We start from the raw sequence: 88,131 nt of genomic DNA, 5'->3' as shown, positions 1-88,131 counted from the left end.
ACGTCCTCGGGCCACTGGTTGGCCTCGGCTAGCAGGACCGTGTCCGGGTAGTGCGCGTCGATCTCCTTGCGGACCCGCTTGAGGAGCTCGTGCGTGGGCGGCAGGTTCTCGCAGTTGGTCCCCTCCTCCGCGTAGAGGTAGGGCACCGCGTCGAGCCGGAAGCCGTCGATGCCGAGATCCAGCCAGAAGCGCAGGGCCGAGACGATCTCCTCCTGCACGCGCGGGTTCTCGTAGTTGAGATCCGGCTGGTGCGAGAAGAAGCGGTGCCAGTAGTACTGCTTGCGCACCGGGTCGAAGGTCCAGTTCGACGCCTCGGTGTCGACGAAGATGATCCGCGCGTCCTCGTACTGCTTGTCGTCGTCGGCCCAGACGTAGTAGTCGCCGTACGGCCCGTCGGGGTCCTTGCGGGACTCCTGGAACCACTCGTGCTGGTCGCTCGTGTGGTTCATGACGAAGTCGATGATCACGCGCATCCCGCGCTGGTGCGCGGCGTCGACGAACTCCACGAAGTCGGCCAGGTCACCGAACTCGGGCAGGACCGCCGTGTAGTCCGAGACGTCGTAACCGCCGTCCCTCAGTGGTGACTTGAAGAACGGTGGCAGCCACAGGCAGTCCACGCCGAGCCACTGGAGATAGTCCAGTTTCGCGGTGATGCCCTTGAGGTCGCCGACTCCGTCGCCGTTGCTGTCCTGGAAGGAGCGGACGAGGACCTCGTAGAAGACGGCACGTTTGAACCAGTCTGGATCCCGGTCCTTGGCGGGGGTGTCCTCGAAGGTGTCCGGGACGGGTTCATTGACGGTCATGGTGTGGGTGACCCTCCGATCAACGGTGAGGACGGTCGCAGGACGGTGAGGATGTGCGCGGGCGTACGGCCCGGCTCGAGGCGCACATAGTTGGCCCTGCCCCAGTGGTAGGTCTCACCGGTGAGCTCGTCGCGCATCGGTGCGGACTCGTGCCAGCCGAGTCCCAGTTGCGGCATGTCCAACGACACCGTCGCCTCCTGGGTGTGGTGAGGGTCGAGGTTGGCGACCACCAGAACCGTGTTCGAGCCGTGCGCGCCTGCGACCGACTTGGAGTACGCGATCACCGTGTCCTTGTCGGTGTGGTGGAAGTGCACGTCACGCAGCCGGCGCAGGGCGGGGCTGCGGCGCCGGATGTCGTTGAGCCGGGTGATGAGGGGCGCGATCGAACGCCCCTCGTGCTCGGCCGACTCCCAGTCGCGCGGCCGCAGTTCGTACTTCTCCGAATGCAGATACTCCTCGCTACCGGGGCGTAGCGGGGCGTTTTCACATAGTTCGTAGCCGCTGTAGACGCCCCACGTGGGGGAGAGCGTGGCGGCCAGGACCGCACGCACCTCGAAGGCGGGGCGCCCGCCGTTCTGGAGGTAGGCGTGCAGGATGTCCGGGGTGTTCACGAAGAAGTTGGGGCGCATGTACGCGGCCGTGTCCTTCGCCAACTCCGTGGCGTACTCGGTGAGTTCCTGCTTCGTGTTGCGCCAGGTGAAGTAGGTGTACGACTGCTGGAAGCCGGCCTGCGCGAGGGTGCGCATCATCGCGGGGCGCGTGAACGCCTCTGCCAGGAAGATCACGTCGGGGTCGGTGCGGTTGATCCCCTTGATGACCCGCTCCCAGAAGACGACGGGCTTGGTGTGCGGGTTGTCGACGCGGAAGATGCGCACGCCGTGGTCCATCCAGAAGCGCAGGACGCGGGTCGTCTCCGCGATCAGTCCCGGCATGTCCTTGTCGAAGGCGATCGGGTAGATGTCCTGGTACTTCTTCGGCGGGTTCTCGGCGTACGCGATCGTGCCGTCCGGCCGGTGGTGGAACCACTCGGGGTACTTGTCCACCCATGGGTGGTCGGGCGAGCACTGGAGCGCGAAGTCCAGCGCGATCTCCAGGCCCAGGTCCGCGGCCCGGCTCACGAACGCGTCGAAGTCGTCGAGCGTGCCGAGATCCGGGTGGATCGCGTCGTGACCGCCCTCCGGAGAGCCGATCGCCCAGGGGACACCCACGTCGTGCGGCCCCGGGGAGAGCGAGTTGTCGGGGCCCTTGCGGTACGTGGTGCCGATGGGGTGGATCGGTGGCAGATAGAGGACGTCGAAGCCCATCGCCGCGATGGCCGGAAGGCGCTTCGCGGCCGTGTGGAACGTGCCGGAGACCGGCGGTTCACCCTCGCGCACGATCGCGCCCTCCGAGCGCGGGAAGAACTCGTACCACGCCCCGTACAGCGCCCGCTCGCGCTCCACGCGGAGCGGCAGCGGGTCGGAGCTGGTCACCAGCTCGCGCAGCGGGTGGCGGGCCAGGACCTCGTCGACCTGCGGGGTGAGCGCGGCGGCCAGGCGGGCCGCGGCGGGGAGTTCGGTGTCGCGCAGCGCGGCGGCGGCGCGCAGCACCGTCTCGCGCTGCCCCTTGCGCTGCGGCACGCCCTCGGCGGCACGCTCGTACAGCAACGCCCCTTCCTCCAGGACGAGTTCGGTGTCGATGCCCGCCGGGACCTTGATCTGCGCGTGGCGGCGCCAGGTGGTGACCGGGTCGCCCCACGCCTCGACGAAGTAGGTCCAGCGGCCCTCCGACGTGGGCGTGACCTGCGCGCCCCAGCGGTCGGTGCCGGGGGCCAGCTCGCGCATCGGGGTCCACGGGCCCGTGCGGCCGCGCGGCGAGCGCAGCACCACGTTCGCGGCGACCGCGTCGTGGCCCTCGCGGAAGACCGTCGCGCTGACCTGGAAGGACTCACCCGCCACCGCCTTGGCGGGCCTGCGGCCGTGGTCCACGAGGGGCTGGACGTCCAGGACGGGGATCCGTCCGAGCGTGGTGGCGGAGGCGGCCGGTGGGCGCCGCCGGCCCGGTGGTTTCTGCGATTTCGCGCTTCTGGCCGACTGCTTCGCCGGGTCCGTGTGCGGCTTCGGCGAGGGACTCTGTGCGGGCATGACCGCTCCTGACCGCGGGGGTTCGGCTTGCGGAAACGGGGGTGATGAAGAGGGTCGCGCAGTGTGTACCGGGGGAGCCTTCCACGGTCGCAGGGCGGGCAATCCGGCGCTTTGTTAACTACTCGCGCGTAAGCACACAGACAAGTCCGGTCCCGCCGCGAACGACGGGACCGGACCATGAACTCACCTTTCGTCTACGGGAGCTTGACCTGGAGCAGCTTGTTCGGCGAGCCGGGCAGCGGGTCCGTGATCCGGCCCGTCGCCGCGCGCCCCGTCAGCGCCCGGCTCACCTCGGCCGGGGTGGCCGAGGCGTGGTCGGCCAGGTACAGCGCGGCGGCGCCCGCCACGTGCGGCGACGCCATCGACGTACCGGAGAAGGTCGCCTTCCCCTTGTCGCTCGCGTACCCCGCAGCGGTGATGTCGACGCCGGGGGCGAACAGGTCGAGCCGGGTGCCCCAGTTCGAGAAGCCGGCGCGCCGGTCCGTGCGGTCGGTCGCGCCGACCGTGATGGCCTCCTTCACGCGGGCCGGCGAGTACAGGCTCGCCGGGAGGCCGTCGTTGCCGGCCGCGACCGTGTACGTGACACCGGAGGCGATGGAGCCCCGCACCGCCGCGTCCAGCTGGGCGTTGGCGGAGCCGCCGAGGCTCAGATTGGCGACGGCCGGTTTGCGCGCGTTCTTCGTCACCCAGTCGATGCCCGCGATGACCTGGGCGGTCGTCCCGGAGCCCGCGTCGTCGAGCACACGGACCGCGACCACGTCGGCCTTCTTCGCGACGCCGTAGCCCGTGCCGGCGACGGTTGCGGCCACATGCGTGCCGTGGCCGTTGCCGTCCTGGGCGGTGGCGTCGCCGTCGACGAAGTCCCAGCCGTAGTGCGCCCGGCCGCCGAAGTCCCGGTGCGAGATCCGGATGCCGGTGTCGATGACGTACGCCGTCACGCCCGAGCCCGCCGACTCGGGCCATGTGTAGGACTTGTCGAGCGGCAGATCGCCCTGGTCGATGCGGTCCAGCCCCCAGGACGGCGGGTTCTTCCGGGTGTGGTCGAGCGAGACCCGTGAGTCCTGGACCACCGCGGCGACCGACGGATCGGCCGCGAGCCTTCTGGCCTGCGTCTCGCCCGCGCGCACCGCGTACCCGTTCAGCGCCGTGCTGTAGGTGTGGCGTATTTTCACCCCGTACTTCTCGGCGAGGCCCTTGCCCGAGTCGGACGGTGCCTTCGTTCCCCCCTTGAGCGTCACGATGTAGCTGCCCGTGACGGAGCCGGGCTCACCGGCGCCGAGTACGCGCCCCAGCCGGGGCGCGGCATGCGCGGGCAGCGTGACGGCCGAGAGCACCGCCGCCGTGGTCACGGCCGTGAGCGCGCCCGCCCGGCGCAGACGCCTTCTGCGCGTCAGTGTCATGTCGTGAGTTCCCCTCCCTCGACTCGGCGCGCGAGGACCGGAGTTGCACGGCCGCCGGTCCTGACGGCCGGGATCCGCGCACACCGCTTGGCAGCCTCTCGTGCGCTGTCAGGCCCTACAAGACCGCATGAGGGGGCGGAATCGGCCATATCGCCCGTGGGGGACCGGCGGCGGATACGGCGAAGGTTGCGGCGAAGACCGGACTTCCTCCGGCCGGTACGTGGGCGGCGGCGCAGCGCGGCCCGAAGCGGCGCGACGTACCGCGTCATCCTCATGGCGTACGACCGGCGCACCGGCCGGTTCCTCGGCAAGGACCCCCGCGATGCGGCGAGATGCCCGTCAAACAGGTGCCGACGCGACCCCGTGCGCCGTGGTAGCCGGAGCCCGGTGGCCGTACCGTCGGAGGTGACAGCCGGGGGCCGCGCGACGGAGCGCGTCCTCCTCGCACGTGTGCGCGTATGCCCGCCGCGTCCCCCTACAGAGGTGAGAACGTGAAGGCCATCCGTCGATTCACCGTCCGTCCCGTCCTGCCCGAGCCCCTCGCCCCCCTCCACGAGCTGGCCCGCAACCTGCGCTGGTCCTGGCACACCGGGACGCGCGACCTCTTCCAGGCCGTGGACCCCGGGCGCTGGGTCGCGTCCGACGGGGACCCGGTGAGACTGCTCGGCGCCGTGCCGCACGCGCGGCTCGCCGAACTCGCGGCCGACGAGGGATTCCTGCGCCTGCTCGGCGAGGCCGCAGACGACCTCAGGTCCTATGTGGAGGGCGACCGCTGGTACCAGACGCAGATGCGGAGCGGCGGTCTGCCCGCCGCCATCGGATACTTCTCGCCCGAGTTCGGCATCACCGCCGCCCTGCCCCAGTACTCGGGCGGCCTCGGCATCCTCGCCGGCGACCACCTCAAGGCGGCCAGCGACCTCGGGGTGCCGCTGATCGGCGTAGGACTCCTCTACCGGCACGGCTACTTCCGGCAGTCCCTGTCCAGGGACGGCTGGCAGCAGGAGCACTATCCCGTCCTCGACCCGCACGAACTGCCGCTGACCCCGCTCCGCGAACCCGACGGCACCGACTGCCGTGTCGCGCTCGCCCTGCCCGGCGGCGGCCGGCTGCTCGCCCGTGTCTGGCAGGCGCAGGTCGGCCGCGTGCCGCTCCTGTTGCTCGACTCGGACGTCGAGGAGAACGGCCCCGGCGAACGCAACGTCACCGACCGGCTCTACGGCGGCGGCAGCGAGCACCGGCTCCTCCAGGAGATGCTGCTCGGCATCGGCGGGGTGCGGGCCGTGCGCGCTTACTGCCGCCTCACCGGCCATCCCGAGCCCGAGGTGTTCCACACGAACGAGGGGCACGCCGGCTTCCTCGGGGTCGAGCGGATCCACGAGCTCGCCGGACTCGGGGTGGACTTCGACGCCGCCATCGAAGCCGTACGCGCCGGGACCGTCTTCACCACGCACACCCCCGTCCCCGCGGGCATCGACCGCTTCGACCGGGAACTCGTCGCCCGCCACTTCGGCCCCGGCGCCGAACTCCCCGGCATCGACGCCGCACGCATCCTCGGCCTCGGCATGGAGACGTACGCGGGAGGCAACCCGAACGTCTTCAACATGGCCGTGATGGGCCTGCGCCTCGCCCAGCGCGCCAACGGCGTCTCCACCCTGCACGGCAGGGTCAGCCGCGAGATGTTCTCGGGCCTGTGGCCGGGCTTCGACCCGGAGGAGGTCCCCATCACCTCCGTCACGAACGGCGTGCACGCCCCGACCTGGGTGGCTCCCGAGGTCCTGCGGCTCGGCGCCCGCCACATCGGCGAACAGCGCACCCTGGACGCGCTCGCTGCCGGAGGATCCGACCGCTGGGACGCCGTCGCCGACATCGCCGACCGGGACATCTGGGAGCTGCGCCGCGAGCTGCGCGGCCGCCTGGTGGACGAGGTCCGTGAACGCCTCGCCGCGTCCTGGCGGCAGCGCGGCGCGGGCGCGGCGGAGCTGGGCTGGATCGACGGGGTGCTCGACCCCGACATCCTCACCATCGGCTTCGCCCGCCGCGTCCCCTCCTACAAGCGGCTCACCCTGATGCTGCGCGACCCGGACCGCCTGATGCGCCTCCTCCTCGACCCGGACCGGCCCGTCCAGATCGTCGTGGCGGGCAAGGCACACCCGGCGGACGACGGCGGCAAGCGCCTCGTGCAGGAGCTGGTGCGCTTCACCGACGACCCGCGCGTGCGCCATCGCATCGTGTTCCTGCCGGACTACGGCATGGCCATGGCGCAGAAGCTCTACCCGGGCTGCGACATCTGGCTCAACAACCCGCTGCGCCCCCTGGAGGCCTGCGGGACGTCCGGTATGAAGGCCGCCCTGAACGGCTGTCTCAACCTCTCCGTCCTTGACGGCTGGTGGGACGAGTGGTTCTCGCCCGACTTCGGCTGGGCGATCCCCACCGCGGACGGCACGGCGACCGACGAGCAGCGGCGCGACGACCTGGAGGCCGCGGCCCTCTACGACCTCGTCGAGCGCAGGGTCGCCCCCCGCTTCTACGAGCGCGGACCCGAAGGGCTGCCCGACCGCTGGATCGAGATGGTCCGCCGCACGCTCACCCACCTGGGCCCGAAGGTCCTCGCCGGGCGCATGGTCCGCGAGTACGTCGAGAAGCTGTACGCCCCCGCGGCCCGCTCGGGCCGTGCCCTCACCCCCGACGCGGCGCGCGAGCTCGCCCGGTGGAAGTCCCGGGTCCGCGCGTCCTGGCCCCGGGTTGCCGTCGACCATGTGGAGGCGTCCACGGCCACGGCCGAGCTCGGCGCGACGCTGGTGCTGCGCGTGCGGGTGGCGCTCGACGAACTCGGCCCCGAGGACGTCGAGGTTCAGGCGGTGGCCGGCCGCGTCGGCTCCGACGACCGCATCACCGACGCGACGACGGTGGCCCTCAAGCCGGCCGGCGGCCCCGACCTGGACGGCCGCTGGGCGTACGAGGGCCCGCTGTCCCTCGACCGTACGGGCCCCTACGGCTACACGGTCCGCATCCTGCCCGCCCACCGGCTGCTCGCCTCGCCGGCGGAGACGGGACTGGTGACCGTCCCCTCGGAGACGGCCGGGGAGGCGGCGGGGGTGCTCTTGCGCTGAGTGCGCTGAGTGCGCTGAGTGCGCTGAGGGCGCTGAGTGTGCCGAGGACGGCCGGATGGTCGGCGGCGTCGCGGGTCTCGGCGAAGATGGACCCATGACCGAGATCCAGACGCCCCGCCTCCTGCTCCGCCGCTGGTCCGACGACGACCTCGTGCCCCTCTCCGAGATCCAGGCGGACCCGGACGTCATGCGCCGGGTCGGTGACGGCGGCCCGCGCGACCTGGAGCGGACGGCCGAGGACATCGAGCGCTGGGAGGAGGAGTGGGACGAGGAGGGCTTCGGCCCGTTCGCCGTCGAGCTCCTCGCTTCCGGCGAGCTGGCCGGTGTCGTCGGCCTCTCGGTGTCCGAGCTCCAGCCCGGCATCGAGATCAACTGGTGGCTCGGCCACCAGTTCTGGGGCCAGGGCTACGCCTCCGAGGCCGCCCAGGCCACCCTGGAGTTCGCCCTCCAGGACCGCGGCGTCGACCGGGTCGTCGCCCTGATCCGCCCCGGCGACACGGGCTCGGAGAACGTCGCCCGCAAGCTGGGCATGACGGAGGGACGCGAGTTCGCGCACCCGAAGCACGGCTTCGCGCTCCAGGTGCACGAAATCGACCTCACGGAGTACGAGGCCTGACACGCGAAGGGGCGGCACCCCGCAGTGCCGCCCCCCGACTCGCCCGCGTCTTACGTCACTTGACGTTGACCGCGGCCCACGCCCGGTCGACCGCCTTGTACTCCGCCGAGTCGGCGCCGTACAGGTCGGACGCCGCGCTCAGCGTGCCCTTGCGCGCGTTGGCGTAGTCCGTGTTCGTCGTGAAGTACGACGTCAGGGCCTTGAACCAGATCTTCTCGGCCTTGTCGCGGCCGATGCCCGCGGCCGGCTGGCCGTCCGCGGTCGGGGAGTCGTACGAGACCCCGTTGATCTCCTTCTTCCCGCTGCCCTCCGACAGCAGGTAGAAGAAGTGGTTGGCGATGCCCGACGAGTAGTGGACGTCGACGTTGCCCGCGCCGGCCTTCCAGTTGTCGAGGGACGCGCCGTCCTTGCTCGGCTTGTCCATGTAGCGCAGCGGGGAGCCGTCGCCGTTGATGTCGATCTTCTCGCCGATGAGGTAGTCGCCGACGTCCTTGGGGTTGTTCGCGTGGAACTCGACCGCGGTGCCGAAGATGTCGGAGGTGGCCTCGTTCAGGCCGCCGGACTCACCGCTGTAGATGAGGCCCGCGGTCGCCGCCGTGACGCCGTGCGACATCTCGTGGCCCGCCACGTCGATCGACGTCAGGGGCTTCTTGTTGCCCTCGCCGTCGCCGTACGTCATGCAGAAGCAGCTGTCGTCCCAGAACGCGTTGACGTACGCGTTGCCGTAGTGGACCCGCGAGTACGCGCCCTTGCCGTCGCCGTTGATGCCGCTGCGGCCCTGGACGTCCTTGTAGTAGTCCCACGTCACCTGGGCGCCGTAGGCGGCGTCGACCGCGGCCGTGGCCGCGTCGTTGGTGGTGCCGTCGCCCCACTTGTCGTCCGCGTCGGTGAACAGCGTGCCCTTGCCGGACGACCCGTGCTTGAGGTCGTACGTGCTGTGGCCGCCGCGCTCCGCGTCCGTGAGGGCGTACGAGGAGCCTGACTTGGTGGAGCCGACCGTCACGCCGCCGCTGTACTGGCTCTCGCCGGCGCCGGTGTGGATCGCGTCCCACTCGAAGATCTTCTTGCCGGTCGCGGCGTCCGTGACGACGTGCAGCTTGCGCGGCGTGCCGTCCTTCTGCGTGCCGGTGACGACCTTCTCGTAGGCGAGGCGCGGGGTGCCCGACGCCGCCCAGACCACCTTGCGGGCGCCCTCGGGGGCGGCCTTGAGGGAGGCGGAGGCCGTCGACACGGCGATTCTCTTCGAGGTCGCGCGGGTGACGCCCTCGGACCTGCCGGCCTTGGACTCGTGGACGACCAGGTCGCCGCCGAGGACCGGGAGTCCGTCGTAGGTGCGCTCGTAGCGGGTGTGCGTCGCGCCGTCGCGGTCCTTGACCACGTCGCGGACGACGAGCTTCTCCTTGGAGTCGAGGTTCAACTCCGCGGCCGTCTCGGCCTTCTTCGCGTTGGCGTCCTGGAGGAGGCCGGCGCGGGCGGCGCCCGAGAGCTTCATCGGCGCGGCGCCCGGCGTCGCGTCGGCCACGGGCTGCGCGGACGCGCCGGTGGTCATACCGGCGGTCAGCAGGGCTCCGGCGGCGACGGCGGTGGCTATGGCCAGAGTCGAACGCTTCTTGGTGAAGCGCGATATGTGGGGGGTCACGCAAGCTCCTTGTGTGTGGGGTAAGAGAGCTGTGTGGTGCTGAACTGGGTGGTGCTTAGCTGTGTGTTGCGTGTGGTGCGTGGGGGAAGCGTGCCAGTTGAGGCTTGTACATGTCAGGAGGTGATCGCAGGTTGGCCGGAAATCGTCCGTTGAGCGATGTCTCTTGTACGTATTGCGAACGGAACATGAACGGGCGCGCCGTCCCGGGGAGTTCACTCACCCGGGGCGACGCGCCCAGACCGTGCGGGCCGAACAGCTCTCGGTCGGCCTTGGGTTACCTCTGCGTGCGGTTTACGGGAAGGTGAGCTTCCAGCTGTTGATGTAGCCGGTGTCCTGCGCGGCCACGTCCTGGACCTTCAGCTTCCAGGTGCCGTTGGCCACCTCGGAGGACGCGTTGACCGTGTAGGTCGCGTTGACGTTGTCCGCCGAGTCGCTGCCGCTGGAGTTCTTCAGGCGGTACGTGGACCCGTCCGGGGCCACCAGGTCGACGACCAGGTCACCGCGCCAGGTGTGCACGATGTCCACGGCGACCGAGAGGTTGCTCGGCGCGTTGCCCGTACGGCCGGTCACAGCGATCGACGAGGTGACCGCGGCGCCGGCGTCCGGTATCGCGACGTCGGCCGTGTTCTCGAACGACGTACCACCGCCGCCGCCACCGGAGCGCGAGCCGACGGCTATGCCGGCCCAGGCGTCCTGCACGGCCTTGTACTCGGTGCTCGTGGTGCCGTAGAGCTCACCGGCGACCGCGAGCGTGCCGGTGCGCGCGGCCGCGTAGTTCGTGGTCGAGGTGAACTTCGTGGTGAGCGCCTTGAACCAGATCAGCTCGGCCTTGGCGCGGCCTATGCCGGTGACCGGAAGACCGTCCGCCGTCGGCGAGTTGTAGCTGACGCCGTTGATGACCTTGGCGCCGCTGCCCTCGCTGAGCAGGTAGAAGAAGTGGTTGGCGGGACCCGACGAGTAGTGCACGTCGAGGTTGCCGAGCCCGGAGTACCAGTTGTCCGGGGACGTGCCGTCCCTGCTGGGCTTGTCCTGGTAGCGCAGCGGGGTGCCGTCGCCGTTGATGTCGATCTTCTCGCCGATGAGGTAGTCACCGACGTCCTTGGTGTTGTTGGCGTAGAACTCGACCGCGGTGCCGAAGATGTCGGACGTGGCCTCGTTCAGACCGCCGGACTCACCGCTGTAGTTGAGACCGGCCGTCGCGGCGGTGACGCCGTGGGTCATCTCGTGGCCCGCCACGTCGATCGCGGTGAGGGGCTTGAGGTTGCCCGCGCCGTCGCCGTACGTCATGCAGAAGCAGCTGTCGTCCCAGAACGCGTTGACGTACGCGTTGCCGTAGTGCACCCGCGAGTACGCGGCGACGCCGTCGCCGTTGATGCCGGTGCGGCCCTGCACGTTCTTGTAGTAGTCCCAGGTCTCCGCCGCGCCGTAGTGCGCGTCCGCGGCCGCGGTCTCGGTGTTCGAGGCGCTGCCGTTGCCCCACACGTCGTCCGCGCCCGAGTAGAGCGTCCCGGTCCCGGACGAGCCGTGGTTCAGGTTGTACGTCTTGTGCCCGCCGCGCCCGGTGTCGTTGAGCGTGTACGTCGATCCGGACTGGGCCGTGCCGAGCGTCACGGTGCCGCTGTACTGCGTGTTGCCCGTGCCGTTCTCGATGCCCTGCCACTCGTACAGCTTCTTGCCGGTCGCCGCGTCCGTGACGACGTGCAGCTGGTTCGGGGTGCCGTCGTCCTGGAGACCGCCGACCACGGTCTCGTACGCGAGGGTCGGCTTGCCCTGCGCCATCCACACGACCTTGCGGGGCGCGCGGTCCGCCTCGGTCTTCTTCGATCCGTCGGCCGCCGCGGCCTTGACCGCCTGCCGCTCCGCCGTGGCCGGCTTGACCGCCGCGGTGGTGGCCACGCCCTTGAGGGCCGACTTCGCGGCGCGCGTCACGCCCTCGGTCTTCCCCGACTTGGCCGCGTCGACGACCAGGTCACCGCCGAGGACGGGCAGCCCGTCGTAGGTGCGCTCGTAGCGGGTGTGCGTCGTGCCGTCACGGTCCTGGAGGACGTCGCGGACGACGAGCTTCTCCTTGGCGCCGAGGCCGAGGTCCTTGGCGGTGTCCGCCTTGGTGGAGTTGGCTTCGCGCAGCAGCTCCGCGCGCTTGGCGGGGGAGAGCTTCACGGGGAGGGCGCCGGGGTCGGCGCCCTTCGCGACGGCCTTTGCGGCCGCCGCGGCCGGCTGGACGTCCGCCGAGGCCGCGGCGCCCGCCTGGACGGCGCCGGCGAGCAGGGCGGTGGCTGCCGCGAGCGCGCCGTAGGCGGTCGCTCGCTTGCGGGAGGCGGATCTGTGGGAGGTGTCGGACGTTCTCAAGGCTGACTCCTTCTGCGGGCCGCGGATCGCACGGCCGGGGAAGACCGGACGGCGAATGACCGTCCGGGCAGAACAAGGCAGAACAAGGCAGAACAGGGCGAAACTCAGCACAACTGGGCACATCTGGGCACAACAGGTCGTGCTGCAGTTCACGAACGGGCCGCGCCAGTTCGGCTGTGGGACAGCTGTGCGAGGCCGAGGGAAGAGTGGCAGCAGAGAGCGTTGTCTGTCAGGAGCGCGTCATTAGGTTGGCCGGAAATGGTTCGTTGCCCGGATGTTCACGTTCGATATACGGAGCTGTTGCCCGGGCGCGGAGGGGTCGCGTCCGGTCCGCGGTTCAGCCGACCACGCTCTCCCGCCAGGCACGATGCAGATCCGCGAACGCTCCTGTACCGCAGATCAGTTGGTCCGGTGTGCCGTCCTCGGCGATCCGCCCGTGTTCCATGACCAGAACGCGGTCGGCGATCTCCACCGTCGACAGCCGGTGCGCGATGACGACCGCGGTACGGCCGCGCAGCACCGTGTGCATCGCGCGCTGCACCGCCCGCTCGCCGGGGATGTCAAGGGAGCTCGTCGCCTCGTCGAGGATCAGGACCGCCGGGTCGGCGAGCAGCGCGCGTGCGAATGCCACCAACTGCCGCTGCCCGGCCGAAATTCGACCCCCGCGTTTGCGCACATCCGTGTCGTAGCCGTCCGGGAGCGCCGTGATGAAGTCGTGCGCGCCGATCGCCTTCGCCGCGCGCTCGATCTCCTCGCGGCCGGCCTCGGGCCGTCCGATCGCGATGTTCTCGGCGACCGTGCCGGAGAACAGGAACGCCTCCTGGGTCACCATCACGACGCCCCGCCGCAGTTCGGCCGTGCCGAGGTCGCGCAGGTCGACGCCGTCGAGCAGGACCCGGCCCGCCGAGGGGTCGTAGAAGCGGGCCAGGAGCTTGGCGAGTGTCGACTTCCCGGCGCCCGTCGAGCCGACGACCGCGACCGTCTGTCCCGCGGGCAGCGTGAGATCGAAGCGGGGGAGCACCTCGCCGCCGGTGCGGTAGCCGAACGAGACCTGGTCGAAGACGACCTCGCGGCCCGGGCGGCCGCCGGCGAGCTCGGGCAGCCCGCGCGGCGACGTCGGCTCCGGCACGGTCGGCGTCTGGTGCAGCAGACCGGCGATCTTGCGGAGTGAAGCGGCCGCGGACTCATAGGAGTTGAGGAACATCGCGAGCCGGTCGATGGGGTCGTACAGACGGCGGATGAACAGCACGGCGGCCGCCAGGACACCCAGTTCGAGCGTGCCGTCGGCGACGCGGTAGGCGCCCCACAGGACCATTCCGGCCACCGCGGTGTTCGCGAGGAGGCGGGAGCCGATGACGTAGCGCGCCATTTCGAGCAGCGCGTCACCGTTGACCCGCTCGTGGCGGTGGTTCAGCCCGGCGAAGTCCGCGTCGTTGGCGCGCTCGCGGCGGAAGGCGCGCACCGGCCTGATTCCGTTCATCGTCTCGGCGAACTTCACGATGACGCGCGCGATCGCGGAGGACCGCTCCGCGTACACCCGGGCCGCGCGCCGCCGGTACTGCTGGATCAGTACGGCGAGCGGCAGGAACGACAGGGCGGCCACGGCGCCGATGCCGACGTCGAGCCAGAGCAGCATGGCCGTGATGTACACGGACGCCAGGATGATGTTGATGAGTTCCTGGAGCCCCTCGGCGAGCAGCTCGCGCAGGGACTCGACGTCCGTCGTCGCCCGGGAGATGAGCCGCCCGGACGTGTAGCGGTCGTGGAAGTCGACGCTGAGGGCCTGCGCGTGCCGGAAGATGCGGCCGCGCAGGTCGAGCAGCACGTTCTGGTTCACCCGCGCCGACACCTGCACGAACGCGAACTGGAAGAGGCTGGAGCAGCACGCCGCCAGGAGATAGCCGGCCGCCACCGCGATCAGCGGGCCGTGGTCGCTCGCGCGGAAGGCGGGCACCGCGCTGTCGATGGCGTACGCGACGAGGAGCGGCCCCGCCTGCACGGCGGCCTGCTGGACCAGCAGACACAGCACGGCCAGCCACACCGTGCGCCGGCTCGGCGCGAGCAGGGAGCGCAGGAGCGCGCCGGTCGCGCCCTTGGGGGTGGGCAGGTCGTCCTGGTCGAACGGGTCCCCGGGGGAGGGGAGCCGCAGTTCCTCGCCGTCCTCGGCGGCCGGATCCTGCGGCGTACGGTCCGGCTTGGTCGTCGTGGTCATCGCGTGCCCTTCCCCTCTGGCCCGTCCTCGTCGCTCTCCGGGTCGTCGTCGATATCCCGGTCCTCTTCGGTCTCCAGGTCCGCTCCCGACATGAGATGCCGGTACTCGGCGTTCGCGCGCAGCAGCTCCTGGTGCGTGCCCACGGCGGTGATCCGGCCGTCCGACAGGAGCGCGACGCGGTCGGCGAGCAGCACCGTCGACGGCCGGTGCGCGACGACTAGCGCCGTGCTCGCGGCGAGCACCTCCCGCAGGGCCGCCTCCACCAGCGCCTCCGTGTGCACGTCGAGCGCGGACAGCGGGTCGTCGAGCACGAGGAAGCGCGGGCTCCCCACGACCGCGCGGGCGAGCGCGAGCCGCTGCCGCTGCCCGCCGGAGAGGCTGAGCCCCTGCTCGCCGACCTGCGTACCGGCGCCGTCCGGCAGCGACTTCACGAATCCGGCCTGCGCGACGCCGAGCGCCCGGTCGAGCTTCGAGACGTCCGCTTCGCCCGCGCCCATCAGCACGTTCTCCGCGACGGACGCCGAGAACAGGGTGGGTTCCTCGAAGGCCACCGAGACGAGGGTGCGCAGCTCCTCGCGCCCCATCGACGCGATGTCCCGCCCGTCGAGCGTGATCCGCCCGCCGGTGAGCTCGTGCAGGCGGGGCACCAGCGCGGTGAGGGTCGTCTTGCCGCTGCCGGTCGCCCCGACGAGCGCCATGGTCTCCCCGGACCGCACCTGCAGATCGATGCGCTCCAGGACGGGCTCGGACCCCTCTGGGGCGTCCGGATAGCGGAAACGGACCCCCTCGAACCGCAGCCCGCCCGCACCGCCCGCCCCCTCCTCGACGGGGCCGCCCGCAGCCGGCACGTCTTCGCTCTCCTCCGGCTCGTCCATCACCTCGAAGAACCGCCGGGTCGCCGTCGCCGCCTCCTGGCTCATGGCGAGCAGGAACCCGATCGAGTCGATCGGCCAGCGCAGGGCGAGCGCCGTCGACAGGAAGGCAACGAGCGTCCCCGCGGACAGCTTCCCGTCCGCGACCTGCACGGAGCCGAGCACCAGTGCCGCCCCGAGCGCCACCTCCGGCAGCAGCGTGATCACCCCGAGGATCCCCGCGAGCAGCCGCGCCTTGGCCAGCTCGGTCCCGCGCAGCGTGCGCGACAGATCACGGAAGGCCCGCGCCTGGCTGCGATGCCGGCCGAACCCCTTGATGATCCGGATCCCGAGCACGGACTCCTCGACCACGGTGGTCAGATCCCCGACCTGGTCCTGGGCGCGGCGCGCGGCCGACGCGTACTTCGACTCGAAGCGGTAGCAGAGCACCATCAGCGGCAGCGCGGGCGCGAGCAGGACGAGTCCGAGCCCCCAGTCCTGAGCGACGAGCAGCACGAACCCGGCGGCGATCGTCACGCCGTTGACGATCAGGAACGTCAGCGGAAAGGCCAGGAACATCCGTACGACCATGAGGTCGGTCGTCCCTCGGGACAGCAGCTGCCCCGAGGCCCACCGGTCGTGGAACGCGACGGGCAACCGCTGCAGATGCCGGTACAGATCCGCCCGCATGGCCGCCTCGACGCTCGCCAGCGGCCGCGCCACCAGCCACCGTCTCAGCCCGAAGAGCAGCGCCTCCGCGACCCCGAGCGCCAGCAGCATGCCCGCGCCCAGCCACACCCCGCCCGGGTCGTGGTCCGTGACCGGCCCGTCCACGATCCACTTCAGGACGATGGGGAAGACGAGTGACAGACAGGAGGCGACCACGGCGACCACCGCGGCCCCGCCCCAGCGCGCCCGCACCGGTCGTACGTACGGCCACAGGCGCAGCAGCGTGCGCACAGCGGACTGCTCCGCCGCCGGGGCGAGTTGGTCGGGGTCCGTGGCCGGTGCATGTGTAGTGGGCATCAGAAGTGAGGCTACGGATCGGCACTGACAACGCCCACCGGGTTTCCGGCGATCCCGCCCTCGCGCCACGGCTCGCCCGGCAGAGGTCGTAGCGCCGTATCAACCGATCGGCTGATGCCCTTTCGAGCGCGATGGGCGATGCCCGCGAGCGCCCCGCTCCGGGATTCTCGGAGCATGACGACGACACACAGCGCAGCACGGGGCGACAGGCCCCTGATCGAGGTCGCCGGGCTCCGCAAGGTCTATGACGGGCGGGCCGTCGTCGACGACCTCTCGTTCACCGTCGGAGAGGGCGAGATCTTCGGCATCCTCGGCCCGAACGGCGCCGGCAAGACGACCGCGGTCGAGTGCATCGAGGGGCTGCGCGTCCCCGACGCCGGGCGCGTCCGCGTCGCGGGCCTCGACCCCGTCGCCGACCACGACCGCGTCACCGAAATCCTGGGCGCCCAGCTCCAGGAGAGCGAACTCCAGGCGAAGCTCACCGTCCGCGAGGCGCTCGAACTGTACGCGGCGTTCTACCCGAACCCGGCCGACTGGCGGCCCCTGGCCGAGCGCCTGCGCCTCACGGACAAGCTCGGCACCCGGTTCGCGAAGCTCAGCGGCGGCCAGAAACAGCGCCTGTTCATCGCGCTCGCGCTGATCGGGAACCCCCGGGTCGTCGTCCTCGACGAGCTGACCACCGGCCTCGACCCGCGCGCCCGCCGCGACACCTGGCAGCTCATCGAGGACGTCCGCGACAGCGGCGTCACCGTCCTGCTCGTCACGCACTTCATGGAGGAGGCACAGCGCCTCTGCGACCGGATCGCCGTGATCGACAAGGGCCGGATCGCCGCGCTCGACACCCCGGCGGGCCTCATCAGCCGGGCCGCGGCGTCCACCGTCATGTCGTTCACCCCGTCCGCGCCCCTCGACGAAGAGGCGCTGCGGGGCCTGCCCGCGCTTGTGTCCGTGGAGCACCGGGACGGCCGCGTCACCCTGAACGGCACCGACGAGACGGTCAACGCCGTCATCACGCTGCTCGCCCGCCACCACATCACGGCCCACCAACTCCGCGTGTCCGACGCCACGTTGGACGACGCGTTCCTGGATCTGACGGGAGCCACCCAGTCATGAGCACCGCGACCCTGACCCGTACGTCGCCCAACCGCGCCGTCCTGCGGACCGAGGCCCGGCTCTTCCGGCGCGAGCCCGCCGGCCTCTTCTGGATCGTCGTCTTCCCGTCGGTCCTGCTCGTCATCCTCGGCTCCATCCCCTCCTTCCGCGAGGCCGACAAGTCCCTCGGCGGCATCCGTCTCGTCGACGCGTACGTCCCCGTGACCGTGCTGCTCTCCATGATCATGTCGGGCCTGCAGTCCATGCCGCCCGTCATCACCGGCTACCGCGAGCGCGGCATCCTGCGCCGCATGTCGACGACGCCGGTCCGCCCCGCGGCGCTGCTCGGAGCCCAGATGGGCATTCACGGCATCGCCGCACTCTGCTCGGCGGTCCTCTCCCTCGCCGTGGGCCGGATCGCCTACGACGTACCGCTGCCGAAGCAGGCCGCCGGCTATCTGCTGGCCCTCGTGCTCGCGGTGCTCGTCGCGCTGGCGCTCGGCGCTCTCGTGTCGGCCCTGTCGCGCACGACGAAGATCTCCAACGCGATCGGCTCGGTCGTCTTCTTCCCGATGATGTTCTGCGCGGGTGTGTGGCTGCCCGTCCAGGCGATGCCCGACGCCCTCGCGCACATCGTCGAGTACACGCCGTTCGGCGCCGCCGCCCAGGCCCTCGGCCAGGCCGCTTCGGGCGACTGGCCGGCCTGGTCCCACCTGGGCGTCCTCGCCGCGTGGACCGTGCTCCTGTCGGCCGGCGCCTCGCGCTGGTTCCGCTGGGAGTGACGTGATGAGCGTGGCCGCAGCCGTGCAGACTGGGTGCATGACGACGGAGACGGACCGGAGCAGCGTCGCCGCGCAGGCGGCCCTGACGGTCGAGGAGCGCTGGGCGAACTTCCACCGCTACGGCCCCTTCGGCCTGCTCGCCATCGGCCTCGTGATGTCCGTCGCCACGTCCGACGTCGTCGGCATGGACCGGACCGACTGGTACGTGGTCGGGTCGCTGTCCTTCGCCGCGTTCCTCCTCCAGCTGTGGTGGGTCCGGGCGATGCGCACCCGGCCGGGCCCCTCCGGCGCCGGCATCCTCAACTACTGGGTCCGCTGGGCGATCAGCTTCGTCGTCGCCTGGATCAACCCGTTCTTCGCGTTCTACGGTGCCTGCGGCTACTTCGACGTGGAGCGGCTGCTCCCGCGCCGCATGGTCAGGCCGGGACTGATCGCGGCGGTCGTCGTCGTGGCGGGTTCGCAGTCCGGTGGCCTGCCACCGAAGGGCTCGCTCGGCTGGGTCGTCTTCGGCGGGCTCGTGGCCGTCAACGTGGGTCTGGCCGGGGTCATGGGCCACCTGAACGCCAAGGAGAGCGAGCGGGCCCGCGTCCAGGTCGAGACCATCGCCGAACTGGAGCGCACGAACAAGGCCCTCCAGGACGCCATGGGCGAGAACGCCGCCCTGCACACCCAACTCCTCGTCCAGGCGAGGGAAGCGGGCGTCGCCGACGAGCGCCGCCGGCTCGCCGCCGAGATCCACGACACCATCGCGCAGGGCCTGACCGGGATCATCGCCCAGCTCCAGGTCGTCGCGGGCACCGCCGACCCGGAACAGGCCCGCCAGCACCTCGACCGCGCCGCCGACCTCGCCCGGCACAGCCTCGGCGAGGCCCGCCGCTCCGTGCACAACCTCTCCCCGGCGGCCCTGGAGAACGCCTCCCTGTCCGAGGCGCTGAAGAAGACCGTCACCGAGTGGTCCCGGCGCACCGGCGTACGCGCCGAGTTCACCGTCACCGGCACCACGGAGCAGCTGCACGACGAGATCGAGGCGACCCTCCTGCGCATCGCCGAGGAGGCCCTGTCGAACGCGGCCCGGCACGCCCACGCCGGACGGCTCGGCGTCACGCTCTCCTACATGGCGGGCGAGGTCACCCTCGACGTACGCGACGACGGCCGCGGCTTCGACCCCTTGGAGCTGCCCGCCCGCACCGGCACCGGCGGCTTCGGCCTCGACGGGATGCGGGCCCGCGCCGAACGCATCGCGGGCGCACTGACGGTGGAGTCCGAGCCGGGCGGCGGCACGGCCGTCTCGGCTCGCGTACCGTTGGTGCGCCATGACCAGTGACTGCGTCATCTCTCTGCTGATCGTCGACGACCACCCCGTCGTACGGGACGGCCTGCGCGGCATGTTCGAGTCGGCCGACGACTTCACGGTCCTCGGCGAGGCGTCGAACGGCGTCGAGGCCGTGGAACTCGCCGCCCGCCTCGACCCGGACGTCGTCCTCATGGACCTGCGCATGCCCGGCGGGAACGGGGTGGACGCCATCAAGGAACTCACCCGCCGGGGCGCCCGCTCCCGCGTCCTCGTCCTCACCACGTACGACACGGACTCGGACACGCTGCCCGCGATCGAGGCGGGCGCGACCGGCTACCTGCTCAAGGACGCCCCGCGCGAGGAGCTGTTCACGGCGGTGCGCGCCGCCGCCGACGGCCGCACCGTGCTGTCCCCGGCGGTCGCCTCCCGCCTGGTCACCGCGGTGCGCACCCCGGCCGCCCCGGCCGACGAACCCCTCTCGGCCCGCGAGCGCGAGGTCCTCGCCCTGGTCGCCAAGGGGACGTCGAACAAGGAGATCGCCCGCGTCCTGTTCATCAGCGAGGCGACCGTGAAGACCCACCTCACCCACGTCTACGGCAAGTTGGGCGTGAAGGACCGCGCGGCGGCGGTCGCCGTGGCGTACGACCGGAAGATCCTCGGCTAGGGGGTCCGGCGGATCGTGACCTGTCCGACCCTGACCCGCCGGACACCCCCTGGCGGCTCTACACCTCCCCGTTGTCCCAGGGGCGCACCCGCAGCAGCAGCACCGTCCGCCCCGGCACGGTGATCACCGCCCCCGCCGGGTGCGTCACCGCCGGCGCCTCCTCCTGCCCCTCCAGCGACGTGTCCACCACGACCTCGTACGTACGTGCCCACGGCTCGCCGGGCAGGACATAGCTCTCCGGGCCGTCCCCGGCGTGCAGGACCGCGAGGAAACTGTCGTCCGTCACTGGGGCGCCCAGCGCGTCGCGGCCCGGGATGTCGCGCCCGGAGAGGTACATCCCGAGCGTCGCCGCCGGCGCGTACCAGTCCCGCTCCGTCATCTCCGTGCCGCGGGCCGTGAACCACGCGAGGTCCCGCAGCCCGTCCGCCGAGTGCGCGCGCCCGGAGAAGAACGCGCGCCGCCGCAGCACCGGATGCGCGTGCCGCAGCGCGATGAGCCGTGAGGTGAGGTCGAACAGGGACCGCCAGCCCGGCTCTTCGAGGAGCGACCAGTCCACCCAGCTGATCTCGTTGTCCTGGCAGTACGCGTTGTTGTTGCCGCGCTGCGTGCGCCCCAGCTCGTCACCGGCGACGAGCATCGGCACCCCGGTGGACAGCAGCAGCGTCGTCAGCAGATTCCTCAACTGCCGTCTGCGCAGGGCGAGTACGTCCTCGTCCGATGTCTCACCCTCCGCGCCGCAGTTCCAGGCACGGTTGTCATCGGTGCCGTCGCGATTGCCCTCGCCGTTGGCCTCGTTGTGCTTGCGGCCGTACGACACCAGGTCGCGCAGGGTGAACCCGTCGTGGGCGGTGACGAAGTTGACCGACGCGTACGGGCGCCGCCCGCCCCACGCGTACAGGTCGCTCGACCCGGACAGCCGGTAGCCCAGGTCACGCACATCGGGCAGGGCGCCGCGCCAGAAGTCCCGTACGGCATTGCGGTAGCGGTCGTTCCACTCCGTCCACAGGGGCGGGAAGGCGCCGACCTGGTAGCCGCCCGAGCCCACGTCCCACGGCTCCGCGATCAGCTTCACCCGCCGCAGGACCGGGTCCTGCGCGATCACCGCGAGGAACGGCGACAGCATGTCCACGTCGTGCATCGAGCGGGCGAGCGCCGCCGCCAGGTCGAAGCGGAAGCCGTCCACACCCATCTCCGTCACCCAGTAGCGCAGGGAGTCGGTGAGCAGGCGCAGCACGTGCGGCTGCACGACGTGCAGGGTGTTGCCGCAGCCCGTGTAGTCCGCGTACCGGCGCGCGTCGTCCTGGAGGCGGTAGTAGCCGCGGTTGTCGATGCCCTTCAGAGACAGCGTCGGGCCGAGCTCGCCGGCCTCCGCCGTGTGGTTGTAGACCACGTCGAGGATGACCTCGATACCGGCCTCGTGCAGCGCCCGCACCATCCGCCTGAACTCGCCGACCTGCTGCCCGCCCGTCCCGGACGCCGCGTACGCCGCGTGCGGGGCGAAGTAGCCGATCGAGTTGTAGCCCCAGTAGTTGCGCAGCCCCCGTCGCAGCAGGTGGTCCTCGTGGGCGAACTGGTGCACGGGAAGCAGCTCGACCGCCGTCACCCCCAGCTTCACCAGGTGCTCCACCGCCGCGGGATGCGCCAGCCCCGCGTACGTCCCCCGAAGCTCTTCCGGGATCCCCGGATGCAGCTCGGTGAACCCCTTCACATGCAGCTCGTAGATCACCGAGTCCGCCCACGGCGTCTTCGGACGGCGGTCGTCCGCCCACTCGTCGTCGGGCGCGTCGTCGTGGACGACCACCCCCTTGGGGACGTACGGCGCCGAGTCCCGGTCGTCGCGCACGGTGTCGGCCACATGCTGCTCGGGCCAGTCGCGCACATGTCCGTAGACCTCCGGCGGCAGCCCGAAGTCGCCGTCCACGGCGCGCGCATACGGGTCGAGGAGCAGCTTCGCCGGGTTCCAGCGGGCGCCGGTCCACGGGTCCCAGCGGCCGTGCACCCGGAATCCGTACCGCTGTCCCGGCAGCACGTCCGGTACGAAGCCGTGCCAGATCTCGTGCGTCAGCTCGGTCAGCGGGGCGCGCCGCTCGCGGCCCGCCTCGTCGAAGAGACAGAGGTCGACCGACTCCGCACCGCCCGCCCAGAGCGCGAAGTTGGTGCCCGCCGTGCCGTCGGGCCCGACCCGGAAGCGCGCGCCAAGCGGGGTCGGGGCGCCCGGCCGGACCGGTTCGACGGGCGGCGGCCGCTCTCTCGTGCGGCGGCCCTTCCTTCCGGGTGCGGAGCGCGCCTGCGGAAGCCCCGCGGGCCGTTCCACCAGGGCATCCTGTGGTGCCTCCTGCTCGGGTGCGCTCGCCACCTGTCATGCCTCCCGCGGCTCGGTCGGGCCGGCGCCACCGGCAGGGGAAGGGCGTGCGGCGTCCCGGCCGCGGCTCCCCGTCGCGTCGTCCTCCCCAGTGTTCTGCCCAGAGCTTGGGTCGCACTCACGTTTCCCCGGCGGGGTGACGGTCGTTGATCGGGTGTGAGAACAACTGTGAGAAACGCAGGGGCCACGCTGGCCGCCGTACTGACCTGGGCGGTGGTGCTGACCGGAGTCACCGGATGCACCGCCGCGGAAGATCTGCTCGGCAAGTCGCGCTCCCCCGAAGATGCGATCGAGGTCGTCCCGGCCAACGGGACCAAGAACGTACCGGCCGACCGGACGATCGAGGTGAAGGTGCCGGACGGGCGCCTGCAATCGGTCAAGGTCGTGAAGCTCCAGGACGGAGAGGAGGTCCCGGTCCAGGGCCGGATCGACGAACACGGCGCGCGATGGCGGCCGACCGGCGAACGGCGGCTCTCCCTCGCCGCCAAGTACACCGTGGACGTGGTCGCGCGCGACGAGGACGGTCACCGCACCGCCCGCCACACCACCTTCACGACGTCCGTCCCCGCCAAGCGGTTCGTCGGCTACGTCACGCCGGAGGACCGGTCCACCGTCGGCACCGGCATGATCGTTTCGCTCGTGTTCAACAGGGACATCCAGAACCGGGCCGCCGTCGAACGCGCCATCCACATCACGACGAAGCCCGCCGTGGAGGTCGCCCCGCACTGGTTCGGCAAGTCCCGCCTCGACTTCCGGCCGCGCGACTACTGGAAGCCGGGCACGGAGGTCACCGTCGACCTGGGGCTGCGCGACGTGCAGTCGGCCCCCGGTGTGTACGGCGTGCAGCACAAGAAGATGGCCTTCACCATCGGTCGCAGCCAGGTCAGCCTGGTGGACGCGGACGAGGACACCATGGAGGTGCGCCGCGAAGGCGAACCCGCCGAGACCATCCCCATCACCGCCGGGGCGGCCAAGACTCCCACGTACAACGGGAAGATGGTCATCAGCGAGATGTTCGAGATGACCCGGATGGACAGCCGCACCGTCGGGTTCGGCGGCGAGTACAACGTCCCCGACGTGCCGCACGCCATCCGGCTCACGTCATCCGGAACGTTCCTGCACGGCAACTACTGGACGTCGGACGCCTTCGGTAACCGCAACATCAGCCACGGCTGCATCGGGCTGGCCGATGAGAGGGGCGGCAGCTCGGATTCGCCCGCGGGGTGGTTCTTCGACCACAGCCTCGTCGGCGACGTCATCGAGGTGGTCAACAGCAAGGACAAGGTGGTCGCTCCCGACAACGGCCTCAGTGGCTGGAACATGACCTGGAAGAACTGGACGGCGGGCACGGCCGCACACTGAGCCCCGCGCGCGGCCGGCCGGCCAGGCCCTTGCCCCGCCCCACGCCCTGCCCCACGCCTCACCCCACGCCCCGTCTCACGCTCCGTCAGAGCCGGACCAGTTGGGACTGAACGGTGACATAGCTGGGGATCCATAACTGCAGGTCGTGTGGTTATCTGTCGCAGTGCGCGCTAGGACGCGCTGGGGTGGGGGCCTGACCGGCCTTGCGCGAGGGGAGACAAGATCGTGAACGGGCGACGACCGATATCGGGGGCTCTGCTGGGGGCCGCTCTGCTGCTGGCCACGGCTTGCGGCGGAGGGGGCGGCGGCTCCGGTTCGGGGAGTGACGGCAAGGGCGGCGACTCGGGCGAGGCGGACACCAACAAGCCGTCCCAGGCCGTCGTCGCCATTGCCCCGAAGGACGGCGCGGACGGCGTGGCCACCAGCGGAGACCTCCGGATCACCGCCGACAAGGGCAAGCTGACCGAGGTGAAGGTCGCCGACACCAAGGGCAACCCGGTCGAGGGCAAGATGGTGGACGGCGGCGCCAGTTGGACGCCCGCACATCACCTGGCCGCCTCCACCAAGTACAAGGTCCACGCGGTCGCCAAGGACTCCGAGGGCCGCGCGTCCGCGAAGGACGTGGCGTTCACGACGCTGGTCCCGAAGAACACGTTCGTCGGCCAGTTCACGCCGGAGGACGGTTCGAAGGTCGGCGTCGGCATGCCGTTCTCGGTCCACTTCACGCGGGGCATCACGCACCCGGAGGACGTGGAGAAGGCCATCGAGATCAAGACGGAGCCGTCCGTGCCCGTCGAGGGTCACTGGTTCGGCAACGACCGCCTCGACTTCCGCCCCGAGAAGTACTGGGCCGCGGGCACCGAAGTGACCGTCAAGCTCAACCTCGACGGCGTCGAGGGCCGGCCGGGCGTCTACGGCAAGCAGGCCAAGACCGTGAAGTTCACGGTCGGCCGCAGTCAGGTCTCCACGGTCGACGCCAAGACGCACATGATGACCGTGAAGCGTGACGGCAAGACCATCAAGAAGGTCCCGGTCACCACGGGCAAGCCGGGCTACTCCACGTGGAACGGCCAGATGGTCATCAGCGAGAAGCTCACGGTGACCCGTATGAACGGCGAAACGGTGGGCTACGGCGGCGAGTACGACATCAAGGACGTGCCGCACGCCATGCGACTGACGACGTCCGGGACGTTCATCCACGGCAACTACTGGGGCGGCGGCGCCTTCGGCAACTACAACGCCAGCCACGGCTGTGTGGGCCTGCGCGACGTGCGCGGCGGCTACGACAGCAAGGTGCCGGCGGCCTGGTTCTTCAACAGCTCGATGATCGGTGACGTCGTCGAGGTGAAGAACTCGCAGGACCGGACGGTGGCCCCGGACAACGGCTTCAACGGCTGGAACATGTCCTGGGACAAGTGGAAGGCCTGACGTCCTTCCGTCCCTGACTGCTTTTGTCTCTACGCGAAGAGGCCCGGCGCACTGTGACCAAGTGCACCGGGCCTCTCCCGTTAACGCGCACTAACCTGCTGTCCATGACTGCCTACCTCGAAGTCGCCGAAGGCGTCGGCACGATCCGGCTCGACCGGCCGCCGATGAACGCTCTGGACATCGCCACCCAGGACCGCATCAAGGAGCTCGCCGAGGAGGCCTCGCGCCGCGACGACGTACGCGCCGTGGTCGTCCGTGGCAGCGACAAGGCGTTCGCCGCCGGTGCGGACATCAAAGAGATGCAGGCCATGGACCACGCGGCCATGATCGTGCGCTCCCGCGCCCTGCAGGACTCGTTCACTGCCGTCGCGCGCATCCCCAAGCCGGTCGTCGCAGCGGTCACCGGCTACGCGCTCGGCGGCGGCTGCGAACTCGCGCTGTGCGCCGACTTCCGCATCGCCGCGGACAACGCGAAGCTCGGCCAGCCCGAGATCCTGCTCGGTCTGATCCCCGGCGCGGGCGGCACGCAGCGCCTCGCGCGCCTGGTCGGCCCCTCCAAGGCGAAGGACCTCATCTTCACCGGCCGCCAGGTGAAGGCCGAAGAGGCCCTCGCCATCGGCCTGGTGGACCGCGTCGTGCCCGCCGCCGAGGTCTACGAGCAGGCGCACGCCTGGGCCGCGAAGCTGGCGCAGGGGCCGGCGCTCGCGCTGCGCGCCGCGAAGGAGTCCATCGACGTGGGCCTGGAGACGGACATCGACACCGGTCTCGCGGTCGAGCGGAACTGGTTCGCGGGCCTGTTCGCCACCGAGGACCGCGAACGCGGGATGCGGAGCTTCGTCGAAGAGGGCCCGGGCAAGGCCAAGTTCCTCTAGGCGGTCCGGTTCGCCGGTTCGCCGGCACGAGGACCCTGCACAGACGCCCGTGTCAACTTCCCCTGATCCACTTGTAGTTGACGGGACGTCTCACCGCTGTCCCTCGTTGGAGCGGTTTATCGCAGCCTTAAGAGAACCTTAAGGACGTTCGGGCCGCCGAGGCCGTCGATCGGGCCGAATCGCGCGATCGCCGCAGCTCAGCAGGTATGCGACAAGGGTCTATCTGCCAGCGTCATATGCCAAACCAGCCCCCCGGAATGGAAGGTTCCGGGGGGCTTATTCGGCAGGAACGGCCCCGGAACCCGTTCTGGGCAGCCATGATGGGGGCATGGCGGGGCTGGAGGGTATCGAACAGCCGCGGAGGCACGGGAGTGCGACCGCGGCGCGCTGGTCGCCTGCGGTCGAGGACGAACGGGCTCTGAAAGCACTGGAGTTGTTCGGGAATCCGGCCGAGGCGGAGGTGCCGCTGCCGTCGCGGCCCGAGTCGGCGGCGACCGCGCGCAGGCTCGCCCAGGTGGTCGTCCTGAGGCACTGGGGACTCTCCCCGAAGATGACCGAGGACGTCGTGCTGCTCGTCTCCGAGCTCGTCGGCAACGCGGTGCGGCACACGGGGGCCAGGATCTTCGGGTTACGGATGGTCCGCAGGCGTGGCTGGATCAGGGTCGAGGTGCGTGATCCCTCGCGCGGGCTCCCCTGTCTGATGCCCGTCCACGAGCTCGACATCACCGGGCGCGGACTCTGTCTGGTCGACAAGCTCTCCGACCGCTGGGGCGTGGATCTGCTGCCGCGCGGCAAGACCACCTGGTTCGAGATGCGGGTCGCCGACCGCTGAGCGCCGGTGCCGGGACGGCGGGGATGTCGGGGGCGCCGGGGGTACACGAAAGCCCCCGTTTTCGCCTTGTGGGGCGCCGCGGGGGCTTTCGTGGAGCGCCGTGGATGGTTGGGGTGTGATCCACGGCCGCTGTCGACGACCGAGCCCGGGTCAATGGGGGTCGTGTTCCCGACTATGGCAGAGCCCGGCCCGTGAGGCCAAATGAATCCTCGGTGACCTGGGCCACGAGCCTGGTAAATGAAGATTTATTTACGACGCTATCCAGTATTCATTAAGACCCTCGGGTCGATAAGTCTCGCTTGTCACTTATTGACCTTAAATGGGGCGGTGACCTCGACCGACCGCCGCGCAGCCCTCCGCTTCGGCGCCGGACTCACCGCCGCCGCCCTCACCACCGGCTGCTCCACCACCGCCCGCGACCCGGTGGCCGCCGGGCACTCCGCGAGCCCGTCCCACCCCGCCCGCGCCGCCCCGCCGGCCCCGGCCCCCCGCCGCTTCCCCGGGCAGCCCGCCCAGATCGACCACGGCCCCCGCGACCGCCCCCGCGTCGCCCTCACCTTCCACGGCCAGGGCGACCCGGCCATCGCGTACGCGCTCCTCAAGGAGGCCGAGCGGGGCCACGCCAAGGTGACCGTCCTGGCCGTCGGCACCTGGCTCGACGAGCACCCCGCAGTGGCCCGGCGCATCCTCGACGGCGGCCACGACCTGGGCAACCACACGCTGAACCACCGCGACATCAACACGATGTCCGAGGCCGAGGCGCGCGCGGAGATCACCGGCTGCGCCGACCGCATCCGCCGCCTCACCGGCTCCATCGGCACCTGGTTCCGGCCCTCGCGCACCCAGCGGGCGACCCCGCTCGTCGAGAGCCTGGCCCGCACGGCCGGTTACCCGCACGTCCTGTCGTACGACGTCGACTCCCTCGACTACACCTCGCCGGGCGCCGCCGAGGTGACCCGGAAGGTCACCTCGGAGATCCGCGAAGGCTCGGTCGTGAGCCTGCACTTCGGTTACAAGGACACGGTCGTTGCGCTCCCCGCCCTCCTGGAAGACCTCGACCGCCGCGGCCTGGCCGCGGTGACCACCACGGAGCTGCTGACATGACACCCCGCCGCACCCGCACCGCCGCCGTACTGATCGCCGCCGTCACGGTCCTCGCGGCCCTCGCGGGCTGCGGCACCGACGCCAAGGAGCACCGAGCCACCGAGGCGCTCGGCACGCACGGCGCCAAGGCCGTCAAGCCGAAGCCGAAGCCGGTCGCGCAAGGCCTGCCCGGCATGCCGCCCGTCCTCGACCCCAAGGACATCTACGCCGCCGACCGCCCCGGCAAGCTGTCGCCGGTCGTCAAGGACTTCCCGTCCCGGATCTACGTGCCCAACACCGAGTCCGACACCGTCTCTGTCATCGACCCCAGGACGTACAAGGTCATCGAGACGATCAACGTCGGCAGCCAGCCGCAGCACGTCGTGCCGTCCTGGGACATGAAGACTCTCTGGGTCAACAACGACAAGGGCAACACGCTCACGCCCATCGACCCGAAGACCGGCAGGGTCGGCAAGACGGTGGACGTGCACGACCCGTACAACCTCTACTTCACGCCCGACGGCAAGTACTCCATCGTGATGGCCTCGCTCGACCGGGAGCTGGTCTTCCGTGACGCGCACACCATGAAGCCGTTCAAGACCGTCCCCGTCAGCTGCTACGGCGTCAACCACGCCGACTTCTCGGCCGACGGCCGGTACTTCATCGTCTCCTGCGAGTTCAGCGGCGAAATCCTCAAGGTCGACACCGCGAAGATGAAGGTCGTCGGCCAGGAGCGGCTGCCGTTCGAGGGCGCGATGCCGCAGGACGTCAAGCTCTCCCCGGACGGCAAGACGTTCTACATCGCCGACATGAAGGCCAACGGCATGTGGGTCCTGGACGGCAAGAAGTTCACCACCCCCAAGCTCCTGCCCACCGGCAAGGGCGCCCACGGCCTCTACGTCAGCCGCGACTCCCGCGAGATGTACATCTCCAACCGCGGCGAGGGCACCATCTCCATCTTCGACTTCGCGAAGAACGAGCTGACGAAGAAGTGGACGCTGCCCGACGGCGGCAGCCCCGACATGGGCGGCGTCTCCTCCGACGGCAAGATCCTGTGGCTTTCCGGCCGTTACGACTCCGAGGTGTACGCCATCGACACGCGTACGGGGAAGCAGATCGCCCGCATCCCCGTCGGTGACGGCCCGCACGGCCTGGCCGTGTACCCGCAGCCCGGCCGGTACTCCCTCGGCCACACCGGCATCTTCCGCTAGCGCCGGCAGGGCGCGATGAACAGCGCCTCCGCGCCGACGGGACGGTAGCCGGCCGCCTGGAACGCCCGCACACTGCGGGCGTTCCCGGGTGACTGCTGGGACCACAGCGGCCCGCCGTCCGGGACCAGATGCCGGGCGGCCACCGCGAGGAGCCGGCCGAGGCCCCGGTGGCGCGCCTCCTCGTCGACCTCGATCGCCGTCTCCCAGCGGCCCGCGACGCCGCGCCCCAGGACGAGCACCCCGCCGTCCGCCGCCCACATCCGCACGTCGTCGCGGCGCAGCCGCGCCCGCACCACCCGCGGATGGTCCGGGTCCGCGATCTCCTTCAGGGCCACCGGCGGCTCGCCCGGCAGTGCCGGGGCCACGGTGAGCAGGTCCGTCGTGTCATGACGGCGCCCCGTCCGCTCCATGAGCGCGCCGAGGAACCGCGGATTCATCGTCGCCGCCAGCGGATCGCAGTCCAGGCCGCGCAGCGTCTCGTGCACCCACTGCGGGTCCTCGTCCGTGAACACCACCGAGTGGGCGGTGAAGGACAGCACCCCCGCGTCCCGGTGATCCGCCTGCGGCACCACTGTCGTGCCCCCGTCCGGCGGGGGGAAGACCCCTCGCGCCGCGGCATCCAGAATGTCCCGCACAGTGCCCGGCATGACGTTCCCCCTCGGCTCTCTTGAGTCTCCACCCACTGGAAGGCCCAGACTTCTCAACATGATCGACGACGGCCCGCGGCTGCTCACCATCGGGCAGCTGTCCCGGCGCACCGGCCTGTCGGTGCGCACCATCCGCTACTGGTCCGACGTGGGCGCCCTGCCGCCCGTAGGACGCAGCCAGGGCGGCTACCGCCTGTACGACGCGCAGTCCCTCGCCCGGCTCGAACTCATTCGCACTCTAAGGGAGTTGGGCCTCGGCCTGGACGACGTGCGACGGGTGGTGGACGGGGAGACGGACATCGCGTCCGTGGCCGCCGCGCACGTGGCGGCGCTGGACGCGCAGATCCGCTCGCTGCGGCTGAACCGGGCCGTCCTGTCGACCGTCGCGAAAAGGAACTCGAGCGCAGAGGAGATGGCCCTGATGAACAAGCTGGCACGGCTGAGCGCCGCCGAGCGCAAGCACATCATCGACGACTTCATGGAGCAGACCTTCGGCGGCCTGGACGCCGCCGACCCGGACATCCGCACCCGGATGCGGGTCATGGTCCCCGAGCTGCCGGACGACCCGACGACCGAGCAGGTCGACGCGTGGGTCGAGCTGGCCGAGCTGATGCAGGACCCGGACTTCCGGGCGCACATGCGCCGCATGATCGAGTTCAACGCCGCCGACCGCGGGCCCGATGTGCCGCCCGGCAGCTCGCTGTGGTTCATGAGCCGCCTGGTGCAGCTCGCCGGGGAGGCGCGCGAGCGCGGCGTCGCTCCCGAGTCGCCCGAGGCGGAGGAGGTGCTGCGGGGGCTGCTCGGGAACGCCGACCCGGCCGCCGTACTGGAGCGCATGGAGGCCGCGGCCAACAACGACGTGGCACGGTTCCGTGACCTGGTGTCCCTGGTGCGGGGCCTGGAGACGCTGCCCCGGCACAACGAGGAGTTCGCGTGGGTGGTCGCCGCACTGCGCGCTCGTACAGCCGGTTAATCTGACCCCCGTCAGTGTTACAGCAAGAAGGGGTGGACCCGGTGGCGGACATCGAGGAAGCACGCAAGGCGTTCCAGCGGTTCGACGCGGACGGCGACGGCTTCATCACGGCGGTCGAGTACAAGAGCGCGATGGCTCAGATGGGCGACTTCAACGTCACCGAGTCGGTCGCCGAGGCGCTCATCGCCCGGCAGGACGCCAACGGGGACAAGGTCCTCTCGTTCGACGAGTTCTGGGCGAACCTGAACAAGGCCTGAGCGCTGAGACCCCAGTCACGTCCGCGAGTCCCGGTGCCCGAGGTGCCGGGACTCGCGGACGCTTCGCTGCTCACGCTCCTCGGGCTCGGCCCCGAGGAGGACGCCGTCTACCGGCTTCTGGTGGACCGGCCGGACAGCGACCCGGCCGCCCTGGCAGGTCCGGGGGCCGTGCCGGACGACATCGTCCGCGCCCTCGGCCTCCTCGTGGAACGCGGCCTCGCCAGCGCCGAACACCGCGACGGCACCGTCCGCTACCGCGCCGCCCCACCCGTCCTCGCGCTCGGACCACTCCTCGAATCCCGCCGTGCCGCGCTGCACCGGGTCGAGTCGCTCGTCGGCGACCTGGCGGAGCGGCACCGCTCCGCCCAGTCGTACGTGCCGGTGGAGGTGCTCTCCGGTACGGTCGCGATCCGGCGCAGGCTCCTCGCCATGCAGCGCCAGGCGCGCCACGAGGTGTGCTCCTTCGTGCCGGCGATGCCGGTACCCCAGGTGCTCACCTTCCAGGACAACCTCGAAGAGGCCGAGCGGGAGGCGATGGACCGCGGCGTCACCCTGCGCGCCGTCGTGGAGCGGGGCTGCCTCGAACAGCCGGACACCGCGCGCACCCTGGCCGACGTCGTCGCACACGGCCAGCAGATCTCCGTCGTGGAGGACCTGCCGATCAAGATGGTCCTCGTGGATCGCAGGGCCGCCCTGTTGCCGCTCGACCCCGAGCGCGACGAGGTCGAACCGGTCGCCCTCGTCGTGCACCGCAGCGGCCTGCTCACCGGCCTGCAGTCGCTCTTCGAGCAGCACTTCGCCAAGGGCAGGCGGCTGGGCGCGCACGGCGCCGAGGGGCCGGGCGACGGCGGCGGACGTGAACTCGACGCCATCGACCGGCAGATCGTCGGGCTGCTGCACACCGGCCTCACCGACGCGGCCATCGCCCGTCAGCTCGGCATGGGCCACCGCACCGTGCAGCGGCGGCTGCACGCCCTCATGGACGAGGTCGGCGCCGTGACCCGCTTCCAGCTCGGCTGGCACGCGGCCCGCGCGGGCTGGCTGGACGAGGAGAACGCCAACTCCGTTCCACCACAAGCCTCCTGAGGCGTATTTGCGCCACGGCACGTTCACGCCAGCACCATCCCCTGTTCGTGGCACCCGCCGTACCGAAGCATCGACCCCGTCAACCGTGCGGAGCGCACGCGCCCCGCATGCAGGTGTGTGATGGGGAGGGCTCTGTGAGACGAACGAGAATCCGGCGGATGCTGGCGACCGGTGTGGTCGTCGCCGCCACGGGATCGGCGCTGCTGGCCGCGCCGGCGTGGGCGGACGACGACACCACCGCGCCCCCGGCCACCACGGCGGCGGACCCGGTGCCGGTCGCCCCCGCGATGACGCAGGGCCTGGACGGCGAGGTGCGCGGGGGCACGCCCGCCGAGGCCGCCCGCGCCCATCTGAAGGCCCACAAGGGCACGTACAAGATTCCGGTCTCCGACCTGAAGACGCTCGGGACCACCACGTCCGGCAAGCAGTCCTCCGTCCGCTTCCGCCAGCAGCACGACGGCGTACCGGTGTTCGGCGCCGAGTACGCGGTGCAGACCGAGGCGGCCGACGGCGGCCGGCGCGTCAGCTCCGCGACCGGCACCCTCTACACCCACCTCACGGTCTCCACCACGCCGACGGTGTCGCAGGCGGCCGCCGAGCGGCGGATGTTCACGCTCGACCGTGACCTGTCGCGCGTCGAGGGCGCGAAGACCGCCCAGCACGGCCTGACGGTCCTGCCCGACGCCGCCGGCGGCAAGCTGGCCTGGCACTTCACCGTCACGGGTGCCCGGTCCGACGGCAGCCCCGTGCGCCAGGAGGTGTACGTCGACGCGCGCGTGGGCGGCATCGCGCTCTCGTACAACAACATCGACGCCGCCGACGCGTCGCCCGCGGAGGGGACGGGCGTACGCGTCGACGGCAGCGAGGCGAAGCTGAACACCAACAAGGAGGCCGACGGCTCGTACACGCTGGTCGACTCGACGCGTGCCATGTACGCGCGGACCGGCGGGCAGATCCGCACCTATGACGCGCAGCGCAAGAGCTACACGGACGTCGCGGGTGGCCCCGTCACCGACGACGTGCCGCTGGTGAAGTCCGGCAGCGACCGCTTCGACGGTGCCAACACGTCGTCGGGCGCGGTCGACGCCCACCTCAACGCCGCCAAGGTCTACGAGTTCTACAAGGACGAGATCGGGCGCGACGGCATCGACGGCAAGGGCGGCAGCGTCTACTCCGTCGTCAACGTCGCCAGCAACGGAAGGGACTACGCCAACGCGTTCTGGGACGGCGACAAGATGGTCTACGGCCACATGAACGGCGTGCCGCTGTCCGTGGGCCTCGACGTCGTCGGCCACGAGATGACGCACGGCGTCACCGAACACTCCGCGGGGCTCGTCTACCTCAACCAGTCGGGCGCCCTCAACGAGGCGATATCCGACTACTTCGGCAACGCCATGGAGACCGCCGACAAGGGCATCGCGATGAGCGACCCGACGTCCGGTCTCATCGGCGAGTACCTCTGCAACGGCAGCAAGCCGCTCGAGGAGTGCGCGCTCCGCGATCTGAACGACGGCCGCAGCGCCCAGAAGGACTTCGAGCCGATCCCGCTCGACATCGACAACGGGGGAGTGCACTACAACTCCACCATCGTCGGCGGCGCCCTGTGGGACATCCGCAAGAACCTCGACCCGAAACTCGCGGACCGCATCGTCTACCGCTCCGCGCAGAACTACCTCACGCCGCTGTCCGGCTTCACCGACATGCGCAACGCGGTCACCCTCGCCGCCAAGTCCCTGAAGGTCTCCAAGGCCGACCTCGCCACCATCGCCAAGGCCTTCGACGCCCACGGCATCGAGCGGGGCTGGGAGCAGAAGGGCGGCACCCACGACGCCACCACGATCGCCGGCAACGTGCTGCCCGCGTACGAGGTCTACGGCGGCATCGACGAGCAGGCCGCGCAGATCAGCGGCGACACCTACGCCATCGGGCACGGCGACGCCATCGCCTGGGACCGGGGCAGCGCCGCGTTCGGCATCACGGTCGGCCGCTTCGGCAAGCACGCGAAGCATGAACTTGCCCAGAAGGACGCCTACTTGCTCGACCCGTCGCTCGACGAGCACCGGATCGTCTTCACCCGGATCACCGCCGATGGCATCGGCATCTACCAGGCGGGCGACAAGGGCCAGGGCGCCGTCAGGAAGGTCGTCGACACCCCGGACGCCGACGAGACCGAGCCGGTCACCGAGAAGGGCGCCCTCGCCTACGTCTCCACCACCGCCGACGGCGAGCAGGACGTCATGCTGCGCAAGGCCGACGGCACCACCGTGAACGTGACGCCCGAGGCCGGCACCAAGGCCTCCCGTCTCGCCATGAAGAACGGCACGATCGCCTGGGTCGGCGGCGACGGCACGTACTTGTACGTGTACGACATCGCCACCGGCAAGACCCAGAACCGGCGGATGTCCGGCTGGCTGTTCGGCGCCGTCACCGACGTCCAGCTGACCTCGGACCGCGTCTTCTACCGCACCACGACGTCGTTCCTGGTCACGACCAACGCCGTCGAGGCCGCCCCGGTCTCCGACCTGGCACAGTCGAAGCGGCTGAAGGCGCCGTCTCAGCTGTACTTCGGCCAGTTCTCGGTCACCGACGACTACTTCGTCTACTCCTCGTCGGACGCCTGGGCCGGCCTCGGCGGCTGGACGGGCCCCTGGAAGGCGCAGGTGGCGCCGACCGCGGACGTGCTGGCCGGCACCGCCGCGTACGGCCGGATCTCCTGCTCCTCCGGTACACAGCTGGCCCCGTCCCTCGGTGACGGCCAGCGGATCGCGTGGCTGGACACGAGCGCCGCGGCGACCGACGTCGTGACCAGGAAGACGTTCGCGGGTACCTGCGAGTAGCCCGGCCCGACCGTCCTCGAGGGGCGCCCACCGGAAGTCCCGGTGGGCGCCTCCTCCTTTCCTACCGGACCGCCACCGCCCGGTTCACCGCCGCCAGGACCGCCTGGACCGACGCCACCAGCGGCGAGGGGTCACGGCCCGCGCCCCACGCCGTCACGCCGTCGACCCGGCACTGCGCGTACGCCGTCGCCTCCGCGCCGTGAGCGTCCTCGGTGAAGTCGACGATGTCGACGCCGACCCCGGCCGCGGCGAGCGCGTCCACGAACGCGGACAGGGTCCCGCCGCCCCGCCCCTCGAAGTCGCCCGTGCGGTCGCCCACTTGGAGGGTGCACACGAACCGGTGCGCCTGCCCGTCGCCGTCCGTGGACCATGCCGTCAGGGACAGGTGCCCGGCGCCGCGCCCCGGCTCCAGGTACGTCGAGCGGAACAGCTCGTACAGGTCCTTCGGGGTCGCCTCGTGCCCGCTGTCGTCGGTGGCCTCCTGGACCACACGCGCGTACTCGGGCCGCATGCGCGCCGGCAGGTCGACGCCGTGGTGCGTGGCGAGCAGATACGCCATCCCGCCCTTGCCCGACTGCGAGTTGACGCGGATCACGGCCTCGTAGCTGCGGCCCACGTCCGCCGGGTCGATCGGCAGGTACGGCACGTCCCAGCGGGCCTCCTGAGCCGGGACCCCGGCCGCGGCGGCCGACGCCGCGTGATGCGCGAGGCCCTTGCTGATCGCGTCCTGGTGCGTCCCGGAGAACGCCGTGTAGACGAGGTCGCCGCCGTAGGGGTGGCGGGGGTGCACGGGCAGCCGGTTGCAGTGCTCGACCACCTCCCGTACGGCGTCGATGTCGGAGAAGTCGACCATCGGGTCGACGCCCTGTGCGTACAGGTTCATGGCCAGGGTGACCAGGTCGACGTTGCCCGTGCGCTCGCCGTTGCCGAAGAGGCAGCCCTCGACGCGCTGGGCGCCCGCGAGGACCGCGAGCTCCGCGCAGGCGACGCCCGTGCCGCGGTCGTTGTGCGGATGCACGGACAGGATCACCGAGTCCCGGCGGGACAGGTTCTTGTGCGTGTACTCGATCTGGTCGGCGTACACGTTCGGTGTCGCGATCTCGACCGTCGCCGGGAGATTGTGCGTGACCGGCCGGTCGGGGCTCGCGTCCCACAGCTCGGTCAGGCCGTCGCAGATCTCCAGGACGAAGTCCGGCTCGGTGACGTTGAAGGTCTCCGGTGCGAACTGGAAGCGGATGTGCGCGCCGGGCCGGGCGTCCGCGAGGCGCGCCATGTGCGCCGCGGCGTCCCGCACGGTCTCCCACACCTGCGGGCGGTCGCGGCCGAGCACGACGTCGCGCCAGACGCGGGAGGTCGGGATGTACAGATGGACGACCGCGCGCGGCAGGCCCTCGATCGACGCGAAGGTGCGCTCGATCAGATCGCGCCGCGCGGGCGTGAAGACGACGGGCGTGACGTCGTCAGGGACGGCCCCCGACGTCACCAGGTGGCGTACGAAGTCGAAGTCGGTGCGGCTCGCCGAGGGGTAGCCGACCTCGATCTCCTTGAACCCGGTGCGCACGAGCAGGTCGAAGAAGCGGCGCTTGCGGCCGGTGTCCATCGGTTCGGCGAGCGCCTGGTTGCCGTCGCGCAGGTCGACGGGGACCCACAGGGGCGCCCGCTCGATCCGGGCGCCCGGCCAGCTCCGCTCCCGCACGGGGACGTCGACGCGGTCGTGGTGGGGGCGGTAGCGGTGGTACGGCATGGGGCCCGGCTGCTGCGGGTTCCAGTCGTAGGCGGTGGTCATGGGTGACGTGTCCTTCGGCTCGGTCGGACGACGACCGGCAGCACGGCATCCCGCGGCGGGGTGCCGGTCGCGTCAGGCCCCGCCGCGGCAGCCGAGGAGAAGGAGACCGCGGAAGATCACGAGCAGTAGGCTAGTCACAGCTCAGGTCCTCAGACAAGTGGATTGCGGAAAGGGGAGGTCGCGTCGGCCGGGGGATAAAGTCTCCGCGTTCACGCGCTGGTCAGGACGACAAGACGAGCAGCCGTGTTCAACAGAGGTGTTCGACAGCGGTGTTCAACAGCCGTGTTCGACAGCGGTGTTCAAGAAGAGAAGGTGATTCCCGTGGCGCTCGGCGCGCTCCGTCCCAGCCCTCTGGTCGAACAGGCCGCCGAGCGGCTTCGAGAGCAGATCGCGTCGGGGCACTGGCCGGTCGGCACCAAGCTGCCCGGCGAGACGACCCTCGCCAAGGAACTCGGCGTCGGCCGCTCCACCGTCCGCGAGGCCCTGCGCGCCCTCGCCGGCGCCGGACTCGTCCGGGCCCGGCAGGGAGCCGGTGTCTTCGTCACCGCCGACCGGCCCGTCGACGACTGGCCCGCGCGGCTGCGCGCAGCGGCCGTCGCCGACGTCTACGAGGTCCGCGTCCTGATGGAGGTCCAGGCCGCACGCCTCGCCGCACGCCGCCGCACCCCCGAGGACGTCACGACGATGCGCGCCGCCCTCGACGCGCGCAGAGCGACGGCGGAGGAGGGCGGCGCCGCGTTCGTGGACGCCGACATCGCGCTCCACGCGGCGGTCGTGGCCGCCGCCCACAACCCCGTACTCACCGACCTCTTCGCCGAGTTCGCGCCCGCCCTGCGCCAGGGCCTCATCGACCTGCTCGACCTCGTCGACGTCCGCGCCGCCGAGGCCGGCCACGGCGACGCGGCGCACACCGCGCTCGTGGACGCCGTCGCGTCGGGCGACGAGGACGCCGCGGAACGCGAGGCGCGGGAGGAACTGGCCGTGATGCGGGGGAAGCTGGCGCGCACGGACTAGGGGGTGTGCGCGCAGGGCGTGTGCGAACCCGTTCGTAGGGCACTCGCGCATAGCCTGGCAGCCGACCAGGAGGTACGTGACCACGCGCGTACCGCACGCTCCTCCGGAAGGGCTCGACATGAAGATCGGCATCATCGGCGCCGGCAACATCGGTGGCAATCTCACCCGCCGATTCACCGCGGCCGGCCACGACGTGTCCGTGGCCAACTCGCGCGGCCCCGAGACCCTGCGCGACCTCGCCGAGGAGACCGGTGCCACGCCGGTGACCGTCGCAGAGGCCGCTCGCGGCGCCGACGTCGTCGTGGTGACCGTCCCCATGAAGGCCGTCCCCGGCCTGCCCGACGACCTCCTCGACGACGCGCCGGAAGGCGTCACCGTCATCGACACCGGCAACTACTACCCGCAGCAGCGCGACGGCCGTATCGCCGCCATCGAGGAGGGCATGCCCGAGAGCCGCTGGACCGAGCTCCAGATCGGCCACCCCGTCGTCAAGGTCTTCAACGGCACCTACGCCCATGAACTCCTCGACAAGCCGCGCCCCAAGGGCGACCCCGAGCGCATCGCCCTGCCCGTCGCCGGCGACGACGAGGCGGCCAAGACGGTCGTACGCGGCCTGCTCGACGGGATCGGCTTCGACTCCGTGGACACGGGCAGCCTCGACGAGTCCTGGCGCCAGCAGCCCGGCACCCCCGTCTACGGCCTCGCGGCGGACACGGACACGGTCCGCAAGGCCCTGGCCGAGGCGTCCCCGGAACGCACGGCGGAGTGGCGCGCCTGAGTCACCGGGTGCGGGGGCGCGTCACGGGGTGGCCCAGTCCCGCAGCGCGCTCTTGCTGGTGAAATTCGCGACGTCCTTGTCGAGCGGCCGGTCCGTGTACTGATGAAACTTCCAGGCCGCCTTGATGCGCGGCTTGCCGGCCGTCGTGTAGTCGGCGATCCAGAGCCCGTCACCGGCGTAGGACGTCGTATCCACATTCAGCCAGAAATCGCGGTTCGTGTAGAGCACCACCCGGTGATGGGGGCGCAGGCGCTTCACCTCGCGGATGAAGCGGTCCTTCTCCGAGTTGCTCGCGCGGGTGCCGTCCCCGGTCGTCTCCCAGTCCACGGCCAGCACGTCGCCCGCCTTCTCGGGGGCCTTGCTGACGAAGTACTCGGCCTGCGCCGTGAGGTTGCCCGGCCACAGGAAGTGGTAGAAGCCGACGACGCAGCCGCCGTCACGGGCCAGCTTCGTCTGGGCGGTGAGCCGTGGATTCACGTACGAGCGCCCCTCCGTGGCTTTGATGAAGACGAACGACAGGCCTTCCGTGTCGAACGTGGACTGGTACGAGCTGACGTCGATGCCACGCAGCATGCTGGCCTCCTGGTCGGTGGGGCGACGAGGTCGAGAATCCATCGTCCCCGATCCGATCCCGTGGGGGTACCTCTTTCCGCACGTTGATCCGCCTGTGCAGGTGGCGCTGCCAGGACGTTTCGGTGGCCGCAGTCTTGGAACACGCTTTACATGGGTCCCTGCAACTGCCGGAGCTCTGTCACTGTCTGACAGTGAGTTGGGCCCGTTGGGGGGCATGGGGTGAATCGGAGAGTGGAGCAGGTCGTGGGACGGCGCAAGGACGGAATAAGGATCGCGCTCGTGACGGTCGCGGTGCTGGTGGGCGCGAGCGCCTGCGGCGGCGGCAGTGACGACAAGGCATCGGGCGGGAACGACGGGAAGGCGGCGAGGAAGCCGAGCGCGAGCGCCAAGCCCTCACCGGCGAAGCCCAAGGGTCCGCCGATGCTCCTGGAGACGATCACTCCGCTGAGCGACGCCAAGGTCGGTGTGGCGATGCCGATTTCGGTGGTCTTCACCAACCCCGTGGCCGCCAAGGCGCGCGCCTCCGTCGAGAAGCACATGAAGGTCAGCACGTCGCAGCCGGTGGCCGGCGCCTGGCACTGGTTCGGAGACAAGCGCGCCGACTGGCGCCCCAAGACGTACTGGCCCTCCGGTACGAAGGTGAAGGTCGACGCCGACATGAAGGGCGTCAGCAACGGCAACGGCCGCTACGGGGTGCACGGTTACACGCACTCCTTCACGGTCGGCGACGACGTCCGGGCCGACGTCTCCGTCACCGGTCACACCATGAAGGTCACCAAGAACGGCCAGGCCGTGCGGACGCTGTCGATCAACGCGGGCAGCGCCGAGTACCCCACCTGGAACGGCACGATGGCCGTCATCGACAAGCAGGAGAAGGTCCACATGACCTCCTGCAGCGTCGGCATCAGCTGCGACAAGGGCAGCGCCAACTACTACGACCTGACGCTGCCCTGGGACGTCCACCTCACCCAGTCCGGCACGTACGTCCACTACTCGACCGGTGACCCGAACCCGGGCAGCGGCTCGGCCCGTGGCTCGCACGGCTGCGTCCATCTGTCGCTGTCCGACGCCAAGTGGTTCTACGGCCAGGTCAAGCAGGGCGACCCGGTCACGATCACTGGCTCGCCGCGCGCCAAGGCTCCGGCCGACAACGGCTACGCGGCGTTCAACCTGAGCTGGGACCAGTGGCTCGCGGGAAGCGGGGCGGGGGAGGGCACGACGGCGACCCTGTGAGTGCCGCCGCCCTCAGCCCCTGCTGATCGTCAGCACTCGATGATGTTGACGGCGAGGCCGCCCCGCGCCGTCTCCTTGTACTTGACGGACATGTCGGCGCCGGTCTCCTTCATGGTCTTGATGACCTTGTCGAGGGAGACCTTGTGGCTGCCGTCGCCGCGCATGGCCATGCGGGCCGCGGTGACGGCCTTCACGGCGGCCATGCCGTTGCGCTCGATGCAGGGGATCTGGACGAGGCCGCCGACGGGGTCGCAGGTCAGGCCGAGGTTGTGCTCCATGCCGATCTCGGCGGCGTTCTCGACCTGCTCGGGGGTGCCGCCGAGGACCTCGGCGAGGGCGCCCGCGGCCATGGAGCAGGCGGAGCCGACCTCGCCCTGGCAGCCGACCTCGGCGCCGGAGATGGAGGCGTTCTCCTTGAAGAGCATGCCGATGGCGCCCGCGGAGAGCATGAAGCGGACGACGCCCTCCTCGTCCGCGCCGGGCACGAAGTTGATGTAGTAGTGCAGGACCGCGGGGATGATGCCCGCGGCGCCGTTGGTGGGCGCGGTGACGACGCGGCCGCCCGCGGCGTTCTCCTCGTTGACGGCCATCGCGTAGAGGGTGATCCACTCCATGGCGCGGGCCATCGGGTCGCCCTCGGCGCGCAGCTGGCGGGCCGAGTTCGCGGCGCGGCGGCGGACCTTGAGGCCGCCGGGCAGGATGCCCTCGCGGGACATGCCGCGCGAGACGCAGGCCTGCATGACGCGCCAGATGTCGAGGAGCCCGGAGCGGATCTCGTCCTCGGTGCGCCAGGCCTTCTCGTTCTCCAGCATCAGCGCGGAGATGGACAGGCCGGTCTCCTCGGCGAGGCGGAGCAGCTCGTCGCCGGTGCGGAAGGGGTACTTGAGGACCGTGTCGTCGGGCACGATCGGGTTCTCGCCGGCCACGGCATCTTCGTCGACGACGAAGCCGCCGCCCACCGAGTAGTACGTCTTCTCCAGGAGGAGGGCGCCCTCGTGGTCGTAGGCGAAGATCGTCATGCCGTTGGCGTGGTACGGCAGTGCCTTGCGGCGGTGCAGGACCAGGTCGTCGTCGAAGCTGAACGGGATCTCGTGGACGCCGAGCAGGCTGAGCTTCCCGGAAGCCTTGATCGCCTCGACACGGTCGTCGGCCTTCTCCACGTCGACGGTGCGGGGGGAGTCGCCCTCCAGGCCGAGCAGGACCGCCTTGGGGGTGCCGTGGCCGTGTCCGGTGGCGCCGAGGGAGCCGTAGAGCTCGGCGCGTATCGCGGCGGTGTGGGCGAGCAGACCCTCGTTCTTCAGGCGGCGCGCGAACATGCGGGCCGCCCGCATCGGGCCGACCGTGTGGGAGCTGGACGGGCCGATGCCGATCGAGAACAGGTCGAAGACCGAGATGGCCACGGGGGAACTCCTAGGTGGGTTTCGGCGGACGCCGTTGTCCGCCGGGGTGGTGCGCAAGGCGATACGGAGGGCGGTGCACGGTTCGGGGCACCGCTCTCACTGTCCAGTGTGCGCGGTGCCCCGAACTTTCAGACGTACAAATGCGTACGAAACTACTTCAGGCCGGGGTACAGGGGGAACTTGTCGGCGAGAGCGGTGACGCGGGCCTTGAGGGAAACCGCGTCGTACTCCGGCTTGAGGGCCTCGGCGATGATGTCGGCGACCTCGGTGAAGTCCTCGGCCTGGAAGCCACGGGTGGCCAGGGCCGGGGTGCCGATCCGCAGGCCCGAGGTGACCATCGGGGGACGCGGGTCGTTCGGGACGGCGTTGCGGTTGACCGTGATGCCGACCTCGTGGAGCCGGTCCTCGGCCTGCTGGCCGTCCAGCTCGGACTCGCGCAGGTCGACCAGGACCAGGTGCACGTCGGTGCCGCCGGACAGCACGTTCACGCCGGTGGCGCGGGCGTCGTCCGAGGTCAGACGGGCGGCAAGGATCTGGGCGCCCTCGATGGTGCGCTGCTGGCGCTCCTTGAAGTCCTCGCTCGCGGCGACCTTGAAGGAGACGGCCTTGGCGGCGATCACGTGCTCCAGGGGGCCGCCCTGGAAGCCGGGGAAGACGGACGAGTTCAGCTTCTTCGCGAAGTCCTTCTTCGCGAGGATGATCCCGCCGCGCGGCCCGCCGAGCGTCTTGTGCGTGGTGGAGGTGACCACGTCCGCGTACTCGACCGGGTTGGGGTGCAGCCCGGCCGCGACGAGTCCGGCGAAGTGGGCCATGTCGACCCACAGGTAGGCGCCGGTCTCGTCCGCGATGCGGCGGAACGCGGCGAAGTCGAGCTGGCGCGGGTAGGCGGACCAGCCCGCGATGATCACCTTGGGGCGGTGCTCCTTGGCGAGGCGCTCGACCTCGGCCATGTCCACGAGACCGGCCTCGTCGACGTGGTAGGCGACCACGTCGAACTGCTTGCCGGAGAAGTTCAGGCGCATGCCGTGGGTGAGGTGGCCGCCGTGGGCGAGGTCCAGGCCGAGGATCGTGTCGCCGGGCTTGGCGAGCGCGAAGAGGGCGGCCTGGTTGGCGGAGGCGCCGGAGTGGGGCTGGACGTTGGCGTACTCGGCACCGAAGAGGTCCTTGACCCGGTCGATGGCGATCTGCTCGGTGACGTCGACGTGCTCGCAGCCGCCGTAGTAGCGCCGGCCGGGGTAGCCCTCGGCGTACTTGTTGGTCAGGACCGAGCCCTGTGCCTCCATGACGGCGACCGGAGCGAAGTTCTCCGACGCGATCATCTCGAGGGTGGACTGCTGGCGGAGCAGCTCGGCGTCGACCGCGGCGGCGACGTCCGGGTCGAGCTCGTGCAGCGAGGTGTTCATGAGCGACATGGTCGTGGTGTCCCTAGTTGCCGGAGCCGGAGAACGCGTCGTACTCGTCCGCGGAGAGCAGGTCCTTCGGCTCTTCCGAGGTGCGGACCTTGAACAGCCAGCCGCCCTCGAACGGGGCGGAGTTCACCAGCGACGGGTCGTCTACGACGTCCTGGTTCGCCTCGACGACCTCGCCGGTGACCGGGGAGTACAGGTCGCTGACGGACTTGGTCGACTCGAGCTCGCCGCAGGTCTCGCCCGCGGTCACCGTGTCACCGACCTCGGGGAGCTGGGCGTAGACGACATCGCCGAGCGCGTTGGCCGCGAACTCGGTGATGCCGACCGTCGAGACGCCGTCCTCGGCGCCCGACAGCCACTCGTGCTCCTTGCTGTAGCGCAGCTGCTGGGGGTTGCTCATGATCTGAATTCTCCTGTACGCGGGTGGGTGCTGCGGAACGAGAGGGGTGTGCGCTGGGTTACTTCCGGCGGCCCCCGTGAGGACTGGTCGGGCTACTTCTGGCGCTTGTAGAACGGCAGCGCCACGACCTCGTACGGCTCGTGGGCGCCGCGGATGTCCACGCCCACGCCCTCGGTGCCGGGGGCGGCGTGCGCCGCGTCCACGTAGGCGATGGCGATCGGCCTGCCGAGCGTGGGGGAGGGGGCGCCGGAGGTGACCTCGCCGATCACCTGGCCGTCGGCGACCACGGACATCCCGGCGCGCGGCACCCGGCGGCCCTCGGCGATCAGGCCGACGAGCCTGCGCGGCGGCGCGGTCTCGGCGCGCTCGGCGGCGGCCTCGAGCGCCTCGCGGCCCACGAAGCGGCCCTCGTTGCCCGTCTTCTCGAACTTCACGACGCGGCCGAGACCGGCGTCGAAGGGGGTCAGCGCCGTCGTCAGCTCGTGCCCGTACAGCGGCATGCCGGCCTCCAGGCGCAGCGTGTCGCGGCAGGAGAGGCCGGCGGGGACGAGCCCGACCGGCGCGCCCGCGTCGGTCAGCGCCTGCCACAGCTTCTCGGCGTGCTCCGGGGCGACGAACAGCTCGAAGCCGTCCTCGCCGGTGTAGCCGGTGCGGGCGATGAGGGCCGGCACACCGGCGACGGTGCCGGGCAGGCCCGCGTAGTACTTGAGGCCGTCCAGGTCGGCGTCCGTGAGGGACTTCAGGATGCCGGGGGACTCGGGGCCCTGGACGGCGATCAGCGCGTAGGCGTCGCGGTCGTCGCGGACCTCGGCGTCGAAGCCGGCGGCGCGCTCGGTGATCGCGTCGAGGACGATCTGCGCGTTGCCGGCGTTGGCGACGACCATGTAGTGAGGAAGACCGGCCTCCTGCTCGCCCAGGCGGTAGACGATCAGGTCGTCGACGATCCCGCCGTCCTCCTGGCAGATCATGGTGTAGCGGGCGCGGCCTGGGCCGATCGTGGACATGTTGCCGACGAGGGCGTAGTCGAGGAGATCGACGGCCTGCGGCCCGGTGACGGTGATCTCGCCCATGTGCGAGAGGTCGAAGAGGCCCGCCTTGGTACGGACCGCGATGTGCTCGTCGCGCTCGCTGCCGTACCGCAGCGGCATGTCCCAGCCCGCGAAGTCGGTCATCGTCGCGCCCAGCGAGCGGTGCAGGGCGTCGAGGGCGGTCTTACGGGGGACGTTGTTCATGAGTGGTGCTCCAGGATCCCAGGCATGACAGACGAGGGCGATGGTCTTCCTCCCCATCTGTCATCGGAACCTGAGAGGTTCGCCGGCGCCACACGTACAGGTGGTCGCGGCTTGCACCTTGGGTGGAGCGGCCGAGGGCCGCCCGCTTTTCAGATATGCCTCGCCCGCGCGGTACGGGGCCTGAGAGATTCAAGGGAGGAACTTGCTCCTTCGGCGCCCCCGGGGACGCGTAGGCGTCCGGGGAGCTCTCCCGCGCGGATTCAAGCGGCCGGTATGCAGTTGGTCGTGCTCTTGGCGCGCACATCATTGCATGCCGACCGTACGGGGAAACCACTTGTAGGGCATTACCGTCTCTTTACACTTGGCGGGCAAGGGTGGCGTGACCGGAACGGGGAGGACGATCACGGTGCACAAGGCAGCGGCGGGTGCGTACGCGGCGGCAGGGGTCGGGCAGCGCGCTGTGCCCCGCCCCGGGTCGGTGACAGGGCGCGGTCCGGTCGTCAGGGATCTGCGCGGCAGAGGCGGCCGCACACCGAGGCGCCTCGGCTTCGCGCGGGGTGACCTGATCGTGGTCTCGGGGCTCCCGGGCAGTGGCAAGTCCACGCTGATGCGCCGCGTGGTCGGTGCCGGGGGAGCCGTGCGCATCGACTCGCAGGACACGCGTGACCGCTGGGCGGCCCGGCTGCCGCGGCTGCTCCCGTACGCCGTGTACCGCCCGCTCGTGCGGCTCGCGCACTTCGCCGGGCTGCGGCGCGCCCTGCGCTCGGGGGGCAGCGTCGTCCTGCACGACTGCGGTACGCAACGCTGGGTGCGGCGCTGGCTGGCCAAGGAGGCCGGGCGGCGCGGCGCGGACCTGCATCTGATGCTGCTCGACGTCGACGCGGACACGGCGCTCGCGGGCCAGCGGGACCGCGGCCGCGGGGTCTCGCACTACGCGTTCGCCCGGCACCGCCGCGCGGTCGCGGGTCTGGTGGAGTCCGCCGAGCGCGGTGACCTGCCGTGGGGCTGCGCGTCCGCGGTGCTGCTCGACCGGGACGCGACGGATGTGCTGAACGGGATCGGGTTCGAGGGGAGTTGACCGACCGCGACCCTCTGTGCGCATGTGGACGCGGAGGGTGTTCTGTCGCCCGCACGCGCTAGGGTTCGGCCGCAGACAGAGCGGTTCCAGAGCGGGTGGTAGGCACATGGACATTCCGGCGCAGGCTCACGCACATCCGTACGGCGGGTGGCCGGCCAACGAGCTTGAGGAGGTGCTCGCCGCCTCCCTCGGGGTCGACTCGGCGGGCGGCCGGATCGTCGAGGTCCTCGGGCGCAGCCAGGTGTGGATACCGCTGCCCCAGGGCGGCGGACCCGGCAGCCCGAACCTCGACCTGCCGACGCTGGAGATCGAGGGCCAGGCCTATGTGCCCGTCTTCAGCTCCGAGGAGCAGTTCCTCGCGGTCGTCGGCGACCGGATGGGCTGCACGGTCGCGCCGGCCGTCGAGTTCGCGCGCGGGCTGCCGCCGCAGGTCGGCATCGCGGTGAATCCGGACGGCGCCGTCGGTGTCCCGCTGCCCCCGCCCGCCGTCGCCGAACTGTGCAAGTCCGGCCGTACGCCGCTGGACGGGCCCGCCACGGGCGGCCGGGTCAGCCTCTACGAGCCCGACTGGCAGGACGACCCGGTCGACTTCCTGGCCGCCGTGCGCGAGGAGTTCGAGGCGTCCGGCGTCGTCACGACCGCCCGCCGCTGCCTCGCCAGCGTCGAGGGCGGCGACCCCCTCCTCTTCGTCGGCGTCGAGCTGTCGCAGTGGGAGGGCCCCGCGCGCAACCTGCCCATGGACGCCCTGGGCCGCGCCCTCGGCCGGGCTCCCGCGCCCTGGCCGGTGAACCTCGTCCTGCTCGACATCACCCAGGACCCGGTCGGTGACTGGATGCGCGCCACGCTGCGGCCGTTCTACACGCAGGGTCACTGAAAGCCCGGCGCCGGTCCCCGTTCGGGAAACACGGGAAACTGGTCGACCGCGCGTACGTCAAGTCGGTGCCAGGATCGCCGCTTAAGCTGGTTTCATGACCTGTCTGGGCGGTCCCGCCGCGGGGAGCGGGTCGAAATCGTCGGGTACGTCACGAAGGGGCGGTTACGGGTGAGTGCGTCGGGCACGGCCGCGGCCGGTCAGGTCGAGCACATGCTGCGCCAGGTGACGCCGGGGCGTTACGACGCCTACGAGGCGCTGCTCAACGCGCTCGCGGACCCGGGCGGCGGTCAGGTGTGGATGCTGCTCTGGCACGGCCAGGCCGGTTCCCCCGACGCGCAGTACGGGAACATGGAGGTCGACGGCTTCTCGTACGCCCCCTGTGTCACCTCCGCCCAGGAGTTGTCCGCCTCCGGCTGGAGCCGCGCGTACGAGGTCGTCGGCGGGGTCGACGCGGCCCGCACGCTCTACCCCGACCACTACGGCCTCTGGCTCAACCCGCACGCGCCCGGCGGCGGTGTCGGCATCCCGTGGCTCGACCTGCGCCGCATCGCGGGCGGCCTCGACCGCCAGCCTGCCGGGCCGCTGCGCCTGAGCGACCCCGCCATCGAGATCCCGCAGTTCTACGCCCTGCTCACGCAGAACGCGCACCGCACCACCGCGATCCGCTCGCTGCGCCGCGCCTGGGTGCAGCCGACGCTCGGCGCGCCCTATCTGGCGATCGGCCTCGATGTGTACGACACGTCGCCGGTGTCCGTGGACGCGGTGCGCGCGATGATGCAGCAGTCGGTCGTCGCCGTGCCCGACGGACTGCCTGTCTCCACGGTCGCGATGTCCGACGAACACGACCCCGTCGCCATGTGGCTGCGCGCCAGCGCCCGTCCGTTCTACGACCGCGAGGCACACGCGGCCCCGGCCGCCCCCGCTCCCGTCGCGGGGTACGGGTACCCGCCGCCGCACGGGGCGTACTGAACCGTTCCAACTGGCGCCGTATGCCGCCGGTTTCACCCGGCCCCGTACCGGCACTTGCGGGACAAAGGCCCATTCCGACCTGTTTGGCGGGGAGTTGGCGCACCACTCGGGGCATTCCCGCCACATCGGTCACGGTGTCGCATTCCGGACCCTGTGGGGCCCTGCTGGGCGGGAGTGAATTGTCCGCTCAGGTGACTTCGACGTCCGCATACTGCACCAGTTCCGCCTCATCACGGTTGCGCAACCTTTCTCGGTGAGGGCTGGCGGCTGATCACAGGCGCATTGAAGACTCCCTGCAGACACGGGGTTTCGACTCTGTGTACGAGCTGAACGGTCAACTACGGGGCCATGTCCCCGGACTGTCCAGCCTGTGAAACAGGATCAAGCCGCTACAGCGGCGGGCGTGGGCCGGCCACAGTCGGCCGAGAGGGGTCAACCACACCGTGACCGCACCGATCGAGACCACTGGGGCCCAGGCCGAGGTGCAGCCCGAGGCTGTGCTCGCCGGCACCAAGGGGCAGCAGATCGAGGGGCGTTCCCTCGGGCGTATCGCCTGGAACCGCTTCAAGAGGGACAGGGTCGCCGTCGCCGGCGGCGTCATCGTCATCCTGCTCATCCTCATCGCCGCCTGCGCGCGCCCCCTGCAGCACCTCTTCGGCCTCGACCCGAACACGTTCCACCAGGACCTCATCGACCCCACCACCTCGCTCCCCAAGGGCGGTATGGGCGGTATGGGCGGTGACCATCCCCTGGGTGTGGAACCGAAGTTCGGCCGCGACATCCTCGCGCGCATCCTCGAAGGCTCGTGGGTCTCGCTCGTCGTCGCCTTCGGCGCGACCGTCCTGTCGAACGTGATCGGGGCGGTCCTCGGTGTCGTCGCCGGGTACTACGGCGGCCGGGTCGACTCGATCATCAGCCGCATGATGGACACCTTCCTGGCGTTCCCGCTGCTCCTGTTCGCGATCTCGATCTCCGCGACCCTGCAGGGCGGCGCGTTCGGCCTGAACGGGCTTCCGCTGCACATCTGCGTGCTGATCTTCGTGATCGGATTCTTCAACTGGCCGTATCTGGGCCGGATCGTGCGCGGCCAGACGCTGGCGCTGCGCGAGCGGGAATTCGTGGACGCGTCCCGCGGGATGGGGGCACGCGGCCCGTACATCCTGTTCCGGGAACTGATGCCCAACCTGGTCGGCCCGATCATCGTCTACTCGACGCTGCTGATCCCGACGAACATCATCTTCGAGGCGTCGCTCAGCTTCCTGGGCGTGGGCATCCAGCCGCCGCAGGCCTCCTGGGGCGGCATGCTCAACCAGGCCGTCGACTACTTCCAGGTCGATCCGCAGTACATGATCGTTCCGGGTCTCGCCATCTTCGTCACCGTGCTCGCGTTCAACCTGCTCGGTGACGGTCTCCGCGACGCCCTCGACCCGCGCAGCCGCTGACTCAAGGCCGCACCGAGAGCTCCACAAGTTTCCGACAATGGAGGGGATTCCGACCATCATGCGAAGGTCATCTATCGCCGCGGTCGCGGCCATCGGCAGCGTGAGCCTGCTGCTCGCCGGCTGCAGCAAGGCCGACGACGGCTCGGGCGACAACAACAAGTCGGCCGGTGCGAACGCCGCCACGAAGGATTTCGTCAACGCCTCGACGACGAAGGGCGGCACGGTCACCTACGCGATGTCGGACGTCCCCGACTCGTTCGACCCGGGCAACACGTACTACGCCTACATGTACAACTTCAGCCGGCTGTACGCCCGCCCGCTGATGACGTTCAAGCCCGACGCGGGAGAGAAGGGCAACACGCTCGTCCCCGACCTCGCCTCGGCGCCCGGCAAGCAGTCGGACGGCGGCAAGACCTGGACGTACACGATCCGCAAGGGTCTGAAGTACCAGGACGGCTCGCCGATCACGTCGAAGGACGTCAAGTACGCCGTCGAGCGCTCGAACTTCGCGCGTGACGTGCTCTCCCTCGGCCCGAACTACTTCCAGCAGTTCCTCGCGGGCGGTGACAAGTACAAGGGCCCCTACAAGGACAAGAGCGACAAGGGCCTGAAGTCCATCGAGACGCCGGACGACACCACGATCGTCTTCCATCTCAACCAGGCCTTCCAGGAGTTCGACTACCTGGTCGCCACCCCGCAGACCGCGCCGGTGCCGAAGGCCAAGGACGACGGCATCGACTACGTCAAGCACATCGTGTCCTCGGGCTCGTACCAGTTCCAGAGCTACCAGGAGGGCAAGCAGGCCGTCCTGGTCCGCAACAAGAACTTCGACCCGAAGTCCGACCCGCTGCGCAAGCAGTACCCGGACAAGATCGTCGTCAACCTGAAGGTCAACCAGCAGACGATCGACAAGGACCTGCAGTCCGGCGACACCCTGATCGACCTGCAGGGCAAGGGTGTCGACACCCAGACGCAGGCGCAGCTGGTCAACGACAAGTCGAAGATGGCGAACACGGACAACGCCTTCGGCGGCCGTCTCGTCTACGCGGCGATCAACACCAAGCTGAAGCCGTTCACGAACGTCGAGTGCCGCAAGGCCGTCGAGTACGCCATCGACAAGGTCTCGGTGCAGACCGCACAGGGCGGTCCCATCCGCGGTGACGTCGCCACGACGGTGCTGCCCCCGGACATCACGGGCTACGCCAAGGAAGACGTCTACGCCACCAGCGGCAACAAGGGCGACGTGGCCAAGGCCAAGGACGCGCTGAAGGCCTGCGGCGAGAAGAAGATCAACACCACGATCACCGCGCGCAGCGACCGTGACGAAGAGGTCTCCGGCGCCCAGGCGCTGATCGAGTCGCTGAAGAAGGTCGGCATCAACGCCAGCCTGAAGCAGTACCCGTCGGGCAAGTACTTCACCGACTACGCGGGCGTCCCGAAGTTCAACCAGAAGAACAACGTCGGCATCATGATGATGCAGTGGGGTGCCGACTGGCCTTCCGGCTACGGCTTCCTGCAGCAGATCCTGAACAGCAAGGCGGTCGGTGCCTCCGGCAACACCGCCCTGTCGGAGCTCGACGACAAGAAGGTCGACTCGATGCTCGCCGAGGCCATCGGGGCACCCGACGAGGCCACGCGCAACAAGCTGTACGCGCAGATCGACAAGCAGGCCATGGAGGACGCGGCGCTCGTCCCGCTGACCTACTTCAAGGTCCTGCTGTACCGCTCCCCGTACGCCACCAACCTGGTGTCCACGGCCGCCTTCAGCGGGCAGTACGACTACCTCAACATCGGCACCACGAAGAAGTAGCAGCCCCGGAAGGCAGGTGAAGGCATTGGTGCCCGCGGGCCGCACGGTCCGCGGGCACCAGCGCCGGTCCCCGTGATCTCGTACATCATCCGCCGGCTGATCGCGGCAGTGATCCTGTTGCTGGTCGTCACCGCGGTCACGTTTGGCATCTTTTTCCTGCTGCCGAGAATGGCCGGCCAGACCGCCGACCAGCTCGCGCAGCAGTACATCGGCAAGAGTCCCTCGGCCGCGGACATCGCGGCGGTCAAGCACAACCTCGGCCTGGACGAGCCCGTTTACCTCCAGTACTGGCACTTCATCAAGGGGATCTTCGCGGGGTCCACCTATGACCTCGGCCCCACCACGGTGCACTGCAACGCGCCGTGCTTCGGCTACTCCTTCAAGAACCACGTCGCGGTGTGGCCCGAGCTGACCGACCGGCTGCCCATCACCTTGTCCCTGGCCGCCGGTGCCGCGGTCATCTGGCTGCTGTCCGGTGTCACGGTGGGTGTGATCTCGGCGCTCAAGCCCGGATCGTTCTTCGACCGCGCGTTCATGGGTGTCGCCCTCGCCGGTGTCTCGCTGCCGATCTTCTTCACGGGCCAGCTGGCGCTCCTGGTCTTCACCTACCAGATCCCGATCTTCGGGCGTACCTACGTACCGCTCACGGAGAACCCGGCACAGTGGGCCAACACCCTCTTCCCTGCCTGGTGTTCACTCGCTCTGCTGTACTCCGCGATCTACGCCCGGCTGACCCGCTCGGGCATGCTGGAGACGATGAACGAGGACTACATCCGCACCGCGCGTGCCAAGGGTCTGCGCGAGCGCACCGTGGTGGGCCGGCACGGCCTGCGTGCCGCACTGACCCCGATCATCACCGTGTTCGGTATGGACGTCGGTCTGCTGCTCGGCGGCGCCGTGATCACCGAGAACGTGTTCTCCTTGCACGGCATCGGTGAGTACGCCGTCCAGGGCATCACCGACAACGACCTGCCCAAGGTCCTCGGCGTGACGCTGCTCGCCGCGTTCTTCGTCGTGTTCTGCAATCTCCTGGTGGACCTTCTCTACGCCGCCGCCGACCCGCGGGTGAGGCTCTCGTGACCGAACTGTCCAAAACCGGTGCCGCCGTGGGCGAGCCGGTGGCCGCGGGCCCGGCCAAGCCCCCGACCGCCTTCCTCGAAGTGCGCGACCTCAAGGTGCACTTCCCGACCGACGACGGCCTGGTCAAGTCCGTCGACGGGCTCAGCTTCAAGCTGGAGAAGGGCCAGACCCTGTCCATCGTGGGCGAGTCCGGGTCCGGCAAGTCCGTGACCTCGCTGGCGATCATGGGCCTGCACCGGCTCGGCGCGCGCGGCAAGAACGTGAAGATGTCCGGCGAGATCTGGCTCGACGGCAAGGAGCTGATCGAGGCCGCACCGGACGACGTCCGACGGCTCCGCGGCCGCGAGATGGCGATGATCTTCCAGGATCCGCTGTCCGCGATGCACCCGTACTACACGGTCGGCAACCAGATCGTGGAGGCGTACCGCGTCCACAACGACGTGAACAAGAAGACCGCCCGCAAGCGGGCCGTCGAACTGCTCGACCGCGTGGGCATCCCCGAGCCGGCCAAGCGCGTCGACAGCTACCCGCACGAGTTCTCCGGCGGTATGCGCCAGCGCGCGATGATCGCGATGTCGCTGGCGAACAACCCGCAGCTGCTCATCGCGGACGAGCCGACCACCGCCCTCGACGTCACCGTCCAGGCGCAGATCCTCGACCTGATCAGGGATCTGCAGAAGGAGTTCGAGTCCGCGGTCGTCCTCATCACCCACGACCTGGGTGTCGTCGCCGAGATCGCCGACCAGGTCCTGGTCATGTACGGCGGTCGCTGCGTCGAGCGCGGTCCCGTCGACAAGATCTTCGCCGAGCCGCAGCACCCGTACACCTGGGGCCTGCTCGGATCGATGCCGCGCATCGACCGTGAGCAGACCGAGCGGCTCATCCCCGTCAAGGGCCAGCCGCCGTCCCTCATCAACGTCCCCTCGGGCTGCGCCTTCCACCCGCGCTGCCCGTACGCGGACCTGCCCAAGGGCGGCATCACCCGCACCCAGCGGCCCGAGCTGCACGAGGTCGGCAGCGACCACTTCTCCGCCTGCCACCTCAGCCCGGAGGACCGTACGCGGATCTGGACCGAAGAGATTGCGCCGAAGCTGTGAGTGAGCCCGTGAGCGAGACGAAGAAGGAAGACGCAGGGGACGCAGCGGCGGCCACCAAGGCGGCCACGGTTCCCGCGCAGGCGGCGTCCCCCGAGGACCGCGAGGTGCTGCTCAAGGTCGAGAGCCTGGTCAAGCACTTCCCGATCAAGAAGGGGCTCCTCCAGCGGCAGGTCGCCGCGGTGAAGGCCGTCGACGGGATCGGCTTCGAGGTCCGCAAGGGCGAGACGCTGGGCGTCGTCGGCGAGTCCGGCTGCGGCAAGTCGACCATGGGCCGGGTCATCACGAAGCTGATCGAACCCACCGGCGGCAAGATCGAGTTCGAGGGCCAGGACATCACGCGCCTCGGCGCGCGGGGCATGCGCCCGCTGCGCCGGGACATCCAGATGATCTTCCAGGACCCGTACGGCTCCCTGAACCCCCGGCACACCATCGGCTCGATCGTCTCGGCGCCGTTCCGGCTCCAGGGCGTGGAGCCCGAGGGCGGGGTGAAGAAGGAGGTCCAGCGCCTCCTGGAGCTGGTGGGCCTCAGCCCGGAGCACTTCAACCGCTACCCGCACGAGTTCTCCGGCGGACAGCGCCAGCGCATCGGCATCGCCCGCGCGCTCGCGCTCAAGCCGAAGCTGGTCGTGGCGGACGAGCCGGTCTCCGCGCTCGACGTGTCGATCCAGGCGCAGGTCGTCAACCTCATGGACGACCTGCAGTCCGAGCTGGGCCTGACGTACGTGATCATCGCGCACGACCTCTCCGTCGTCCGCCATGTCTCGGACCGCATCGCGGTGATGTACCTCGGCAAGATCGTCGAACTCGCCGACCGCACCTCGCTGTACGAGGCGCCGATGCACCCGTACACCAAGGCCCTGATGTCGGCGGTGCCCGTCCCGGACCCCAAGCGCCGGGGCGCCAAGAGCGAGCGGATCCTGCTCAAGGGCGACGTGCCCTCGCCGATCTCGCCGCCGAGCGGCTGCCGCTTCCACACGCGGTGCTGGAAGGCGACGGAGATCTGCAAGACGGCCGAACCGCCGCTGATCCAGCTCGCCCCCGGGCGCCAAGTGGCCTGCCACCACCCGGAGAACGCCGAGGACCAGGCCCCGGACGACACCAAGCTGCTCGCGGTCGCCAGGGAGGCGATCGAGGTGGTGACGCTGGCGCGGACCGAGGCGGATGACGCCGACGACGTGTCCGAGGTGTCGGCCGAGGCGGCGGCTGCGGAGCCGGCCGAGAAGTCGGCCGCGGATTCGGTTGAGGAGCCGGCCGAGGAGTCTGCCGATGCTCCCGAGGCGGGTTCCGACGCCGGTGACGACAGTGACGTCCAGCCGTCGGACGACGCGGGTGACGCGGGTGACGCGGGTGACGCGGACGGGACGGATGGAGTCCAGGAGTCGTCCGGCAGTTAGCGGGGATTTGACCGAGCAGGTCATGTACACGCCCTGACGGGAGAGTGCAGAGTCTGCGTGTCCGTTACATCGGAACACGCGCGAAGGGACGACTCATGGCACTCTCCCGTTCGGCACGTCTGGCGGCAGTCGCGACAGCGGCCGCCTCGTTCTGTCTGATCGCCGCGGCCCCGGCCCCCACCCCCGGCTCGGACGGCATAGGCGACCCGTACTTCCCGCAGCTCGGCAACGGCGGCTTCGACGCCACCCACTACGACCTGAACGTGGCCTACGACCCCGCGACCGACCGCCTCGACGGCGTCACCACCGTCACCGCGCGCGCCACCCAGAACCTCTCCTCCTTCGACCTGGACCTCCAGAAGCTGACCGTCACCTCGGTCGAAGTGAACGGCAGACGCGCCCACTTCACGCGCTCCGGCGACGAGATCCGCGTCACCCCGCGCGACGCGATCCGCGACCACCGCACCTTCTCCGTCACGGTCACCTACGGCGGCGTCCCGGAGGCGCTCAACGGCCCCATCGTCTTCGGCTCCGACTACGGCTGGATGAAGACCGACGACGGCGTCTTCGTCGCCTGCGAACCCAACGCCGCCTCCACCTGGTTCCCCTCCAGCGACCACCCCTCCGACAAGGCGACGTACGACATCCGCATCAAGGCGCCCAAGGGCCTGACGGGTGTCTCCAACGGCCGGCTCGTCGACACGTACGACGTCCGGGGCGGGCAGACCGTGCACCACTGGCGCGAGTCACGGCCGATGGCGACCTACCTCGCGACCGCCTCCATAGGGAAGTTCGACGTCAAGACCGGCAGGACCCCTTCGGGCATTCCGATCTACGTAGCCATCGACCCGGTCCTGAAGAACAGCAACAACGTCGATGTGTACGGCGTCACGGCCGAGGTCACCGACTACTGGTCGCAGGTGTTCGGCCCCTACCCGTTCGAGGAGACCGGCGCCGTCGTCGACGACATGCCGGAGGCGGGCTTCTCACTGGAGACCCAGTCCAAGCCGAGCTACTCCGCAGTCCGCTCCGAGGGCACGATCGTGCACGAGCTGGCCCACCAGTGGTTCGGCGACTCCGTCTCGGTGCGCCAGTGGAAGGACATCTGGCTCAACGAGGGCTTCGCGAGCTACGGGCCCTGGCTGTGGAACGAGCACAAGGGGCGTACCACCGCCCACGACTCCTTCCTCGCCGCCTACAACTCCGTCCCCGCCACCTCGTCCTTCTGGCAGAGCGTCATCGCCGACCCGCAGCGCGACACCATGTTCAACAGCGCCGTCTACAACCGCGGCGCGATGACACTCCAGGTCCTTCGCGAGCGCATCGGCGACAGGGACTTCTTCAAGCTCCTTCGCACCTGGACCTCCACACACCGCTACGGCAACGCGCAGACCGCCGACTTCATCCGCCTCGCCGAGAAGGTCTCCGGGCAGGACCTCGACGGGCTCTTCCAGACGTGGCTCTACACGAAGGGCAAGCCCGCGCTGTAGGCCACGCGTCACACCTGGCTCGGGGGGCACCCGGCAGTGCGTAACAATGTCGGGTGCTTCTGGAACTCTTCACCCCCTCCGTCCAGCATTGGCTGGACCTCATCGGGATCTTCGTCTTCGCGATCTCCGGCGCTCTCCTCGCGGTCCGCAAGAACTTCGATGTCTTCGGCATCGCCGTTCTCGCCGAGGTCACCGCGCTGGGCGGGGGGCTGTTCCGCGACGTGATCATCGGCGCCGTCCCGCCGGCCGCGTTCACCGACCTCGGTTACTTCCTGACCCCGCTGGTCGCCGCCGGCCTCGTGTTCTTCCTGCACCCCGAGGTGGAGCGCACCCAGGTCGCGGTGAACATCTTCGACGCGGCCGGCCTCGGCCTGTTCTGCGTCACCGGCACGGTCAAGGCGTACGACTACGGGCTCGGGCTCACGGCCTCCGCGGCGCTCGGCCTCACGACCGCCGTGGGCGGCGGTGTGCTGCGCGACATCATCGCCAACGAGGTCCCGTCCCTGGTCCGCTGGGACCGCGACCTGTACGCGGTGCCGGCGATCGTCGGGTCGACGATCATCGTCCTGTGCATCCGCTTCGACGTGCTGTCCGCGTTCAGCAGCGGCGCCGCGGTCATCACGGCGTTCGTGCTGCGGCTGCTCGCGATGCGCTACCACTGGCGGGCGCCGCGGGCCTGGCACCGCAGGTCGTCGGCGACGGAGGTGCCGGAGGAGACGCCCTGACCTGGGCTGTTATGTGCTTCGAAGCAAAAGCTACCGCTTAGTAGTTTCCTGTTGTACCGTACCTGCATGGCACAGGTATCGTCCGCCGCGCAGGCGGTCATCGGCGACAGCGAGTTCGACCGCGACACCGCGGTCACCCGGCGCGAGCCCGGTGTGTACGACATCGACCTCTCGGCCGGCTGGACGATCATCAGCGCCGTCAACGGCGGCTACCTGCTCGCCGTGCTCGGCCGCGCCCTCGGCGACGCGCTGCCGCACAGTGACCCGTTCACCATCTCCGCGCACTACCTGACCGCGTCCCATCCCGGCCCCGCCGTGATCAGGACCGACGTCGTACGCACCGGCCGCACCCTCTCCACCGGCCAGGCCTCCCTCTTCCAGTACGACGACGAGGGCGCCGAGGTCGAGCGGATCCGCGTTCTCGCCTCCTACGGTGACCTCGACGCGCTCCCGGACGACGTCCGTACCACCGCGAAGCCCCCGCACTTCCCGCCGGTCGAGCAGTGCTTCGGCGCGCAGGACGGCCCCACGCCGATCAAGGGCAGCTCCGCCATCACCGAGCGGCTCGCCCTCAAGCTCGACCCGGCCACGCTGGGCTGGGCGATCGGTTCGCCCTCCGGCAAGGGCGAGATGCGGGCCTGGTTCGGCCTCGCGGACGGGCGTGACGCGGACCCGCTCTCCCTGCTCCTCGCGGTGGACGCGCTGCCGCCGACCGCGTTCGAGATGGGCCTGACCGGCTGGGTCCCGACGGTCGAACTGACCGTCCACGTCCGCTGCCGCCCCGCCCCCGGCCCTCTGCGCGTCTCCATCACCACCCGCAATCTCGCGGGCGGTTTCCTGGAGGAGGACGCCGAGGTCTGGGACAGCGAGGACCGCCTGGTGGCCCAGTCCCGGCAGCTCGCGCGCGCGAAGCTGAGCTGAACGGGGCGGCGGGTCCGGGTGGGCCGAGCCCGGAGCCGTAGCGGCGTGCGTCGGGTCGAGATGAGCCCGTTGCCGTAGCGAGGCCGGCGTCCGGTCGAGGTCGGGCCCGGCGCCGTCGAGGCCACCGCGCGTGTGCGGCGCACCCACCCCGACCTGTTCCTGCGGCTGTGCGGCAACGCGCTGACCGCGCCGCCCGACGACGGCGGCCGCGGCGAGTGGATCACCGTGCACCTCGGCTACGGGGAGGTGCACGAGGCCCGCTCGCTCCTCTCCTTCGCCGTCCACGTGCAGGTCGTCGAGCCGCCCGAGATCCGTGCGGAACTCGGCCGCTGCGGCGCCACGATCACCGCCGTGTACGGTCCGCCCACAGGAACTCCGTGACAGCGCCGGTCAGTTCGGCCGGCGCGTCTTCCTGTACGAGATGACCCGCGCCCTCGATCAGCCGCAGTTCGGCGCCGGGGATCAGCTTCGCCAGCTCGTGCCCGCGCGCGACCGGGATCCAGGTGTCCTCCGTGCCCCAGCAGATCAGCACAGGCAGGTCCAACTCCCCGTACCGGCTCTGGATCTCGTCGGTGAAGCGCCGGTCGTTCTGCTCGATCTGACGGTAGAACGCGGGCTGTCCCTCCGGCGTGCACCAGGGGGCTGCCAGCCGGTCGAGAGTGGCCGGGGGCAGGCCCTGGTGGCTCGCCGACCTGATGTACTCGCGCACGAGCGCCTCGTGCAGGGCCGGCGGGAGCTGGGCGAACACGTCGGCGTGCGCGCCGAGATGGCGGTACGTGGGGGAGCCCCATGGAGCGAGCGCCACCGGGTCGACCAGCGCGAGCCGCTCGTAGCGCGCGCCGTGCAGCAGCCGGGCGCGCAGGGCGACACAGCCGCCGAAGTCATGGGCGACGACGGCGGGTTCGGCGCCGGGCCGGTCCAGGCCCCAGTGCCCGAGCAGTTCGGTCAGGACGCGGGCGTGGGCGGCGAGGGTGACGTCCTGCCCGTCGTGCTTCGCCGAGGCGCCGTACCCGGGCAGATCCCATACGTAGACGCGATGCCGGGAGGCGAGCGCGCGGGCCGGGCCGCGCCAGACGTACGAGGAGAAGGGCGTGCCGTGGACGAGGACGACCGGCGGCGCGTCCGCCGGGCCGAGCGCGGCCCAGGCGACGTCGCCGGACGAACTGGCGCAGGAGCGGTCGAGATTCCAGTCGGCGGTCATGCTCTTCAGGCTAGGGCGTGTCCCGGCCGGGGCGCGGGGACTCGGGCGCCGGCGGGTGGTGGCCTGTGGCCGGCGGCGTTCAGTCCAGCCAGTGCGCCCTGCCGAGGTTGACGAGGCGCAACTGCCGTGTGGCGACGTCGATCGCCGCGTCCATGCGCTCCGGCGGGGTCTCCAGGAAGACGGACGCGGTCATCACCATGTGCTCGACGTAGTGCCACGCCAGCATCCGCAGGTCGTCCTGGCTCCAGCCGGCGGACACCGGGTCCGCGGCGAGGCCCTCGGCCACCTCCTCGGCGAACCGCGTGAGCTGCCCGCCGATGGCGTCCCGCACGCGCTGGACGCCGCCGTGCCGCTCACGCGCGATGAAGCGCACGTGGGAGGGGTGCGTGCGGACCAGACGGGCGATCAACTCAACTGTCCGACCCAGACGTTCCTCGTTGCTGCCCGTCGTGGTCAGCATCGTGGTGATCGTCTCGTGCAGGCTGCCGAGCGCCTCCTCGACGAGCGCGACGCCGAGCTCGGCCGTCGAGTCGAAGTGCCGGTAGAACGCGGTCGGCGCGACCCCGACGGCCCGGGTGACCTCGCGCAGCCCCAGGCTCGACAGGCTCTGGTCCTCGAGCAGCTCCAACGCCGCGTCGAGCAGCGCCTGTCGGGTCTTCTGCTTCTGGGCCTGCCGGATGCCGAGGGTGTGACTCATGCCATGCAGTTAACACTTGTTCTCTGTAATTCGGAAGCCGTGTGCGCGCTAGACTCAGGAGTCAGTGAACGGTTGTAATCCCAACCGTCACCGACCCGACCATGAGAGGCACTCATGCTGTTCCTCGTAGCCGCCCTGCTTCTGCTGGGCGTCGCGCTGGGCTCCGTGGCCCACGCGCCTCTTCCCGTCACCCTCGTCGCCGCCGCCGTCATCGGCATCTGGCTGGTTGTCTTCGCCGTGCGCGAGCGGACCGCCCGACGACGCCACCAGCACTGATCCATCAGCCTGATCACGCTTGATCACGCTTGATCACGCTTGATCACGCCTGAACCAAGAGGGGGTACCACCATGAACATCACCGCTGACACCACTACCGGCACCAGCACCCACACCGACGCCGTGGCCGGGACGGCCCCTGCGGAGCAGCCCCGCACCGGTGCGCGCGACGCCGACGGAATGGCCGTCGCCTCGTTCGTCCTCGGGCTGCTCGGACTGCTCGTCCTCAACCTCTTCCTCGGCCCGATCGCCATCGTGCTCGCCGGCCTCGCCCTCATGCGCGGCACCGCCCGCCGTGGCCGTGCGCTGCTCGGACTCGGGCTCGGAATCGCCGACCTGGCGGTCCTCGCGGCGTTCGTCGCGACCGACCACACGCTGTCCTGGAGCCTCACGGGCTGACCCCTTTGACGCTCTGCGTGGGACGGGACCCCACGCGGCGCGGAGCACCGGGACAGGGGCTCGTAGAATCGAGCCCACCATGGCTTACCTCGACCACGCCGCGACCACTCCGATGCTCCCGGAGGCCGTCGAGGTGATGACCGCCCAGCTCGCCCTCACCGGCAACGCGTCCTCGCTGCACGCAGCAGGCCGGCGCGCCCGACGCACCGTCGAGGAGTCCCGCGAGACCCTCGCCGAATCCCTCGGCGCCCGCCCCAGTGAGGTCGTCTTCACCTCGGGCGGCACCGAGGCCGACAACCTCGCGGTGAAGGGCCTGTACTGGTCCCGCCGCGACGCGGACCCCGCCCGCACCCGCGTCCTCGCCAGCCCCGTCGAACACCACGCCGTCCTCGACGCCGTGCACTGGCTCGGCGAACACGAGGGCGCCACCGTCGAATACCTGCCCGTCGACGCGTACGGGCGCGTGCACCCGGACGCCCTGCGCGAGGCGATCGCCCGCAACCCCGACGACGTGGCGCTCGCCACCGTCATGTGGGCGAACAACGAGATCGGCACGATCCAGCCCGTACGTGAACTCGCCGACGTGGCCGCCGAGTTCGGTGTCCCGCTGCACGCCGACGCCGTCCAGGCCTTCGGTCAGATCCCCGTCGACTTCGCCGCGTCCGGCCTCGCCGCGATGACCGTCTCCGGCCACAAGATCGGCGGCCCGTACGGTATCGGGGCGCTCCTCCTGGGCCGCGAGTACACCCCCGTACCCGTGCTCCACGGCGGCGGCCAGGAGCGGCATGTGCGCTCCGGGACGCTCGACGTGCCGGCCGTCGCCGCCTTCGCCGTCGCCGGACGGCTCGCCGCCGAACAGCGTGAGTGGTTCGCCCGCGAGATCGGCGGACTGCGCGACGGCCTGGTCGACGCCGTGCGCGCGGCCGTCCCCGAGGCGATCCTCGGCGGCGACCCGGCCCCCGGCGGCCGGCTGCCCGCCAACGCCCACTTCACCTTCCCCGGGTGCGAGGGCGACTCCCTGCTGCTGCTCCTGGACGCGCAGGGCATCGAGTGCTCCACCGGCTCCGCGTGCACGGCCGGTGTGGCGCAGCCCAGCCACGTACTGCTGGCCACCGGCACGGACCCGGACCTGGCCCGCGGCACCCTGCGCTTCTCCCTCGGCCACACGTCGACCGAGGCGGACGTGGCAGCTGTGGCGGACGCGATCGGACCGGCGGTGGAGCGGGCCAGGACGGCCGGGCTGAGCTGACGGCCCGGCTGAGCCAGGACGCCTTACGCCTTGGCCGTGCGCCCCTCTTCATGGGCGCGCTTCACCAGGCCCATGTACCGGTCCCAGTCCCAGTGCGGGCCCGGATCGGTGTGGTCCGTGCCCGGCACCTCGACGTGCCCGATGATGTGCTGCCGGTCGACGGGTATCCCGTAGCGCCTGCATATCCCGGCGGTGAGCCGCGCGGAGGACGCGTACATGGCGTCCGTGAAGTCGGCCGGGCGGTCCACGAACCCCTCGTGCTCGATCCCCACACTGCGCTCGTTGAATTCCTTGTTCCCCGCGTGGAACGCCACGTCCAGCTCGCGGATCATCTGCGCTATGTGGCCGTCCTTGCGCACCACGTAGTGCGCGGCCGCCCCGTGCCACGGGTCCTTGAAGACCTTCAGCGTCCCCTGGTAGCTGCCCTGTGTGACATGGATGATCACGCGGTCGATCGTGTAGTCGGCGGGGCGGTCCGCCCGCCGCCAGTTCGCCGCCGCCGCGGCCACCCACTCCGCGCCCCTGAAGTCGACCTCGCCGGCCTTGCGCGGCTTGTCGATGCCGGGCATCTGCCACCACATGTGCGCCAGGTCGCTGCGGGCGAGCAGGCCCACACCGACGGCTGTCGCCGCGCCTCCGATCAGCAGCGTCCGCCGGCTGACCCCCCGGTCACCGTCGCACTTCGCGCCGCCCCCGGACTTCTGCCGCGACTTCCCCTGTGCTCCCACGACCCGCCCCCGTTCACGTCGTACGAGATCCACAACGGATACTCGCGGGATTCGGTTCCCGCGGCCCCGTACCCTGTGAGAGCTATGACTTCGCAGACCCCGCAGAGCACCCGCCCCCTTCGCGTCCTCGCCGCCATGTCGGGCGGCGTGGACTCCGCCGTCGCCGCCGCCCGCGCGGCGGAAGCGGGCCACGACGTGACGGGCGTCCACCTCGCCCTCTCCGCGAACCCGCAGTCGTTCCGCACCGGAGCCCGCGGCTGTTGCACCGTGGAGGACTCCCGTGACGCCCGCAGGGCCGCCGACGTCATCGGCATCCCCTTCTACGTCTGGGACCTCGCCGAGCGCTTCCGCGAGGACGTCGTCGACGACTTCGTCGCCGAGTACGAGGCCGGGCGCACCCCGAACCCGTGCCTGCGCTGCAACGAGAAGATCAAGTTCGCCGCGCTCCTCGACAAGGCGCTCGCCCTGGGCTTCGACGCGGTCGCCACGGGCCACTACGCGAAGGTGGTCGAGCACGCGGACGGCACCCGCGAGCTGCACCGCGCCTCCGACATGGCCAAGGACCAGTCGTACGTCCTCGGAGTGCTCGACGACCGCCAGCTCGCGCACGCCCTGTTCCCCCTCGGCGACACGGTCACGACGAAGGACGAGATCCGCGCGGAGGCCGAGCGGCGCGGCCTCGCGGTCGCCAAGAAGCCCGACTCGCACGACATCTGTTTCATCGCGGACGGCGACACCCAGGGCTTCCTCGCGTCGCGCCTGGGCAAGGCCGAGGGCGACATCGTCGACGAGGCGGGCAGCAAGGTCGGCACGCACGAGGGCGCGTACGGCTTCACGATCGGCCAGCGCAAGGGCCTGCGCATCGGCACCCCGGCCCCCGACGGCAAGCCGCGCTACGTCCTGGACATCTCGCCGGTGAACAACACGGTGACGGTCGGCCCCGTCGGCTCCCTCGATGTCACCGCCCTCACGGCCATCAAGCCCCGCTGGTGCGGCACGGCTCCCTCGGGACCGGGCACGTACACCGCGCAGCTGCGCGCCCACGGCGACGAGACGCCGGTGACGGCGGAGCTGGTGGACGGCACCCTGACCGTCACCTTCGACGAGCCCGTGCGCGGCGTCGCCCCCGGCCAGGCCATCGTGCTCTACGACGGCACGCGCGTGGTCGGCTCGGCGACGATCGCGACGACCACGCGCGCGAAGACGGCTGCCTAGCCGCTTACGGGCGCGCGGGGCTACGCCGAGAAGAAGTCGGTGAGCAGCGGACCGAGCGCGTCCGGATCCACGGCGTGGGTCTGGCCGTCGAGCGTGCGGTACGTCCCGTCGGGCACCGCCCCTGCTACCGTCCGCGCCGCCTCTCGCATCCACGAGGGGCTAGCGCCGCCCGCGACGGCGAGCACCGGCACGGTGATCGAGGCCAGCCGCTCCCGCGGCACCAGACCGTCACCCATCGCGGCATTGTCATAGGCCAGGGTCGGCGCGACCGCCTCCATGTCCGGCCACCAGGGAGAGCGCCGGGCGCCCGCGACCATCTCGGCTGGCGCGCCGGCGAGCGACATGAACAGCTCCACCGCGTCCCCGTTGCGGCCCTCGGCGAGGAGCTCGGACAGCTGCTGCGTGTACTCCGCGCGCTCCTTGCCGCCCCCTTCGTCGACCGCGAACGGGGGTTCGTACACGGCGACTCGGGTCACCGGCAGCCCACTCGCCGCCGCCTCCAGGGCCAGCGCCGCGCCCGACGACATGCCGTAGAGCGCCGCGCTGCCGCCCACCGCGTCGATGAGCGCGGCGATGTCCTCCACCTCGCGGGCGACGGCGTAGGGGGCCGTGTCACCGCTCGCGCCGCGCCCCCTGCGGTCGTACGGGACGGCGCCGAGTCCGCCGCTCAGCCGGGCCGCCAGCGGCTCCATCGACGAGCCCGCCGACAGGGCGCCGCTCACCAGGATGACCGCCGGGCCCGTGCCGGTGCGGTCGTACGCGATGGCCGTGCCGTCGGGAGAGTTCGTCTTCTTGTCCATGTCTGTGAGGACTCCCTCGCCCGGCGGAACTCATCACGCGGTCAGACGGTTTCCACCTCGTAGAAGCACAGGTGGTCCTTGATCTCGGCCACGTCCGGCTTCGGGTCGGGGTATGCCCACACCAGGTCGGGGGCGTCCGGCAGGGACCAGTAGGACGCCGTTCCCTTGAAGGGGCAGTACGTCTGTGTGTCGGACGGGGTCAGCAGGTCCGTGCGGACGTCCGCCGGCGGGATGTAGTAACGCACGGGACAGCCCGTCTCGCGCAGCAGCAGTGGGCGGGCGCTCTGTGCGAGCACCACCCCGCCGTGGACTACGCGTACGGAACCGGTGCCCTGCTCGATCGTGATCGTGTGTCCATCAGCCATACCTGGGACAGCACCGGCGAGGCCGCCGTTCTTCCCCCGTACGGTAGGAGACATGAACATCTGCGTCTTCCTCTCCGCCGCCGACCTCGCCGACCGCTACACCCGACCCGCCCGTGAGTTCGCCGAACTGCTCGGCAAGGGCGGTCACACGCTCGTGTGGGGTGGTTCGGAGAGCGGTCTCATGAAGGTCGTCGCGGACGGTGTGCAGGAGGCCGGAGGGCGCCTCGTGGGCGTCTCCGTGGACTTCCTCGCCGACCTGGCGCGGGCGAACGCCGACGAGATGGTCATCGCCCGCGACCTCGCCGAACGCAAGGCGCTGCTCCTGGAGAAGGCCGACGCCGTCGTGATCATGGTGGGCGGCGCGGGCACGCTCGACGAGGCCACCGAGATCCTGGAGCTGAAGAAGCACGGCAAGCACAACAAGCCGGTCGTCCTGCTGAACTCGGCGGGCTTCTACGACGGCCTCAAGCAGCAGTTCCGCCGCATGGACGACGAGGGGTTCCTGCCGTTGCCGCTCACCGAACTCGTCTTCTTCGCCGAGGAGCCGGTCGGCGCGCTGGCCTACCTGGAGGAATCACTCGGCACGCTCTAATGCGAGCATGGCCCGTATGGCAACACATGTGATCACCGGGGCCGGATCAGGTATCGGCGCGGCCGTGGCGCGCCGTCTGCACGCACGCGGGGACCAACTCGTCCTCCACGCGCGCGACGCGGCCCGCGCGAAGGAACTCGCGGCCCAGTTCCCCGGCGCGGCCACCCTCGTCGGCGACCTCGCCGACCCGGACAAGCTCTCCTGGGCGTTCTCGCACCAGTCGCTGCCGGACCGGGTGGAGTCGCTGCTGCACATCGCGGGCGTCGTCGACCTCGGCCCGGTCGGCGAGCTCACCCCCAAGTCGTGGCGCCACCAGCTGAACGTGAACCTGGTCGCCCCCGCCGAACTGACCCGCCATTTCCTGCCCCAGCTCCGCGTCGCCCACGGCCACGTGATCTTCGTCAACTCGGGTGCGGGCCTCAGTGCGCACGCCGACTGGTCCGCGTACGCCGCCTCCAAGCACGGCCTGAAGGCGCTCGCCGACTCCCTGCGCCAGGAGGAGCACGGCAACGGAGTGCGGGTCACGTCGGTCTACCCGGGCCGCACGGCCAGCGCGATGCAGGTCAAGGTGCACCAGCAGGAGGGCAAGCCGTACGACGCCGCCCGCTGGATCGACCCCGAGTCGGTCGCCACGACGATCGTCATGGCGCTCGACCTGCCGCGCGACGCCGAGGTCAACGACCTCACGGTGCGCCCGGGCCGCTAGCGCCTTCCGGGCCTCGGCCCACCTGCGCCTGAGCCGGCCCCGGCCCTGTTACGTACGCTTCGCGGGTGAGCGAAAACAGCAAGTTCAGGCCGGGGCCGGCCACCGGTGTCGGATCGATGCCCGGTGGCGACGCGCGCGAGGCGGCCAAGACGGTCACCGGCAGTGTCGAGGAGTTCCCGTATCTGGCGGAACTGCCCGCACGCGGACCCGGCGCCGACATGATCGGCCGGACCGCCGGACTGCTCGTCGAGCTGTACGCGCGCGTGGAGCCCAGCGGCTGGCGGCTCGGGGACCGGCCGGGCCGCGACACCCGGCGCGCCCGGTCCTGGATGGGTGAGGACCTGGACGCCCTCGAGGAGTTCACGCAGGGCTACCAGGGGCCGTTGAAGGTGCAGGCGGTCGGCCCCTGGACGCTCGCCGCCGCCCTGGAACTGCGTAACGGCGAGGTCGCCCTGTCCGACGAGGGCGCCTGCCGGGACCTCGCCGGCTCGCTCGCCGAGGGCCTGCGCCTCCACCTCGACGACATGCGCCGCCGCGTCCCCGGGGCGGAGATCGTCCTCCAGCTCGACGAGCCGTCCCTCATCGCCGTACTGCGCGGCCAGGTCAGGAGCGCCAGCGGATACCGCACCCACCGCGCCGTCGACCGCCAGCTCGTGGAGAGCACGCTCCGCGAGGTCGTCTCGGTCCACGACGGACCCGTCGTCGTGCACTCCTGCGCCCCCGACGTCCCGTTCGCCCTGCTGCGACGTGCGGGCGCCGACGCGATCTCCTTCGACTTCTCGCTGCTCACCGAACGTGACGACGACGCGATCGGTGAGGCCGTCGAGGCCGGTACGCGGCTCTTCGCCGGTGTCGTGCCGGGCACGGACAGCCCATTGTCAGACCCTGCCGGTAGCGTCATGGGAGTCAGGACGCTGTGGCGCAGGCTGGGGCTGAATCCCGGCTCCCTCGCGGAGTCGGTCACGGTCACACCGTCGTGCGGTCTCGCGGGGGCCTCTCCCGCGTACGCGCGTGCCGCGCTCGCCCACTGCGTCCGGGCGGCGAGATCACTTGCGGACAACCCAGAGTGACGGCTCGGGATCCGCACAGGAACAAACGGGAGGACGAGACGGTGGCCGGCGAACAGCAGCACGCACAGCCCGCAGAGGTGCCCACGACGGCACGGGAGCAGCACGCGCAGCTCGCCGAGCAGATCGAGGAGCACCGCTTCAGGTACTACGTGAAGGACCAGCCGGTCGTCAGCGACGGCGAGTTCGACAAACTGCTGCGCTCCCTGGAGGCGCTGGAGGAGCAGTACCCCGAGCTGCGCACCCCCGACTCGCCGACCCAGAAGGTCGCGGGCTCGTACGCGCCGGTGTCCACGTCGTTCACGGCCGTCGAGCACCGCGAACGCATGCTCTCCCTCGACAACGCCTTCGACGACGCCGAGTTGGCCGCCTGGGCGGACCGCATCGCCCGGGACGTCGGCACGTCCGACTACCACTTCCTGTGCGAACTCAAGATCGACGGCCTCGCGGTCAACCTCACGTACGAGGACGGCAAGCTCACCCGAGCCGCCACCCGCGGCGACGGCCGCACCGGCGAGGACATCACGCCCAACGTGCGCACGATCGCCGAGATCCCCCACCGCCTCAAGGGCGACCGCGTCCCGGCGCTCGTGGAGATCCGCGGCGAAGTCTTCTTCCCCATGGAGGGGTTCGAGGAGCTCAACGCGCGCCTGGTCGAGGCCGGGGACAAGCCCTTCGCCAACCCGCGCAACGCGGCGGCGGGTTCGCTCCGCCAGAAGGACCCCCGCGTCACCGCGACGCGCCCGCTCCACATGGTCGTGCACGGCATCGGCGCCCGCGAGGGCTTCGACATCGACCGCCTCTCCCAGGCCTACGAGCTGTTGCACGAATGGGGCCTGCCCACCGCCCGGCACAACAGGGTGGTCGACAGCATCGAGGACGTACGGGAGTTCATCGCCCACTACGGGGAGAACCGCCACTCCATCGTCGAGCACGAGATCGACGGCGCCGTCGTCAAGCTCGACGAGATCCCCCTCCAGGGCCGCCTCGGCTCCACCTCGCGCGCGCCGCGCTGGGCCATCGCCTGGAAGTACCCGCCGGAGGAGGTCAACACCAAGCTGGTCAACATCCGCGTGGGTGTGGGCCGCACCGGCCGCGTCACGCCGTACGCGCAGGTCGAACCGGTCACCGTGGCCGGCTCGGAGGTCGAGTTCGCGACCCTGCACAACCAGGACGTCGTCAAGAAGAAGGGCGTCCTCATCGGCGACACCGTCGTCCTGCGGAAGGCGGGCGACGTCATCCCCGAGATCCTCGGCCCGGTCGCCGACCTGCGCGACGGCAGCGAGCGGGAGTTCGTGATGCCCGCCGAATGCCCCGAGTGCGGCACGCCTCTGCGGGCCATGAAGGAGGGCGACATCGACCTCCGCTGCCCGAACGCCCGTTCCTGCCCGGCCCAGTTGCGCGAGCGCCTCTTCTACCTCGCGGGCCGCAAGTCCCTCGACATCGAGAACTTCGGTTACGTGGCGGCCGCCGCCCTCACCAAGCCCCTGGAGCCGTCCGAGCCGGCGCTCTCCGACGAGGGCGACCTGTTCGACCTCACCATCGAGCAGCTGCTGCCGATCAGGGCGTACGTCCTCGACCAGGACAGCGGACTGCCGAAGCGGGACCCGAAGACCGGCGAGGAGAAGATCGCCACGGTCTTCGCCAACCAGCAGGGCGAGCCCCGCAAGAACGCCCTGTCCATGCTGGAGAACATCGCGGCGGCCAAGGAGCGGCCCCTCGCCCGCATCATCACCGGCCTGTCGGTGCGCCATGTGGGCCCCGTCGCCGCCGAGGCGCTGGCCCGCGAGTTCCGCTCCATCGACCGCATCGAGCAGGCCACCGAGGAGGAGCTCGCCGCCACCGACGGCGTCGGGCCGATCATCGCCGCCTCGCTCAAGCAGTGGTTCGCGGAGGACTGGCACCGCGAGATCCTGCGCAAGTGGCGGGCCGCCGGGGTCCGGATGGAGGAGGAGGGCGCCGGCGAGGACCAGGGCCCGCGCCCGCTCGAAGGCCTCACGGTCGTCGTCACCGGCACACTCGAGCACCACACCCGAGATGGCGCGAAAGAGGCCCTGCAGAGTAGAGGGGCCAAGGTGACGGGCTCCGTTTCCAAGAAGACCTCCTTCGTCGTAGTGGGGGACAACCCGGGCTCCAAGTACGACAAGGCGATGCAGCTGAAGGTTCCGGTTCTGAACGAGGACGGGTTCGCCGTCCTGCTCGAACAGGGGCCGGAGGCGGCGGCGGACGCCGCGCTTCCGACCGAGGAGTAGCGGTTGAAGGCCACCCGTTCAGCGCATACCAGATGCATACGGGTGGCTGGGGCGCATTCGGGCAACCGTGGTCGACCGCTGCCCCTGGAAGCCTTCTGCGGCCTACTGTTGAGGGGTGCGCCTGCCGTGCCCGGCTGCGGATGGGGCATCCCGTGCCCACGACGGGCACGGGGCAGAGAACGAGGACGCGGTACCGCTGACGGAAGTCGTCGGCATCGGATCGCGTGGCGTGGGCACCGCCGGCTGTGAGAGGGACGGGAATGGAACCGACCGAGAGCGCCGCTCCGGACTCACGGCTGCGCACGCGCTGGCGCGTGTGGCGAGGCACCGCGAGCCCGGCGCCGGCCGCGCGCAGCGTGCCGCGACCGGACGAGACGGACCAGTCCGGTGAGACGGACAACGACATCGGCGAGACGGATCAGGGCGACGGGCGCCCCAGGCGTGGTGGGTGGCGCGCGGCCCTCGGGGACCGCGGCGCGGGGCGTACGCGCCGTCGCGCGGGCTCCGGTGCCCGGGGCGAGAGCGGACGAAGTGGCTCCGCCGGCGCATCGGCCGGATCCGGGGCGCCCTCACCCGGCTGGCCCGCGTCCGGTTCGAACGGCGGAGCCGGGATCGGCGCCTACGGCGTCCCGGGATCCGGTGCAGCGGTGTCCGGTTGGCCCGTCCCGGGTTCGAACGGCGGGGCGGGCATCGGTGCCATCGGCGGGACCCGCTCCGGAGCGGCGGTGAACGGCGGGACCGGCTGGACCGGGGCCGCCGCTGACGGTGGTTCCGGGTGGACCGGCGCCGACGCGGGAGTCGCGGGCGGCTGGCCGAACCGCGGGTACGGGACCTTCGGCGGAGCCTTCGGTGAGGAAGGGGACGGCCGGGAGCGATCCTGGCTCGGCGCGCTGCCCATGCTGCCCCTCGCGATCGTCGCCCTCGCCGCCGCCGTGCTCGGCACCGGCTTCTACCGCGCTTTCACCGGCAGCCACGCCCTCTTTCCGTCCGGCGCCGCCGGCTGGTCCCTCGCCGTGCTGACCGGCATCATCGTCGGCCACCTCGTCGCGCTCGGCCGCGACCGCTGGTGGGGCGGCACCGGCTCGGGCGCGGCCTTAACGCTCGCGGTCCTGCTGCTCTACGGCTGGGTGCCCGCCGGCATGGTCAGCCTCACCGTCGTCGTCCTCGTCGGCATCGCCCGCCGGCACCGCTGGCGCCAGGGCATCCTGCACGGCGCGGTCGACATCATCGGCATCGGCGCGGGCGCCCTCGTCCTCGCCGTGTTCGGTCAGGTCCCGTCTGTGGAGTCCCCCTGGAAGCCGGAGACCTGGACGGTTCTCAACGCCCCCGAGGTGGCGCTCGTCGCGGTCGCCTACCTCGCGGTCACCCGCAGCCTGCTCTGGTACGTCCACGCGCCGAGTGCCTCCGGGCTGCCCACCGTCGCCCGCACCGCCCTTCTCCGGCAGGGCCTCGTCGGCGTCGCGCTGCTCGGCATCGCCCCGCTGATCTGCGTGGTCGCTATCGCGCTGCCCGTGCTGCTGCCGCTGTTCGCCGTCCCGCTCATCGCGCTCGACTCGACGCTGTGGATCGCCCGGGCCCGCGCCGAGGAGCAGCTGCGCGACCCGCTCACCGGGCTGCCCAACCGGCAGTGGCTACTGGAGCGGACGTGGACCGCGCTCGACGACGCCGAGCGGATCGGCGCGCGCAGCGCCCTCCTGCTCATCGACCTGGACCGCTTCCGGTCGGTCAACGACACCCTCGGCCACCTCGCGGGGGACCGGCTCCTGCTCCAGATAGCCGACCGGCTCCGGATGGCCCTGCCCCGAGGGGCGGAGGCCGCACGCCTCGGCGGCGACGAGTTCGCCGTGCTCCTGCCCGTGGCCGACTCCACGACATCCGCCACCCGAGTGGCGCGCACCCTGGTCGCCGCCCTCGGCTCCCCGCTCGACCTGGACGGGCTCACGCTGGTCCTGGAGGCCAGCGCCGGACTCGCCGTCTTCCCCGACCACGCACTCGACGCCGAAGGGCTGCTGCGCCGCGCGGACGTCGCCATGTACCAGGCGAAGCGCGACCGTACGGGCGTCGAGGTCTACGAGTCGAAGCGGGATTCCAACACCCCCGACCGCCTCGGCCTGCTCGGCGATCTGCGCCGCGCGCTCGACGCCGGCGACGTGGAGGTGCACTACCAGCCGAAGGTCCGCTTCGACGGACAGGTCGCCGGCCTCGAGGCGCTGGTGCGCTGGGTGCACCCCGAGCGGGGCAAGGTCCCGCCGGACGAGTTCATCGCCATCGCCGAGTCGTCCGGACTCATGCCTCATCTGACCGAGTACGTCCTGGAGACGGCGCTCGCGCAGGTCGCCCGGTGGCGGGCGCAGGGCCTGCGCGTGCCGGTCGCGGTGAACGTGTCGCCGAGGGACGTGCACACGCCGGGATTCGCCGGCGCGGTCGCCGCGCGGCTCGCCCGGCACGGCGTCCCCCCGGGCGCCCTGCAGCTGGAGATAACCGAGCACGTGTTGCTGGAGGACCCCCAGCGCGCCGCCGACACCCTCGCCGGGCTCACCGGGCACGGCGTGAAGATGTCCCTCGACGACTTCGGCACCGGCTACTCCTCCCTCGTCCACCTGCGTCGCCTCCCGGTCAGCGAGCTGAAGATCGACCGCTCGTTCGTGGCCCGCCTCGCCGTGGACAACGAGGACGCGGAGATCGTCCGCTGCACCGTCGACCTGGCGCACTCGCTGGGACTCCTCGTCGTCGCCGAGGGCGTCGAGGACGACGAGACCTGGGAGCGCCTGCGCGACCTCGGGTGCGACGCCGTCCAGGGCTGGCTCGTCGCCGCCGCGATGCCGCCGGACGAGACGACGGCGTGGCTGCGGGCGCGCGGCTCCCGCGGATGGCAGCGGCCCTCCGTCCTCGCCGCCGAGGCCGAGGACCAGTCATCGGGACAGACGGTCAACTGAGCCGTACAGGGGTGACCGGGGCCGCCGCGGACCTCCGAACGGGAAACCGTTTAACAGGCACAGCGCCGCGCCCCATAGGATTGGGGCCAGTCGTCCCATTCCCGTCTGTCGTGCGACGCCCGGCACGCACGCTCGCCGCGTTGCCGAATCGTCCACGTGGCTCCGCCACGAGGACGCTCCGGCGCCTTGCGATCGCACGCACCAGACGACGCACGACCCGCCCTCCGGGCGGACGACGGGAATGGGACGACTGGCCCCGGCCCAAACCACACTCACTCACCCCAGAGGATCGCTGCATGCCTGGCATCACGCGCGAGGAGGTCGCACACCTCGCACGGCTGGCGCGTCTGGAGCTGAAGGACGAAGAGCTCGACCACTTCGCCGGACAGCTCGACGACATCATCGGCGCGGTCGCCCGCGTCTCGGAGGTCGCCGACCAAGACGTACCGCCGACCTCCCACCCGCTCCCGCTGACGAACGTCATGCGGGCGGACGAGGTTCGTCCGTCGCTCACCCCCGAGCAGGCGCTCTCCGGCGCCCCGGCCCAGGAGCAGCAGCGTTTCAAGGTGCCGCAGATCCTGGGGGAGGACTAATCACCATGACGGACAGCAACATCATCAAGCTCACCGCCGCCGAGATCGCCTCGAAGATCGCCGCCGGCGAGCTCACGGCCGTCGAGGTCACCGAGGCCCACCTGGCCCGGATCGAGGCCGTCGACGAGAAGGTGCACGCGTTCCTGCACGTCGACCGTGAGGGCGCGCTCGCGCAGGCACGCGCCGTCGACGCCAAGCGCGCCGCGGGCGAGAAGCTCGGCCCGCTGGCCGGCGTACCGCTCGCGCTGAAGGACATCTTCACCACCGAGGGCATCCCGACCACGGTCGGTTCGAAGATCCTCGAAGGCTGGATCCCGCCGTACGACGCCACCCTGACGCGCAAGCTCAAGGAGGCCGACGTCGTCATCCTCGGCAAGACCAACATGGACGAGTTCGCCATGGGGTCCTCCACCGAGAACAGCGCGTACGGCCCGACCGGCAACCCTTGGGACCTCACCCGCATCCCCGGCGGCTCCGGCGGCGGCTCCTCCGCGGCCCTCGCCGCGTACGAGGCCCCGCTCGCCATCGGCACGGACACCGGCGGTTCGATCCGCCAGCCCGCGGCCGTCACCGGCACCGTCGGCGTCAAGCCGACCTACGGCGGCGTCTCGCGCTACGGCATGGTGGCGTTCTCCAGCTCCCTCGACCAGGGCGGCCCCTGCGCCCGTACGGTCCTGGACGCGGCGCTCCTGCACGAGGTCATCGCCGGCCACGACCCGCTCGACTCGACGTCCATCGACGCGCCGGTCCCGCCGGTCGTCGAGGCCGCTCGCAACGGCTCGGTCCGGGGCATGCGCGTCGGCGTCGTCAAGCAGTTCTCCGGCGAGGGCTACCAGGCCGGCGTCGTCCAGCGCTTCAACGAGTCGGTCGAGCTGCTCACGTCGCTCGGCGCCGAGATCGTCGAGCTGGACTGCCCGACCTTCGACCTGGCCCTGTCGGCGTACTACCTGATCGCGCCGTCCGAGTGCTCGTCCAACCTGGCCCGCTTCGACGCCATGCGCTACGGCCTGCGGGTCGGCGACGACGGCACGAAGTCGGCCGAGGACGTCACCGCCCTCACCCGTGAGGCCGGCTTCGGCGACGAGGTCAAGCGCCGCGTCATCCTCGGCACGTACGCACTCAGCTCCGGCTACTACGACGCGTACTACGGCAGCGCCCAGAAGGTCCGCACCCTGATCACCCAGGAGTTCGAGCGGGCCTTCGAGCAGGTCGACGTGATCGTCTCGCCGACGACGCCGACCACCGCCTTCCCGATCGGCGAGCGCGCCGACGACCCGATGGCGATGTACCTGGCCGACGTGTGCACGATCCCGACCAACATGGCGGGCAACGCCGCCATGTCCCTGCCGTGCGGCCTCGCGCCGGAGGACGGCCTTCCGGTCGGGCTGCAGATCATCGCCCCCGCCATGAAGGACGACCGCCTGTACAAGGTCGGCGCTGCCGTCGAGGCCGCCTTCGTGGAAAAGTGGGGGCACCCGCTGCTCGAGGAGGCTCCGTCGCTGTGAGTGCCATGGCAAAGAAGGCCAAGAACTTCAAGAAGTCCAAGACCGGCGCATACGTGTCGATTGCGACCACTGCATTCGGCGCGATCAGTGTCGCGAAGCAGGCGAAGCTGGCCCGCAACGATCACGACACCCTGCGGCTCATCGACGCCGCGGTGTCCGCCGCCGCCATCGTTACCGGCCTGGCGATCCTCTACCGGGAGCTGAAGCGCCTGGGCGACGACGACGTCCTGCTGGGCTGAGAGGGAAAGTCTCACCGTGACCGTCACTGAACTGCTGTCGTACGACGCGGCACTCGCGACGTACGACCCCGTCATGGGCCTCGAGGTCCATGTCGAGCTGGGTACGAAGACGAAGATGTTCTGCGGGTGCTCCACCGAGCTGGGCGCCGAGCCGAACTCGCAGACGTGCCCGACCTGTCTCGGCCTGCCCGGCGCCCTGCCGGTGGTCAACGAGATCGGCATCGAGTCGGCCATCAAGATCGGCCTCGCGCTCAACTGCGAGATCGCCGACTGGTGCCGCTTCGCCCGGAAGAACTACTTCTATCCGGACATGCCGAAGAACTTCCAGACCTCCCAGTACGACGAGCCCATCGCCTTCAACGGCTACCTCGACGTACAGCTGGAGGACGGCGAGATCTTCCGCGTGGAGATCGAGCGCGCCCACATGGAGGAGGACACCGGCAAGTCGCTGCACGTCGGTGGCGCGACGGGCCGTATCCACGGCGCCTCGCACTCCCTGCTCGACTACAACCGCGCCGGCATCCCTCTCATCGAGATCGTCACCAAGCCGATCGAGGGCGCCGGGGAGCGTGCGCCGGAGGTGGCGAAGGCGTACGTCGCCGAGCTGCGCGAGGTCATCAAGGCGCTCGACGTCTCCGAGGCCCGGATGGACAAGGGCCAGATGCGCTGCGACGTGAACCTGTCGCTGCGCACCAGCCCCGAGGCGGCCTTCGGCACCCGCTCGGAGACGAAGAACGTCAACTCGCTGCGTTCCGTCGAGCGCGCCGCCCGCTACGAGATCCAGCGGCACGCCGCTGTCCTGTCGTCCGGCGGCACGATCGTGCAGGAGACCCGTCACTTCCACGAGGAGGACGGCTCCACCACGTCGGGCCGCATCAAGGACAACGCCGAGGACTACCGCTACTTCCCCGAGCCGGACCTGGTGCCGGTGGCGCCCGCCCGCGCCTGGGTGGAGGAGCTGCGCTCGGAGCTGCCCGAGATGCCTCGCGTGCGCCGCAACCGGCTGCGCGAGGAGTGGGGCGTCTCCGAGCACGACATGCAGTCGATCCTCAACGCGGGCGCGGTCGACCCGATCGTCGCCACGATCGAGGCCGGCGCCGACTCCGTCTCGGCCCGCAAGTGGTGGATGGGCGAACTCGCCCGTAACGCCAACGAGTCGGGCACGGCGCTCGACGAGCTGCCCATCACCCCGGCCCAGGTGGCCCGGGTGGCGGCGCTCGTCTCCGCCGGTGACCTCAACGACAAGCTGGCGCGCCAGGTCATCGAGGGTGTCCTCGCGGGCGAGGGCGACCCGGACACGGTCGTCGAGAAGCGCGGCCTGAAGGTCGTCTCGGACGAGGGTGCGCTCGGCGCGGCCGTCGACGAGGCCATCGCGGGCAACGCCGGGATCGCCGACAAGATCCGTGGCGGCAAGGTCGCCGCCGTCGGTGCGCTCGTGGGTGCCGTCATGAAGGCGACCCGGGGTCAGGCCGACGCGGCGCGCGTCAAGGAACTGATCCTGGAGAAGCTGGGCGTCTCCGAGGGCTGAGGAGGTTCCTGCGGGGGTCCGCCCCCGCGTCCCTCTGACCTCAAACGCCGGCCGGGCTGAGATGCCCGGCCGGCGTTTGCCATGGGGGGTACGAATTCTTGGAGCCGCACGTTGAGCACCGTCCCCGCCGAACTCCTCTCCGTCACCCTCCTCCTGCTCATCCTCGGCTTCGCCGTGGTGCGCCCCCGGCAGCTGCCGGAGGCCGTCGTCGCCGTGCCCGCGGCGGCGATCGTCGTGGCGGTCGGCGCCGTGTCGCCCGCGCACGCGTGGGCCGAGACACGGGAGCTGCTGCCGGTCGTCGGATTCCTCGCCGCCGTCCTGGTCCTGGCACAGCTGTGCGCCGACGAGGGCCTTTTCAAGGCCGCGGGTGACGCGATCGCGCGGGCCTGCAAGGGCAGTCCACGCCGCATGCTCGGCGGGGTCTTCGCCGCGGCTGCCGTGATCACGGCCGTACTGAGCCTCGACGCCACCGTCGTGCTGCTCACGCCGGTCGTCCTCGCCACGGCCCGCCGGATCGGCGCGAGGCCGCGCCCGCACGTCTACGCGAGCGCCCACCTCGCCAACTCCGCCTCGCTGCTCCTTCCGGTCTCGAACCTCACCAACCTGCTCGCCTTCACCGCGAGCGGACTCACCTTCGCCCGGTTCGCGGGGCTCATGGCCCTGCCGTGGCTGGGCGCGATCGCCGTCGAGTACGCGGTGTTCCGCCGGTACTTCGCCGACGATCTGGCGGCGCCCGCCCATGAGCCGGACGCGGAGGAGCCGCCGGGCGTCCCGGTGTTCACCCTCACGGTCCTCGCCCTGACGCTCGTGGGCTTCGTCGTCACCTCGTTCGCCGGGATCGACCCGCTGTGGGCGGCGATCGTCGGCACGGCCGTCCTCGCGGCGCGGGCGCTCGGGCAGCGGCGCACGACCCCGCTCGCGCTGGTGAAGTCGGCGCACCCGTACTTCTGCCTCTTCGTCCTCGCGCTCGGGATCGTGGTCAAGGCGGTCGTCGACAACGGGCTGGGGGACGGCATCGACCGGCTGCTGCCCGAGGGCTCGTCGCTGCTCGCACTGCTCGCCGTCGCCGGCGTCGCGGCCCTGCTCGCCAACCTGATCAACAACCTTCCGGCCGTTCTCGCGCTGCTCCCCGTGGCGGGGCCCGCGGGTCCGGGACCGGTCCTCGCCGTCCTCATCGGCGTCAATCTCGGCCCCAACCTCACGTATGTGGGCTCGCTCGCCACGCTCCTGTGGCGCCGCATCGTCCACGCCCACGACGTGCATCCCAGGCTCGGTGACTTCACACGGCTCGGCGTGCTCACGGTCCCGGCGACACTGGTCGTCTCAACGGTCGCGCTCTGGGCGGGACTTCAGTTCCTGGGCTGAACGGCCGCGCGCCCTTGTGACTAAGGCCACGAAAGCGACAAAAGATCACTTCTTGCTGTAAGAGTGGCTTGCCATTGCTCATGTGTTCTTTGCGGGCCGTTCCCGGTGAAGATCCACAAACCCTGGGAGCCCGTCCGTGGCAGCTCTCGCACGATGGTGTGCACGGCACCGCCTCGTAGTCGTCCTGCTGTGGCTCCTCGCCCTCGGCGCCACGAGCGCCGCGGCGGCCGTCGCGGGCTCCTCGTACTCGAACGACTACGAGGCACCGGGCACCGAGTCGGGGCGCGCCACCCAGCTCCTCGACGACGGTTTCCCAGGCCTCGGCGGCGACAGCGACACCGTCGTCTGGCACACGGACGGCAGCATGGTCCGCGCCGCCGACGTGAAAGAGCGCATGACCCGCACGCTCGACAGGATCGAGCACCTGCCCGGCATCTCCGCTGTCACCGGCCCGTACGAGCAGCAGGGCACGAGTCAGATAAGCGCCGACGGACGCACCGCCTACGCCATGGTCACCTTCGACCAGCAGTCCGGCGACGTCGCCAAGGCGGACGCCCAGCGCCTCGTCGACACGGCCAAGGCCGCCGAGAAGAACGCCCCCGACGGACTGCGGGTCGAACTCGGCGGCAGCGCCGTCGCCCTGACCGAGTCCGCCCAGGGACATGTCGCCGAGATCATCGGCGTCGTGGTCGCCGCCGCCGTCCTCCTGCTTGCCTTCGGCTCCCTCGCGGCCAGCGCTCTGCCCATCGCCACGGCCCTGGTCAGCGTGGGCACCGCCGCCTCCGGCATCGTGCTCCTCGGCCATGTGATGACCGTCGCCGACTTCGCCCCGATGCTCGGCATGCTCGTCGGCCTCGGCGTCGGCATCGACTACGCCCTGTTCATCGTGACCCGGCACCGGCGCGGCCTGAAACAGGGCCTGCCCGTGAACGAGGCCGCGGAGCGCGCCGTCGCGACCACCGGGCGCGCCGTCGTCTTCGCCGGCGCCACCGTCTGCATCGCGCTCCTCGGCATGCTGATCCTGCGCCTCAGCTTCCTCAACGGCGTCGCGATCGCCGCGTCCCTGACCGTGCTCCTCACCGTCGTCGCGTCCGTCACGCTCCTGCCCGCGCTCCTGTCGTTCATCGGCATGCGCGCGCTCAGCAGGCGCCAGCGGCGCAGACTCGCCGAACACGGGCCCGAGCCTGAGCGGCCGGCCGGGTTCGCGGCCCGCTGGGCCGTCTTCGTGGAGCGCCACCCCCGGCTCCTCGGCGGCCTCGCACTCGGCGTGATCGCGGTGCTTTCGGTGCCCACGTTCTTCCTGCACCTGGGCACGTCCGACCAGGGCAACAACGCGTCGTCGTCCACGACCAGGCAGGCCTACGACCTCCTGGCCGACGGATTCGGGCCCGGCGTGAACGGGCCGCTGACCCTTGTCACACCCATAGACGGCGCCGGCGACCAGGTCGCCCTGAGCCGTCTGGAGTCCCTGATCGACTCGGCCGAGGGCGTCTCCTCGGTGACCCCGGCGACGTACAACGGCAGCGGCACCGCCGCCTTCCTGACCGTCGTGCCGAAGTCCGCACCGCAGTCCCAGAGGACCAGCGAGCTCGTCGACCGACTGCGCAGTGATGTCATCCCCGCGGCCGAGAAGGGCACGTCCCTCGATGTGCAGCTCGGCGGAGTCACCGCCAGCTACGACGACTTCGCCGACGTCATCGTCGGCAAACTGCCGCTGTTCGTGGGCGTCGTCATCGGACTCGGCTGCGTCCTGCTGCTCCTGGCCTTCCGTTCCATCGGCATCCCCCTCAAGGCCGCCGCGATGAACGTCGCGGCCGTCGCCTCCGCCTTCGGCGTCGTCGTCGCCATCTTCCAGTGGGGCTGGGGCAGCGAGATGCTCGGCCTCGGCAGAGCGGGCCCGATCGAGCCCTTCCTTCCCGTGATCATGGTGTCGGTCCTGTTCGGACTCTCGATGGACTACCAGGTGTTCCTGGTCAGCCGCATGTACGAGGAGTGGCTGGAGACCCGCGACAACCGGCGGGCCGTCCGCGTCGGGCTCGCCGAGACCAGCCGTGTCATCAACTCCGCGGCCGTGATCATGATTTCGGTCTTCCTGGCCTTCGTCCTCAGCGGCGACCGCGTCATCGCGATGTTCGGCATCGCACTGGCCGCCGCCGTCGCCCTCGACGCGTTCGTCCTGCGTACGCTCCTCGTGCCCGCCCTCATGCACATGCTCGGCGGCGCCAACTGGTGGCTGCCGAAGTGGCTCGACCGCCGGCTGCCCCGCATCAGCATCGAGCCGCCCGAGTGCGGCGAGGCGCATGCGAGTATGCCTGGACAGCGCCCGACCGAGGACGACGCGCTGCTGGACGTACTGGTGAAGGCCGAAGCCGAGGAGCTCAAACGCGATGTACACGATCTCCCTGGGTGACGACGGCGCGGAGCTGCGGCCACTTGAGACGTGGCACGCCGAGCAGTTCCTCGCCCATCTGGAGCGCGGGCGCGAGTTCATCGGGCAGCACATCGGGTTCGGCTCGAACGTCAAGGACGTCGACTCCGCCCGGGACCTGCTCAAGTCCTATGCCGACAAGCGCGCCGCCGACAGCGGGAGCCTGCACGGCCTCTGGCTGGACGGGACGCTCGTCGGCGGCCTGCTCTTCCGGATCTTCGACGCGGAGGGCGGCAACTGCGAGATCGGCTGCTGGCTCGAGCCCGCCGCCGCCGGACGCGGCCTCGTCACGCGCGGCGCGCGCGTCCTCATCGACTGGGCGGTCCTCGAACGCGGCATCCACCGCGTGGAGTGGGTCGCCTCCTCCGCGAACGAGCCCAGCCTGAACGTGGCGCGACGGCTCGGCATGCGGCGCGACGGGGTGCTGCGCGAGGCGGGCTCGCACAAGGGCGTCAAGCAGGATCTTGAGGTGTGGTCGGCGCTCGCACCGGAGTGGCGCGCGCGTTAGCCCGTCTGTCCAGGCAGGCCCTGGCTCGCCGGTTGTGAGGCGGGTGACTCGGGGGCGGCGGACTCCGTGTTCGACGGCGGGGCCGACGACGCTCCGGGGGCCTCGGACGACGGTGGCTGCGAAGACTCGGATGACTGGGACGACTCGGAGGACCGAGAGGTCTCGGACGACGGGGTTGTCGAGGAGGTCGAGGTGTCCGAGGGGGAGACTCCGGGTGGGGTGTGCGCCGTCGTCTTCTGGTCGCTGCCGCCCGTGCTGCCCGCGGTTCGGGTGAACCAGCCCTTGGTCTCCGGGTCGTACATCACGAAACCGTTCACCGGCTGCGGCGCCGGCGAAACGACCACCACGTCCGACGACTTGTACCCGGACCAGGCCTTGCCCTGACGCTTCACCGAGCCCCGCAGAGGCACCGGCGCGAGCAGCGGATTCCCGCACGAGCACCGCACGCGTGGCTCGCCGCGGTCGTTCACGAGCACGGCCGTGCCGGACTGGAGCACGGACTGGAACTTCGTCGGGGCGCCCTTGCGGAAGCCGTGATTCGTGATCCGGGTGTCGAAGCGGAGCTGAACCGGCGTCAGCGAACGCAGATACGCGGGGACACTCGACGGATCGATGCTGAGTACCGAGGCGAACGCCTTGTTCTTGTCCGGCTCCGCGCCCAGCGCGCGGATCTGCTTCTCCACGTCACAGCTGGAGACGTTGCGGGTGCCGCCGTACAGGCCGGCGGCGGAGCCCTCGACGCCCCGGACCACGTTCGCCTTCTCCGAAGAGCTCTCCCCGGACGCGCTCGGCAGCGCGGTGGGCGTCGTCGCGGTGGCGCCCTTCCGGGTGCTCGACTCGGTGTACGGGTCGGGGCCGGACGAGTCGGCGCTCTGGAGGAAGAGTTCGTCACCGGACGCGGTTCCGCCGCTGCCGCCGTCGCCGCCGGAGCTGGTGAGGACGACGGTGAGGACCACGGCGGCGACGATCAGGGCGCCCAGCCCCGCGAGCTTCTTGGGCGTGAACCGCCACCAGGGACGGCCGGGGTGCGGGCCGTGCGGGGGCGGGGTGTCGCCCGGGGGAGGCGGGCCGCCGGGGCCGCCGCCCGTACTGCCAGAGCCAGAGCCAGAGCCAGAGCCAGAGCCAGAACCGGCGCCGGAGCCCGTGCCTTCGCCGGACGGCGGTTCCGAGGCGCGCTCGGGCGGCGGGGGTACGGGCTCCGCGGGCTGGGTCGGGCCCGAGAGCGGGCCGGATGGGGGGCCGGTGGGGCGGCCGGGCTCCGTCGGTCGGTCACTCACGGGCGCTTCTTCTCACCGTAGGAGGCATGGGGCGGGCTGGGGGAGGGCCCGTCTCTCGGTCCGGCGGCCCGGTCCCCTTTGTCCTGTCACCTCCACATTGTGTGCTCCGTACTCGTACGGCTCGCAAGCCGAACCCGTACGGTCCGCGAGGCGACGCGGTCGGCCCTCCCGAGGGGCGGACCGCCGGGCGCCTGCCTAGCGTGGCCCCGTGAGTGAACAGGCATCCGACGGCCGGTCCGGCACCAGGCGCAGCGCGAAACACGGCTGGGCCGCGGCCCTCATGGCCGTGCTCGCCGGGCTCGTGGCCATGGTGGTCACGGCCGCCCTCGGCCTGTGGGCGGCGGGCGCGACAGGCCTTCCCGGCAGCGCCTTCCCGCGAGTGGTCGCCGCCGTCGTGGTGATGGCGGCCGGCGGCTCCGTCGACCTGGCCGGAAACGCCGGAGAACTCGCCCAGACGCACGCCGACATCTCGGTCCTGCCCCTCTCCGTGACCCTCGCCGGAGCGCTGGTGATCGCCGCGGGCTTCCTGCGGCCCCTGCGCCACCGGGCCATCGCCAGCAGCGGCGAACTCCTCGGCTGGGCCGGGCGGGTGGCCGTGCCGTGGGTGGTGGCGCTCATCGTCCTCTCGCTCCTGGCCAGGCAGGACTTCGCCATCCCCGTCACGGACCCGACCGGCGGCATCATCGAGGGCGTCCTGGACGGCGCGCCCAAGGTCGGATTCCGGACGAACATGGCGCTCACTCTGCTCTTCGGCCTGCTGTGGCTCGCGGGCGTCATGATCCTCGCCGTCCTCGTGTCGCGCGGCGCCCCGCTCCCCGCCCGCCTCGTCCGCTTCCAGGAGTCGGTGCGCCCTGCCGCGTACGCGATGGTCGCGCTGCTGCTCGTGTACGTGGCCCTGGGCGTCGTCATCGGGCTGGTGGTCGCCGCGACCCGTGGCCACGCGGCCGAGACGTTCGCCGTCATCCTCCTCGGTCTGCCCAACCTCGTCTGGTTCGCCTACACCATCGGCCTCGGCGCGTCCTGGGACGGCAAGGTCGACGGCCCGTTCGGCCTGCCCGTGCCGCACATCCTCGACGTCGTACTCCGTACGCCCGACATCTCCACGGTCAACGTCAGCACGCTCGCCGAACAGGACGACCGGATCTGGTGGTCGGTCGCGGTGGCCGCGATCCTGACGCTGGCGGCCGCGTTCGCCATGGCGCTGCGGTCACCCGCCCGGATGCGGGCCTGGCAGCACGCCCTCCACATGGCGGTGGCCCTCGTCCTGACCGTGCTCGCCGTCTGCCTCCTCGCCCGCATCTCCGCGCGCTACGGCCTGTCGCTCCTCGGCATCGGCGACATCGGCGGCGGGCTCGGCGGCGAGGTGGCGCTGCGCCCGAAACTGTGGACCGCGCTCGGCCTCGCGGTCCTGTGGGGTCTGGTCACCGGGTTCCTCGGCGGCCTCCTCGCGTCCCGGCTCCACCGGCGCGGGGAGGTGGAGACGGCGCAGCCGGACCGGAGTTGAGCCGAGCGGCTAGCGCACGAGGCCCGTGAAGACCGGCAGCGCCCATCGTGGCGGGGCGGGCGGGGGTTCGGCCGTGGGGGACCACTCGCTGACGCGGCGGTCCACCTGCGTCGGAGGGTGGTTGTCCCGAACGCCGCCGCGCGCCGCCGCGCGCAGGGCCGCCACGAACTGGAGGCACGAGTCGTAGCGGTCGTCCGGGCTCTTGGCCAGCGCCTTGGCCAGTACGTCGTCCATCGCCGCCGGGAGCTCGGGGCGCAGCCCGGTCAGGGGCGGGGGCGGGTCGAACTGGTGGGCCCACAGCAGCGCCATGTCGTCGTCGCGCTGGAACGGCGGCAGACTGGTCAGGGTCTCCTGGACGACGCAGGCGAGGCTGTAGACGTCGCACCTGCCGTCGACCGGGCGGCCGGAGATCTGCTCGGGCGCCACATAGTCGAGCGTGCCGACGAACTGGCCCACGGACGTGAACCCGGTCAGCGAAAGCGACTTCTTGGTCAGGCCGAAGTCGGTGAGGTAGACGTGCTCGGGGTGGTCGCTGTCCGTTCCCGCCGCGACCAGGATGTTGCCGGGCTTCACGTCCCGGTGCACCAGGTCGTGGTCATGGGCGGCGTCGAGCGCGGACGCGACCTGCGAGGCGATCCGTACCGCCGTCCCCACGGGCAGCGGCCCCTCGCGGTCGATGAGCGCGCGCAGGTCCTGGCCCGCCACGAAGCGCATGGCGATGTAGAGGATGCCCTCGGTCTCGCCGGCCTCGAAGACCGGCACGATGTGCGGATGGTCGATCGCGGCGGCGACGCGCGACTCGTGCGTGAACCGTTGGCGGAAGGTGTCGTTACGGGCGAGTTCGGGGGCGAGCAGCTTGAGTGCGACCGTGCGGTCGAGGCGTAGATCCAAGGCCCGATAGACGACCGCCATGCCGCCCCGGCCGATCTCGCTCTCCACGCGGTATCCGGCGATCTGCCGCCCGAGCAGATCGGACGGACGGCCGACGGGCAGCTGCGGATCGTCCGCCATCACAGCTCACCCGGCGCGCGGGCACTGCGCTCGCGTCCGGCGGGGTCGTGGCCGTTCATCTCTTCCGGGTCCACGATCCGGGTCGGCTCGGCGGCGTTCGGGGGCGGGGTGCGGGTGGGGGTGGGGGTCCGGCTCGGGGCCGGGGGTGCTTCGGCGGCGTTCTCGTGCGGGCCGGAGTCGGTCGTGCTGCCGTCCGGGCCGGTGTCGGCGACGTCCTCGGGCGGCCCCGAGCCGGCGACCTCTGCCGGGTCCACGACGCGTGTGGGTTCCGGGCCCGCGGCCCGCGCGGGCGCCGCTGTCGCCCCGCTCGGCCGCCCCGGTCCCGCCCCCGCCGCGTACGTGCTCAACTGCGTACCGTCGCAGTACACCCAGCGCTCGTGCTCGGCGTCGTACAGCCACACCGCCTCGCCGTCGACGACCATTCCGACCCGCAGCCCCTGCGTCCGGCGCTGGAATGTTTCCCCGTCGATGCGTTCCTCGGCCAGTTCCTGTGCGGCGCGCCGGTACTGGCCCGCCGCCTCCTCGACGCGCGCCATCAGCGGCCGCGGATCCGCCGTGCGGGTCATCGGCTTCCCGGCCTCCGGCGGGTCGCGCGGTACGGCGACGAGCAGGCGCGCGTCGACCCACGCCGACCAGCCGTTGGCGCACATGATCCGGCCCCAGTCCGCGCGCCGGTCGACCAGTTCGACCGGGAGCAGCGGGTCGAGCGGCTGTGTGGGCCGGGAGACGTCCGGCTCCTCCCAGGCGGGCATCCCGTCCGGGGGCACGACATGGGTGGGGCGGAACTGCGGTGTCGCCATGGGCGCCTCTCCGATGTCTGTCCGCTACTTCCGCATGATCGCGGGCTCGTGCCGGCGCAGCAGCCGTGCGACGGCGATTCCGAAGACGACCGAGAGCACGACCAGCATCCCCATGTTGAGCAGCCACACCCCGGTGGAGTGTTCGAACAGGGGGTCGCTGGTCAGCTTTCCCGGCACGATCCGGGACAGACCGACCGTGCCCGCCATCGCGCCCATCGCCCAGCGCGACGGGACCAGCCACGACAACTGCTCGATGCCGGGCACCCCGTGCAGCTTGAGCAGCGCACCGCAGAACACGACCTGGATGATCGCGATGAGCACCAGGAGCGGCATGGTGACCTCCTCCTTGCGCACCAGGGCGGACACGAGCAGCCCGAGCATCATCGCCGTGAACGACAGGAGCGCCACGGTCAGCGTGATCTCCACCAGCGGAGGCATCAACACCCCCTTGCCGCCTGGCGCGTTGAGGTCGACACCGACGAGTCCGACGAGCGTCAGCACGATGGCCTGCAGCACCGTGATCGTGCCGAGGACGACGACCTTGGACATCAGATACGCGGATCTGGACAGCCCGACAGCACGTTCCCGCTGGTAGATCACCCGCTCCTTCACCAGCTCGCGCACGGCGTTGGCGGCGCCCGTGAGTACACCGCCCACACACAGGAGGAGCAGCGCGTTCATCGCGGACTCCTGGGTGAGGCGGCTGCCGGCCAGCGCACGCACCATCGCACCCATGACGAACGGCAGCGCGATCATGATGGCGAGGAAGGTCCGGTCGGCGCTCAGCGCGGCCGCGTACCGGCGTACGAGCGTCCGCAGCTGCGCGCCCCAGCTCCGCGTCCTCGGCGGCGGGGCCACCTCCGCCGACGGAGCGTTCGGCAGCCGGGGCTGCGCCGTTGAGTTCACGATGTACTGACGGTGGAACAGGGACGTGTTGTACTCCTCCGCCCAGCCGCGGTCGCGGTCGTTCTCGAAGGACTCGAACGCCTCCGGCCACTCCTCGAAACCGAAGAACCCGAGCGCGTCCCCCGGCGGCCCGTAGAACGCGATCTTCCCTCCGGGGGCGAGGACCAGCAGCCGGTCGCACACCTCCAGGCTGAGGACGCTGTGGGTGACGACGATGACGGTCCGCCCGTCGTCGGCGAGGCCGCGCAGCATGTTCATCACCGAGCGGTCCATGCCGGGGTCCAGCCCGGACGTCGGTTCGTCGAGGAAGAGCAGCGACGGCTTCGTGAGCAGTTCGAGGGCGACGCTCACGCGCTTGCGCTGACCGCCGGAGAGGCTGTGGATGGGCTGCGCCGCCCGCTGTTCGAGGCCCAGTTCGCGGACGACCTCGTCGACGCGGTCGCGCCGCTCGGACCGTTCGGTGTCCTGCGGGAAGCGGAGTTCGGCCGCGTAACCGAGGGCCCGGTGCACGGTCAGCTGGGAGTGCAGGATGTCGTCCTGCGGTACGAGCCCGATGCGCTGGCGCAGCTCGGCGTAGTCGCGGTACAGGTCGCGGCCGTCGTAGAGGACCGTGCCCTGGTCGGCGGGGCGCAGCCCGGTCAGCGCGTTGAGCAGTGTGGACTTGCCCGCGCCGCTCGGGCCCACGACGGCGAGCAGGCACTTCTCGCCGACCGGGAACGAGACGTGATCCAGGAGCGTCTTGCGGCCCCGGTCCACGGTGACCGCAAGGCCCTGGACGTCGAGCGAGACCTCGCCGGTGTCGACGAACTCCTGCAGAGTGTCGCCGACCAGGCAGAACGCGGAGTGGCCGATGCCCACGACGTCCCCGGGCGAGACCCGGGCGCGGGAGACCTGCGCGCCGTTGAGGTAGGTGCCGTTGTGCGAGCCGAGGTCCACGATCTCGTATGTGCCGTCGGGCCGGGCCCGCAGCTCCGCGTGGCGTCGGGAGACGATCAGGTCGTCCACGACGAGGTCGTTGTCGGCGTTGCGGCCGATGCGCACGGTGCGGGTGGGCAGCGGCCGCACGGTCGTCGGCTGCCGGAACGTGCCGGTCGCGCCCGGCATGGAGACGGACGAGGGCCGTTCGGCGGCGCGGGGCGCCGCTGCCACCGAATCAAGTACGTGGTCCGGGATGCGGTCCGGTACTCGATCCGCCGAATGTTCCGCTACGGGCTCGGGCGGCGGCGGTGGCTCATGGCCGACCAGCACGGCGCGCGGCCCGTCCGCGGGGTGACCGAAGCGGATGACCGTGCCGGGTCCCACCCCCGACTCGTGGATGCGCCTGCCCCCGGTGTACGTCCCGTTCGTACTGTCCTCGTCCTCCAGAGACCAGTGGTCGGCGACGGGTCGCAGGACCGCGTGGTGCCACGAGACGCGGACGTCGTCGATGACGATGTCGCTCAGGGGGTCGCGGCCGACATGGTAGTCCCGGCTAGGGCTCATCACCGTGGGTCCGGCTTCGGTTTCGAGCACAAGCTCGGGCGCGGTCGGCGAGACTGGCCGCTCTGCCATGTTCGGATTCTATCGATGTGCGCTGGTATGCGCCTGATCGGACGAGTGCCCCCGCCGCACACAGGCCCGGCACAGGCCGGTCTCAGCCCGGACTCAGCTCGTTAAGAGAGCTCTCAGACTCCGTCCGTACGGTGCGGGGCATGGTTACGAAGACTGATGACGAGACGGCCGAGACCGCTGAGGCCACCACTGCAGAGGCCACTGAGGCTGCTTCCGAGACCCCTGAGGTCATTGAGGTCACCAAGGAGGCTGAAGCCACCGATGCCGTCGAGGCGGCCGAGGGCACGGACGGGGACGCTGACGCGGATCTCGACGACGAGCCGTTCGCGCCCGCCGCGCCCGTGGAGGACTCCTCCGGTGCGGGACAGGGCGCCGGCGCCGTCGTCTCCGCCGCACTCGGCGTCGTCGCGCTCAGCGGCAGCTGGGTCGCGACCGTCGCCTCGGCCCGCGAGTCCCTGATCGGCCAGCTCCAGACCTCGCAGGGCGCGAGCGTCGCCAAGCAGGTCTCCGAGGTCTACGGCGACTCGTGGCACGCCACCGCCCTGGTCGGCGGAATCTTCGCCCTCCTCGCGCTGATCGTCGGCGCGGTCGTCCTGGCCAGGCCCGCGTTCGGCGCCCCGGGCAAGCCGCAGGCCGTGTGGATCAAGTCGGTCGCCTGGGCGGGCGTCTCCCTCGGCATCCTCGGTCTCCTTCTCGCCGTGGCGAAGTACACCGACATCCTGATGGCGCTCCCCTCGGCCTCTTCCTGAGCCGTTCCTCGGGGTGCCTCTGTGTCTTGTCAAGTCGCTTGAGGCAGCGGGTGCTTGGACATTCGCTC

Annotated in this window: 73 protein-coding genes and 2 riboswitches; of the genes, 49 read left to right on the top strand and 24 right to left on the bottom strand. The window is 70.8% G+C overall.

Annotated features, from left to right (window positions below; all coding sequences use genetic code 11):
* From CG723_RS39150 to CG723_RS39140, 3 genes are all read right to left on the bottom strand, one after another.
* A partial coding sequence (locus CG723_RS39150) for an alpha-amylase family glycosyl hydrolase (RefSeq protein WP_267893761.1) occupies positions 1-803 on the bottom strand: 803 nt, incomplete at its 3' end.
* Positions 800-2,926, bottom strand: a complete 2,127-nt coding sequence (locus CG723_RS39145; RefSeq protein WP_100598323.1) for an alpha-1,4-glucan--maltose-1-phosphate maltosyltransferase — start codon at positions 2,924-2,926, stop codon at positions 800-802. The genes CG723_RS39150 and CG723_RS39145, both read right to left, overlap by 4 nt.
* A 194-nt stretch (positions 2,927-3,120) precedes the next feature.
* Entirely contained in the window at positions 3,121-4,326 is a 1,206-nt protein-coding gene (locus CG723_RS39140) for a S8 family peptidase (protein WP_100598322.1), read from the bottom strand.
* Between the two features lie 491 nt (positions 4,327-4,817).
* On the opposite strand from CG723_RS39140, the gene glgP reads away from it, so the two are divergent.
* Both glgP and CG723_RS39130 read left to right on the top strand, forming a co-directional pair.
* Entirely contained in the window at positions 4,818-7,436 is a 2,619-nt protein-coding gene (glgP, locus tag CG723_RS39135) for an alpha-glucan family phosphorylase (RefSeq protein ID WP_100598331.1), read from the top strand.
* Between the two features lie 94 nt (positions 7,437-7,530).
* Complete coding sequence (locus CG723_RS39130; RefSeq protein WP_100598330.1) at positions 7,531-8,052, top strand: GNAT family N-acetyltransferase; 522 nt, start codon at positions 7,531-7,533, stop codon at positions 8,050-8,052.
* A 55-nt stretch (positions 8,053-8,107) separates the two neighbouring features.
* Here CG723_RS39130 and CG723_RS39125 read toward each other — a convergent pair whose 3' ends face one another.
* From CG723_RS39125 to CG723_RS39110, 4 genes are all read right to left on the bottom strand, one after another.
* Positions 8,108-9,691 carry a M4 family metallopeptidase gene (locus tag CG723_RS39125; protein ID WP_100598321.1) on the bottom strand — a complete coding sequence of 528 codons (1,584 nt, stop codon included), beginning with the start codon at positions 9,689-9,691 and terminating at the stop codon, positions 8,108-8,110.
* Between the two features lie 291 nt (positions 9,692-9,982).
* Positions 9,983-12,040 (bottom strand): M4 family metallopeptidase, encoded by a 2,058-nt coding sequence (locus CG723_RS39120; RefSeq protein WP_234374743.1) that lies wholly within the window; start codon positions 12,038-12,040, stop codon positions 9,983-9,985.
* Between the two features lie 337 nt (positions 12,041-12,377).
* Positions 12,378-14,252: an ABC transporter ATP-binding protein gene (locus CG723_RS39115; protein WP_100598319.1), complete on the bottom strand. Its 1,875-nt coding sequence runs from the start codon at positions 14,250-14,252 to the stop codon at positions 12,378-12,380.
* A complete protein-coding gene (locus CG723_RS39110) occupies positions 14,249-16,129 on the bottom strand; it encodes an ABC transporter ATP-binding protein (RefSeq protein WP_100598318.1) in 1,881 nt (626 codons plus the stop codon). Before CG723_RS39110 ends, CG723_RS39115 begins: the two co-directional genes overlap by 4 nt.
* Positions 16,130-16,303: 174 nt before the next feature.
* Here CG723_RS39110 and CG723_RS39105 point away from each other — a divergent pair, with 174 nt between their 5' ends.
* The 4 genes from CG723_RS39105 to CG723_RS39090 are packed head-to-tail and all read left to right on the top strand — an operon-like array spanning position 16,304 to position 19,961.
* Positions 16,304-17,242, top strand: coding sequence for an ABC transporter ATP-binding protein (locus tag CG723_RS39105; RefSeq protein WP_100598317.1), 939 nt, complete (start codon positions 16,304-16,306; stop codon positions 17,240-17,242).
* The gene (locus tag CG723_RS39100; RefSeq protein ID WP_100598316.1) at positions 17,239-18,003 is read left to right on the top strand and encodes an ABC transporter permease; all 765 of its coding nucleotides are present in this window, start codon (positions 17,239-17,241) and stop codon (positions 18,001-18,003) included. The genes CG723_RS39105 and CG723_RS39100 overlap by 4 nt, the downstream gene beginning before the upstream one ends.
* A gap of 37 nt (positions 18,004-18,040) precedes the next feature.
* The gene (locus CG723_RS39095) at positions 18,041-19,327 is read left to right on the top strand and encodes a sensor histidine kinase (protein WP_100598315.1); all 1,287 of its coding nucleotides are present in this window, start codon (positions 18,041-18,043) and stop codon (positions 19,325-19,327) included.
* Complete coding sequence (locus tag CG723_RS39090; protein ID WP_100598314.1) at positions 19,317-19,961, top strand: response regulator; 645 nt, start codon at positions 19,317-19,319, stop codon at positions 19,959-19,961. The genes CG723_RS39095 and CG723_RS39090 overlap by 11 nt, the downstream gene beginning before the upstream one ends.
* Positions 19,962-20,019: 58 nt before the next feature.
* Here CG723_RS39090 and glgX read toward each other — a convergent pair whose 3' ends face one another.
* A complete protein-coding gene (glgX, locus tag CG723_RS39085) occupies positions 20,020-22,317 on the bottom strand; it encodes a glycogen debranching protein GlgX (RefSeq protein WP_100598313.1) in 2,298 nt (765 codons plus the stop codon).
* A 174-nt stretch (positions 22,318-22,491) separates the two neighbouring features.
* On the opposite strand from glgX, the gene CG723_RS39080 reads away from it, so the two are divergent.
* From CG723_RS39080 to CG723_RS39055, 6 genes are all read left to right on the top strand, one after another.
* Entirely contained in the window at positions 22,492-23,685 is a 1,194-nt protein-coding gene (locus tag CG723_RS39080) for a L,D-transpeptidase (protein WP_234374742.1), read from the top strand.
* Between the two features lie 225 nt (positions 23,686-23,910).
* Positions 23,911-25,113 (top strand): L,D-transpeptidase, encoded by a 1,203-nt coding sequence (locus tag CG723_RS39075; RefSeq protein WP_100598311.1) that lies wholly within the window; start codon positions 23,911-23,913, stop codon positions 25,111-25,113.
* 104 nt (positions 25,114-25,217) lie between these two features.
* Positions 25,218-25,985 carry an enoyl-CoA hydratase/isomerase family protein gene (locus CG723_RS39070; RefSeq protein ID WP_100598310.1) on the top strand — a complete coding sequence of 256 codons (768 nt, stop codon included), beginning with the start codon at positions 25,218-25,220 and terminating at the stop codon, positions 25,983-25,985.
* 328 nt (positions 25,986-26,313) lie between these two features.
* The gene (locus CG723_RS39065; RefSeq protein ID WP_234374741.1) at positions 26,314-26,817 is read left to right on the top strand and encodes an ATP-binding protein; all 504 of its coding nucleotides are present in this window, start codon (positions 26,314-26,316) and stop codon (positions 26,815-26,817) included.
* Positions 26,818-27,144: 327 nt separating this feature from the next.
* Positions 27,145-27,921: a polysaccharide deacetylase family protein gene (locus CG723_RS39060; RefSeq protein ID WP_234374740.1), complete on the top strand. Its 777-nt coding sequence runs from the start codon at positions 27,145-27,147 to the stop codon at positions 27,919-27,921.
* Positions 27,918-29,111 carry a YVTN family beta-propeller repeat protein gene (locus CG723_RS39055; protein ID WP_100598307.1) on the top strand — a complete coding sequence of 398 codons (1,194 nt, stop codon included), beginning with the start codon at positions 27,918-27,920 and terminating at the stop codon, positions 29,109-29,111. Before CG723_RS39060 ends, CG723_RS39055 begins: the two co-directional genes overlap by 4 nt.
* Here the strand turns inward: CG723_RS39055 and CG723_RS39050 are convergent.
* Positions 29,108-29,758: a GNAT family N-acetyltransferase gene (locus CG723_RS39050; protein ID WP_100598306.1), complete on the bottom strand. Its 651-nt coding sequence runs from the start codon at positions 29,756-29,758 to the stop codon at positions 29,108-29,110. The genes CG723_RS39055 and CG723_RS39050 overlap by 4 nt on opposite strands.
* Before the next feature lie 58 nt (positions 29,759-29,816).
* Between CG723_RS39050 and CG723_RS39045 the strand changes: the two genes are divergently transcribed.
* The 4 genes from CG723_RS39045 (at position 29,817) to CG723_RS39030 (ending at position 34,911) form a co-directional block, all read left to right on the top strand.
* A complete protein-coding gene (locus CG723_RS39045) occupies positions 29,817-30,731 on the top strand; it encodes a helix-turn-helix domain-containing protein (protein WP_100598305.1) in 915 nt (304 codons plus the stop codon).
* Positions 30,732-30,772: 41 nt separating this feature from the next.
* On the top strand, positions 30,773-30,988 hold the full coding sequence (locus tag CG723_RS39040) for an EF-hand domain-containing protein (RefSeq protein WP_100598329.1): 216 nt from the start codon (positions 30,773-30,775) through the stop codon (positions 30,986-30,988).
* Between the two features lie 33 nt (positions 30,989-31,021).
* Complete coding sequence (locus CG723_RS39035) at positions 31,022-32,074, top strand: hypothetical protein (RefSeq protein WP_100598304.1); 1,053 nt, start codon at positions 31,022-31,024, stop codon at positions 32,072-32,074.
* Between the two features lie 158 nt (positions 32,075-32,232).
* Positions 32,233-34,911: a M4 family metallopeptidase gene (locus CG723_RS39030; RefSeq protein WP_100598303.1), complete on the top strand. Its 2,679-nt coding sequence runs from the start codon at positions 32,233-32,235 to the stop codon at positions 34,909-34,911.
* A 61-nt stretch (positions 34,912-34,972) separates the two neighbouring features.
* Here the strand turns inward: CG723_RS39030 and leuA are convergent, their stop codons facing one another.
* Positions 34,973-36,697 carry a 2-isopropylmalate synthase gene (gene leuA, locus CG723_RS39025; protein WP_100598302.1) on the bottom strand — a complete coding sequence of 575 codons (1,725 nt, stop codon included), beginning with the start codon at positions 36,695-36,697 and terminating at the stop codon, positions 34,973-34,975.
* A gap of 321 nt (positions 36,698-37,018) precedes the next feature.
* On the opposite strand from leuA, the gene CG723_RS39020 reads away from it, so the two are divergent.
* Together CG723_RS39020 and CG723_RS39015 are read left to right on the top strand one after the other, a co-directional pair.
* Positions 37,019-37,711, top strand: coding sequence for a FadR/GntR family transcriptional regulator (locus CG723_RS39020; protein ID WP_100598301.1), 693 nt, complete (start codon positions 37,019-37,021; stop codon positions 37,709-37,711).
* A gap of 118 nt (positions 37,712-37,829) precedes the next feature.
* Positions 37,830-38,489 (top strand): NADPH-dependent F420 reductase, encoded by a 660-nt coding sequence (locus tag CG723_RS39015; RefSeq protein WP_100598328.1) that lies wholly within the window; start codon positions 37,830-37,832, stop codon positions 38,487-38,489.
* 21 nt (positions 38,490-38,510) lie between these two features.
* On the opposite strand, the gene CG723_RS39010 is transcribed toward CG723_RS39015, so the two are convergent.
* Positions 38,511-39,062, bottom strand: coding sequence for a glycoside hydrolase family 25 protein (locus CG723_RS39010; protein WP_100598300.1), 552 nt, complete (start codon positions 39,060-39,062; stop codon positions 38,511-38,513).
* Positions 39,063-39,305: 243 nt separating this feature from the next.
* Between CG723_RS39010 and CG723_RS39005 the strand changes: the two genes are divergently transcribed.
* Positions 39,306-40,295, top strand: coding sequence for a L,D-transpeptidase (locus CG723_RS39005; RefSeq protein WP_100598327.1), 990 nt, complete (start codon positions 39,306-39,308; stop codon positions 40,293-40,295).
* A gap of 29 nt (positions 40,296-40,324) precedes the next feature.
* Here CG723_RS39005 and CG723_RS39000 read toward each other — a convergent pair whose 3' ends face one another.
* From CG723_RS39000 to gcvT, 4 genes are all read right to left on the bottom strand, one after another.
* Positions 40,325-41,695: an L-serine ammonia-lyase gene (locus tag CG723_RS39000; protein WP_100598299.1), complete on the bottom strand. Its 1,371-nt coding sequence runs from the start codon at positions 41,693-41,695 to the stop codon at positions 40,325-40,327.
* A gap of 152 nt (positions 41,696-41,847) precedes the next feature.
* Entirely contained in the window at positions 41,848-43,107 is a 1,260-nt protein-coding gene (gene glyA, locus CG723_RS38995; RefSeq protein WP_100598298.1) for a serine hydroxymethyltransferase, read from the bottom strand.
* 13 nt (positions 43,108-43,120) lie between these two features.
* A complete protein-coding gene (gene gcvH / locus CG723_RS38990) occupies positions 43,121-43,504 on the bottom strand; it encodes a glycine cleavage system protein GcvH (RefSeq protein ID WP_100598297.1) in 384 nt (127 codons plus the stop codon).
* 92 nt (positions 43,505-43,596) lie between these two features.
* Complete coding sequence (gene gcvT, locus CG723_RS38985) at positions 43,597-44,736, bottom strand: glycine cleavage system aminomethyltransferase GcvT (RefSeq protein ID WP_100598296.1); 1,140 nt, start codon at positions 44,734-44,736, stop codon at positions 43,597-43,599.
* A 47-nt stretch (positions 44,737-44,783) separates the two neighbouring features.
* A riboswitch (glycine riboswitch) is annotated at positions 44,784-44,895 on the bottom strand.
* A riboswitch (glycine riboswitch) is annotated at positions 44,896-44,999 on the bottom strand.
* Between the two features lie 197 nt (positions 45,000-45,196).
* On the opposite strand from gcvT, the gene CG723_RS38980 reads away from it, so the two are divergent.
* The 12 genes from CG723_RS38980 (at position 45,197) to CG723_RS38925 (ending at position 57,997) form a co-directional block, all read left to right on the top strand.
* Entirely contained in the window at positions 45,197-45,814 is a 618-nt protein-coding gene (locus CG723_RS38980) for an AAA family ATPase (protein ID WP_234374746.1), read from the top strand.
* A 106-nt stretch (positions 45,815-45,920) separates the two neighbouring features.
* Positions 45,921-46,688, top strand: a complete 768-nt coding sequence (locus CG723_RS38975) for an enhanced serine sensitivity protein SseB (protein ID WP_100598295.1) — start codon at positions 45,921-45,923, stop codon at positions 46,686-46,688.
* Between the two features lie 168 nt (positions 46,689-46,856).
* Positions 46,857-47,657, top strand: a complete 801-nt coding sequence (locus CG723_RS38970; RefSeq protein WP_100598294.1) for an enhanced serine sensitivity protein SseB C-terminal domain-containing protein — start codon at positions 46,857-46,859, stop codon at positions 47,655-47,657.
* 443 nt (positions 47,658-48,100) lie between these two features.
* The gene (locus tag CG723_RS38965; RefSeq protein ID WP_100598293.1) at positions 48,101-49,099 is read left to right on the top strand and encodes an ABC transporter permease; all 999 of its coding nucleotides are present in this window, start codon (positions 48,101-48,103) and stop codon (positions 49,097-49,099) included.
* A gap of 58 nt (positions 49,100-49,157) precedes the next feature.
* A complete protein-coding gene (locus CG723_RS38960) occupies positions 49,158-50,909 on the top strand; it encodes an ABC transporter substrate-binding protein (protein ID WP_234374739.1) in 1,752 nt (583 codons plus the stop codon).
* A 72-nt stretch (positions 50,910-50,981) separates the two neighbouring features.
* Entirely contained in the window at positions 50,982-51,989 is a 1,008-nt protein-coding gene (locus CG723_RS38955; protein ID WP_100598291.1) for an ABC transporter permease, read from the top strand.
* Positions 51,986-53,086, top strand: coding sequence for an ABC transporter ATP-binding protein (locus CG723_RS38950; protein ID WP_100598290.1), 1,101 nt, complete (start codon positions 51,986-51,988; stop codon positions 53,084-53,086). The genes CG723_RS38955 and CG723_RS38950 overlap by 4 nt, the downstream gene beginning before the upstream one ends.
* A gap of 8 nt (positions 53,087-53,094) precedes the next feature.
* On the top strand, positions 53,095-54,480 hold the full coding sequence (locus tag CG723_RS38945) for an ABC transporter ATP-binding protein (protein ID WP_100598289.1): 1,386 nt from the start codon (positions 53,095-53,097) through the stop codon (positions 54,478-54,480).
* Positions 54,481-54,575: 95 nt separating this feature from the next.
* Complete coding sequence (locus tag CG723_RS38940; protein ID WP_100598288.1) at positions 54,576-55,970, top strand: M1 family metallopeptidase; 1,395 nt, start codon at positions 54,576-54,578, stop codon at positions 55,968-55,970.
* Positions 55,971-56,023: 53 nt separating this feature from the next.
* Positions 56,024-56,695, top strand: a complete 672-nt coding sequence (locus CG723_RS38935) for a trimeric intracellular cation channel family protein (RefSeq protein ID WP_100598287.1) — start codon at positions 56,024-56,026, stop codon at positions 56,693-56,695.
* A gap of 66 nt (positions 56,696-56,761) precedes the next feature.
* Positions 56,762-57,616 carry a thioesterase family protein gene (locus CG723_RS38930; protein WP_100598286.1) on the top strand — a complete coding sequence of 285 codons (855 nt, stop codon included), beginning with the start codon at positions 56,762-56,764 and terminating at the stop codon, positions 57,614-57,616.
* 132 nt (positions 57,617-57,748) lie between these two features.
* Positions 57,749-57,997 (top strand): hypothetical protein, encoded by a 249-nt coding sequence (locus CG723_RS38925; RefSeq protein WP_100598285.1) that lies wholly within the window; start codon positions 57,749-57,751, stop codon positions 57,995-57,997.
* Here CG723_RS38925 and CG723_RS38920 read toward each other — a convergent pair.
* Positions 57,960-58,817: an alpha/beta fold hydrolase gene (locus CG723_RS38920; protein ID WP_100598284.1), complete on the bottom strand. Its 858-nt coding sequence runs from the start codon at positions 58,815-58,817 to the stop codon at positions 57,960-57,962. The genes CG723_RS38925 and CG723_RS38920 overlap by 38 nt on opposite strands.
* Before the next feature lie 79 nt (positions 58,818-58,896).
* On the bottom strand, positions 58,897-59,514 hold the full coding sequence (locus tag CG723_RS38915) for a TetR family transcriptional regulator (protein WP_100598283.1): 618 nt from the start codon (positions 59,512-59,514) through the stop codon (positions 58,897-58,899).
* Between the two features lie 114 nt (positions 59,515-59,628).
* Here CG723_RS38915 and CG723_RS47145 point away from each other — a divergent pair, with 114 nt between their 5' ends.
* The 3 genes from CG723_RS47145 (at position 59,629) to CG723_RS38905 (ending at position 61,438) form a co-directional block, all read left to right on the top strand.
* Positions 59,629-59,790 (top strand): hypothetical protein, encoded by a 162-nt coding sequence (locus CG723_RS47145; protein ID WP_165914619.1) that lies wholly within the window; start codon positions 59,629-59,631, stop codon positions 59,788-59,790.
* 72 nt (positions 59,791-59,862) lie between these two features.
* The gene (locus CG723_RS38910; RefSeq protein WP_234374738.1) at positions 59,863-60,189 is read left to right on the top strand and encodes a hypothetical protein; all 327 of its coding nucleotides are present in this window, start codon (positions 59,863-59,865) and stop codon (positions 60,187-60,189) included.
* 79 nt (positions 60,190-60,268) lie between these two features.
* On the top strand, positions 60,269-61,438 hold the full coding sequence (locus CG723_RS38905; RefSeq protein WP_100598282.1) for a cysteine desulfurase family protein: 1,170 nt from the start codon (positions 60,269-60,271) through the stop codon (positions 61,436-61,438).
* A gap of 23 nt (positions 61,439-61,461) precedes the next feature.
* Here the strand turns inward: CG723_RS38905 and CG723_RS38900 are convergent, their stop codons facing one another.
* On the bottom strand, positions 61,462-62,166 hold the full coding sequence (locus tag CG723_RS38900; RefSeq protein ID WP_234374737.1) for an N-acetylmuramoyl-L-alanine amidase: 705 nt from the start codon (positions 62,164-62,166) through the stop codon (positions 61,462-61,464).
* An 84-nt stretch (positions 62,167-62,250) separates the two neighbouring features.
* Between CG723_RS38900 and mnmA the strand changes: the two genes are divergently transcribed.
* On the top strand, positions 62,251-63,381 hold the full coding sequence (gene mnmA / locus CG723_RS38895; RefSeq protein ID WP_100598281.1) for a tRNA 2-thiouridine(34) synthase MnmA: 1,131 nt from the start codon (positions 62,251-62,253) through the stop codon (positions 63,379-63,381).
* A gap of 20 nt (positions 63,382-63,401) precedes the next feature.
* Here mnmA and CG723_RS38890 read toward each other — a convergent pair whose 3' ends face one another.
* The gene (locus CG723_RS38890) at positions 63,402-64,181 is read right to left on the bottom strand and encodes an alpha/beta fold hydrolase (RefSeq protein WP_100598280.1); all 780 of its coding nucleotides are present in this window, start codon (positions 64,179-64,181) and stop codon (positions 63,402-63,404) included.
* Between the two features lie 41 nt (positions 64,182-64,222).
* The gene (locus CG723_RS38885; RefSeq protein WP_100598279.1) at positions 64,223-64,546 is read right to left on the bottom strand and encodes a DUF427 domain-containing protein; all 324 of its coding nucleotides are present in this window, start codon (positions 64,544-64,546) and stop codon (positions 64,223-64,225) included.
* A gap of 52 nt (positions 64,547-64,598) precedes the next feature.
* Between CG723_RS38885 and CG723_RS38880 the strand changes: the two genes are divergently transcribed.
* From CG723_RS38880 to CG723_RS38820, 12 genes are all read left to right on the top strand, one after another.
* Positions 64,599-65,138: a TIGR00730 family Rossman fold protein gene (locus tag CG723_RS38880; protein ID WP_100598278.1), complete on the top strand. Its 540-nt coding sequence runs from the start codon at positions 64,599-64,601 to the stop codon at positions 65,136-65,138.
* Between the two features lie 7 nt (positions 65,139-65,145).
* Positions 65,146-65,844, top strand: coding sequence for an SDR family oxidoreductase (locus tag CG723_RS38875; RefSeq protein ID WP_100598277.1), 699 nt, complete (start codon positions 65,146-65,148; stop codon positions 65,842-65,844).
* Between the two features lie 65 nt (positions 65,845-65,909).
* Positions 65,910-66,914, top strand: coding sequence for a methionine synthase (locus CG723_RS38870; protein WP_100598276.1), 1,005 nt, complete (start codon positions 65,910-65,912; stop codon positions 66,912-66,914).
* Positions 66,915-66,955: 41 nt separating this feature from the next.
* Positions 66,956-69,163, top strand: coding sequence for an NAD-dependent DNA ligase LigA (gene ligA, locus CG723_RS38865; protein ID WP_100598275.1), 2,208 nt, complete (start codon positions 66,956-66,958; stop codon positions 69,161-69,163).
* Between the two features lie 689 nt (positions 69,164-69,852).
* Positions 69,853-72,099, top strand: a complete 2,247-nt coding sequence (locus tag CG723_RS38860) for a putative bifunctional diguanylate cyclase/phosphodiesterase (RefSeq protein WP_442802629.1) — start codon at positions 69,853-69,855, stop codon at positions 72,097-72,099.
* 296 nt (positions 72,100-72,395) lie between these two features.
* Positions 72,396-72,692, top strand: coding sequence for an Asp-tRNA(Asn)/Glu-tRNA(Gln) amidotransferase subunit GatC (gene gatC, locus CG723_RS38850; RefSeq protein ID WP_016642027.1), 297 nt, complete (start codon positions 72,396-72,398; stop codon positions 72,690-72,692).
* Positions 72,692-74,197: an Asp-tRNA(Asn)/Glu-tRNA(Gln) amidotransferase subunit GatA gene (gatA, locus tag CG723_RS38845; RefSeq protein ID WP_199842072.1), complete on the top strand. Its 1,506-nt coding sequence runs from the start codon at positions 72,692-72,694 to the stop codon at positions 74,195-74,197. Before gatC ends, gatA begins: the two co-directional genes overlap by 1 nt.
* A 5-nt stretch (positions 74,198-74,202) precedes the next feature.
* Positions 74,203-74,436 (top strand): hypothetical protein, encoded by a 234-nt coding sequence (locus CG723_RS38840; protein WP_100598271.1) that lies wholly within the window; start codon positions 74,203-74,205, stop codon positions 74,434-74,436.
* 16 nt (positions 74,437-74,452) lie between these two features.
* Entirely contained in the window at positions 74,453-75,964 is a 1,512-nt protein-coding gene (gene gatB, locus CG723_RS38835; protein WP_100598270.1) for an Asp-tRNA(Asn)/Glu-tRNA(Gln) amidotransferase subunit GatB, read from the top strand.
* A 111-nt stretch (positions 75,965-76,075) separates the two neighbouring features.
* On the top strand, positions 76,076-77,329 hold the full coding sequence (locus CG723_RS38830) for an SLC13 family permease (RefSeq protein ID WP_100598269.1): 1,254 nt from the start codon (positions 76,076-76,078) through the stop codon (positions 77,327-77,329).
* A 136-nt stretch (positions 77,330-77,465) separates the two neighbouring features.
* Positions 77,466-79,739: an MMPL family transporter gene (locus CG723_RS38825; protein WP_100598268.1), complete on the top strand. Its 2,274-nt coding sequence runs from the start codon at positions 77,466-77,468 to the stop codon at positions 79,737-79,739.
* Entirely contained in the window at positions 79,717-80,265 is a 549-nt protein-coding gene (locus tag CG723_RS38820) for a GNAT family N-acetyltransferase (protein ID WP_100598267.1), read from the top strand. The genes CG723_RS38825 and CG723_RS38820 overlap by 23 nt, the downstream gene beginning before the upstream one ends.
* Here the strand turns inward: CG723_RS38820 and CG723_RS38815 are convergent.
* Positions 80,262-81,542, bottom strand: a complete 1,281-nt coding sequence (locus tag CG723_RS38815; protein ID WP_100598266.1) for a DUF6777 domain-containing protein — start codon at positions 81,540-81,542, stop codon at positions 80,262-80,264. The two genes, CG723_RS38820 and CG723_RS38815, sit on opposite strands and share 4 nt — an antisense overlap.
* A 208-nt stretch (positions 81,543-81,750) precedes the next feature.
* Between CG723_RS38815 and CG723_RS38810 the strand changes: the two genes are divergently transcribed.
* Positions 81,751-83,046, top strand: a complete 1,296-nt coding sequence (locus CG723_RS38810) for a streptophobe family protein (protein WP_100598265.1) — start codon at positions 81,751-81,753, stop codon at positions 83,044-83,046.
* 9 nt (positions 83,047-83,055) lie between these two features.
* Here the strand turns inward: CG723_RS38810 and CG723_RS38805 are convergent, their stop codons facing one another.
* The 3 genes from CG723_RS38805 to CG723_RS38795 are packed head-to-tail and all read right to left on the bottom strand — an operon-like array spanning position 83,056 to position 87,314.
* Positions 83,056-84,057 (bottom strand): serine/threonine-protein kinase, encoded by a 1,002-nt coding sequence (locus CG723_RS38805; RefSeq protein ID WP_100598264.1) that lies wholly within the window; start codon positions 84,055-84,057, stop codon positions 83,056-83,058.
* Complete coding sequence (locus CG723_RS38800; RefSeq protein WP_234374736.1) at positions 84,057-84,857, bottom strand: hypothetical protein; 801 nt, start codon at positions 84,855-84,857, stop codon at positions 84,057-84,059. The genes CG723_RS38805 and CG723_RS38800 overlap by 1 nt, the downstream gene beginning before the upstream one ends.
* A 24-nt stretch (positions 84,858-84,881) precedes the next feature.
* The gene (locus CG723_RS38795; RefSeq protein WP_100598263.1) at positions 84,882-87,314 is read right to left on the bottom strand and encodes an FHA domain-containing protein; all 2,433 of its coding nucleotides are present in this window, start codon (positions 87,312-87,314) and stop codon (positions 84,882-84,884) included.
* 140 nt (positions 87,315-87,454) lie between these two features.
* Between CG723_RS38795 and CG723_RS38790 the strand changes: the two genes are divergently transcribed.
* Complete coding sequence (locus CG723_RS38790; protein ID WP_100598262.1) at positions 87,455-88,063, top strand: hypothetical protein; 609 nt, start codon at positions 87,455-87,457, stop codon at positions 88,061-88,063.
* Positions 88,064-88,131: the final 68 nt, after the last annotated feature.

Origin of the sequence: Streptomyces sp. CB01635, from assembly GCF_002803065.1 — a bacterium.
Taxonomy (GTDB): domain Bacteria; phylum Actinomycetota; class Actinomycetes; order Streptomycetales; family Streptomycetaceae; genus Streptomyces.
The sequence above is the reverse complement of the archived record's forward strand: the minus strand, read 5'-3'. Positions and strand labels throughout refer to the sequence as shown.

What these genes read in the sequence shown, in the direction of transcription:
- CG723_RS39145 (WP_100598323.1), bottom strand. Translation starts at nt 2,926, where the DNA reads ATGCCCGCACAGAGTCCCTCGCCGAAGCCGCACACGGACCCGGCGAAG.
- CG723_RS39140 (WP_100598322.1), bottom strand. Translation starts at nt 4,326, where the DNA reads ATGACACTGACGCGCAGAAGGCGTCTGCGCCGGGCGGGCGCGCTCACG.
- CG723_RS39130 (WP_100598330.1), top strand. Translation starts at nt 7,531, where the DNA reads ATGACCGAGATCCAGACGCCCCGCCTCCTGCTCCGCCGCTGGTCCGAC.
- CG723_RS39115 (WP_100598319.1), bottom strand. Translation starts at nt 14,252, where the DNA reads ATGACCACGACGACCAAGCCGGACCGTACGCCGCAGGATCCGGCCGCC.
- CG723_RS39110 (WP_100598318.1), bottom strand. Translation starts at nt 16,129, where the DNA reads ATGCCCACTACACATGCACCGGCCACGGACCCCGACCAACTCGCCCCG.
- CG723_RS39105 (WP_100598317.1), top strand. Translation starts at nt 16,304, where the DNA reads ATGACGACGACACACAGCGCAGCACGGGGCGACAGGCCCCTGATCGAG.
- CG723_RS39100 (WP_100598316.1), top strand. Translation starts at nt 17,239, where the DNA reads ATGAGCACCGCGACCCTGACCCGTACGTCGCCCAACCGCGCCGTCCTG.
- CG723_RS39095 (WP_100598315.1), top strand. Translation starts at nt 18,041, where the DNA reads ATGACGACGGAGACGGACCGGAGCAGCGTCGCCGCGCAGGCGGCCCTG.
- CG723_RS39090 (WP_100598314.1), top strand. Translation starts at nt 19,317, where the DNA reads ATGACCAGTGACTGCGTCATCTCTCTGCTGATCGTCGACGACCACCCC.
- CG723_RS39070 (WP_100598310.1), top strand. Translation starts at nt 25,218, where the DNA reads ATGACTGCCTACCTCGAAGTCGCCGAAGGCGTCGGCACGATCCGGCTC.
- CG723_RS39065 (WP_234374741.1), top strand. Translation starts at nt 26,314, where the DNA reads ATGGCGGGGCTGGAGGGTATCGAACAGCCGCGGAGGCACGGGAGTGCG.
- CG723_RS39055 (WP_100598307.1), top strand. Translation starts at nt 27,918, where the DNA reads ATGACACCCCGCCGCACCCGCACCGCCGCCGTACTGATCGCCGCCGTC.
- CG723_RS39050 (WP_100598306.1), bottom strand. Translation starts at nt 29,758, where the DNA reads ATGCCGGGCACTGTGCGGGACATTCTGGATGCCGCGGCGCGAGGGGTC.
- CG723_RS39045 (WP_100598305.1), top strand. Translation starts at nt 29,817, where the DNA reads ATGATCGACGACGGCCCGCGGCTGCTCACCATCGGGCAGCTGTCCCGG.
- CG723_RS39030 (WP_100598303.1), top strand. Translation starts at nt 32,233, where the DNA reads ATGCTGGCGACCGGTGTGGTCGTCGCCGCCACGGGATCGGCGCTGCTG.
- leuA (WP_100598302.1), bottom strand. Translation starts at nt 36,697, where the DNA reads ATGACCACCGCCTACGACTGGAACCCGCAGCAGCCGGGCCCCATGCCG.
- CG723_RS39015 (WP_100598328.1), top strand. Translation starts at nt 37,830, where the DNA reads ATGAAGATCGGCATCATCGGCGCCGGCAACATCGGTGGCAATCTCACC.
- CG723_RS39010 (WP_100598300.1), bottom strand. Translation starts at nt 39,062, where the DNA reads ATGCTGCGTGGCATCGACGTCAGCTCGTACCAGTCCACGTTCGACACG.
- glyA (WP_100598298.1), bottom strand. Translation starts at nt 43,107, where the DNA reads ATGTCGCTCATGAACACCTCGCTGCACGAGCTCGACCCGGACGTCGCC.
- gcvH (WP_100598297.1), bottom strand. Translation starts at nt 43,504, where the DNA reads ATGAGCAACCCCCAGCAGCTGCGCTACAGCAAGGAGCACGAGTGGCTG.
- gcvT (WP_100598296.1), bottom strand. Translation starts at nt 44,736, where the DNA reads ATGAACAACGTCCCCCGTAAGACCGCCCTCGACGCCCTGCACCGCTCG.
- CG723_RS38975 (WP_100598295.1), top strand. Translation starts at nt 45,921, where the DNA reads ATGGACATTCCGGCGCAGGCTCACGCACATCCGTACGGCGGGTGGCCG.
- CG723_RS38960 (WP_234374739.1), top strand. Translation starts at nt 49,158, where the DNA reads ATGCGAAGGTCATCTATCGCCGCGGTCGCGGCCATCGGCAGCGTGAGC.
- CG723_RS38940 (WP_100598288.1), top strand. Translation starts at nt 54,576, where the DNA reads ATGGCACTCTCCCGTTCGGCACGTCTGGCGGCAGTCGCGACAGCGGCC.
- CG723_RS38930 (WP_100598286.1), top strand. Translation starts at nt 56,762, where the DNA reads ATGGCACAGGTATCGTCCGCCGCGCAGGCGGTCATCGGCGACAGCGAG.
- CG723_RS38920 (WP_100598284.1), bottom strand. Translation starts at nt 58,817, where the DNA reads ATGACCGCCGACTGGAATCTCGACCGCTCCTGCGCCAGTTCGTCCGGC.
- CG723_RS38915 (WP_100598283.1), bottom strand. Translation starts at nt 59,514, where the DNA reads ATGAGTCACACCCTCGGCATCCGGCAGGCCCAGAAGCAGAAGACCCGA.
- CG723_RS47145 (WP_165914619.1), top strand. Translation starts at nt 59,629, where the DNA reads ATGCTGTTCCTCGTAGCCGCCCTGCTTCTGCTGGGCGTCGCGCTGGGC.
- CG723_RS38910 (WP_234374738.1), top strand. Translation starts at nt 59,863, where the DNA reads ATGAACATCACCGCTGACACCACTACCGGCACCAGCACCCACACCGAC.
- CG723_RS38905 (WP_100598282.1), top strand. Translation starts at nt 60,269, where the DNA reads ATGGCTTACCTCGACCACGCCGCGACCACTCCGATGCTCCCGGAGGCC.
- mnmA (WP_100598281.1), top strand. Translation starts at nt 62,251, where the DNA reads ATGACTTCGCAGACCCCGCAGAGCACCCGCCCCCTTCGCGTCCTCGCC.
- CG723_RS38890 (WP_100598280.1), bottom strand. Translation starts at nt 64,181, where the DNA reads ATGGACAAGAAGACGAACTCTCCCGACGGCACGGCCATCGCGTACGAC.
- CG723_RS38885 (WP_100598279.1), bottom strand. Translation starts at nt 64,546, where the DNA reads ATGGCTGATGGACACACGATCACGATCGAGCAGGGCACCGGTTCCGTA.
- CG723_RS38880 (WP_100598278.1), top strand. Translation starts at nt 64,599, where the DNA reads ATGAACATCTGCGTCTTCCTCTCCGCCGCCGACCTCGCCGACCGCTAC.
- CG723_RS38875 (WP_100598277.1), top strand. Translation starts at nt 65,146, where the DNA reads ATGGCCCGTATGGCAACACATGTGATCACCGGGGCCGGATCAGGTATC.
- gatC (WP_016642027.1), top strand. Translation starts at nt 72,396, where the DNA reads ATGCCTGGCATCACGCGCGAGGAGGTCGCACACCTCGCACGGCTGGCG.
- CG723_RS38840 (WP_100598271.1), top strand. Translation starts at nt 74,203, where the DNA reads ATGGCAAAGAAGGCCAAGAACTTCAAGAAGTCCAAGACCGGCGCATAC.
- CG723_RS38820 (WP_100598267.1), top strand. Translation starts at nt 79,717, where the DNA reads ATGTACACGATCTCCCTGGGTGACGACGGCGCGGAGCTGCGGCCACTT.
- CG723_RS38805 (WP_100598264.1), bottom strand. Translation starts at nt 84,057, where the DNA reads ATGGCGGACGATCCGCAGCTGCCCGTCGGCCGTCCGTCCGATCTGCTC.
- CG723_RS38800 (WP_234374736.1), bottom strand. Translation starts at nt 84,857, where the DNA reads ATGGCGACACCGCAGTTCCGCCCCACCCATGTCGTGCCCCCGGACGGG.
- CG723_RS38795 (WP_100598263.1), bottom strand. Translation starts at nt 87,314, where the DNA reads ATGGCAGAGCGGCCAGTCTCGCCGACCGCGCCCGAGCTTGTGCTCGAA.
- CG723_RS38790 (WP_100598262.1), top strand. Translation starts at nt 87,455, where the DNA reads ATGGTTACGAAGACTGATGACGAGACGGCCGAGACCGCTGAGGCCACC.